At 69.4% G+C, this 111,777-nt stretch carries 104 protein-coding genes (2 of these 104 running past the window's edge); 60 read left to right on the top strand and 44 right to left on the bottom strand.

From position 1 onward, the window contains the following. A protein-coding gene (locus IGS68_RS17375) for a TonB-dependent hemoglobin/transferrin/lactoferrin family receptor (protein ID WP_201071844.1) crosses the window boundary here: on the bottom strand, positions 1-1,970 show its 5' portion. It extends 181 nt beyond the left edge of the window; only the first 1,970 of its 2,151 coding nucleotides appear in the window; its start codon is at positions 1,968-1,970; the stop codon falls past the left edge of the window. 424 nt (positions 1,971-2,394) lie between these two features. On the opposite strand from IGS68_RS17375, the gene IGS68_RS17370 reads away from it, so the two are divergent. The 3 genes from IGS68_RS17370 (at position 2,395) to IGS68_RS17360 (ending at position 5,743) form a co-directional block, all read left to right on the top strand. Beyond that, positions 2,395-3,828 carry a dicarboxylate/amino acid:cation symporter gene (locus IGS68_RS17370; protein ID WP_201071842.1) on the top strand — a complete coding sequence of 478 codons (1,434 nt, stop codon included), beginning with the start codon at positions 2,395-2,397 and terminating at the stop codon, positions 3,826-3,828. Positions 3,829-3,915: 87 nt separating this feature from the next. Next, positions 3,916-5,262 (top strand): sigma-54-dependent transcriptional regulator, encoded by a 1,347-nt coding sequence (locus IGS68_RS17365; RefSeq protein WP_201071839.1) that lies wholly within the window; start codon positions 3,916-3,918, stop codon positions 5,260-5,262. Between the two features lie 151 nt (positions 5,263-5,413). After that, a complete protein-coding gene (locus IGS68_RS17360; RefSeq protein ID WP_247880943.1) occupies positions 5,414-5,743 on the top strand; it encodes a HigA family addiction module antitoxin in 330 nt (109 codons plus the stop codon). Positions 5,744-5,819: 76 nt separating this feature from the next. Here IGS68_RS17360 and folB read toward each other — a convergent pair whose 3' ends face one another. The 5 genes from folB to IGS68_RS17335 form a co-directional block, all read right to left on the bottom strand. Next, positions 5,820-6,233: a dihydroneopterin aldolase gene (folB, locus tag IGS68_RS17355; protein WP_201071833.1), complete on the bottom strand. Its 414-nt coding sequence runs from the start codon at positions 6,231-6,233 to the stop codon at positions 5,820-5,822. A gap of 66 nt (positions 6,234-6,299) precedes the next feature. Beyond that, a complete protein-coding gene (locus IGS68_RS17350) occupies positions 6,300-7,385 on the bottom strand; it encodes a site-specific DNA-methyltransferase (RefSeq protein ID WP_201081439.1) in 1,086 nt (361 codons plus the stop codon). Positions 7,386-7,495: 110 nt separating this feature from the next. Next, entirely contained in the window at positions 7,496-8,155 is a 660-nt protein-coding gene (locus IGS68_RS17345) for a ribonuclease HII (RefSeq protein WP_201071830.1), read from the bottom strand. A 63-nt stretch (positions 8,156-8,218) separates the two neighbouring features. Further along, positions 8,219-9,823, bottom strand: coding sequence for a GMC oxidoreductase (locus IGS68_RS17340; RefSeq protein WP_201071828.1), 1,605 nt, complete (start codon positions 9,821-9,823; stop codon positions 8,219-8,221). A gap of 60 nt (positions 9,824-9,883) precedes the next feature. After that, positions 9,884-10,903, bottom strand: coding sequence for a glycosyltransferase family 2 protein (locus IGS68_RS17335; RefSeq protein ID WP_201071826.1), 1,020 nt, complete (start codon positions 10,901-10,903; stop codon positions 9,884-9,886). A 236-nt stretch (positions 10,904-11,139) separates the two neighbouring features. On the opposite strand from IGS68_RS17335, the gene IGS68_RS17330 reads away from it, so the two are divergent. Together IGS68_RS17330 and IGS68_RS17325 are read left to right on the top strand one after the other, a co-directional pair. Beyond that, positions 11,140-12,219: a PA0069 family radical SAM protein gene (locus tag IGS68_RS17330; RefSeq protein ID WP_201071824.1), complete on the top strand. Its 1,080-nt coding sequence runs from the start codon at positions 11,140-11,142 to the stop codon at positions 12,217-12,219. 315 nt (positions 12,220-12,534) lie between these two features. Further along, positions 12,535-12,840, top strand: coding sequence for an addiction module antidote protein (locus tag IGS68_RS17325; RefSeq protein ID WP_201071822.1), 306 nt, complete (start codon positions 12,535-12,537; stop codon positions 12,838-12,840). 198 nt (positions 12,841-13,038) lie between these two features. On the opposite strand, the gene IGS68_RS17320 is transcribed toward IGS68_RS17325, so the two are convergent. From IGS68_RS17320 to IGS68_RS17305, 4 genes are all read right to left on the bottom strand, one after another. Continuing rightward, on the bottom strand, positions 13,039-13,989 hold the full coding sequence (locus tag IGS68_RS17320; protein WP_247880942.1) for a phosphotransferase: 951 nt from the start codon (positions 13,987-13,989) through the stop codon (positions 13,039-13,041). 7 nt (positions 13,990-13,996) lie between these two features. After that, positions 13,997-14,545, bottom strand: a complete 549-nt coding sequence (moaB, locus tag IGS68_RS17315; protein ID WP_201071820.1) for a molybdenum cofactor biosynthesis protein B — start codon at positions 14,543-14,545, stop codon at positions 13,997-13,999. Continuing rightward, on the bottom strand, positions 14,532-16,193 hold the full coding sequence (locus IGS68_RS17310; protein ID WP_201071818.1) for a lytic transglycosylase domain-containing protein: 1,662 nt from the start codon (positions 16,191-16,193) through the stop codon (positions 14,532-14,534). Before IGS68_RS17310 ends, moaB begins: the two co-directional genes overlap by 14 nt. A gap of 294 nt (positions 16,194-16,487) precedes the next feature. Further along, complete coding sequence (locus IGS68_RS17305; protein ID WP_201071815.1) at positions 16,488-17,339, bottom strand: uracil-DNA glycosylase; 852 nt, start codon at positions 17,337-17,339, stop codon at positions 16,488-16,490. Between the two features lie 194 nt (positions 17,340-17,533). Here IGS68_RS17305 and IGS68_RS17300 point away from each other — a divergent pair, with 194 nt between their 5' ends. Continuing rightward, positions 17,534-19,168: an electron transfer flavoprotein-ubiquinone oxidoreductase gene (locus IGS68_RS17300; RefSeq protein WP_201071812.1), complete on the top strand. Its 1,635-nt coding sequence runs from the start codon at positions 17,534-17,536 to the stop codon at positions 19,166-19,168. Between the two features lie 16 nt (positions 19,169-19,184). On the opposite strand, the gene IGS68_RS17295 is transcribed toward IGS68_RS17300, so the two are convergent. Continuing rightward, positions 19,185-20,189 (bottom strand): serine hydrolase domain-containing protein, encoded by a 1,005-nt coding sequence (locus tag IGS68_RS17295; protein WP_247880941.1) that lies wholly within the window; start codon positions 20,187-20,189, stop codon positions 19,185-19,187. A gap of 110 nt (positions 20,190-20,299) precedes the next feature. Here IGS68_RS17295 and IGS68_RS17290 point away from each other — a divergent pair, with 110 nt between their 5' ends. Further along, positions 20,300-21,547: an adenylate/guanylate cyclase domain-containing protein gene (locus IGS68_RS17290; RefSeq protein WP_201071809.1), complete on the top strand. Its 1,248-nt coding sequence runs from the start codon at positions 20,300-20,302 to the stop codon at positions 21,545-21,547. Positions 21,548-21,731: 184 nt separating this feature from the next. On the opposite strand, the gene IGS68_RS17285 is transcribed toward IGS68_RS17290, so the two are convergent. Beyond that, the gene (locus IGS68_RS17285; RefSeq protein WP_201071806.1) at positions 21,732-23,525 is read right to left on the bottom strand and encodes an acyl-CoA dehydrogenase; all 1,794 of its coding nucleotides are present in this window, start codon (positions 23,523-23,525) and stop codon (positions 21,732-21,734) included. Between the two features lie 184 nt (positions 23,526-23,709). Between IGS68_RS17285 and IGS68_RS17280 the strand changes: the two genes are divergently transcribed. After that, positions 23,710-24,630, top strand: coding sequence for a transglycosylase SLT domain-containing protein (locus IGS68_RS17280; RefSeq protein WP_201071803.1), 921 nt, complete (start codon positions 23,710-23,712; stop codon positions 24,628-24,630). Between the two features lie 37 nt (positions 24,631-24,667). Beyond that, entirely contained in the window at positions 24,668-25,006 is a 339-nt protein-coding gene (locus tag IGS68_RS17275; RefSeq protein WP_201071798.1) for a DUF1491 family protein, read from the top strand. Positions 25,007-25,053: 47 nt separating this feature from the next. On the opposite strand, the gene IGS68_RS17270 is transcribed toward IGS68_RS17275, so the two are convergent. Next, a complete protein-coding gene (locus IGS68_RS17270; RefSeq protein WP_201071796.1) occupies positions 25,054-25,365 on the bottom strand; it encodes a hypothetical protein in 312 nt (103 codons plus the stop codon). 466 nt (positions 25,366-25,831) lie between these two features. Between IGS68_RS17270 and IGS68_RS17265 the strand changes: the two genes are divergently transcribed. Further along, positions 25,832-27,352 carry a hypothetical protein gene (locus IGS68_RS17265; RefSeq protein ID WP_201071793.1) on the top strand — a complete coding sequence of 507 codons (1,521 nt, stop codon included), beginning with the start codon at positions 25,832-25,834 and terminating at the stop codon, positions 27,350-27,352. 27 nt (positions 27,353-27,379) lie between these two features. Here the strand turns inward: IGS68_RS17265 and IGS68_RS17260 are convergent, their stop codons facing one another. Together IGS68_RS17260 and IGS68_RS17255 are read right to left on the bottom strand one after the other, a co-directional pair. After that, on the bottom strand, positions 27,380-28,792 hold the full coding sequence (locus tag IGS68_RS17260) for an FAD-binding oxidoreductase (protein WP_201071790.1): 1,413 nt from the start codon (positions 28,790-28,792) through the stop codon (positions 27,380-27,382). A 7-nt stretch (positions 28,793-28,799) separates the two neighbouring features. Then, complete coding sequence (locus IGS68_RS17255) at positions 28,800-29,846, bottom strand: L-threonylcarbamoyladenylate synthase (RefSeq protein WP_201071787.1); 1,047 nt, start codon at positions 29,844-29,846, stop codon at positions 28,800-28,802. 142 nt (positions 29,847-29,988) lie between these two features. Between IGS68_RS17255 and parA the strand changes: the two genes are divergently transcribed. Beyond that, positions 29,989-30,627 carry a ParA family partition ATPase gene (gene parA / locus IGS68_RS17250; RefSeq protein WP_201071777.1) on the top strand — a complete coding sequence of 213 codons (639 nt, stop codon included), beginning with the start codon at positions 29,989-29,991 and terminating at the stop codon, positions 30,625-30,627. A gap of 10 nt (positions 30,628-30,637) precedes the next feature. Here parA and IGS68_RS17245 read toward each other — a convergent pair whose 3' ends face one another. Beyond that, on the bottom strand, positions 30,638-31,102 hold the full coding sequence (locus IGS68_RS17245; protein WP_201071775.1) for a peroxiredoxin: 465 nt from the start codon (positions 31,100-31,102) through the stop codon (positions 30,638-30,640). Positions 31,103-31,278: 176 nt separating this feature from the next. On the opposite strand from IGS68_RS17245, the gene IGS68_RS17240 reads away from it, so the two are divergent. The 3 genes from IGS68_RS17240 to IGS68_RS17230 are packed head-to-tail and all read left to right on the top strand — an operon-like array spanning position 31,279 to position 35,150. Beyond that, positions 31,279-31,932, top strand: coding sequence for a (2Fe-2S)-binding protein (locus IGS68_RS17240; RefSeq protein ID WP_201071772.1), 654 nt, complete (start codon positions 31,279-31,281; stop codon positions 31,930-31,932). 1 nt (position 31,933) lies between these two features. Continuing rightward, the gene (locus tag IGS68_RS17235; protein WP_201071769.1) at positions 31,934-32,926 is read left to right on the top strand and encodes an FAD binding domain-containing protein; all 993 of its coding nucleotides are present in this window, start codon (positions 31,934-31,936) and stop codon (positions 32,924-32,926) included. 1 nt (position 32,927) lies between these two features. Further along, positions 32,928-35,150: a xanthine dehydrogenase family protein molybdopterin-binding subunit gene (locus IGS68_RS17230; RefSeq protein ID WP_201071766.1), complete on the top strand. Its 2,223-nt coding sequence runs from the start codon at positions 32,928-32,930 to the stop codon at positions 35,148-35,150. A gap of 102 nt (positions 35,151-35,252) precedes the next feature. Here IGS68_RS17230 and IGS68_RS17225 read toward each other — a convergent pair whose 3' ends face one another. Beyond that, entirely contained in the window at positions 35,253-35,597 is a 345-nt protein-coding gene (locus IGS68_RS17225; protein WP_247880939.1) for an HVO_A0114 family putative DNA-binding protein, read from the bottom strand. 140 nt (positions 35,598-35,737) lie between these two features. Here IGS68_RS17225 and IGS68_RS17220 point away from each other — a divergent pair, with 140 nt between their 5' ends. Continuing rightward, the gene (locus tag IGS68_RS17220) at positions 35,738-35,992 is read left to right on the top strand and encodes a hypothetical protein (RefSeq protein WP_201071762.1); all 255 of its coding nucleotides are present in this window, start codon (positions 35,738-35,740) and stop codon (positions 35,990-35,992) included. A gap of 89 nt (positions 35,993-36,081) precedes the next feature. Here IGS68_RS17220 and IGS68_RS17215 read toward each other — a convergent pair whose 3' ends face one another. Further along, complete coding sequence (locus IGS68_RS17215; protein ID WP_201071760.1) at positions 36,082-36,678, bottom strand: hypothetical protein; 597 nt, start codon at positions 36,676-36,678, stop codon at positions 36,082-36,084. Between the two features lie 526 nt (positions 36,679-37,204). Here IGS68_RS17215 and chlG point away from each other — a divergent pair. From chlG to IGS68_RS17145, 14 genes are all read left to right on the top strand, one after another. Beyond that, the gene (chlG, locus tag IGS68_RS17210; protein ID WP_201071758.1) at positions 37,205-38,089 is read left to right on the top strand and encodes a chlorophyll synthase ChlG; all 885 of its coding nucleotides are present in this window, start codon (positions 37,205-37,207) and stop codon (positions 38,087-38,089) included. After that, positions 38,086-39,267 (top strand): geranylgeranyl diphosphate reductase, encoded by a 1,182-nt coding sequence (locus IGS68_RS17205; RefSeq protein WP_201071756.1) that lies wholly within the window; start codon positions 38,086-38,088, stop codon positions 39,265-39,267. Before chlG ends, IGS68_RS17205 begins: the two co-directional genes overlap by 4 nt. A gap of 52 nt (positions 39,268-39,319) precedes the next feature. Next, on the top strand, positions 39,320-40,420 hold the full coding sequence (gene bchI / locus IGS68_RS17200) for a magnesium chelatase ATPase subunit I (RefSeq protein WP_201071740.1): 1,101 nt from the start codon (positions 39,320-39,322) through the stop codon (positions 40,418-40,420). Beyond that, positions 40,417-42,162: a magnesium chelatase subunit D gene (locus IGS68_RS17195; RefSeq protein ID WP_201071725.1), complete on the top strand. Its 1,746-nt coding sequence runs from the start codon at positions 40,417-40,419 to the stop codon at positions 42,160-42,162. The genes bchI and IGS68_RS17195 overlap by 4 nt, the downstream gene beginning before the upstream one ends. Next, positions 42,159-43,130, top strand: a complete 972-nt coding sequence (bchO, locus tag IGS68_RS17190) for an alpha/beta fold hydrolase BchO (protein WP_201071711.1) — start codon at positions 42,159-42,161, stop codon at positions 43,128-43,130. The genes IGS68_RS17195 and bchO overlap by 4 nt, the downstream gene beginning before the upstream one ends. Positions 43,131-43,132: 2 nt before the next feature. Next, positions 43,133-44,029 (top strand): alpha/beta fold hydrolase, encoded by an 897-nt coding sequence (locus IGS68_RS17185; RefSeq protein WP_201071709.1) that lies wholly within the window; start codon positions 43,133-43,135, stop codon positions 44,027-44,029. 34 nt (positions 44,030-44,063) lie between these two features. Then, on the top strand, positions 44,064-45,107 hold the full coding sequence (locus IGS68_RS17180) for a Nal1-like putative serine protease (RefSeq protein ID WP_201071706.1): 1,044 nt from the start codon (positions 44,064-44,066) through the stop codon (positions 45,105-45,107). Between the two features lie 9 nt (positions 45,108-45,116). After that, the gene (locus IGS68_RS17175; protein ID WP_201071703.1) at positions 45,117-45,338 is read left to right on the top strand and encodes a hypothetical protein; all 222 of its coding nucleotides are present in this window, start codon (positions 45,117-45,119) and stop codon (positions 45,336-45,338) included. A gap of 188 nt (positions 45,339-45,526) precedes the next feature. Next, on the top strand, positions 45,527-46,717 hold the full coding sequence (locus tag IGS68_RS17170; protein ID WP_201071701.1) for an MFS transporter: 1,191 nt from the start codon (positions 45,527-45,529) through the stop codon (positions 46,715-46,717). Between the two features lie 219 nt (positions 46,718-46,936). Then, positions 46,937-47,365, top strand: coding sequence for a DUF2231 domain-containing protein (locus IGS68_RS17165; RefSeq protein ID WP_201071698.1), 429 nt, complete (start codon positions 46,937-46,939; stop codon positions 47,363-47,365). After that, positions 47,362-48,705: a PQQ-dependent sugar dehydrogenase gene (locus IGS68_RS17160; protein ID WP_201071695.1), complete on the top strand. Its 1,344-nt coding sequence runs from the start codon at positions 47,362-47,364 to the stop codon at positions 48,703-48,705. Before IGS68_RS17165 ends, IGS68_RS17160 begins: the two co-directional genes overlap by 4 nt. Before the next feature lie 139 nt (positions 48,706-48,844). Continuing rightward, a complete protein-coding gene (locus tag IGS68_RS17155) occupies positions 48,845-50,347 on the top strand; it encodes a phytoene desaturase (protein WP_247880938.1) in 1,503 nt (500 codons plus the stop codon). Next, the gene (locus tag IGS68_RS17150) at positions 50,328-51,377 is read left to right on the top strand and encodes a phytoene/squalene synthase family protein (protein WP_201071689.1); all 1,050 of its coding nucleotides are present in this window, start codon (positions 50,328-50,330) and stop codon (positions 51,375-51,377) included. Before IGS68_RS17155 ends, IGS68_RS17150 begins: the two co-directional genes overlap by 20 nt. A gap of 235 nt (positions 51,378-51,612) precedes the next feature. Beyond that, on the top strand, positions 51,613-51,786 hold the full coding sequence (locus IGS68_RS17145) for a hypothetical protein (protein ID WP_201071687.1): 174 nt from the start codon (positions 51,613-51,615) through the stop codon (positions 51,784-51,786). A 155-nt stretch (positions 51,787-51,941) separates the two neighbouring features. Here IGS68_RS17145 and IGS68_RS17140 read toward each other — a convergent pair whose 3' ends face one another. Then, positions 51,942-52,781, bottom strand: coding sequence for a carotenoid 1,2-hydratase (locus IGS68_RS17140; protein WP_247880937.1), 840 nt, complete (start codon positions 52,779-52,781; stop codon positions 51,942-51,944). A 26-nt stretch (positions 52,782-52,807) separates the two neighbouring features. Further along, positions 52,808-54,364: a 1-hydroxycarotenoid 3,4-desaturase CrtD gene (gene crtD / locus IGS68_RS17135; protein ID WP_201071684.1), complete on the bottom strand. Its 1,557-nt coding sequence runs from the start codon at positions 54,362-54,364 to the stop codon at positions 52,808-52,810. 125 nt (positions 54,365-54,489) lie between these two features. Here crtD and IGS68_RS17130 point away from each other — a divergent pair, with 125 nt between their 5' ends. The 11 genes from IGS68_RS17130 to pufC all read left to right on the top strand — a co-directional run bounded on the left by IGS68_RS17130 (position 54,490) and on the right by pufC (position 65,237). Continuing rightward, entirely contained in the window at positions 54,490-55,359 is an 870-nt protein-coding gene (locus tag IGS68_RS17130; RefSeq protein WP_201071681.1) for a polyprenyl synthetase family protein, read from the top strand. Further along, the gene (locus IGS68_RS17125) at positions 55,356-56,576 is read left to right on the top strand and encodes an acetylserotonin O-methyltransferase (RefSeq protein ID WP_247880936.1); all 1,221 of its coding nucleotides are present in this window, start codon (positions 55,356-55,358) and stop codon (positions 56,574-56,576) included. Before IGS68_RS17130 ends, IGS68_RS17125 begins: the two co-directional genes overlap by 4 nt. A 97-nt stretch (positions 56,577-56,673) precedes the next feature. Next, positions 56,674-57,609 (top strand): chlorophyll synthesis pathway protein BchC, encoded by a 936-nt coding sequence (gene bchC, locus IGS68_RS17120; RefSeq protein ID WP_201071678.1) that lies wholly within the window; start codon positions 56,674-56,676, stop codon positions 57,607-57,609. Next, positions 57,606-58,592 (top strand): chlorophyllide a reductase iron protein subunit X, encoded by a 987-nt coding sequence (locus IGS68_RS17115; RefSeq protein WP_201071674.1) that lies wholly within the window; start codon positions 57,606-57,608, stop codon positions 58,590-58,592. The genes bchC and IGS68_RS17115 overlap by 4 nt, the downstream gene beginning before the upstream one ends. Positions 58,593-58,730: 138 nt before the next feature. Beyond that, positions 58,731-60,110: a chlorophyllide a reductase subunit Y gene (gene bchY / locus IGS68_RS17110; RefSeq protein WP_201071660.1), complete on the top strand. Its 1,380-nt coding sequence runs from the start codon at positions 58,731-58,733 to the stop codon at positions 60,108-60,110. Beyond that, complete coding sequence (gene bchZ / locus IGS68_RS17105) at positions 60,104-61,672, top strand: chlorophyllide a reductase subunit Z (RefSeq protein WP_201071646.1); 1,569 nt, start codon at positions 60,104-60,106, stop codon at positions 61,670-61,672. Before bchY ends, bchZ begins: the two co-directional genes overlap by 7 nt. Further along, a complete protein-coding gene (gene pufB, locus IGS68_RS17100) occupies positions 61,673-61,951 on the top strand; it encodes a light-harvesting antenna LH1, beta subunit (RefSeq protein WP_323374663.1) in 279 nt (92 codons plus the stop codon). 9 nt (positions 61,952-61,960) lie between these two features. Continuing rightward, positions 61,961-62,152, top strand: a complete 192-nt coding sequence (gene pufA, locus IGS68_RS17095; protein WP_158044755.1) for a light-harvesting antenna LH1, alpha subunit — start codon at positions 61,961-61,963, stop codon at positions 62,150-62,152. Between the two features lie 112 nt (positions 62,153-62,264). Further along, positions 62,265-63,089, top strand: a complete 825-nt coding sequence (gene pufL, locus IGS68_RS17090) for a photosynthetic reaction center subunit L (protein ID WP_201071639.1) — start codon at positions 62,265-62,267, stop codon at positions 63,087-63,089. 10 nt (positions 63,090-63,099) lie between these two features. Next, positions 63,100-64,077 carry a photosynthetic reaction center subunit M gene (gene pufM, locus IGS68_RS17085; protein ID WP_201071636.1) on the top strand — a complete coding sequence of 326 codons (978 nt, stop codon included), beginning with the start codon at positions 63,100-63,102 and terminating at the stop codon, positions 64,075-64,077. After that, positions 64,074-65,237 carry a photosynthetic reaction center cytochrome PufC gene (gene pufC / locus IGS68_RS17080; protein WP_201071633.1) on the top strand — a complete coding sequence of 388 codons (1,164 nt, stop codon included), beginning with the start codon at positions 64,074-64,076 and terminating at the stop codon, positions 65,235-65,237. The genes pufM and pufC overlap by 4 nt, the downstream gene beginning before the upstream one ends. A gap of 92 nt (positions 65,238-65,329) precedes the next feature. Here the strand turns inward: pufC and IGS68_RS17075 are convergent, their stop codons facing one another. The 16 genes from IGS68_RS17075 to bchF all read right to left on the bottom strand — a co-directional run bounded on the left by IGS68_RS17075 (position 65,330) and on the right by bchF (position 83,435). After that, the gene (locus tag IGS68_RS17075; RefSeq protein ID WP_201071630.1) at positions 65,330-65,533 is read right to left on the bottom strand and encodes a type II toxin-antitoxin system VapB family antitoxin; all 204 of its coding nucleotides are present in this window, start codon (positions 65,531-65,533) and stop codon (positions 65,330-65,332) included. Continuing rightward, positions 65,530-67,608 (bottom strand): prolyl oligopeptidase family serine peptidase, encoded by a 2,079-nt coding sequence (locus IGS68_RS17070; RefSeq protein ID WP_201071628.1) that lies wholly within the window; start codon positions 67,606-67,608, stop codon positions 65,530-65,532. The genes IGS68_RS17075 and IGS68_RS17070 overlap by 4 nt, the downstream gene beginning before the upstream one ends. A gap of 433 nt (positions 67,609-68,041) precedes the next feature. Then, positions 68,042-69,265 carry a 5-aminolevulinate synthase gene (gene hemA / locus IGS68_RS17065; RefSeq protein WP_305800066.1) on the bottom strand — a complete coding sequence of 408 codons (1,224 nt, stop codon included), beginning with the start codon at positions 69,263-69,265 and terminating at the stop codon, positions 68,042-68,044. After that, a complete protein-coding gene (gene puhE, locus IGS68_RS17060; protein ID WP_201071626.1) occupies positions 69,262-70,080 on the bottom strand; it encodes a putative photosynthetic complex assembly protein PuhE in 819 nt (272 codons plus the stop codon). Before puhE ends, hemA begins: the two co-directional genes overlap by 4 nt. 29 nt (positions 70,081-70,109) lie before the next feature. Then, on the bottom strand, positions 70,110-71,174 hold the full coding sequence (acsF, locus tag IGS68_RS17055; RefSeq protein WP_247880935.1) for a magnesium-protoporphyrin IX monomethyl ester (oxidative) cyclase: 1,065 nt from the start codon (positions 71,172-71,174) through the stop codon (positions 70,110-70,112). Further along, positions 71,171-71,473, bottom strand: a complete 303-nt coding sequence (locus tag IGS68_RS17050; RefSeq protein WP_247880934.1) for a hypothetical protein — start codon at positions 71,471-71,473, stop codon at positions 71,171-71,173. Before IGS68_RS17050 ends, acsF begins: the two co-directional genes overlap by 4 nt. Then, positions 71,470-71,928, bottom strand: coding sequence for a photosynthetic complex assembly protein PuhC (puhC, locus tag IGS68_RS17045; protein WP_206379341.1), 459 nt, complete (start codon positions 71,926-71,928; stop codon positions 71,470-71,472). Before puhC ends, IGS68_RS17050 begins: the two co-directional genes overlap by 4 nt. Before the next feature lie 11 nt (positions 71,929-71,939). Then, positions 71,940-72,632 (bottom strand): photosynthetic complex putative assembly protein PuhB, encoded by a 693-nt coding sequence (gene puhB, locus IGS68_RS17040; protein ID WP_201071622.1) that lies wholly within the window; start codon positions 72,630-72,632, stop codon positions 71,940-71,942. Beyond that, positions 72,629-73,414: a photosynthetic reaction center subunit H gene (puhA, locus tag IGS68_RS17035; RefSeq protein ID WP_201071620.1), complete on the bottom strand. Its 786-nt coding sequence runs from the start codon at positions 73,412-73,414 to the stop codon at positions 72,629-72,631. The genes puhB and puhA overlap by 4 nt, the downstream gene beginning before the upstream one ends. Before the next feature lie 39 nt (positions 73,415-73,453). Continuing rightward, positions 73,454-74,878 carry a BCD family MFS transporter gene (locus tag IGS68_RS17030; RefSeq protein WP_201071618.1) on the bottom strand — a complete coding sequence of 475 codons (1,425 nt, stop codon included), beginning with the start codon at positions 74,876-74,878 and terminating at the stop codon, positions 73,454-73,456. Further along, on the bottom strand, positions 74,871-75,560 hold the full coding sequence (bchM, locus tag IGS68_RS17025; protein WP_201071615.1) for a magnesium protoporphyrin IX methyltransferase: 690 nt from the start codon (positions 75,558-75,560) through the stop codon (positions 74,871-74,873). Before bchM ends, IGS68_RS17030 begins: the two co-directional genes overlap by 8 nt. After that, complete coding sequence (gene bchL / locus IGS68_RS17020; RefSeq protein WP_201071612.1) at positions 75,560-76,444, bottom strand: ferredoxin:protochlorophyllide reductase (ATP-dependent) iron-sulfur ATP-binding protein; 885 nt, start codon at positions 76,442-76,444, stop codon at positions 75,560-75,562. Before bchL ends, bchM begins: the two co-directional genes overlap by 1 nt. Continuing rightward, positions 76,441-80,133: a magnesium chelatase subunit H gene (locus IGS68_RS17015; protein WP_201071609.1), complete on the bottom strand. Its 3,693-nt coding sequence runs from the start codon at positions 80,131-80,133 to the stop codon at positions 76,441-76,443. The genes bchL and IGS68_RS17015 overlap by 4 nt, the downstream gene beginning before the upstream one ends. Continuing rightward, complete coding sequence (bchB, locus tag IGS68_RS17010; RefSeq protein WP_201071599.1) at positions 80,108-81,622, bottom strand: ferredoxin:protochlorophyllide reductase (ATP-dependent) subunit B; 1,515 nt, start codon at positions 81,620-81,622, stop codon at positions 80,108-80,110. The genes IGS68_RS17015 and bchB overlap by 26 nt, the downstream gene beginning before the upstream one ends. Next, a complete protein-coding gene (locus tag IGS68_RS17005) occupies positions 81,613-82,899 on the bottom strand; it encodes a ferredoxin:protochlorophyllide reductase (ATP-dependent) subunit N (RefSeq protein ID WP_247880933.1) in 1,287 nt (428 codons plus the stop codon). The genes bchB and IGS68_RS17005 overlap by 10 nt, the downstream gene beginning before the upstream one ends. Further along, entirely contained in the window at positions 82,896-83,435 is a 540-nt protein-coding gene (gene bchF, locus IGS68_RS17000) for a 2-vinyl bacteriochlorophyllide hydratase (protein WP_201071597.1), read from the bottom strand. The genes IGS68_RS17005 and bchF overlap by 4 nt, the downstream gene beginning before the upstream one ends. A 276-nt stretch (positions 83,436-83,711) precedes the next feature. Here bchF and IGS68_RS16995 point away from each other — a divergent pair, with 276 nt between their 5' ends. The 7 genes from IGS68_RS16995 to IGS68_RS16965 all read left to right on the top strand — a co-directional run bounded on the left by IGS68_RS16995 (position 83,712) and on the right by IGS68_RS16965 (position 89,178). Continuing rightward, on the top strand, positions 83,712-84,623 hold the full coding sequence (locus tag IGS68_RS16995) for a cobalamin B12-binding domain-containing protein (RefSeq protein ID WP_201071595.1): 912 nt from the start codon (positions 83,712-83,714) through the stop codon (positions 84,621-84,623). Between the two features lie 246 nt (positions 84,624-84,869). After that, complete coding sequence (ppsR, locus tag IGS68_RS16990) at positions 84,870-86,270, top strand: transcriptional regulator PpsR (protein ID WP_201071593.1); 1,401 nt, start codon at positions 84,870-84,872, stop codon at positions 86,268-86,270. A 311-nt stretch (positions 86,271-86,581) separates the two neighbouring features. Further along, positions 86,582-87,007 (top strand): putative toxin-antitoxin system toxin component, PIN family, encoded by a 426-nt coding sequence (locus tag IGS68_RS16985; protein WP_247880932.1) that lies wholly within the window; start codon positions 86,582-86,584, stop codon positions 87,005-87,007. After that, positions 87,004-87,255 carry a toxin-antitoxin system HicB family antitoxin gene (locus IGS68_RS16980; protein ID WP_201071585.1) on the top strand — a complete coding sequence of 84 codons (252 nt, stop codon included), beginning with the start codon at positions 87,004-87,006 and terminating at the stop codon, positions 87,253-87,255. The genes IGS68_RS16985 and IGS68_RS16980 overlap by 4 nt, the downstream gene beginning before the upstream one ends. A gap of 166 nt (positions 87,256-87,421) precedes the next feature. After that, entirely contained in the window at positions 87,422-87,610 is a 189-nt protein-coding gene (locus IGS68_RS16975; RefSeq protein WP_201071568.1) for a hypothetical protein, read from the top strand. 101 nt (positions 87,611-87,711) lie between these two features. Next, complete coding sequence (locus tag IGS68_RS16970) at positions 87,712-88,491, top strand: SDR family oxidoreductase (RefSeq protein ID WP_201071566.1); 780 nt, start codon at positions 87,712-87,714, stop codon at positions 88,489-88,491. Positions 88,492-88,671: 180 nt separating this feature from the next. Further along, positions 88,672-89,178 (top strand): CopD family protein, encoded by a 507-nt coding sequence (locus IGS68_RS16965; protein ID WP_201071564.1) that lies wholly within the window; start codon positions 88,672-88,674, stop codon positions 89,176-89,178. Here IGS68_RS16965 and IGS68_RS16960 read toward each other — a convergent pair. Then, the gene (locus IGS68_RS16960) at positions 89,156-89,659 is read right to left on the bottom strand and encodes a DUF2231 domain-containing protein (protein ID WP_201071562.1); all 504 of its coding nucleotides are present in this window, start codon (positions 89,657-89,659) and stop codon (positions 89,156-89,158) included. The genes IGS68_RS16965 and IGS68_RS16960 overlap by 23 nt on opposite strands. Before the next feature lie 72 nt (positions 89,660-89,731). On the opposite strand from IGS68_RS16960, the gene coxB reads away from it, so the two are divergent. The 4 genes from coxB to IGS68_RS16940 are packed head-to-tail and all read left to right on the top strand — an operon-like array spanning position 89,732 to position 94,516. After that, positions 89,732-90,460, top strand: a complete 729-nt coding sequence (coxB, locus tag IGS68_RS16955) for a cytochrome c oxidase subunit II (RefSeq protein ID WP_201071560.1) — start codon at positions 89,732-89,734, stop codon at positions 90,458-90,460. Further along, complete coding sequence (ctaD, locus tag IGS68_RS16950; RefSeq protein ID WP_247880931.1) at positions 90,457-93,066, top strand: cytochrome c oxidase subunit I; 2,610 nt, start codon at positions 90,457-90,459, stop codon at positions 93,064-93,066. The genes coxB and ctaD overlap by 4 nt, the downstream gene beginning before the upstream one ends. Further along, positions 93,063-93,428, top strand: coding sequence for a hypothetical protein (locus tag IGS68_RS16945; protein ID WP_201071546.1), 366 nt, complete (start codon positions 93,063-93,065; stop codon positions 93,426-93,428). Before ctaD ends, IGS68_RS16945 begins: the two co-directional genes overlap by 4 nt. A gap of 26 nt (positions 93,429-93,454) precedes the next feature. Then, positions 93,455-94,516, top strand: a complete 1,062-nt coding sequence (locus IGS68_RS16940) for an AI-2E family transporter (protein ID WP_247881385.1) — start codon at positions 93,455-93,457, stop codon at positions 94,514-94,516. A gap of 106 nt (positions 94,517-94,622) precedes the next feature. On the opposite strand, the gene IGS68_RS16935 is transcribed toward IGS68_RS16940, so the two are convergent. From IGS68_RS16935 to IGS68_RS16920, 4 genes are all read right to left on the bottom strand, one after another. Continuing rightward, positions 94,623-95,843 (bottom strand): acyl-CoA dehydrogenase, encoded by a 1,221-nt coding sequence (locus tag IGS68_RS16935; protein ID WP_201071532.1) that lies wholly within the window; start codon positions 95,841-95,843, stop codon positions 94,623-94,625. Between the two features lie 5 nt (positions 95,844-95,848). Then, positions 95,849-95,998 (bottom strand): acetyl-CoA acyltransferase, encoded by a 150-nt coding sequence (locus tag IGS68_RS35590; protein WP_412766142.1) that lies wholly within the window; start codon positions 95,996-95,998, stop codon positions 95,849-95,851. A gap of 177 nt (positions 95,999-96,175) precedes the next feature. Next, positions 96,176-98,947 carry a PAS domain S-box protein gene (locus IGS68_RS16925; RefSeq protein ID WP_201071529.1) on the bottom strand — a complete coding sequence of 924 codons (2,772 nt, stop codon included), beginning with the start codon at positions 98,945-98,947 and terminating at the stop codon, positions 96,176-96,178. 222 nt (positions 98,948-99,169) lie between these two features. Further along, the gene (locus IGS68_RS16920; protein ID WP_201071526.1) at positions 99,170-99,589 is read right to left on the bottom strand and encodes a hypothetical protein; all 420 of its coding nucleotides are present in this window, start codon (positions 99,587-99,589) and stop codon (positions 99,170-99,172) included. 215 nt (positions 99,590-99,804) lie between these two features. Here IGS68_RS16920 and IGS68_RS16915 point away from each other — a divergent pair, with 215 nt between their 5' ends. The 8 genes from IGS68_RS16915 (at position 99,805) to IGS68_RS16880 (ending at position 108,371) form a co-directional block, all read left to right on the top strand. Further along, on the top strand, positions 99,805-100,773 hold the full coding sequence (locus tag IGS68_RS16915) for a GlxA family transcriptional regulator (protein ID WP_247880930.1): 969 nt from the start codon (positions 99,805-99,807) through the stop codon (positions 100,771-100,773). Positions 100,774-100,802: 29 nt separating this feature from the next. Then, positions 100,803-101,996, top strand: a complete 1,194-nt coding sequence (locus IGS68_RS16910) for an MFS transporter (RefSeq protein ID WP_201071520.1) — start codon at positions 100,803-100,805, stop codon at positions 101,994-101,996. Between the two features lie 263 nt (positions 101,997-102,259). Continuing rightward, positions 102,260-103,264 carry a BMP family protein gene (locus IGS68_RS16905; protein WP_201071517.1) on the top strand — a complete coding sequence of 335 codons (1,005 nt, stop codon included), beginning with the start codon at positions 102,260-102,262 and terminating at the stop codon, positions 103,262-103,264. Between the two features lie 10 nt (positions 103,265-103,274). Beyond that, a complete protein-coding gene (locus tag IGS68_RS16900; RefSeq protein WP_201071514.1) occupies positions 103,275-104,822 on the top strand; it encodes an ABC transporter ATP-binding protein in 1,548 nt (515 codons plus the stop codon). A gap of 28 nt (positions 104,823-104,850) precedes the next feature. Then, positions 104,851-105,918 (top strand): ABC transporter permease, encoded by a 1,068-nt coding sequence (locus tag IGS68_RS16895; RefSeq protein WP_201071511.1) that lies wholly within the window; start codon positions 104,851-104,853, stop codon positions 105,916-105,918. Positions 105,919-105,943: 25 nt separating this feature from the next. Next, complete coding sequence (locus IGS68_RS16890; protein WP_201081413.1) at positions 105,944-106,891, top strand: ABC transporter permease; 948 nt, start codon at positions 105,944-105,946, stop codon at positions 106,889-106,891. Continuing rightward, positions 106,891-108,171: an amidohydrolase family protein gene (locus IGS68_RS16885; RefSeq protein WP_201071508.1), complete on the top strand. Its 1,281-nt coding sequence runs from the start codon at positions 106,891-106,893 to the stop codon at positions 108,169-108,171. Before IGS68_RS16890 ends, IGS68_RS16885 begins: the two co-directional genes overlap by 1 nt. A gap of 38 nt (positions 108,172-108,209) precedes the next feature. Further along, complete coding sequence (locus IGS68_RS16880) at positions 108,210-108,371, top strand: hypothetical protein (protein WP_201071506.1); 162 nt, start codon at positions 108,210-108,212, stop codon at positions 108,369-108,371. Between the two features lie 410 nt (positions 108,372-108,781). Here IGS68_RS16880 and IGS68_RS16875 read toward each other — a convergent pair whose 3' ends face one another. Then, the gene (locus IGS68_RS16875; RefSeq protein ID WP_201071504.1) at positions 108,782-108,958 is read right to left on the bottom strand and encodes a CsbD family protein; all 177 of its coding nucleotides are present in this window, start codon (positions 108,956-108,958) and stop codon (positions 108,782-108,784) included. A gap of 163 nt (positions 108,959-109,121) precedes the next feature. Between IGS68_RS16875 and IGS68_RS16870 the strand changes: the two genes are divergently transcribed. Continuing rightward, a complete protein-coding gene (locus IGS68_RS16870; RefSeq protein ID WP_201071503.1) occupies positions 109,122-110,162 on the top strand; it encodes an AI-2E family transporter in 1,041 nt (346 codons plus the stop codon). 19 nt (positions 110,163-110,181) lie between these two features. Here the strand turns inward: IGS68_RS16870 and msrA are convergent, their stop codons facing one another. Together msrA and IGS68_RS16860 are read right to left on the bottom strand one after the other, a co-directional pair. Then, positions 110,182-110,733, bottom strand: a complete 552-nt coding sequence (msrA, locus tag IGS68_RS16865; RefSeq protein ID WP_247880929.1) for a peptide-methionine (S)-S-oxide reductase MsrA — start codon at positions 110,731-110,733, stop codon at positions 110,182-110,184. A 94-nt stretch (positions 110,734-110,827) separates the two neighbouring features. Beyond that, positions 110,828-111,777: the 3' portion of an AMP-binding protein gene (locus IGS68_RS16860; protein WP_201071500.1), read on the bottom strand. It continues 763 nt past the right edge of the window; only the last 950 of its 1,713 coding nucleotides appear in the window; the start codon falls outside the window, past its right edge — the gene reads right to left on this strand; its stop codon occupies positions 110,828-110,830.

The raw sequence follows: 111,777 nt of genomic DNA, 5'->3' as shown, positions 1-111,777 counted from the left end.
TCCACCACCGTGGAGGAGGGCGGCTGGAAGAACCCCGCGTCGCTGACCCGCGACTTCCGCGCCGTGTAGGTGGTCGCCAGCTCGGCGCCCCAGGAATCCGCCGGATGGTCGTAGCGGATGCCGCCGACCAGCTTCAGCGGATCGACGCTGTCGATCGGGCGGCCGGTGTCCTCGTCCTCGCCCCGGGCGTAGCCCAGGCTGCCCAGCAGGGTGAAGCCGGCGCCCACGGCCCAGTCGCCGTGCGCCTCGGCGCCCCAGATCTTCACCCGCTCCAGGTTCCTCGCCTGGAAGAGCTGGAGCCCGCCGCTGGTCCCGACCACGACCTGCTCGATGAAGTCGCGGTAGCGGTTGTAGAAGCCGCTGACGCTGAAGGCGGCGGTTCCCAGGTTGCCGCGCAGGCCGGCCTCGAAGCCGTCGCTGGTCTCCGGCTCCAGGTCGGGGTTGGGCAGGACGACGTAGCCGAAGGCCGCGTTGGTGAAGCCGATATTGGCGTCGTCGTAGGGCGGGCTGCGGAATCCCCGGGCATACTGGCCGAACAGGGTGAAGCGGTCGTCCAGGCGGTACGTGGCGCCCAGCTTCGGCGACACCGCCGTCTCGGTCACCGTGCCGACCTGGAGCGCGCCGGGGTTGAGGTTGCGGTAGGCCTGGTCCGGGTCGGGGTCGAGCCGGTAATGGTCCACCCGGACGCCCGGGATCACGGAGAGCCGGCCGATCCCGATCTCGTCCTGGACATAGGCGCCGGCCAGCAGCGTCGTGCTGTCGGGGAAGGTCTTGTTGGGGAACAGCTCGCCGCCGATGAAGCGGGTGACGGCGCCGGTGACCAGGTTGGTCTCGGTCCGCTCCCGCGGGCGGGAGGTGTCGGAATAGTCGATGTCGATGCCGTAGGTGAAGGTGTTGGCCGTCCCCGCGATCTCGGCCCGGCTGAGCAGCTGGACGTCGAGGCCCCAGATATCCTGCTCGAACTCCTGGTCGGTGATGCGCAGCCGCGGCTGTCCCGCCGTCAGGCGGCGCTGGGTGCTGTCCTCGCTGCGGCCGACCCGCTGCCAGGAGAGCTGCCAGTCGACCTCGTCGATGAAGCCGATGGGTGCGTCGTGGGCGTGGTCCAGGCTGAGGCGGTAGCGGTCGGTGGTGTCGCGCCCCAGGCTGTCGAGCACCGTCGCCGAGCGTTCCGACCGGATGTCCGTCCAGGTCACGGCCTTCCGCAGCTCGCCGGTCAGCTTGAGCGTGTCGTGGTCGCCCGCGTTCCAGACCAGCTTGCCCAGCAGGTTGTTGGAGAAATAGTCCTGGGGGTTCGCCTCCGCCCGGCCGTTGGTCTCGACCTCCCGCCCGTCGCGCCGGGTCGCGACCAGCATTCCCTCCAGGCTGCCGGCGCGGCCGGCCACGGTGGCCGTGGTGGCGAGGCTGTTGTCGGCGCCGTCGTAGCCGGCCTTGGCGCTGACGAAGACGTCGCGGCCGAATTCCGTCAGGTAATCCGCCGGGTCCTTGGTGATGTAGGCGACCACGCCGCCGATCGCGTCGCTGCCGTAGAGCGACGAGGCCGGGCCGCGCACGATCTCCACCCGCTTGACCGTGTCCAGGTCCACATAGTCGCGGTTGAAGGTCGGGCTGGTCGCGGGGAAGTCCGGCAGCCGGGCGCCGTCCACCTGGACCAGCACCCGGTTCCCGCCGATGCCGCGGATCGTGTAATTGGTCAGGCCCGAGCGCGTCGGGTCGCTGCCGATCGACACGCCCGGCTCGTAGCGCAGCAGGTCGCGCGGGTCGGAGACCAGCCGCCGGTCGATCTCCGAGTCCGTGATGACGGAGACGGTGCCGGGCACCTCGTCCACCGGCCGCTCGCCTCGGGTCGCCGTCACGGTGACGGGGTCGAGGCGCAGCACGGATGCCGGCGGTTCCGCCGCCGTGACGGGGACCGGGGCGGCTTCCTGGGCGAGGGCGCCCACGGCGCCGAGGGCGACGATGCTGGTGGACATCAGGACCGTGCGGCTGAGACGGGCACCCCGGCCCGTCGACGTGATGCTAATGAAAATGGGAATCAGTCGCAATTGTAAAGTCTCCGGGCTGGAGTCGGCGGGGGTGGACCAGGAAATTGATAATGAGAATCGTTCGCATTAACAAGCTTCAAATCGGGCGGAAAAGGGGACGGCGCTTTCCGGGATCCCAGCCACACCGGGGCGGCGCCGTGCGGAAATCCGGAAAAGCAGCCCCGCGATCACCGGGCGGCCGCCCCATAATCCCATTAACGACAAACACTTAGCCGGGTATTCCGGAATGTCCGCTTCTTGGCATGGAACCTGCTGAACGGATCTCCAGTCGCACTGCCGCTCGACACGGAGAATGCCCGGCTTTCCAGGTGGGAAGCGACGGCAGAAGCGGTTCAGTCTAGGGAGAAGCACCATGCAGGCCACCGGAAGCGCGGCCGTGACCGCGCCTGTCCCCCACAAGAAGATCTATCACCACCTCTATTTCCAGGTGCTGTGCGCCATCGTGATCGGCGTGCTGGTCGGGTATTTCCATCCCGAGTTCGGCGCCAGCCTGAAGTGGCTGGGCGACCTGTTCATCAAGCTGATCAAGATGCTGATCGCCCCGATCATCTTCTGCACCGTCGTCCACGGCATCGCCAGCATGGAGGATATGAAGAAGGTCGGCCGGGTCGGCGTGAAGGCGCTGATCTATTTCGAGGTGATGACCACCCTGGCGCTGATCATCGGCCTGGTCGTCGTCAACCTGTGGCAGCCCGGCGCCGGCATGAACGTCGACGTCAACTCGCTCGACACCAAGGCGATCGCGGCCTACACCTCGAAGGCGGCCGAGCAGGGCACCATCGAGTATATCATGCACATCGTGCCGAGCACGGTGGTCGGCGCCTTCGCCGAGGGCGAAATACTCCAGGTGCTGTTCTTCGCGCTGCTGTTCGGCTTCGCGCTGTTCGCGCTGGGCGAGAAGGGCAAGCCGCTGCTGGGCATCATCGACCAGTCGGCCCACGTCTTCTTCAAGATCGTCGGCATCGTGATGAAGGTGGCCCCGATCGGCGCCTTCGGCGCCATGGCCTTCACCATCGGCAAGTACGGCGTCGGCTCGCTGCTGTCGCTGGGGCAGCTGATGCTGGCCTTCTACGCCACCTGCCTGCTGTTCATCTTCCTGGTGCTGGGCACGGTGGCGCGGCTGGCCGGCTTCAGCATCGTCAAGTTCATCAAGTACATCAAGGAAGAGCTGCTGATCGTCCTCGGCACCTCCTCGTCGGAATCGGTCCTGCCGCGCATGATCGCCAAGATGGAGCTGCTGGGCTGCGAGAAGTCGGTGGTCGGCCTGGTGATCCCGACCGGCTATTCGTTCAACCTGGACGGCACCTGCATCTACCTGACCATGGCGGCGATCTTCCTGGCCCAGGCGACCGGTACCGACCTGACGCTCAGCCAGGAGATCGGCATCATCGCCGTGCTGCTGCTGACCTCCAAGGGGGCGGCCGGCGTCACGGGAAGCGGCTTCATCGTGCTGGCGGCGACGCTGGCCTCGGTCGGGACCATCCCGGTCGCCAGCATCGCGCTGATCCTGGGCGTGGACCGCTTCATGTCCGAGGCCCGGGCCCTGACCAACCTGATCGGCAACGGCGTCGCCACCGTGGTGGTCGCCCGCTGGGAAGGGGCCCTGGATGTGGACCGCATGAACCGCCACCTGAACAACGAGACCGACGAGGAAGCCGACAGCCCCGAATCCGTCCTGGTGACGGAGGAGGAGACGGCGGGCATCGGAACCGGGCACATCGGAACCGGGCACATCGGAACCGGGCACATCGGGGCCGGGCAGGGCGCCGGCGCCCGGGCCTATTGATCTTCGCCCGGCCTATCTTCACCTTGCCCGGGAGGTCCTGCTGACGCAGAGTCCGGCGGCGCCAGACCGGCGCCGAAGGAGCGAGCCATGCAGGACAGCCTGACCGTGCTGCTGGTCGAGGACGACAACGCGGTCCGCGCGGCCAGCATCCAGACGTTCCAGCTCGCCGGCATCGAGGCCAAGGGCTTCGGTGCCGCCGAGCCGGTCCGCGACATGATCCACCCCGACTTTCCCGGCGTCATCGTCACCGACGTCCGGCTTCCCGGCATGAACGGGCTGGCGCTGCTGGACCACGCCATGCGGGTCGATCCCAAGCTGCCGGTGGTGCTGATCACCGGCCACGGCGACATCGCCATGGCGGTGGACGCCATGCGGGTCGGGGCCTACGACTTCATCGAGAAACCTTTCCCGACCGACCGCCTGGTCAACTCGGTCCAGCGCGCGCTGGAGCGCCGCGCCCTGACGCTGGAAGTCGAGACGCTGCGCCGGAAGCTGTCCGACCGCGAGGGGATCGAGTCCATCCTGCTCGGCCAGTCCCCGGCCATCCAGGAGGTCCGGCGGGTGATCCTCCAGGTCGCCGACACGGCGGCCGACGTGCTGATCCTGGGCGAGACCGGTACCGGCAAGGAGCTGGTCGCCCGCTGCCTCCACCAGTTCTCCCGCCGCCGCGACGCGAACTTCGTCGCGATCAATTGCGGCGCCATGCCGGAGACCATGTTCGAGAGCGAGATCTTCGGCCACGAGTCCGGCGCCTTCACCGGCGCCAGCCGCCAGCGCATCGGCCGGCTGGAACATGCCGACGGCGGCACGCTGCTGCTCGACGAGATCGAGTCCATGCCGCTGGCGCTCCAGGTCAAGCTGCTGCGGGCGCTGCAGGAGCGTGTCGTCGAACGGCTGGGATCGAACCGGGAGATCCCGATCGACATCCGCATCGTCGCGGCCACCAAGGAGGACTTGGCGGAGCTGAGCCGGCAGCAGCGGTTCCGAAGCGACCTCTATTACCGGCTGAACGTGATCTCGGTGACGCTTCCGCCGCTGCGCGAGCGCCGCGAGGACGTGCCGCTGCTGTTCGAGCATTTCGTGCTCCAGGCGGCGGCACGGTACCGGCGCGAGGCGCCCGTGCTGTCGAGCGCGCAGCGCCGGCAGCTGATGGCCCATGCCTGGCCCGGCAACGTGCGGGAGCTGCGAAACGTCGCCGACCGCTTCGTGCTGGGCATCCACGGCACTCCGCTCGACCCGGCGGGCGACGCCGCCTCCGCCGAGCCGCCGTCCTTCGCGGAGCAGGTGGACGCTTTCGAGCGGGCGGTGATCTCGGAAGCCATGGCCCGCCACCAGGGCAACATCGGCGCCGTCAGCGACAGCCTGAAGCTACCGCGCAAGACGCTCTACGACCGCCTGAAGCGCCTGAACCTGCCGATCGAGACATTCCGGTGAGGCTTTGCCTGTACAACCGTAGGTCGGCTAGAGCGAAGCGGCAGCCGACGAAGCCGGCGCGTTGCTGTCGGCTGCCGCTTCGCTCTAGCCGACCTACGGCCCAACATTAAGGAGTTTGCGGTATACTAATCCGCGCCTCTGTTTCGAAGAGGTGACGATAAGAAGGGCTTGCGACATGCTGATGAAGAACCCTCCGCATCCGGGTCTGACCATCAAGCACGACTGTCTTGAGCCATTGGGACTGACGGTGACCAAAGGCGCTGAGATCCTGGGTGTCAGCCGCAAGACGCTTTCCGATCTTGTGAACGGGCGAGCGGGAGTTTCTCCCGAAATGGCCATTCGTCTGTCCAAGGCGTTCGGCACTCGGCCTGAAGTCTGGGCGGGCCTTCAGCTCGACTACGACATGGCTCAGGCCATGCGGAAGGAGAGCGAAATCATGGTACAAAGAGTCGTCATGCCTGAGGCCGCTCAAGGCTGCTGAAGCAACTTCGAGGAGAGCGGCACGCCGCCAATCGACCCCGCGTCCCCGGCATCCGCCAGGGACGCGATCCGGCTTATCAGGTCTGCCGGCGCTCGATCTCGACGCCGATGCTGGCCGCTTCGGCGAAGACGTCCAGTTTCTCGACGCGGACGGTCGCGACGCGCACCCGGCGGTCGATCAGCAGGCGCTCGGCGATGCGCTCGGCCAGCGTCTCGCACAGGTTGACGTGGCCCGCGGCGACGATCTCCTTCACCGTCGCGACCATGGTGTCGTAGGACACCACGTCGGGCAGGTGGTCGCGCGACGGGCCGGGTCGCAGCTCCACCTGGAGATCGAGGTTGACGCGGATCCGCTGGGGCTTGTCCCGCTCGTGCTCGTACGCGCCGATCATCGCGTCCAGCACGAGGTCACGGATGAAGACACGGGTGAGCGCCCGCTCGGCGGAGGGGCGCGCCACCGGGGCGACGACTTGTGCGAAAAGCTTGTTCATGGCGCGCTGATTTACCATTCCGCCCCCTCTAAGCCAAGCGTCGGCGATGAAACAATAAAGGGTGGATCAGCAATGCAGCTCTGCGAGAACTTTCTGGCGGAGCATGTCGATTGGCCGCTGCTCTCCACTGCTGGTCTCGAAGTGCCAGAAAGTCCAGCCGTTGCACGCCGGAAGTCCCTGCATCGCGGCGCCCACCTGATGGATCGAGCCGCAATGGTTGCCCAGGTGGTTGGTGCCGATCAGCATGCCGTCGGCCCGGACATGGGCGGTATGGATGCGCCGCTGGTCGAACAGCGTGGCCCCGGGACTGAGCAGCCCGCGCTCGACCAGCCAGCCGAACGGCACGCGCGGCGCCTGCCGCTTGGTCGGGGCGTACAGCAACTCCTTGTCCGGAGCCTCCTGCACGGAGGCGATCCGGGCATTGGCGACCTGGGCGTACTGGTGCTCGCGCTCGATGCCGATCCAGGACCGCCCCAGCCGCTTCGCGACGGCGCCCGTCGTGCCGGTGCCGAAGAACGGGTCCAGCACCACGTCGCCCGGCTCGGTCGAGGCCATGATGCAGCGGTAGAGCAGGGCTTCCGGCTTCTGAGTCGGGTGGGCCTTGTTGCCGTCGGCGTCCTTCAGCCGCTCCTGGCCGGTGCACAGCGGGAAGAGCCAGTCGCTGCGCATCTGGAGATCGTCGTTGAGGCTCTTCATCGCCTCGTAGGAGAAATGGTAGCGCGCCTCCTTGGACTTGGCGGCCCAGATCAGCGTCTCGTGCGCGTTGGTGAAGCGGCGGCCCCGGAAGTTGGGCATCGGGTTGGTCTTGCGCCAGATGATGTCGTTGAGCAGCCAGAAGCCCAGGTCCTGGAGCGCCGCCCCGACGCGGAAGATGTTGTGGTAGCTGCCGATCACCCACAGGCAGCCGTCGTCCTTCAGCGCGTGCCGGGCGCCCGCCAGCCAGTCGCGGGTGAACCGGTCGTAGGTCGCGAGGTCCGCGAACTTGTCCCAGTCCTCCTCCACCCCGTCGACGCGGGAATGGTTCGGGCGGAGCAGGTCGCCCCCCAGTTGCAGGTTATAGGGAGGGTCGGCGAACACCATGTCGACCGAGCCGGCCGGCAGGCCGTTCATGACGGTGACGCAATCGCCGACCAGGATACGGTTCTGGTGCATGGGGATCACGGTGGAAGGCGCCTTGGCGGGGGGCCTGCGGAGGGCCTTGGGGGAGGAAAGTGCTTGACTCATTCGCGCAACATGAGTCGAGCGCGAATCCGCGTCAATCCTTATTTCTCGAACCCGGAGTCGGGACTCGCTTTCTCGGTACCCTGAGTCGCCAATGCCACTTTCACCGGACCGAAGCTGCGCCGGTGGTGGGGCGTGACTCCTAAAGAAATCAATGCTTTGCGGTGTTCGGCCGTCGGATAGCCGGCATTCCGCTCCCAGCTGTAGCCGGGATGGGTCCGGGCGAGCGCGGCCATGATCCGGTCGCGTTCGACCTTGGCGACGACCGACGCGGCGGCGATCGACAGCGACGCGGCGTCGCCGCCGACGATGGTCCGCACGGGGCAGGCGAGGTCCGGCGCCTTGTTGCCGTCCACCAGCGCCACGCCGGGCCGGACGCCGAGCGCCTCGACCGCCCGCTTCATGGCGAGCAAACTCGCGCGGAGGATGTTGAGCCGGTCGATCTCGCCCACGTCGGCGATGCCGATCGCGACCGTCGCGGAGGCGCGGATCAGGGGAGCCAGCTCCTCCCGCACGCCGGGTTTCAGCAGCTTGCTGTCGTTGACCAGGGCGGCGAGGGCGGGGGGCAGGCCGTCCGGCGGCAGGATCGCGGCCGCCGCCACCACCGGCCCGGCCAGCGGCCCGCGCCCGACCTCGTCCACGCCGCAGACGATGGTTCCGGTGCCGTAGCCGGCGGCGATCTCGTGGGTCAGGTCGGGCATGGGCAGGGTACCGGCAGTGGAAGGGCGTCCGCGAAGGCGCCCGTGATACCCGAACCGCTCCCGTCAGGCCAGCAGGCGCTTCAGATGGTCGGCCAGCCGCAGCGCCAGCGCCACGATGTTGATCGTGACCATGGCGCAGCCGCCGGTCGGAAGGACCGAACCGCCCGCGACGAAGAGATTGGACAGGCCATGGACGCGGCAATCGTGGTCGACGACGCCGAGGCGTGGATCGTCGCTGATCCTCGTGGTGCCCATGTAGTGGCTCGACTGGTGGATCGTGTCGGGCCAGGGCAGGCCCGGTCCCGCCGGCTCGAGCTGGAGCCTGCCGGTGCCGCCCGTCCCGTCGCCGGCGCCGATCGCGCGGGCGACGAGGTCCTGGCCGACCGCCCAGGTCCGCTTGTCCTGGTCGGTGGTGCGCCAATCGACCACCATGCGGGGCATGCCCAGCGGGTCCGGCCTGTCGCCCAGCCTGATCCGGCTGTCGGGGTTGGGAACCTGTTCGAAGAAATGCTGGATCTCGTAGATGCTGGTATCGGCGGCGAACACGCGGTTCCAGCTTCCCTTCAGGGCGGAACCGAAATCTCCGACCAGGGCCGCCAGGTCGTTGCGCAGGTGGTCCGACAGCTGGGCGTGCCTCAGCCGGTACAGCAGATGGCGCAGCGCCTGGTAGCCCGCCGTCTGCTCGCCCTCGAAGGTCCTGTTGATGAAGGCGACGTAATTGCCGATGCCGGCCGCCTCCTGCATCTCGGGAGTGGGCTGGAGCCCCACGAGCATCCTGACGGCGGTGGGAGAGGTGCGGTCGGCCCAGCCCTCGGCGTCGTAGAAGCGGTAGAGGTCGTCGGCGCCGGGGATCATCGCCCGGCCGGACACCATGTTCAGGTGTTCCATGAAATAGCGGCCGACGGCGTCGTGCCGGTTGCCCAGGCCCGCCGGTTCCCTGTCGTTGGACAGCAGGAGCAGGCGGGCGTTCTCGATCCCGGCGGCGAGCACGACGGCGCGGGCCGAGATCGTGTGGGAGCGGCCGGTCAGCGTCCTGACCTCGAGCCCGGTGACGGTCCCGGCGGAGTCGTCGGTCCGCAGCCCGACCGCGGTCCCGTTGAGCATGACGGTCACGTTCGCGGAGTCGGGTTCCAGCTCGCCCCCGTAGCGGTGGCCGAACTGGGTCCGCGGGCTCCGCTGGTAGACCTTCTCGCGGACGAGCCCGGTATCGAGCGGCAGCCGGACGACCTCGAAGTCCGGCTCGGCCAGGACCCATTCGTCCACGTCGTAGCCGCGGTCGCCCAGCTCGAACAGGGGTTGGGCGCGCTGCCAGTAGGGCAGCATCTCCTCGTGCTTGATCGGCCAGCCGGAGAAGGGCACCCAAGGGCGCGGCGCGAAGTCGATCGGGTCGAGCGGGGCGCAATTGCCGCCCCACAGGCTGGTCGTGCCCCCGAACAGGCGGGCCCGGAAGGATTCCAGGTCGAGCTTCAGGTCGGCGGCGTTGTCGGCTTCGTTCAGGGCCGCGACCTCGGCGTCGAAGTCGAAGCCGCCGCTTTCCAGCAGCAGCACCTTGATCGGAAGCCCGAGCATGTCGCGCGCGATCGAGATGCCGGCGGCCCCGGCGCCTACGATGCACAGGTCGGCGTCGAAATGCTGCCCGGTCGGGAACTGCCGGATGTCCAGGATCATGGAAGTGTCTTCGCGTAGGATTGACGGCGGCTCGGCACGCCGCCGTCAAACAGGCCGGTGTCAGTGCGCCGGGCCGCCGCTGCCGCCGGCATGGACCGCCCCGAGAATCCGCCGCCCCGCGGAATGCAGGGTGGCGCGGGACCGGACCGCCAAGCTTCGGCCGATCCGCTTGCCCAGGCGGGGCAGGCTGAAGAAGGGATTGAGGGACAGGGCTGCGGTCAGGCACAGGACGGCCCGGAAGGTCCGCTTCTCGGCATTGTGGATGCTGGCGTTGCGGTAGTTCTGCCGGGCCATGCCGTCGATCCATTCGAGCAGGCGGACATGGGCCGGTGCGCTGTCCAGGGCGCGCATGAACTCCACCGGCGGGCAGATCGCGCAGCCGGCCAGGACGGCGCGGTTGCGGGCCTCGATGTACCGGATCAGGCGGATCTGGTGGGCCGCCTTGCCCGACGTCACGCTGCCGCCGTGGACGCGGTAGTCGGTCAGCGCCAGCGGCAGAACCCGGGCCGGGCCGAACGCGACCAGCCGGTGCAGCAGTTCGAGATCCTCGGCCGAATTGAAGAACGGGTCGTACCCGCCGATCTCCAGCGCCAGGTCACGGCGGAACATCACCGTCGGCCCCTGGATCACCAGCATGCCGCCGGTCGCCCGCTTGCTCTCGAACTCCTCCTGCGTCGCCGGTCCGGTCCGCAGGGTGCGTAGGGGTCTGCCCTTGCGGTTCACCAGCCGGGCATGGCTTCCCCACAGGACCACCGAGGGATCCTGTTCGGCCGCCTTCATCTGGAGTTCCAGCCGGTTCGGATGCATGACGTCGTCCGCGTCGAGCCGGGCGATCCAGGGGTATCTGGCTTCCCGGAGCCCGATGTTGCAGTTCAGGCTGATGTTGCGGCAGTTGTTCAGCAGAAGCCTGATCCGGTCGTCCTGGCCCATCAGGCGCCTGACGATGTCGAGGGTGCCGTCCGTCGAGCCGTCGTCGCAGACCAGCAGTTCGAAATGGGGGAATGTCTGTGCCCTGACGCTCTCGATAGCCTGTTCGATGAATTCCGCGGAATTGTAGGACGGCATGACGATCGAAATCATGAGCAGTGGACCTTTGCGCTTTTGACCTAAATTTGTCCTCCTGGTTAGCAGGCGGGATGCCCGCCCCGACACCGCCCAAACGGCCCTAGAACATCAACCCTAGAACACTCAGAGCGAAAGCTACTCAGTTCAGGTAAGATTCGGTTCAGCCGGCTACCTCCGAACCGCCCCGGCGTTCGATCAAAGAGAAATGTGTTCTCTTTACGTTCTATTCGCGACGGTCTATCCTGGCCCTCATGGACGAGATCACGCGCAGGGCTCTCAAGGGGCGGGGGGCGATCAGCAACGAGAGTTCGCGTTTCGAGCGCGAGCGGCGCGTGCTGGTGGACGACGGCTGGACGGCGAACGGCGGCGAGGATCCGCCGCCGGTCCGGACGACCGTCCTGGACGACCGCGCCCGCAGCGTCATCGCCCGCAACAGCTCGCCCGACATCCCGTTCGAACAATCGGTCAATCCCTATCGCGGCTGCGAGCACGCCTGCATCTATTGCTTCGCCCGCCCGACCCACGCCTATCTGGGGCTGTCGCCGGGGCTGGATTTCGAGACGCGCCTGTTCCGCAAGCGGGACGCGGCCGAGTTGCTGGCGCGGGAGCTGCGCGCGAAATCCTATGTCTGCCGGCCGCTGGCGATCGGCGCCAACACCGACCCTTACCAGCCGATCGAGCGGGAGGAGCGGATCACCCGCGCGGTGCTGGAGGTCTGCCGGGACTTCAACCAGCCGGTCTGCATCATCACCAAGTCGGCGCTGGTGACCCGCGACCTGGATATCCTGGCTCCGATGGCGGCGAAGCGGCTGGCGAGCGTCGCCGTGTCGGTCACCACGCTCGACCGGGACCTCGCCCGCCGGATGGAGCCGCGCGCCGCGACGCCGCCCCGGCGGCTGGAGGCGATCCGGGAATTGACGGCGGCGGGCGTGCCTGTCTCGGTCCTCGCCAGCCCGATGGTGCCGGGGCTCAACGACCACGAGCTGGAAGCGATCCTGGAGGCCGGCGCGGAGGCGGGAGCCGCCGGCGGCAGCTATATCCTGCTGCGGCTGCCGCTGGAGATAAAGGACCTGTTCGAGGAATGGCTGCGCGAGCACGTTCCCGACCGGGCCGACCGCGTGCTGAGCCTGATCCGGCAGGCGCGGGCCGGCGGCCTCTACCAGTCCGAGTTCGGCACCCGCATGACCGGCACCGGCCCGATCGCCGAACTGCTGTCCCGCCGCTTCAAGCTGGCCTGCCGGCGGCTGGGCCTGAATGGGCGGCGCTGGGACCTGGAATGCGGGCTGTTCAGGCCGCCGCCGGCGCCCGGGGACCAATTGCCGCTGCTTTGAGGGCTGTCGGCATGGACCATCATTGCGGATACTTGATTGTAGGAGATCGACAGCCTGTGCGACTTGGGGGCGCCGTAACGGCTAGAGCGGTTCGCGAGCAGGTCAATCGGCCCGGGACGGCTGATCCAGTGCGTTGCGCCATGGGCGCAACCTACGAGCTTCGGCCCGCATCACCTCCGCCCTGCATCGAGCCGTAGGTTGCGCCCATGGCGCAACACAGCGCGGCGAGTGGAACGGCCGGCGGCGCTAGGCGTACTCGGGATCTGGATATCGCGGCTGCTATTCGTCTGGCCCGGACGCTTTGAGGGATCGAGCATGTCCAAGACCGAAACCCGTCCATGGGACATCGTAGACAGCCTCACCAACGAGGATCGCATCGCCGCAAACCTGGAAGCTGTCCTGGAGGACGGCGATCCGGAACTTGTCGCGGCAGCGCTCGGCAATATCGCGCGGGCGAAAGGCATGACGGACATGGCGCGCCGCACCGGGCTGGGGCGACAGAGGTTGTACAAAGCCCTGGCACCGGGCGGCAATCCGGAGTTCGCAACCGTGTTGAAGGTGATCCGCTCGCTTGGTCTACGTCTCAGCGCCACCGTGGACCCTGAAGGTCCAGGGACCTGACACGGTGCATTCTCGTTTTTTGGAACACGACCTCCAGGCCCCTCAACAGCTCCATCGTAGGTCGGCCTCGGCCGAAGGCCGACGCCGACACCATGGCCGGAGCGTTGATGCAGGGTGTCGGCGTTCGCCCTGCGGGCGAAGGCCGACCTACGGCGAACCGGTCAAGGCATTGGCGGGCGGTGCCGGGAAGCGCTCAGGTCAAAGGCTATCCCGCACCCGCGCGATCGTCGCCGGGTCGAAGAAGTCTTCGATCCGCTCCCGCACGTGGGCGACGGTGCGCGGGTCGATGCCGGCGCCGAACGCGGCCGATCCTTCCACCTTCCAGCGCGCCATCCAGGACAGGGTGCGCAGCCAGACCAAGCGGCGGGCGATGCCGAACCAGGGACGCACCGCCTCGGCCATGGCCGGCGGGACGGCGTCGCTCCAGGCGGCGTAGAAACGCCGGGTGTCCTCGCGGGAAAGGACCGCGGCCACATCGGGGTCCCAGGTGGTCGAGGTGTAGAGGCTGGCGTGGGCCAGGTCGATTGCCGGAAGCCCGTCGGTCGCCTTCTCCAGGTCCACGAACCAGGCCTTTCCCCGATCGTCGATCAGGAAATTGCCGGGATGGGTGTCGGTGCCGACCAAAGCTACCGGGGGCTCCGGGGTCGTCGGCAGGGTGCGGACCCACTCCAGCTCGGCGTCGAGGTGGGCCAGGGTCTCCCGCGCCAGCCCGGCGCGGGCGAAGCAGGGCGCCTGCCGCTCGATCACCCGGATGGTGGCCTGGATCGGGTTGGCCGCCGGTTCCGCCGACAGGACATGGAGGGAGGCCAGCGCGCGGGCGATGGCCGGCATGTCGTCGGGCAGGTGCGGCGGGCGCCCGGCGATCTCCTCGACCAGGAGGGCGCCCATGGGCAGGTCCGCGCCGGGTTCCAGGACGCCTGCCAGGAGCGGCGTGTGGCCGCCGGGGGCGGCGCGGGTGAAGGCGGCCGCCTGGTGGCGCAGGTTGGCGGCGGGATCGAGGCCGATCTGGCTCCAGCGCGGCACCCGCGCCAGAACGCCGCCCGGCAGGCGCAGATGGGCGTGGGCCATACCCTTGGGCGGCAGCGGCAGCGGATCGGCGTCCAGCCCCAGGCGGTTTCGGAGCGCGGCCGGGAGATGCCGGTCAGGCAAGGGTCCTTCAGGCACCGGCGGGCTTCACATGCTCCATCAGGCGGGGCATCAGCTCGACCAGGTTGCAGGGCCGGTGCCGGTTGTCGAGCTGGAACTTCAGGATGCCGTCCCAGGCGTCGCGGCAGGCGCTGGGCGAGCCGGGCAGGGCGAACAGGTAGGTCCCGCCGGTCACGCCGCCGGTCGCCCTGCTCTGGATCGTGGAGGTGCCGACCTTCTCGTAGCTGATCATGCGGAACAGCTCGCCGAAGCCGGGGATCTCCTTGTCGTAGATCGCGTGGAACGCCTCCGGCGTCACGTCGCGTCCGGTCACGCCGGTGCCGCCGGTCGAGATCACCACGTCGATGCCGGGATCGGCGATCCAGGCCTGGACCTGGGCGATGATCGAGGGAATGTCGTCCTTGACGATCGCGCGGGCGGCGAGGCGGTGGCCGTCGGCGGTCAGGCGCTCCACCAGGGTGTTGCCCGACCTGTCGTCTGCCTCGACCCGCGTGTCCGACACGGTCAGGACCGCGATGTTGACCGCGAGGAAGGGCCGGGACTCGTCAATCTTTGCCATCGGTGGCCACCTGCTGAACTGTCTTCGGCGCGGGAGCATCGCCGTCCCCTGCCATATAAACCGGCCACCGGCCGGCCGCAATGGCCTCCAGGGACGGCAAGGGCCGGCCCAGGCGCTGGCTGTAGATCCAGTAGTTGGTCAGCACCTGCTCGACGAAGGTGCGCGTCTCCCGGACGGGCAGGCTCTCGATGAACAGCAGCGGGTCCTTGACCTGGGACAGGCGCCGCCGCCAGCGCTGGAGGTTGCCGGGGCCGGCATTGTAGGCCGCGACGGTCAGGATCAGGTTGTCCTCGATCCCCTTCTGCTCCAGCAGGTAGCGCACATAGTGCTGGCCCAGGGTCATGTTGACTTCCGGCTCGTACAGGTCCGGCTTGCCCCGGGTCAGCTCCAGGATATCGGGCGTCAGCTTGCCGGCGACGTAGCTCGCGGTGCTGGGCATCAGCTGCATCAGGCCCCTGGCCCCGGCGCCGCTCCGGGCATCCGGCTCGAACCGGCTTTCCTGGCGCATCAGGGCGAACAGCAGCGCCCGGTCCACGGTGAAGCCGCCGCGCGGCTCCCACGGGGGCAGGGGATAGAGCGCCGAGTCGTAGGCGGTTCCGTCCGAATCCGTCAGCACGCTGCCGAGCCGCATGGCGAGCGACGGCATGCCGGCCATGTCGGCCAGGGCGACCAGCGCCTGCTCCAGCGTCCTGTTGCCGCGCGCCTCGATCCGGCGCAGCTCCTGCTCCGCGCTCTCGCGCCGGCCGGCCTGGACCAGGGCTATGGCGCGCCGGCCGGCCGGATGCTCGGCCAGGACGCGGACATGGCGCCGCGTCAGGATCGGCTCCCGCAGGCCGGCATCGGAGATGTTTCCGAGGGCCTGCCGGGCGATCAGGCCATAGAAGGTCCGGGGATGCCGGGCGGCCTCGGCCAGCCACCTGGCGGCCTCGTCGGCGCGGCGGGCGCGCTGGTGCGCCCGGGCGGCCCAGTAGGCGCCGGCGGAACGGTCCCAGGGCGAAGCCGACTCGGCCTGGGCGAACGCCTGGAAGTGCCGGGCGGCCTTGTCGTTCTGGCCGATCCGCCAGGCCGCGATGCCGGCGCTCCAGCTTCGCCCGCCGGCCGACGGGGACGCCGGCTCCGGCTTCGGGGGGGCGGCCACCGCGGCCGATGCTGCGACGGTCACGGCGCCGGCGGGTAGCACGGGACCTTCCGCCGCGACCTTGGCGGCCTGGATCGGTGCCTCGACCGCGAGGCCCCGCCGCGGGGCGGCGGCCTGGAGCCCGCGATCCGACGCGTAGGCGCCGTTCTGCCCGGCGGGCAGGGATGCCGCCTGGCCCCGCGGGGCCGGCGGCTTGCGCTCGCCCCGGGCCATGCGGCGCAAGGCCAGCTGGTAGACCCTGTCGGCCCCGGGATGGTCGGCGAACCGTTCCAGCCAGCCGCGAAGCTCGTGATAGCCGGCCTTGTAGGAGGGATGCATCAGCCGCTGGTACTCGACATGCCCGATCAGGCGCATGTCGGTCACCTCGCCGATCAGCTTGTCGGCGGCGTTCCAGTCGCCGGAGTCCTGAAGCTCGAAGATCCGGCGGTAGCGCCCCGCCTCCTGCGCGGTGAGTTGCGAGTCGTGCGTGGCGGCCCGGCTCTGTCGGCTGGGTACGACCGGAACGTCCACCGACCAGGGGGCCGACGACTCGTCAGATTTGTAAGCGGTATCCCGGTCGCGCGCTGAAGCCTGACCGGCACCCGGGAAAGGGAGCAGGACCAGGACGGCAAGGCACAGGAAGGCACCGCTGAGGAGGTGTGAGCGCAGGCACCGAATGGTTAAGCCTGCGTTAACAATCTTCCCGGACATGAGGGACAAATACCGGATGTTTTCCGGACCCACAAGCGTCCATGTCGGGCCGGACCTTGCATACCCCGGTCAACCGGCCGGGGCTGCGGCCGGCAGACCAATGATTCCAATCCCTTAAGTCACCAGAAATTTCTTCTTGAAAGCCAACAGGTCGCGCCAGGCGTCGCGCTTCATGGCCGGCTGGCGCAGCAGGAAGGCCGGGTGATATGTGGGCAGGACGGGAATCGGCTTGGCGGCGGCCGAGGGGGTGAACTCGAACCAGCGGCCGCGCAGCCTCATGATGCCGTCGGTGCGGTTCAGCAGGGCGCTCGCCGAGGTGCCGCCCAGCAGCATCAGCCCTTCGGGAGCCACCAGCTCCACGTGCCGCTCGACGAAGGGCAGGCAGGTCTGGATCTCGTTGGGGTTGGGCTTGCGGTTGCCGGGCGGGCGCCAGGGCAGAATGTTGGTGATGTAGATCTGGGTGCGGTCGAGTCCGATGCAGGCCAGCATCTGGTCCAGCAGCTTGCCGCTCTTGCCGACGAAGGGAAGGCCCTGGCGGTCCTCGTCCTCGCCCGGCGCCTCGCCGATCAGCATCAGCCGCGCCTTGGGGTTTCCGTCGGCGAAGACCAGGTTGGTGGCGGTCGTCTTCAGCGCGCACCCCTCGAAGGCCGCCATGGCGGCGCGGAGCGAGTCGAGGTCGCCGGCCTCCGCCGCCATGGCGCGCGCCGTGGCGCCCGCCGCGGGCGTGCCGAGCAGGGGTTGCTGGACCGGGCGGCCTGCCGCGGCCGGGGCGGCGCGGGGCGGCAGGGTGCGGCCTCCGGTCCCGGCACCGGAGCCGGGAAGCTGCCGCGCCTGTCCCGGGGCCGCGGGCGCAGGGGCGGGCGCCGCGCGCGCGACGACCTTCGTCCAGTCCGTGGGAGTGTCCGCGATCGCCTCGTCCGCGCCGACATCCAGGTGCCAGCGCAGCAGAGCGACGATTTCGCGCATGTCAGATTCGCTCAAAACTCACCTTGGGCGGCGCTCATTCATGGTTTGACCCTAGCATCGAACCTATGTTCTTTCATCGACCGGAAACGGAGAACCGGAACTAGAGATAGGCAGCCAAAGCCGGATTCGGAGATGCCGTGGCGAGGGCATGGTCTGTTGGACCGGATCCATAGGGCTTGGTAGGGGAAGGAACCATGGAACGCGAGGTAATGGAATACGACGTCGTGATCGTCGGAGCCGGGCCGTCGGGCCTGAGCGCCGCGATCCGGCTGAAACAGCTCGCCGCCGAGCAGGAACACGAGGTGTCGGTCTGCATCCTGGAGAAGGGCTCCGAGGTCGGCGCCCACCTGCTCTCGGGCGCGGTGCTGGAGCCGCGGGCGCTGAACGAGCTGATCCCGGACTGGAAGGACAAGGGCGCGCCGCTCAACACGCCGGCCACCGAGGATTATTTCCTCCACCTGACGGAGAAGCGCTCGCGCCGGCTCAAGACGCCGCCGCAGATGAACAACCACGGCAACTACATCATCAGCCTCGGCGAGTTCGGCCGCTGGCTGGCGGCGCAGGCCGAGGAGCTGGGCGTCGAGATCTATCCGGGATTCGCGGCGGCCGAGGTGCTGTACCGCGAGGACGGCTCGGTCAAGGGTGTGGCCACCGGCGACATGGGCATCGGCAAGAACGGCGAGAAGACCGACGCCTACACGCCGGGCATGGAGCTGCACGCGAAGCAGACCCTCTTCGCCGAGGGCTGCCGCGGCTCGCTGGCCAAGGGGCTGATGGAGCGCTTCGACCTGCGCCGCGACTGCGACCCGCAGACCTACGGCATCGGCATCAAGGAGCTGTGGGAGATCGACCCGGCCAGGCACAAGGAAGGCCTGGTGGTCCACACCATCGGCTGGCCGATGGACGAGAAGACCTACGGCGGCTCGTGGATGTACCACATGGCGGGCAACCAGGTCTCGATCGGCTTCGTCATCGGGCTGGACTATGAGAACCCGCACCTGTCGCCCTTCGACGAGTTCCAGCGCTTCAAGCTGCACCCCGACATCCGCAAGTACCTGGAGGGCGGGCGGCGGATCTCCTACGGCGCGCGGGCCTTGAGCGAGGGCGGGTTCCAGTCGATCCCCAAGCTGACCTTCCCGGGCGGCTGCCTGGTCGGAGACAGCGCGGGCTTCCTGAACGTGCCCAAGATCAAGGGCAACCACACCGCCATGAAGAGCGGCATGGTGTGCGCCGAGGCGGTGTTCGACCTGCTGAGGTCCGAGGCCGGCGAGGTCGAGGCGGTCGCATATCCCGAGCGGCTGAAGGAAAGCTGGCTGTGGGAGGAGCTGTACCATGTCCGCAACATCCGGCCGTCGTTCCGGCGGGGGTTGTGGGGCGGGATCGCGTATTCGGCCTTCGACACCTTCGTGATGCGGGGCAAGGCGCCGTGGACGTTCCACAACCACGCCGACCATCTCCAGCTGAAGAAGGCGAGCGAGATGCCGAAGATCCAGTACCCCAAGCCGGACGGGGTGCTGACGTTCGACCGCCTGTCGTCGGTGTTCATCTCGAACACCAACCACGAGGAAAACCAGCCGGCGCACCTGACGCTGAAGGACCCGACGATCCCGATCCGGATCAACCTGCCGGACTACGACGCGCCGGAGCAGCGCTATTGCCCGGCGGGGGTGTACGAGATCGTGCGGGACGACTCGGGCGCCAATCCCAGGCTCCAGATCAACGCGCAGAACTGCGTCCACTGCAAGACCTGCGACATCAAGGACCCGACGCAGAACATCAACTGGGTCGTCCCGGAGGGCGGCGGCGGGCCGAACTACCCGAACATGTAGGCCGCTGGGATCCGGATCAGGGGAACCTGGAGGACGCGGCCACGGCCATGGTCTCGGCCTGGCCGACGTCCTCCCCGCCGGTGATCACGCAGATGGTCAGCGGCTGCCGCTTTCCCCTGAAGTGGAAGACGGCGGGGCTGCATCCGGGACCGCTGCCGGTGTGGCCTGCCGCGCCGGAGCCGCCGGGAGCCAGTTCGACCATCAGCCCCAATCCGTAACCCGGCTCGATCCAGGGCCGGCCCGGCATCGGATCGGCGACCCGCCGGGCCGCCGTCATCAGATCCAGCAGGGGACGGGGCAGCAGCGTGCCGGCCAGGATGCCGTGGAGCAGGCACGCTGCGGCATCGGGGGTCGCGGCGGCGACGCCGTGCGACACCCAGCCGGGATGGTAGCGGGCGGCGACCGGCACCGGCGGCCCGCCGTTCCCGAGATAGCGGCTCGGCCCCAGGTCCAGCCCCTCCAAGTCGGCCCGGGTGACGGGCACGAAAGCGTCGGTCACTCCCAAAGGCTTGAAGACGAGGTCCGCCAGCATGGCGCCGAAGCCGAGGCCGGTTTCCCGGCAGAGGATCCGGCGGACCAGCATGTAGCCGATGTTGGAATAGGCCCAGCCCCGGCCGGGCTCGAACAGCCGGCGTCCGGCACCTGTCCGCGACCAGTACTCGTCATCGCTCCAGGGTTCCTGCCCGGCCTTCACCGCCGCATTGTACTCGGGGATACCGCCATAGTCGGCCAGACCGCCGTCGTGGTGGAGAAGCTGGCGCAGCGTGATCCCGCCGGCGATGGATCCCGGCACGGCGGGCTCCTCCAGGAGGTGATCGAGATCGAGCCGTCCCCGGTCCACCAGGCGGAGGGCCGCCGCGGCCATCAGCGTCTTCGTGAAACTGTAGAGCAGGTACCGGCCGGACCGCTCGGCGACGGCGCCGTCCCGGCCGACGGTTCCGGACCATCGGTCGGCGCCGTGGATGATCGCCACGCCGGCCCGGCCCGCGCCCGTCGCGAACCGGGTTGATATCTCCTTCAAGGCCGCTTCCATCATTCGGGGAGTATTGCCACTCGGCCCAGGTGCTACAAGATGGATGACGGGCCGACCTCTTCTTCGGCCGGTTGAGCGCGTGGGCGGCGGGAGCGGGGATGGAAGACCGGCTGATACTGGAAATTTCCGAATGGGTCGCCGAGGCCGGGCTTGCAGGAGCCTCGGAGACCGAACTGGTCGACGGGTTCTGCCGCCGGCTGGTCGAGTACGGCGTCCCGCTGACGCGGGTGGTGGCCCTGATCGATACCCTCCATCCCGTCCTGGAAGCCCGCACCTTCCATTGGCACCGGAGGAAGAACGAGACCACGGCATCCGAGTACGCCCGCTCGCTGGCCCGGGAGAACGAGGACAAGTGGCTGAAAAGCCCGTTCCACTACCTGATGGAAAGCGGCGGGAAATCCCTGCGCTGCCGGTTCATCGACGGCGACTGCCCGTCCGACCGCTTTCCCGTGATGGGCGAATTGCGGGACGAGGGGATCACGGACTATCTGGCGGTCAGCACCCTGTTCGGCAAGTCCATGACGATCGGGATGATGGACAGCCTGGTGTCGTCCTGGTCGACCGACGGACCCGACGGGTTCGACGAAACCCACATCACGATCATGGAGCGCAGCCTGCCGTTCCTGGCGCTGGCGATCCGCGACGTGTCGGTGGGACGCATCGCCGAGACGCTGGTCGAGACCTACCTGGGCCGCGACGCCGGCCGGCGCGTGCTGGGCGGCTATATCGAGCGCGGCGTGACCGAGCGGATGAGCGCCGTGCTGTGGTTCAGCGACCTCCAGGGCTTCACCCGGATCACCGACACGGTCGATCCGGAACAGGTGATCCCGCTGCTGAACGACTATGCCGACGCGATCGTCTCCTCCATCCACGACCACCAGGGGCAGGTGATGAAGTTCATGGGCGACGGCATCATGGCGATCTTCAGCGGCGCGGAGGACGGCGAGCTGTGCAACCGCTCGCTCGACGCCGCCGAGGAGGCCCGGCGCCGCGTCGCCGCGCTGAACAAGCGGCGCAAGGCCGAGGGGCTGCCCTGGACGCGCTTCTACCTGGGCCTGAATGTCGGCGAGGTGTTCTACGGCAACATCGGCAGCGAGGACCGGCTGGACTTCACCGTGATCGGCCCCGCGGTCAACGAGGTCGCCCGGATCGCGGCCATGTGCCGGTCCCTGGACCAGGACGTGCTGCTGTCCTCCGCTTTCGCCGGTTCCGCCGAGACCTGCGCCGCCCGGCTGGTGTCGGTCGGCCGCTACGCGCTCCGCGGCGTCGGCCGCCCGCAGGAACTGTTCACCCTGGACCCGGAGGCGGTGGCGGGCGGCAAGGGAGCCTGCGCCTTGCAAAGGTGATGGGCCTGCTTTGTTCGAGGCCTCTATGGAATGAAGAAAATTGGCCACAGATGACGGCGATATCCTCAGATGATCCAGTTCGCATCTTTGTCCATCGCCGTAATCTGTGGCAACAGCCTGACTTACGCTTGCGCCGCTCCCGCTGGAGCGGTGCCCGATCGGCTTGGCCCGGCCGGAAACCGCTTTAGAACTGGTCCTCCGACAGCGCCATCACCGTGCGGTGGCCTTCGGTGATCGGGGTCAGCAGGCTGGCCGCCTGGGGCAGGAACTGGTCGGCGAAGAAGCGGGCGGTGATCAGCTTGGCGTCCAGGAAGCGCTGGTCGGCGTCCGGGTCGGCCTGGCCCTGCAGGGCGGCCATGGCGGCGCGGGCCATCAGGAAGCCGCCGGTGGTGATGCCGAACATCCGCAGATAGTTCGCGGCGCCGGCCGCCGCGGCCTGGGGCATGCGCTTGCCGTGCTCGACCAGCCAGGCCGTCGCCTTCTCCAGCGCGTCCACCGCCTTGCCCAGGGCGATGGAGATCGCCGCCATGTCGTCGCCCGGCAGGTGCTTCAGCGCCTCCACCGTCTCGCGCATCTCGGCGAACAGGTTGCCGGCGGCGGCGCCGCCGTCGCGGATCACCTTGCGGAACACCAGGTCGTTGGCCTGGATGCCGTTGGTGCCCTCGTAGATCGGGGTGATCCGGGCGTCGCGCAGGTGCTGGGCGGCGCCGGTCTCCTCGATGAAGCCCATGCCGCCATGGATCTGGATGCCGGTCGAGGCGTTCTCCACGCCCAGGTCGGTGCACCAGGCCTTCACCACGGGGGTCAGCAGGTCGGCCATGGCCTGGCCCTTGGCGGCCTCGGCCGGATCGGCGTGCTTCTTCGCGACGTCGAGGGCGGCCACGGCGTAATAGGTCAGGGCGCGGGCGGCTTCGGTCTGCGCGCGCATGGTCATCAGCATGCGGCGGACGTCGGGATGCCGGACGATCGAGACCGGTTCGCCCTTGGCGTCGGTCATGTCGCGGCTCTGCACCCGCGTGCGGGCATAGTCGCGGGCCTGCTGGTAGGCCCGTTCGGAGATCGCGACGCCCTGGAGCCCGACGCCCATGCGGGCGTTGTTCATCATGGTGAACATGTACTCGATGCCGCGGTTCTCCTCGCCGACCAGATAGCCGATCGCCCCGTCGTTGTCGCCGAACGCCATGACGGCGGTCGGGCTGGCGTGGATGCCCAGCTTGTGCTCCAGGCTGACGCAGCGCAGGTCGTTGCGCTCGCCCAGCGATCCGTCGGGATTGACCAGGAACTTCGGCACGACGAACAGCGAGATCCCCTTGATGCCGGGCGGCGCGTCGTTCAGCCGGGCCAGCACCATGTGGATGATGTTCTCGGTGAAATCATGCTCGCCGTAGGTGATGTAGATCTTCTGGCCGGAGATCCGGTAATGGCCGTCCTCGCGCACCGCCCGGGTCCGGATCGCGGCGAGGTCGCTGCCCGCCTGCGGCTCCGTCAGGTTCATGGTGCCGGTCCATTCGCCCGAGATCAGCTTGCCCAGATAGATCTCCTTCAGCGCGTCGCTGCCGTGCTCGGTCAGCGCCTCGACGGCGCCCTGGTTCAGCATAGGGCACAGGGCGAAGGACATGTTGGCCGCCTGCCACATCTCCTGCACCGCCATGGCGAGGGTCCAGGGCAGCCCCTGGCCGCCATGCTCGGGATCGAACGGCACGCTGTTCCAGCCGCCTTCCTGGTACTGGCGGTACGCCTCCCGGAAGCCCTTGGGGGTGCGGACGACGCCGTTCTCCAGCACGGCCCCTTCCTGGTCGCCGGAAAAGTTGATCGGCGCCAGCACGTTGGAAGCAAGCTTGCCGGCTTCGTCGAGGATCGCGTCGACCATGTCGGGCGTCGCATCGGCATAGCCGGGCAGGCTGGTGATGCGGTCCATGCCGACCACCTCGTTCAGCACGAAGCGCATGTCCTGGATGGGGGCGGAGTAGGGGATCATGGTAGGCAAGGTCCTCCCGAGACCGTGAGCTTTGGTCGAGGATGCCGGCGGTTCCGGCGGCATCCCCGGGAAAGATAGCGCGGGCGCATGCGGCTTGCGAGCCTTGCGACACGGTAACGCGTGGGGCGCGGTACTGGCATGGGGATTGCTGATTGGTGGGCGGAACCCGTTGGTAGAGGCCGTCATGTCGAACCCTGCAAACCTGATGCGCGCATCCGATCCCCAGCAGTACCGCGCCGCCGCGGGGGCCGCCCCCCAGGCGATCCAGGCGGCGGTGCGCCAGGCGAGCGACCGGACGGGGGTAGATTTTTCCTACCTCATGGCAAAAGCTGCCCAGGAAAGCAGTTTCGACCCGGACGCGAAAGCCGCGACCAGCAGCGCCACGGGACTTTACCAGTTCATCGAGAGCACCTGGCTGAACATGGTCGAGCAGCACGGAGCCAAGTACGGCCTGGGCCGGGAGGCCGCCCAGGTCCAGCGCCGCTCCGACGGCACTCCCTACGTGCAGGACCCGCAGGCGCGGCGCGACATCCTCGACCTGCGGAAGGATCCGAAGGTGTCGTCGTACCTGGCGGCGGAGTTCGCGCGCGACAACCAGACGCAGCTCGAACAGAGCGTCGGGGGGCGGATCGGGCCGACCGAGCTCTACATGGCCCATTTCCTGGGGGCGGGCGGGGCATCGAGGTTCCTCAACGGCATGCGCCAGAACCCGGACCAGCCGGCCGCCGCCCTGCTGCCCGAAGCGGCGTCTGCCAACCGCGGCGTGTTCTACGACAAGTCGGGCAAGGCGCTGTCGGTCGGCCAGATCTACGACCGGTTCGCCGCGAAGTTCGACGGGATGGACGGGAACTCCATGACGGCGTCGACCGGTGCCATCGGCATGCCGTCCAGCCGGTCGGCCTGGAGCAGCGACGGAGGGTTCCGGTCGCCCTTCGGCAGGGCCGCCGCGCCGAATTCGGAGCCGACTTCGCTGTTCACGGTCATGGTGCTGTCCCAGCTGGGCACGCCGAAGGACGAGGGCACCGCCGCCGACGGGTCGAAGAACGGGGCGCGGGGGGCGGCCAAGGCGATCAGCGCGCCGATGCCGGGCCTCGGCGCGGTCTGAAGTGGCGCCCGGCCGTGCGGCGGGCTAGGGTGGCCGGATGGACGATGATCGCATTCCAACCGAGCTCTGGGTCAAGGCGCATGTGCGCCGCTGCGTCGCCGAGGCGATTCCGGCCTACGTCGTGCGCAAGGGCTCCCCTTACGGCGGCCTCGTCATGCTGAAGCTGAACCAGCTGGAGCAGGGCTGCCGGGTGCTGACCCAGACGCGCGACATGGAAGGGCGTACGGCCTGGCTCGCCGCCCGGGAGAACGCCCTGATGCCGGAGGCCGACGCCGACGCCTATATCGAGCGCGCCGTCAAGCGCGACCCCGACCTGTGGGTGATCGAGATCGAGGATCGGGCCGGCCGGCATCCCTTCGAGGGAAAGCTGATCTGAAGGCCCGGCTTCCAGCCATGGCATCCAAATCCCGGTTCATTCCCGGTTCAGGGCCGGTACTGGGGAATCGGCGCGTCGGAAACGCCCGCTCCCCCGGTGCCGATCGGACCGGAACGGCTGCGCCCCGTGACGAAGTCCGAGGAACGTCCGGTGTCGCGATCGCTGGTGCCGCCGCCAGACCCGCCGGTTCCCATCTGGCTGTTGGGGCCGGAATAGCCCGCGCCGCCGGTACCCAGGGTGTTCGTCGTGCTGGACGGCGTGGGGCCGCCGCCCCGGCTGCCGCTCCAGCCCATGTTCTCGCAGGCGGCCAGGGACAGGAGGGCCAGACCGGCGATGGCAACTCTCATGTAACGCGTCATGGCGCTCTCCACTGCAAAACTGTGATTTCGGCAGGGCATTCAACAACCGGGGGCAGCATTTGTCACCGGATCCAGGCGGGGTAACCGGCTTCGCCCGGCCGTGCGGCTTGGCCTCGACACCTGCAAAGGGCAAGGCGCCTATCGTTCCGGACTGGTTCCATGGCCGGGGTGATAAGACTGGCATAACGGGATCATCGTCGGGTCTCCCCATCGGGAGCGCGGATGACGAGGTCCGGACCGGCGTCGAGTGGATCAGACTTGCGTCAAGTCGAAACACGTAGGACATACGGGCCGCTTCCGGCGGGTCTTCCCGCCCTTCGGGGATCCCGGGAGCGGCCGCGCCCGCGCCGCGCCGACCGCGCGGTGAATCGCGGAATGAAACGCAAATCACCCTCATCCATTTGATCGAAGCCTCATGATGATCCCTCGGAATGACCGTCCGGCGATGAACCGGGAACCTGGATGGGTGCCGACATTCCAGGTCTTCCTTGCAGTTGCCGCCCTGATGCTGGTCGGGTCGGTGCCCGCCGTCCGGGATATCATGTTCGAACTGGGCGACGCGGCGGCCAACACCCTGCTGATCCTGGACGCCAAGCACGGTATCCTGCTGAAGGGCAACTATTCGCGCATAGGCTTCAACCATCCCGGCCCGGCATACCTGTATGTGATGGCCATGGGCGAAGCCGTCTTCCACGATCTCCTGCGCCTGACCGCAACCCCCTTCGGGGGGCAGATCCTGGGGACGGCCGTCCTCAACGCGGGCTGGCTGGCGCTGCTCTGGTTCCTTCTGGCCCGCATGTCGCGGTCGGCGGGGGCGGCGGCCCTCGGCCTCGGCGCCTTCACGGTGCAGGCGGCCCTGACGGACCCGGATTTCCTGTTCGGGTTCTGGATGCCGTTCCTGTACTTCCCGACCTTCGCCGTGTTCACCCTGGCCCTCGCCAGAGTGGCGGCGGGGCGGCTCGACGGCCTGGTCCCGCTGGCACTCTCGACGGGTTTCCTGCTGCACGGGCACGCCTCCTTCATCGGCATCGCAGGCCTCACCGGGGCCATCGCCGTCGCGGCGCATTTCCTGACGGCCCGCTGGCTGCCGCCGGATGCCTGGCCGAGGCTCGCGTCCCTGGAAACCCTGCGGCGGGGGCGCGGGCATATCGCCGCCGCCGCGGTCGTCATGGCCGTTTTCCTGCTGCCGCCCGCCGTCCAGACGATCCTGCATTTCCCCGGCCCGCTGGGCCAGTATGCCGGCTATGGCGCGGGGCACCACGCCAATCCGCCGGGTGCCAGCCTGGCCTATGTCCTGGCCTGCTGGAGCGGCGCCGCGCTGGTTCCGGCCGCCTTGCTGCCGGCCCTGCTGCTTCGGACCTCCGGGCGCGACGAACCGTCGGCGCTTCCCTCGCGCCTGGGTTTCCTGATTTCCGCCGGCGCGGCCTCCCTGGCGGTGCTGTTCTATACGGTCTTCGGGGTCGATTTCCTGAGCGAAGCCTACATCATCTACTTCTACCGCGCGGTTCCGGCGCTGCTGGCCGCGATGATCGCGATCGCGGTCCATCGCTCCCTCGGCTGGAACCTGGCCCGGCGATGCCTGGCCGGCGCCGGGATCGCCGCGGTCGCCTTCCTGCTGATCACGGGGCAGCGCCAGCAGCACCATACCGAGGCGGGCATCCCCGCCGCGTTCCAGGATCTGGTCCGGTTCCAGCCCGGCCCGGCGGTGCTCGACCTGGACCGCGACGGGGACTGGGTCACGGTCTGGAGCAGGACGGCAGGCCTGCTCGCCTATGCCAAGCGATTGGGTCCGCCGGCCTACTGCCTGCGCGGCCACTGGCACATCCTGTTCACCGAAGCCCTGCGCTGTCCGCCCGCCACGGCGCCCGGAACCCCGGTCCTGACCGTGTTCGCCGGCGGCGAGGGGCAGGGCGGCGGGGCGCCGGGGGAGGCGGCCGACACCCTCACGGCCCTCGGCCTGCGGTTCGTGCGTTCTACCGCCCCCTGAAGGATCGGCTCCCGCGGGAGCCTTTCCTCACAGCACCTTGCCGGGGTTCATCAGCCCCTTGGGGTCCAGCGCCGCCTTGACCTTGCGCATCAGCTCCAGCTCGACCGGCGACTTGACGCGCTTCAGCTCGTCGCGCTTGAAGGTGCCGATGCCGTGCTCGGCGCTGATCGAGCCGTCCATGCCCAGCACGATGTCATGGACGACGGTGTTCAGCTTGTCCCACTGGGCAAGGTAAGATTCCGTGTCGGCGCCTTCCGGCTGGGTCACGTTGAAGTGGATGTTGCCGTCGCCGACATGGCCGAACGGAACCGGACGGGCGCCGGGGATGGTCCGCTCGACCGCCTCGGTCGCCTCGCGGATGAAGGTCCCGACGCAGGACACCGGGATCGATATGTCGTGCTTGATCGAGCCGCCGGCGTATTTCTGGGCCTCGACGATCGCCTCGCGGATGAACCAGAGCTGCTTGGCCTGGCTCTCGCTGGACGCCAGCACCGCGTCCATGACCAGGCCGGCCTCCATGGCCTCGCCCAGGGTCGCCTCGATCGTGTCGCGGAAAGCCTCGCCGCCGCTGCCGGTCGCGAATTCCAGCAGCACGTACCAGGGATGGCTCTCCTCCAGCGGGTCGACCGTGCCAGCCACGTGCTTCAGGGCGAAGTCGATCGCGATGCGCGGCATCAGCTCGAAGGCGCTCAGCGAGTCGCCGCTGGCCGACCGCAGGCTGGCCAGCAGCTCGATCGCGGCGTCCGGGTCGCGGACGGCGAGGAAGCCGGTCTCCACCTGCTTGGGCCGGGGGAACAGCTTCAGCACCGCGGCGGTGACGATCCCCAGCGTGCCTTCCGCCCCGATGAACAGGTGCTTCAGGTCGTAGCCGGTGTTGTTCTTGCGCAGCCGCCGCATGCCGTCCCAGACCTGCCCGTCCGGCATCACCACTTCCAGCCCGAGCACGAGGTCGCGCATGTTGCCGTAGCGCAGCGTCATGGTGCCGCCGGCGTTGGACGAGATGTTGCCGCCGATCTGGCAGGTGCCTTCGGCGCCCAGGCTGAGCGGGAACAGCCGGTCAACCTCGGCCGCGGCCTCCTGGATCGCCTGGAGCACGCAGCCCGCCTCGACCGTGACGGTGTAGTTCAGCGGGTCGATCTCCCGGACCCTGTTCAGGCGCGACAGGCTGACCAGGACCTCGCTGCCGTCCTGGGACGGGATCGAGCCGCCGACCAGGCTGGTGTTGCCGCCCTGGGGGACGATCGGCACGCCGGCTTCCCAGCAGGCCTTCACCACCTCGGACAATTCCCGCGTGGTGGCGGGGCGCAGCACCAGCGGCGTCGTCCCCCGGTACCGGCCGCGCCATTCGGCGACATAGGGTTCCATGTCGCCGGGGGCGTCGATATGGCCGGCGGGGCCGACGATGCTGCGGAGACGGTCGAGGAAGGCTGCGTCGATCATGGCTTTGTCAGTCTTGTGTCGGCGTTTCGGAAGGGAAGGGCGCTGGCCCGCGGGGGGCCGCGGCCCGGCGCAGGCGGTCGTTGATCGCGGCACCCAGCCCCTGCTCGGGGACCGGCATGACGGCGATCGCGGCATGCTCCGGCCGGTCGAGGGCGCGCAGCATGGCGAACAGGTTGGCCGCGGCCTCGTGCAGGTCGCCCTGCGGGCTCAGGTTCAGGCGCGTGGCGCCGCCGCGGATGAAGGTGTCGGGGCCGAAGGCGAGCAGGGCCTCGTCGGGGCCGGCGCCGCTCGCATCCAGCCGGACCGGCCGGCCCGGGGCGTAATGGCTGGCGAGCTGGCCGGGCGACTTCGGCGCCTCGGGATCGCCGGCTGCCTCCGCCTGCGGCGGGCGCAGGACCGGCACGCCCAGCAGCGCCTCCAGGTCCTCCGCGGTCACGCCGCCGGGGCGCAGCAGCACCGGCGCCTCGCCGGTCAGGTCGAGAACGGTCGACTCGACGCCCACCGCGCAGCGGCCGGCGGCCAGGATCAGGCCGACGCGGGCGCCCAGGCTCTCGGCCACGTGCAGCGGCGTGGTCGGGCTGACGGCGCCCGACCGGTTGGCGCTGGGGGCCGCGACCGGCACCCCGGCCGCCTTCAGGAGCGCGCGGGCCACCGGATGGGCCGGGAACCGGACCGCGACGCTGTCCAGGCCGGCGCTGACCAGCAGCGACAGGGGGCCGTCGGGCCGGCGCGGCAGCACCAGCGTCAGCGGGCCGGGCCACAGGGTCTCGGCCAGCCGCTCGGCGCGGGCGTCGAACCGGACGATCGCTTCGGCCGAGTCCTGGTCGGGGACATGGACGATCAGAGGGTTGAAGCGCGGCCTGCCCTTGGCCTCGAAGATCCGGGCGACGGCGCGGTCATCGGTCGCATCGGCGCCCAGCCCGTAGACAGTCTCGGTCGGAAACGCCACAAGCTCCCCGGCGCGCAGCAGGCCGGCCGCGCGCGCGATGTTGGCGTCGCTGGGCGGGACCAGTTCGGGGGCTCTCTGCGGGCTGTCTGTGCTGTTCATGGTCATGGTTTTAAAGTGTTGTCGCGGTGCGCGAAAGCCAAACACCACCCTTGGCGTGTTACCGATGTGGATGCACTATGCCGTTGCTGCGGCGGTCGGGGCACTTTTTCAATGACGATCGGCGGCATAGCCGATGAGCGGAGCGGGCATGGCGGGCAAGATCTACACCGTGGCACAACAGAAGGGGGGCGCCGGAAAGACGACCCTGGCGGCCCATCTGGCGATCGCCTGGTCGGAGGTGGACCTGCGCGTCGCCGTGGTCGACATCGACCCGCAGGGCAGCCTGACGCGGTGGTTCCAGACCCGGCAGGAGGCGATGGACGGGAATGTCGGCCTCCAGCATGTCCAGATCAACGGCTGGCGCACCCAGCGCGAGGTCGAGCGGCTGGCGCAGGACAACGACATCGTCGTGATCGACAGCCCGCCCCACGCCGAGACCGAGGCCCGCATCGCGGTGCGTTCCGCCAACCTCGTCATCGTGCCGGTCCAGCCCAGCCCGATGGACATGTGGGCGACCCAGCCGACCCTGGACCTGGCGCGGTCCGAGAACGTGCCGGTCCTGCTGGTGATCAACCGGGTGCCGCCGCGCGCCAAGCTGGCCGACGACCTGATCGAACGGATCAAGGGCATGGGCGCCGACGTCGCCCAAACCCAGATCGGCAACCGGGTCCAGTTCGCCGCGGCCCTGTTCGAAGGCCGCAGCGTCACCGAATCGGCCCGCAAGACCCGCGCCGCCGAGGAGATCCAGGAACTGGCGGCGGAGATCCTGAAGCGGGGACGGCGCTAGGCCCGGGTGCTCAGAGCGCCTTCGCCGCCTTCAGCACCTCGTCGGAGTGGCCGTCTACCTTGACCTTCCGCCAGGCGCCGCGGACCACGCCGTCGCCGTCGATCAGGAAGGTCGAGCGCTCGATGCCCATATACTTCTTGCCGTACATGCTCTTCTCCTTCCACACGTCGTATTTCTCGGCGGTGTCGGAGCCCTGGTCGGAGGCCAGGACGAAGGGCAGCTCGTACTTCTTCTTGAACTTGTCGTGGCTGGCGACGCTGTCCTTGGACACCCCGATCACGACGGCGTCGATGCCGGTGAAGTCGGGCAGGCTGTCGCGGAAGCCGCAGGCCTGCTTGGTGCATCCGCTGGTGTCGTCCTTGGGATAGAAATACAGCACGACCTTCTTGCCGCGCAGGCCCGACAGGCTGACCTCGCCGCCGCCGTCGGTCGGCATGGTGAAGTCGGGAGCGGGGGAACCAACCTCGACGCTCATGGGGTGCTCCTCAACTGATTGGGGCAAATTGAATCGATCGGGTGCGATCTTGGGTGCGCCGGCGCGGAAGTCAAACGGGGAGTGACGAAACCGGGTTTCGAACTGTTCTAAACGGAATCCGGCCGCAGGGGCTCTCCCGCCGGCGGCCACGGCTTCCCTGAACAGACGGGATCCCCATGACGAAAAAACATCAAGGCGCTGGGCATCAGGGCGCGGGCGCCGACCAGTCCGTCGGCCTCGACCGGCGCGGCTTCTTCGGCGTGGGGGCCGGCGCCGCCGCCCTTCCGCTGCTCGCCGGCGCCGCCGCAGACCCGGCCCTGGCCCAGGCCGCCGCCCCGCCGCCGGACCCGCGGGCGCCCGTGGACGTCACGCTGAGGCTGAACGGCCGGGATCATCGCCTGTCGGTGGACAGCCGCGCCTCCCTGCTCGACACCCTGCGCGACCGGGTCGGGCTGACCGGCACCAAGAAGGGGTGCGACCACGGGCAGTGCGGCGCCTGCACGGTGCTGATGAACGGTTCCCCGGTCCTGTCCTGCATGACCCTGGCCGTCATGGCCGAGGGCAGCGGGATCACCACGGTCGAGGGGCTGGCGAGCCCGAACGGCGACCTGCATCCCATGCAGCAGGCCTTCATCGACCACGACGCCTTCCAGTGTGGCTACTGTACCCCCGGTCAGATCCTGTCGGCGATCGGCTGCGTCAACGAGGGATATGCCGACGGCGACGCGGACATCCGGGAATACATGAGCGGCAACCTGTGCCGGTGCGCGGCCTACCCGAACATCGTCGCAGCCGTCAAGCAGGCCAGATCCGAGATGAAGGGAGCTTGAGATGCGGCCTTTCCTGTATGAGCGCGCGGACAGCCCGGAGCGGGCCGTCCGGAGCGCCGGCGACGCCGGCGTCCAGTTCATCGCGGGCGGCACGACGCTGACCGACCTGATGAAGCTGGACGTGATGCGGCCGGAGCGGCTGGTCGACATCAACCCGCTGGTTGGCGGTCGCGCCGGCCGGATCGAGGAGACCGAACGCGGCATCCGGTTCGGCGCGCTGGTCCGCATGGCCCAGGCCGAAGCGCATCCCGCCGTCCGCGGGCGCTATCCGGTGATCGCCGACAGCCTGAAGCTGGCGGCCAGCCAGCAGCTCCGCACCATGGCGAGCCTCGGCGGCAACGTCCTGCAGCGGACCCGATGCGAGTATTTCCGCGAGGTCTCCTGGGCCTGCAACAAGCGGGCGCCGGGGTCGGGCTGTTCCGCGATCGGCGGGGTCAACCGGCAGCACGCGGTACTGGGGACCAGCGACGCCTGCATCGCATCCTATCCCGGCGACTTCGCCCAAGCCCTGGTGGCGCTCGACGCCGTGGTCGAGACCGCCGGACCGCAGGGCGGACGGCGGATCGCCTTCGCCGACCTGCACCGCCGGCCGGAAGGCACTCCAGACGTGGAAACCGTGCTGATGCCCGGGGAGCTGATCACCGCGATCGAGGTGCCGGCCGGTCCCTGGACCCGCCGGTCCCGTTACGTCAAGGTGCGGGACCGCGATTCCTACGCCTTCGCGCTGGCCTCGGCGGCGGTCGCCCTCGACCTGGACGGCGAGACCGTTCGCGAGGTGCGCATCGCGCTGGGCGGCATCGCGAGCGTGCCCTGGCGGGCGCGGGAGGCCGAGGAGGCGCTGCGGGGCAGGCGGCTCGACGAATCCTCGGCCCTGGCCGCCGCCGAGGCCGCCCTCGCGGGGGCGCGCACCTTCGAGCACAACGCCTTCAAGGTGCCGCTCGCGAAACAGACGCTGGTCCGGGCGCTGCTCGAAACCCAGGCGATGGAGGTCTGACATGAGCCCGACCTATTCCCAGGCGGCACCCGAGCCGAAGCGGAACATGGGGGAGCCGGCACCGCGCCTGGACGCGCGGCTGAAGGTGACCGGCGAGGCCCGCTACGCGGCAGACTTCCCGATCAACAACCTGGCCCACGGCGTGCTGGTCACCAGCGCCATCGCGCGCGGCCGGGTCGCCAGCCTGGACCTGGAAGAGGCCCGGGCGGTGCCCGGCGTGATCGAGATCCTGACCCACGAGAACACCGGCGACGCCGTCAAGCCGCTGCCGTTCGGCAGCGGGGCGGCCACCTCGATCCAGCCGCTGGCCGATCCGAGGATCTGGCACGACGGGCAGATCATCGCCCTGGTGCTGGCCGACAGCTTCGAGGCGGCGCGCGAGGCCGCCTACAAGGTCGGGGCGGGGTACGCCGCCGAGCAGCCTTCCGCCGGCTTCGACGCCGCCGGGGCGGAGACGGTCCCGGCGCTGGGCCATGCCAAGAGCCACAGCGAGGACCCCGCCGTCGGCGACGCCGATGCCGCGCTGCGCGGCGCCGCCACGGTGATCGAGGTCGGTTACGCGACGCCGACCCAGCACCACAACCCGATCGAGCTGTTCTCCACCACCTGCGTGTGGAACGGCGAGCATCTCACCGTCTATGAGCCCAGCCAGTCCGTCTACGGCTTCCGCGGCATGGTCGCCAAGCAGCTGGGCATGGATCAGGCGAACGTCCGCGTGGTCAGCCCCTATGTCGGCGGCGCTTTCGGGTCCAAGGGGCCGATGACGCCGCGGACGGGGCTGATCGCCTTTGCGGCCCGGCGGATCGGCCGGCCGGTGCGCTGCGTGGTGTCCCGCGCCCAGGGCTACACCACCACGACCTACCGGGCGGAAACCCGCCACAGGATCCGCATGGGCGCCGGCCCGGACGGGCGGATCTCCGGCTTCACCCATGACGGCTGGGAGGTCACCTCGCGGCCCGACGCCTATGTGGTCGGCGGCACCGACTCCACCGCCCGGCTCTACGGCTACGGCGCGGTGGCGACCAAGGTCCACATGGTCAAGGCGGACCGGAACACGCCGGGCTACATGCGCTCGCCTCCGGAGGTGCCCTATATCTACGCGCTGGAAAGCGCCATGGACGAGCTGGCGGTCGCGCTGAAGATGGATCCGGTGGAGCTCCGCCGGGTCAACGACACGATGAAGGAGCCGATCAAGGGCTATCCCTATACCAGCCGGGGCCTGATGGAATGCTTCGACCGGGCCGCGGCGGCCTTCGGCTGGTCCGGCCGCGATCCTGCCGTGGGCTCCATGCGGGAGGGGGACTGGCTGATCGGCATGGGCTGCGCCGCCGCGCTGTACCCGACGAACCTGGGGGCCGCGACCGCGCGCGTCCGGCTGTCGGCCGACGGGACCGTGCGGGTCCAGACGGCGGCGCACGAGATCGGCAACGGCGCCTACACCGTGATCGGGCAGATGGCGGCCGAGCGGCTGGGCGTCGATCTTGCCGCCGTCACGGTCGAGCTGGGCGACACCGACCTGCCGCCGGCTCCCGTCGCCGGCGGGTCCAACACGACGGCCAGCGTCTGTTCCACCGTGCTGAAGGCGTGCGACGCGATCCGGGAGAAGCTGTTCCGGGCGGTCGGCAAGCCGGACGAGGGATCGGTCCGGGACGTGCTGGAGGGAATGCCGTCCGGCGCGATCGAGGAGTACGCGGAGTGGATCCCGCCCGGCGCCCCGCAGGACGCGATCCGCAAGCTCTACCAGGGCGCCAGCACGCTGCGCGGCGGGTCCGAGGGCGAGAAGATGATGTATGCCTTCGGCGCCGAGTTCGTGGAGGTCCGAATCCACGCCCGGACCCGCGAGATCCGCGTGCCCAGGATCACCGGGGCCTTCACCGCGGGCCGCATCATGAACACCCGGACGGCGCACAGCCAGCTCATGGGCGGAATGATCTGGGGCATCAGCTCGGCATTGCACGAGAAGACCGACATCGACCGGCGCCATGCCCGCTACATCAACAAGGACATCGCCGAGTACCTGGTGCCGGTCAACGCCGACATCGCGAAGGTCGAGGTGATCATGATCCCGGAGGAGGACAGGGAGGTCAACCCGGCGGGCATCAAGGGCCTGGGCGAGCTCGGCAATGTCGGGACCGCATCGGCCATCGCCAACGCGGTCTACCACGCGACCGGAAAGCGCATCCGCGACCTGCCGATCCGGATCGAGGACCTGCTGGAGGCTTAGCGGGGCAGCGGAGGCTGGGGGGAGTTCGCATGGATCTCCATCGCTCCCCTCGGCCGACGCACCCGTTTGCGATCACTCTAGAGCCTTCGCGCCGCCGCCCGGTCACGCCGCCTTGGTCAGCGTGAAATCGACATGAACGGCGTCGTAGGGGAAGACGACGCGGCCGTCGGCGGTACGGTCGAGAATACCGGCGATGAGCAGCGCCTGCACATCCCCATGCACCGCCTTGCCATCGCGGCCGATGCGCCGGGCTGCCTCGCGGATCGTCATGGCACCCTCGCCGGTCATCGACTTCAGCAGTTCCCAGCGCTTGCGGGTCAAGGTCCGCCACAGGAGTTCGACGGACTCGAACGAGATATGGGCACCTTGCCGTTCGCCGCCGAACGCCGCCAAGGTCCGCCGCGTCACATCTCCGCGGGACGCGATCGAGAATGTCACGGTGGTCATGCAAGCCTCCATCGATCCACATCGAACCAGAAATCCTTGCATCTCCGGACCGTTCCGCAATTTCGAGCGCCCATTCCTCGGCCGCTCCAGTTGATTTCGGCGCGACGCCTGGAGCTACACTCGGGAGAAGACGGTCGGGTATGACCGACGATCCATCCTGCGCCGATTGCTTCGAATTTTTCGTCAAGCGCTTCGAACAAGCGAAGGGTAGCGTATTGACCATGCTCATCGACCACCCAGCCGATGATCTCATGAACATCGGCGGCAGCCTCTTCCGACAGCCGGTAGGTCACTCAACGTCCTATTCCGGGATTCGCACCGCGGCGAGCGGCCAGGAATGTCGCGATTTCACGCCGCAAGGTGTCGCCTTGAGCCACCCGCCCGGCATCAAGTGAGTCCAACCTCTTATTCATGGCGGCGATGAGGGGCAGCATGACGGTGGCTCCTGGAGCGGGGCGGCTGGGTCTGGGTGCCGGCCGGGAGATTACGGGGAAGGGGGGAGGGTGATCGATTCGGCTTCCCAGGACTGCACCTGCGCCGTCGGGCCGACGTAGTTGCCGCGAATGCGCTGACTCGTCTGCTTCACGATGAGGCCGTCATGGGTCTGCCAATGGGTCGTCAGAAGTTCGGTGTTGCCGCTCGTTGACGTTTCGGTGTGCTCGATCACGAAGGCTTCCATGATCGTGTCGCCGATCCGGACGGTCTCGGTGCGCACGACTTTGAACCTCTGGAACCAGACGTAGCCGTCCTGGTCCTCGTAGACGGTGCCGGTCGCAACCGATCCAACCGCGAGCGGGTACAGGTTGGCGACTATGTCGCGCATCCGACCGATGTTGGCGGTGCTGGCGTCGCCGGTCCACAGGCCACCGAACAGCGACTTCTGCGGGCGGCGATTGAGGCGATACCGGCAGATGGTAGCGTAGGAGGCGGATGTCTGGCCCTGGTGCTCGATCAGGTCACCGTCGGTCGTCATGATCACGGTGCCTTTGGCCGGGCAGCTGAAGGCAGCGGTATCGGCCGACGCCGGGGCGGCATACGGAGCGGTGGCGATCAGGGCGGCGGCAAAGAGGGTGCGGAACATGATCGTCTCCTGGGCACGGTGCCGATGGGATGGTGTCCTTGCCGAGACGACATTGACGCGATTTAGAGGTATAAAAATAGCTGAAATAGGTGGCCGAGGCATGCGTTCGGGGAATGGCGGCATGACACAAAGGGCGCTGGAGCGGCTTGCTCGCTGCCGCTGCCTTTGGAACCAGCGGGCGAGTAGAGGGCTAAATGTCGAGCCAGAGCGGTTTCCGACTGGGTTGCCCCGTTACAGACGTTCTGCCGTTCCATTCTTGGCGATGCGTTGCGCCATGGGCGCAACCTACGGACGACGGCTTGCATCACCTCCGGCCTGCATCGAACCTTGGGGTGGGTCGTGGCCCAACGCGGTGCGGCCCGTGGAGCGGCAGGCTGTGGGGGCCGCGGCGATCCGGTGGAAAAGCGCTCCCGGAGCGCATTCCGGAAAGTGGCCAAGCGGGGTAGCGGGGCAGAAGCGGGTTGGCGCGGTATTGTCGTGTCAGTTTTGATTGACATGACAAAGTGTAAATTATCATACTCCAGGCATGACGCACCCGACCCCCTCCGCCGTCCTGGAACTGCTCAAGCCCATCACGTGGTTCGCCCCCATGTGGGCCTATGGCTGCGGGGTGGTGTCGTCGGGGGTTCCGGCGGGTGACCGCTGGCCGCTGGTGATCGCCGGCATCGTGTTGGCCGGTCCAATCATCTGCGCCACCAGCCAGGCGGTCAACGACTGGTACGACCGCGACGTGGACGCGATCAACGAACCGGACCGGCCGATCCCCTCCGGCCGGCTGCCGGGGCGCTGGGGCTTCTACATCGCGCTGGGCTGGACCGCCCTGTCCCTGCTGGTCGCCAGCGCGCTGGGGCCGTGGGGGCTGGGGGCCGCCGTGGTCGGGCTGGCGCTGGCCTGGGCCTACAGCGCGCCGCCGATCCGGCTGAAGCGGAACGGCTGGTGGGGCAACGCGGCGGTCGGGGCCTGCTACGAGGGCCTGCCCTGGTTCACCGGGGCGGCGGTCATGATGGCGGCCCGGCCGGACTGGCGCATCCTGGCGCTGGCCGGGCTCTACAGCGTCGGCGCCCACGGCATCATGACGCTCAACGATTTCAAGTCGGTCGAGGGCGACCGGCGCATGGGCATCGCCTCGCTGCCGGCCAGCCTCGGCGTCGAGCGGGCCGCGCGGCTGGCCTGCGCGGTCATGGTCGTGCCGCAGGTCGCGGTGGTCGCGATGCTGGCGCTGTGGCAGCGTCCGGTCCATGCGGCCGTCGTGGCGCTGCTGCTGGGCGTCCAGATCTTCCTGATGTTCCGCCTGCTGGAAAGCCCGCGCGAGCGCGCTCCCTGGTACAACGCCACGGGGACCAGCCTCTATGTCATCGGCATGCTGGTGGGCGCCTTCGCGCTGCGCCAGACCTTTCCGGAGGTCCCATGACGGGTAAGATTTACGATGCGGTGGTGGTCGGCGGCGGGCCGGCCGGGGCGACGGCGGCGGAGGACCTGGCGCGGCTCGGCCGCTCGGTCCTGCTGCTGGACAAGGCGGGCCGGATCAAGCCGTGCGGCGGCGCCATCCCGCCCCGGCTGATCCGGGAGTTCAGGATCCCCGACTACCTGCTGGTCGCCCGGGCACGGTCGGCGCGCATGATCTCCCCGTCGGAGCGGCGGGTCGACATGCCGATCGACGGCGGCTTCGTCGGCATGGTGGACCGCGAGGTGTTCGACGAGTACCTGCGGGACCGGGCCGCCCTTGCGGGGGCCGAGCGGCGCACCGGCAGCTTCACCGCCGTCACGCGCGATCCCGGCGGCGTCGCCACGGTCCATTACGCGGCCGCCGAAGGTGCGGGCATGGCCCGGACCCGCGCGGTGATCGGCGCGGACGGCGCCCTCTCCGCCGTGGCCCGGCAGGAGGTTCCAGGGTCGGACCGCATGCGGTGCGTCTTCGCCTATCACGAGATCGTGAGGTCGCCCCGGGAAGGTGCGGCCGACTTCGACGGGTCGCGGTGTGACGTCTTCTACCAGGGCCGCTTGTCGCCCGACTTCTACGCCTGGATCTTCCCCCACGGCGACACGACCAGCATCGGCACCGGTTCCGCCCGCAAGGGCTTCGCGCTGCGCCGGTCGGTCGGCGACCTGCGGGCCGCCACGGGGCTGGACGCGGTCGAGACGATCCGCCGGGAAGGAGCGCCGATCCCCATGAAACCGTTGAAGCGCTGGGACAACGGCCGCGACGTGGTGCTGGCCGGCGACGCCGCCGGGGTCGTGGCGCCGGCCTCGGGCGAGGGCATCTATTACGCCATGGCGGGCGGGCGCTTCGCGGCCGAAGCGGTCGAGGCCTTCCTGTCGACGGGCGACGCCCGGGCGCTGGCGGGAGCGCGCAAGCGCTTCATGAAGGCCCATGGACGGGTCTTCTGGATCCTCGGGATGATGCAGCATTTCTGGTACAGCAGCGACAAGCGGCGCGAGCGTTTCGTCGGCATCTGCCGCGATCCCGACGTCCAGAAGCTGACCTGGGACGCCTATATGAACAAGGAACTGGTGCGCGCCAAGCCGGCCGCGCATGTGAGGATCTTCTTCAAGGACCTGGCGCACCTGCTGGGCGTCGTCCGACCCTGAGGAAAAGCCTGCACGGCTTTCAGTACCACGGCTTTCAGTCCGGGAGTTGACCATGGCCTCTGTCGCGCTCGTCCATCCCGTCGCGGAAGCCCCGGCCGTGCCGCGGGCGATGCCGGAACGCCGATCCCCGCGCCCGCTGTTCCCGTTCCCCGCGATCGTCGGCCAGGAGGAGATGAAGCTGGCCCTGCTCGCCGCCGCGGTCGATCCCAGCCTGGGCGGCGTGATGGTGTTCGGCGACCGCGGCACGGGCAAGTCCACGGCGGTCCGCGCGCTGGCGGCCTTGCTGCCGCCGATGAGGGCGGTGGCGGGTTGCGCCTACAACTGCGATCCCGCGCATCCCGCCTCGCTGTGCGACGAGTGTCGGGCCGCCCGCGCCGAGGGCGCGCTGAAGAGCCGGCGGGTGCCGGTCCCCGTGGTCGACCTGCCGCTGGGCGCCACCGAGGACCGGGTGGTCGGGGCGCTCGACCTGGAGCGGGCGCTGACCCGGGGCGAGAAGCGCTTCGAGCCGGGATTGCTGGCCCGGGCGCACCGGGGCTTCCTGTACATCGACGAGGTCAACCTGCTGGAGGACCACTTGGTCGACCTGCTGCTCGACGTGGCGGCGTCGGGCGAGAACGTGGTCGAGCGCGAGGGGCTGAGCGTGCGCCATCCCGCCCGCTTCGTCTTGGTCGGCAGCGGCAACCCGGAGGAGGGGGAGCTTCGGCCCCAGCTCCTCGACCGCTTCGGCCTATCGGTCGAGGTGAGGACGCCCGCCGAGCTCGCCGAGCGGATCGAGGTGGTGCGCCGGCGCGACGCCTTCGAGCGCGACCCCGCCGGATTCGTGGCGAAGTGGAAACGGGAGGAAACCCGCCTCCGCCGGAGCCTTGAGGCGGCCAGGATCCGGCTGCCGCTGGTCCAGGTACCCGACTCCGCGATCGAGCGGGCGGCCCGCCTGTGCATGGCGCTGGGCGCCGATGGGCTGCGCGGCGAACTGACCTTGGTCCGGTCCGCCCGCGCCGTGGCCGCGCTGGACGGCGCCGGCGAGGTGACGGACCGGCATCTCCGCCAGGTGGCCCTGCCGGCGCTTCGCCATCGCCTGCGGCGGAACCCCTTGGACGAGGCGGGATCGACCGCGCGGGTCGAGCGCGCCGTCGCCGACCTGTTCGGCGCATGAGTTCCTGGGAGGATGCCGCCGAGGCCGCGGCGCTGTTCTCGGTCGATCCGGCTGGGCTCGGCGGCGTCTCGGTCCGGGCCGCTCCCGGTCCCGTGCGCGACCGCTGGCTGGAGCTGCTGCGCGGGCTGCTGCCGGACGCCGCGCCGTTCCTCCGCGTGCCCTGCCATGTCACCGACGACCGGCTGCTGGGCGGGCTGGACCTCGCGGCGACCCTCCGGGCCGGGCGGCCCATGGTCGAGCAGGGCATCCTGGCGCGGTCCGGCGGAGGTGTCGTCCTGCTGGCGATGGCGGAGCGGCTGCCGCCGGCCATGGCGGCCCGGCTGGCCGCCGTCCTCGACCGGGGCGAGGTCCGGCTGGAGCGCGACGGTTTCGCCCGCAGTGTCGATGCCCGTTTCGGACTGGTCGCCCTCGACGAGGGCGACGCCGACGAGCGGCCGGCGGCGGTGCTGACCGAACGGCTCGCTTTCCACATCGATCTCGGCGCCATCGCGGTCGGCCAGGCGGGGGCGTCATGCCGTTCCGCCGTCGAGGTCGCCGAGGCGCGGCGACGCATCGGCCAAATCGCGGCATCCGGCGCGGTGGTCGAGGCCCTGTGCGGCACGGCGGCGGCGCTGGGGATCGGCTCGATCCGTGCGGCCCTGCAGGCGCTCGCCGCGGCGCGGGCCGCCGCCGCCCTGGCAGGCCGGAGCGAGGTCGCGGGGGCGGACGCCGCGCTGGCGGCGCGCCTGGTCCTGGCGCCGCGCGCGACGTGCCTTCCGACGCCGCCGGAACAGGAGCCGGAGCAACCTCGGGAAGGAGAGAAGGACTCCGACCCCATTTCGGCGGGGGAGGGTGGGGCGCTGGAGGATGTGGTGTTGGAGGCGGCGCGGGCCGCCCTGCCGGAAGACCTCCTCAAACGGTTGGGAATTCTTGCGAACGCGGGCCGCCGTGCCCAGCCGGCCGGCAAGGCGGGGGCCGTCGCCCAGGCCGCGGGCGGGCGCCCGGCCGGCGTCCGCCGCGGGGCCGCCCGGTCGGGTGCCCGCCTCAGCGTGATCGAGACCCTGCGGGCCGCCGCGCCCTGGCAGCGCCTGCGCGCCGGTCTCCCCGATACCGCCCTTGGTGCCGCTCCCGGGACCGCCCCGCGCATCCAGGTCAGGCCGGAGGATTTCCGGATCGCGCGGCTGAAAAGGCGGAGCCGGACGACGACCATCTTCGTGGTGGACGCCTCCGGGTCGTCGGCCTTCCACCGGCTGGCGGAGGCCAAGGGCGCCGTCGAGTTGCTGCTGGCCGACTGCTATGTCCGCCGCGACGAGGTGGCGCTGGTGGCGTTCCGGGGCCGGGAAGCGGAGCTCCTGCTGCCGCCGACCCGCTCGCTGGCCCGGGCGAAGCGCTGCCTCGCCGCCCTGCCCGGGGGAGGCGGGACGCCGCTGGCGGCCGGGATCGACGCCGCCTCCGCCCTGGCGGATGCCGTGAAGCGCCGGGGCGGGACGCCGGCGCTGGTGCTGCTGACCGACGGGCGGGCCAATGTCTGCCGCGACGGCACGACGGGGCGCGCCGCCGCCGAGGGCGACGCGCTGACCGCCGCCCGCCGGGTCGCCGCCGCCGGGCTGCGGGCGCTGCTGGTCGATACCTCCGCCCATCCGGAACCGGCGGCGCGGCGCCTTGCCGACGGGATGGGCGCTCCCTACCTCCCGCTGCCCAGGGCCGACGCCGCCGCGATCTCCCGAGCCGTCCGGATGGCGGCGCCGCAGCCCGTTTCATGAGGCGGCCGGACTGGGAACGGGAAGGACGCGGCTGGCCCAACCGCGACGCCAGCAGCTTCGTCACCGCCGCCGGCCTGCGCTGGCACGTGCAGCGGATGGGGCAGGGGCCGGTGATCCTGCTGCTCCATGGCACCGGCGCCGCCACCCATTCCTGGCGCGGCCTGATGCCGCTGCTGGCCCGCGACTTCACCGTGGTCGCCCCGGACCTGCCGGGCCACGGCTTCACCGACCCGCTGCCGGGCCACCGGCTGTCGCTGCCGGGCATGGCGCGGGCCGTCGCGGGGCTGCTGGACGTGCTCCAGGTCTCGGCCGAGGTTGCGGCGGGACACTCCGCCGGGGCCGCCATCCTGGCCCGCATGGCGCTCGACCAGCTGATCCGGCCGCAGGTGATCGTCGCGTTCAACGGCGCCTTCCTGCCGTTCCGGGGGGCTGCGGGCCACCTGTTCATGCCGCTGGCGAAGCTGCTGGTGCTCAATCCCCTGGCGCCCCGGGTCTTCTCCTGGACCGCCGACGCGCGCGCGGTCGAGCGGCTGATCCGCAACACCGGCTCCGTCCCCGACCGCGCCGGGATGGAGTTCTACGGCCGGTTGATCCGCTGCCCCGGGCACGTGTCGGCGGCGCTGGGCATGATGGCGAACTGGGACCTGCATCCGCTGGTCCGCGACCTGCGGCGGCTGGAGCCGAGGCTGGTCCTGGCCGTTGCCTCCGGCGACACGGCGGTTCCGCCGGAGCAGGCCGAGCGCGTGCGCGGGCTCCTGCCCTCGGCGGTGATCGACACGCTGGGGCGGCTGGGCCATCTGGCCCACGAGGAGCGGCCCGACCTGGCGGCCGACCTGATCCTGCGCCATATCCGCCGAGGGCCGGTCCGCTGGGAGCCGGCGGGGCACCTTTTCATCCCCAAGGTGTTGATCCGCTGGCGAGCAATCGGGAAGAGTGCTCCCCCGGAGCACCATGGCAGGAGTTCTTGACGATGCGCGCCCCAATCCTTCCTCCCGCGCTCGGCGGCGACCTGCGGGAGACCAGCCGGCGCGCGGGGCGTCTGGCCTACTATGTGGCTGGAGATGGTCCGCCGCTGCTGCTGGTCCACAGCATCAACGCCGCGGCCTCCGCCTACGAGGTGAAGCCGGTCTACGAGCGCATGGCTGCGCATCGCCGCGTCTATGCCGTGGACCTGCCGGGCTACGGGCATTCCGACCGGTCGGACCGCTACTACGACATCCGGCTGTTCACCGACGCGGTCCACGACATGCTGGACGTGATCGCGGAGGACGCGGGACCCGGACCGATCGACGCGCTGGCGCTGTCGCTCTCGTCCGAGTTCCTGGCCCGCGCCGCCGTGGAGCGGCCGGAGCGCGTCCGCACGCTCGCCTTCGTCACGCCGACCGGCTTCAGCAAGGGATCCACCAAGGCTCATGGCGGGGTCCGGACGAAGGCCTCGCGCGAGGTGCCGGGGGTCTACCGGTTCGTCAGCTTCCCGCTGTGGGGGCCGAAGCTCTACGACCTGCTGGTCAGCCGGCGGAGCATCCGGTACTTCCTGGAGCGGACCTGGGGTTCCAAGGACATCGACGACGGCATGGTCGATTACGACTACCTCACCGCGCACCAGCCCGGCGCCCGCTTCGCGCCCTTCGCCTTCCTGTCGGGCCGGCTGTTCAGCCGCGACGTGCGTGACCTCTATGCTCGGCTGTCGGTGCCGGTCTGGATGCCCCACGGCACGCGCGGGGACTTCAAGGATTTCAGCGGCGTGGATTGGCTGAAGGACAAGCCGAACTGGCGGCCCCAGCCGTTCGACGCCGGGGCGCTGGTCCATTTCGAGCGGCCGGACGAGTTCCTGTCCGCTTACCTGGACTTTCTTGGCCACGGATGACGGCGATGGACGAAGATGGGGTGATGGATTGGAGTTGAGTTCGGTAAGGGCGTTGAAGGCCGAGGTTTCCGCGGACATCCTGGGTCCGCTGCTGAGGGAGGCGCGGGAGGCGCGCAGTTTCGGGCTGGCCGCCGGCCCGATCCGGCGGGCGGTGAAGCCGGAGAGGGGTGTCGCCCTCGGCATCGCCCGGGGACCCGGCCCGGACCAGTACCGTCTCGCGGTCCGTCTCCAGCGCCGCACCTTCGAGGATGACGGCGACCTGCGGCGCCGGCTCGAATCCGCGGCGCACAGCGAGGTGGATATCCGCTATGTCGGGCGCATCGCCAAGCGGACCACGGCCGATTCCGCCGTCCATGGCCCGATGCCGCCCTGGTTCCGCCTGCGCCAGAGACCGCTGCTGATCGGCTGCTCGGTCGGCCACCATGCCGTCACCGCCGGCAGCCTGGGCGGATTCTTCAGGCATCGGGAGACCGGGCGGACCGTCCTGCTGAGCAACAACCATGTGCTGGCGAACGAGGACCTGGCCAAGGCGGGCGACGCCGTGCTCCAGCCCGGGCGGTTCGACGGCGGGCGGCGGTTCAAGGACCGGATCGGCACCTTGGCCGGCACCGTCCCGATGAAGACCGAGGGTTCCAACCTGGTGGACGCCGCGGTCGCCGCGATGGCCGAAGGCGTCCCCTTCGATCCCCGTTCGGTGACCGGCTTCGGCCTGCTGCGCGGGTTGCGAAGCCGGTCGGTGGAGCCGGGCGACGAGGTCGTGAAGATCGGGCGGACCACCGGGCTGACCCGCGGCGTGGTGACCGCCATCGAGCTGGACGACGTGGTGGTCGATTATGACAAGGGGCAGATCACCTTCGACCGGCAGATCGAGATCGAGGGAGCGGGCGACGGCGCGTTCAGCAGCGGCGGCGACAGCGGCGCCCTGATCCTCGACCGCGACGGCGACGCCTGCGCGCTGCTGTTCGCCGGCAGCGACCATGGCGGAAGCAACGGCAAGGGCGTGACCAACGCCAATGATTTAACCCTTGTCATGGAAAGTCTGAATTTGGAACTGGCAGTCGAACAGCTTATTGCTTAAATTGAGACCATGTCGAACGTGTCGATAGACCAGGCCAGACGGGTGAAACCGAAGGCGGGCGAAGCCGCCCGCCGCTGCGGGACCGTGACCGGCGTCGGCATCACCAAGGTCGGCGACTCCTATGCCGTGAAGGTCAACCTGTGCGAGCCGGTGCCGAAGGCATCGCTTCCCGACGCCATCGACGGCGTGACGGTGGTCTACGAAGTCCTGGGCAGGACAGCGGCGCGGTAGCGGCGCCCTTCCACGGCCCTCCGGATCGAAGGGCATTCTACAGATCCAGCGAAAATTGCCGGTGCCGGGCTGAAACGATTCCGCTCGATGCACGATCGCCATGGAAGGAGAACATGCGCGGAGCGCGTGTCTTCTCCCCGTCCTCGCAGGGTGGCGAGGGGGACGGGAGCCCTGGAGGACGGCAACGCATGAGGACCCTGTTGACACCGACCGTCCGGCTGACGACCGCCGGTTTGATCGCCACGGCCGTAGCCTTCGGTCCGGCCCGCATGGGGTTCGGCCTTTTCCTGCCTGCCTTCCGGGAAGAGTTCGCGCTTTCCACGTCCATGGCCGGAATGATCGCCAGCGCGGGGTTCCTGGCCTTCCTTGCGGCGCTTCCGGCAAGCGCCTGGATCGGCCGGCGATTTGGCGAGCGCGTCGCGGTCACCACGGGCGCCGTGGCGGCGTCCATCGGTTTCGCGACGGTGGCGATGGCCGGGACCTCCGGCATCCTGGCCCTGGGCATCGCCCTCGCCGGAACCAGCGCGGGCCTCTGCTGGGCGCCGTTCAACGACGCGGCCGAGCGCGTGGTCCCCAGCGAGGTGCGCGCCACCGCGCTTTCCGTGGTCTCGACCGGAACCACCTTCGGGGTCGCGGCCGCCGCCGGGCTCGCGCTCGCCGTGACGGAAGGGGCCCTGGACTGGCGGGGAGCCTGGGTCGGCTTCGCGCTCAGCGGGCTCGCCCTTGCGGCGATCGCGCGGGTCGGGCTGCCGCCTGCCCGGAAGCCGGCCCCGGAGCGTTCCCCCGGCATGGCGGCGGGCGACCTCATCCGGCGCGCTGCCGTTCCCCTGTACGGCGCGGCGCTCTGCTTCGGGATGACGAACGCGATCTTCCTGTCCTTCGCGGCGGACCGGGTCGTGGCGGCCGGCGGCCTGCCCGGTCTTCCGGACGAGGTCGCCTCGGTCGTGATCTTTCTCGCCTACGGGGTGTTCGGCGTGCTCGGCCTCGCGACCGGGCGGATCGAAGCCCGGATCGGGCTTGCGCCGCTGCTTTGCCTGATCTTCGCCGCAGCGGCGCTGTCGCTCATCCTGATCGCGGTCGCGCCGACCATGTGGATCGCGGTGATCGCAGCCTCGGGGCTGCACGGCGCATCGATCATGATGGTGAGCGCGGTGTTCTCGTTCTGGAGCGTGCGGCTGTTTCCAGGGCGCAGCACCTTCGGCTTCACGGCGGCGCTGCTCTGCATGGCGGCCGGCAGCGTGCTGGGTCCGGCGCTGGCGGGGCTGCTGGCAGCCGCTCAGGGTCCCCTGGCCATGTTCCTGGCCGCCGCCGCGCCGCCGCTCGCCGCGGCGCTGTGGTTCGGCGCGCGGCTGAAGCGCATCCAACCGAGCCCGCCCTGAATTTCACGCCCGAACCTGGGTGCCGTAGGTCGGCTTCGGCCGAAGGCCGACGCCGAAGCCAGATGGCTCCCCGGAACCAAGGTTCGTGCGTTCTGGTTTTTTCACTACGTTCGGCAGGTGTTTCGGGCGCTGGTTCTGTTGGCCTCGTATTCGGGCTTTCCCTGATGCATCTCGCTCGGTGCATCGGCGCATAGCCTGGTCGGGCAAGGAGAAGACGCTGTGGCTGTTGCTTACGATGAAAGACCGGGAAGGGCGATTCAGCCCTTTCATGCGGTGCTGCTCGCCGCCACTATCCCGCTGTTCCTGGGTGGCCTGCTCAGCGACATTGCCTACACCTCGACTTACCAGATCCAGTGGAGCAACTTCGCCTCCTGGCTGATCGCGGGGGGCGTGGCCTTCACCGGCTTCGCGCTCCTCTGGGCTTTCATCGATCTGATCCGCGCAGACCGGCGCCGAGGGCGGCCTCTCATCTACTTTCTCCTGCTGCTTGCCGCTTTCGGTCTCGGCCTCATCAACTCGTTCGTCCATGCGCGCGACGCTTGGGCAACGATGCCGGAAGGGCTCGTCCTTTCGGCGATCGTTACCGTGCTCGCCATTCTGGCGACGTGGCTTGGCTTCTCCAGCCTTCGCGTGGGAGGGATGAAATGAGATATTCCAGCTTGTTGGCCGCGACGGCGCTCGTGGCCCTGCTGACCGCCTGCGACGGCGATCCGGCCCCGCCGGAGTACGGCTCCAATCCGCAGCTCCCCGAGCAACAACGCGGGCTGCTTCCCAGCATGAAAATCGCCGATCCTGCACAGTGGGGCGATCGGCGACCGGCCGTGCCGGAAGGCTATACCATCACACCCATCGCCACCGACCTCGGCATTCCGCGCCAGACCCTCGTCCTGCCCAACGGCGATATCCTCGTTGCCGAAGGGAGGGGCGGCTCGGCGCCGGCGCTCCGGCCGAAGGACATCATCGCGGGCGTCATCAAGGCCAGGGGAACGACTTCGGTCGAGAGCGGCAATCGCTTGACCTTGCTGCGGGACGGCGACGGCGACGGCGTCTACGAAGAACGCACCGTCTTTGCCGACAATCTGAACGCGCCCTACGGCCTCGCGCTGGTCAACGATCAGCTTTACGTTGCCAATCAGGATGCCCTCGTGCGGTTCTCCTACCGTGAGGGGCAGACCCGAGCCGACGGACCGCCGGACAAGGTCACCGACCTGCCATCCGAAATCAATCATCACTGGACGAAGGCGCTGACCGCCAGTCCTGACGGACGCTTCCTCTACGTCGGCATCGGCTCCAACAGCAACATCACGGAACGTGGGATGGCTGCGGAGGTTGACCGCGCGATGGTGTGGCAAGTGGATGCCCAGACGGGAGCGCACAAGCCCTACGCCACCGGCCTCCGCAATCCTACCGCCCTCGCCATCCAGCCGGGATCGGGCGAGCTATGGGCGGTGGTGAACGAACGCGACGAGCTTGGCCCGAACCTTGTTCCCGATTACCTCACGTCGGTTCGCGAAGACGGCTTCTACGGCTGGCCCTACAGCTATTGGGGCCAGAACCTGGATCCGCGCGTCCGGCCGCAGGATCCCGAGAAGGTCGCCTCGGCGATCCGGCCCGATTATAGCCTGGGATCGCATGTCGCCGCGCTCGGCGTGGCCTTCTCCACTCCCGCGATGGGCGACCAGTTTACCGACGGGGTGTTTGTCGGGGAACATGGCAGTTGGAACCGAAGCGTTCCCAGTGGATACAAGGTGATCTTCGTACCGTTCCGCGACGGCCGCCCAGCCGGTCCTCCGACAGAGTTCGTGACCGGGTTCTTGGGCGAGGACGGCAAGACCTATGGTCGGCCCGTCGGCGTCACGGTCGATCCGGAGGGCGCCCTGATCGTCGCAGACGACCTCTCGAACACGATCTGGCGCGTAACCCCTTCGAACCGAACCCCCGCTGCCCAGGCGCCTCCGAGCGGCAATGGCGCAGACAGGCAGGGATGACCGAGTTGTTAGCCGGTGGAGGATGACCGGCATCGTCAGGTTGGCGCCGAGCCGCAGGCTCGTGCGCCAATCATCCGTGACCGAACCTGAGCCCTATCCAGAGTGTCAACTTCGTGTTACGCTTCGGCGTATGAACAAGATGACACGCGACATTCCTGTTCCACCCCACGCCGTCGTCATCGGCAGCGGTTTCGGCGGGTTGGCCGCCGCGGTCCGGCTGGGTGCCCGGGGCTACAGGGTGACGGTCCTGGAACGGCTCGACGCGCCGGGCGGGCGGGCTTACGTCTACCGCCAGGACGGGTTCACCTTCGACGCCGGTCCCACCATCGTCACGGCGCCGTTCCTGCTGGAAGAGCTGTGGCAGCTCTGCGGCAAGCGGCTGGCCGACGACGTGGAGCTGCGGGCGATCTCGCCGTTCTACCGGATCCGGTTCGACGACGGCGCGGTGTTCGAGTATTCGGGCGACGACGCGGCGATGCGGGCGGAGGTCGCGAAATTCTCGCCCGCCGATGTCGCGGGCTATGAAAGTTTCCTGAAGGCCAGCGAGGCGCGCTTCAGGATCGGCTTCGAGCGGTTGGGCGACGTGCCGTTCAGCAGCTGGACGGACATGGCGCGGGTGCTTCCCGATCTGGTCCGGCTGGCGGGGCACCGCTCGGTCCACGACCTGGTCTGCCGGCACGTGCGCGATCCCAGGCTCCGCACCGTGCTGAGCTTCCATCCGCTGCTGGTCGGCGGCAATCCTTTCGCCACCACTTCCATCTACAGCCTGATCGCCTTCCTGGAACGGCGCTGGGGCGTCCACTTCGCCATGGGCGGTACGGGACGGCTGGTTCGCGGGCTGGTCGGCCTGATCGAGGGGCAGGGCGGCGCGGTCCGCTGCAACGCGGAGGTCGCCCGGATCACCGTGCGGGACGGGCGGGCCACCGGCGTTCGGCTGGACTCGGGGCAGGAGATCGCCGCCGACATCGTCGTGTCCAACGCCGACAGCGCCTGGACCTACCGCCACCTGATCGAGCCGGAAGCCCGTCGGCGCTGGACCGACCGGCGGATCGACCGCGCCCGCTATTCCATGAGCCTGTTCGTCTGGTATTTCGGCACCCGCCGCCGCTACGAGGATGTCGCCCACCATACGATCCTGCTCGGCCCGCGCTACCGCGAGCTGCTGGACGACATATTCCGGCGGAAGGTGCTGGCGCCCGACTTCAGCCTCTACCTGCACCGGCCGACCGCGACCGACCCGTCGCTCGCCCCCGACGGCTGCGACGCCTTCTACGTGCTGTCCCCCGTTCCCCACCTGGACAGCGGCACCCGCTGGGACGAGACGGCGGAAACCTACCGCCGGGCGATCGAGCGGCGGTTGGGCGAGACCCTGCTGCCCGGCCTCGGGAACCATATCGTCACGTCCCGCATGCTGACGCCCCAGGATTTCCAGGACCGCCTGCTCTCGATGCGCGGCGCCGCCTTCGGGCTGGAGCCGGTGCTGACCCAGAGCGCCTGGTTCCGCCCGCACAACAGGAGCGAGGAAATCGAGCGGCTGTACCTGGTCGGGGCCGGGACCCATCCCGGCGCGGGGCTGCCGGGCGTGCTGTCGTCGGCAAGGATCCTGGACAAGGTGGTGCCGCATGCGGCAGTCCTGGCCTAGTCCCAGGGGCCGGCCGGCCACGGCGGAGGATTTCGCGGCCTGCCGCGGGATGCTGAGGAACGCGTCGCGGACCTTCCACGCCGCCTCGCTCCTGCTGCCGTCCCGGGTGCGGCAGCCGGCCTCCGCGCTCTACGCCTTCTGCCGGCTCGCCGATGACGCGGCCGACCTCGCCGGGGACGGCGACGCCGCCCTGGAGCGGATGCGCCGGCGGCTGGACCGGGCCTATGCGGGACGCCCGCTGGACCATGCGGTGGACAGGGCCTTCGCCGACGTGGTGGACCGCTTCGCCATACCCCGCGCCCTGCCGGAAGCGCTGTTCGAAGGGTTCGAATGGGATCTGGCCGGCCGGCGCTATGCCGATCTCGGGGAGCTGAACGCCTATGCCGCCCGGGTCGCCGGGACCGTCGGCGCCATGATGGCCGTGCTGATGGGCGTGCGCGACGGCGACGTGGTGGCGCGCGCCTGCGACCTGGGCATGGCGATGCAGCTTTCCAACATCGCCCGCGACGTCGGCGAGGACGCGCGGGCCGGCCGCCTCTACCTGCCGCTGGAGTGGCTGCGGGAGGCGGGCATCGACCCCGACGGTTGGCTGGCCGATCCGGCGTTCAGCCCGGCGCTGGGCGACGTGGTCCGCCGCCTGCTGGCCGCGGCCGACGAATTCTACCGCCACGCGGATTCCGGCATCGCCTGCCTGCCGCCCGCCTGCCGCCCCGGCATCCAGGCGGCCCGCCACCTCTATGCCGAGATCGGCCGCGAGGTGGAGCGGGCCGGCGGGGACTCGGTGTCGCGGCGGGCCGTGGTTCCTGCCCGCCGCAAGGCGCTGCTGCTGGCCCGGGCCTCGGCCGCCGCGCTGGCCGGCACCGGAGAAGGCGGCGGACTCCGGAGCGTCGAGGAGTCCCGCTTCCTGGTCGAGGCCGTGGCCGCCACGGTGGCGCGCGAGGAGGTCCGGGACGATCCGGTGGTGTGGCTGCTCCTGCTGTTCGAGCGGCTGGAACGCGGCCAGCGCGTGGCGCTGAAGCGCCAGGGCTGACCGGCGGTGTCCTCGGGATGGTTCGCCCTGGTGGAGATGCTTCTGGTCTTCGGCGGCGTCCTCGGCTGGGCGATCTACCAGATCAGATCCGTGAGCCGGGCATCGGAGGAGGACGGCAAAAGGCCCAAGCGAAACCATCGCGATGAATCGTTATGAGCCTAAGGACTCGGAACCAACCAACCGTGCCTTCGGTTTCCAGGCCATTGCCATTCAGACAAACCTGAGGAGATGGGAAATGGAAGACGGCAGCGATGGCGGCCTGATCTGGGCCCTCGCCGGCATGACATTGGTCATTGTTCTTATAGTCGTGGTTTATCAGTTCGTTAGGACCAAACGAAAGCAGCAGAAACTGGGCGAGGACGGACCCGGCAGCAATGTCCGCATGCCGGGCGAGGATCGGCGCCCCTGAGCCTCACGGGCGGCGCGGCATCCGGAGCCGGGATACCGGGGTCAGACCACCATTTCCCAAAGCTCTCCGGAGTCTCAACCCCCCAAGGGAAATGGTGGTCTGACCCCGGTATCCCTAGTCGGCGCCGACGGTCGGTACTCAAGGCTCATCAAGCGTCAGGGCCGGCGCGGCATCCGGAAGGGCAGCAGCGCCTGGACCCACGGCATCCGGAACCGGTCGAGCGACAGGCTCTCGTGGACCGCCGTCGCCGGCCGGGACCCGATGCTGGTCTCCAGGACCGAGCGGGCATAGAACGGCGCGTCCACCAGGGTTTCCCGGACCGTCACCCTGTGGTCCGGGTCGGCGCGGGTAGCGCGGGGAATGCGCCACCACGTCGTCGGCGGGAGCCGGGCCGGCGGCAGCGGGTCGCCCATCTCCACGGCGCCGTCGGGAGCGATCCGCAGGGACAGCGCCAGCGGCGGCGCGGCGCGGCGGTCCACGTTGTAGAGGATGGCGGCTCCGTTCCCCAGGTCGGCCCGGCACCAGTCCCATTGGCTGAAGGCGTCCTCCAGCGCCTCGTCGCCCGCGTTGGTGTCGAAGTAGCCGGTACCGCGCCAGCGCAGGCCGGGCCGGTCCAGCTCCACCTCCACCCGGGAGCGGGGGGAGATCGGCCACCAGCGGTGCCGGCCGGCGGCGTCCAGGGTGAAGGAACGCTCCGTCAAGGCATGGGCGTGGACGCGGATGGTCCCGCTGACCCGGCTGGGCACCGGCATGGTGGTCTCGTCTATGCGGATCGTCAGCGCCGTCCCGTCCCAGTCCAGCGAACTCGGCCCGATCGAGAGCGAGCGCTGGTCGCGATCCAGCCGGTTGCGGCCCCGCTCGGTCATGCACCAGCGGTTGCCGCCCGCTCCCGTCAGCACGACGTTGACCGAGCAATGGTTCAGCGGATCACCCCGGCCGAAGCGGCGCGCCAGGGCGTAGTAGGGCGAGAACACGCTGCCGATGAAGGCGATCACCGTCAGGCCGTGCTTGCCGTCGTCGCTCAGCGCGTCGACGTACCACCAGGCATAGCCGTCGCGGGTGACCGGACGGTCGAAGCGGAGCGTCGCGAACCCAGGTCGCGCAGCACCGCCAGCGCCGCCATCCGACCCGACAGGGCCACCATCGGCACCCCCGGCCCCGGATGGATGCTGCCGCCCGCCAGGTAGAGGCCGGGCATGCGGCTGCGCGCCGTCGGGCGGCTGAACGAGGCCTTCCAGCCGTGCGACGCCGGGCCGTAGAGGGCTCCCCCCGTCGCCGGGAACAGCCGCTCCCAATCCCGGGGCGTCGTCACCACGGTATGCTCCGGCGTCGTCCGGAGGCGCAGGCCGCAGCGTTCCAGGATGCCGAATGTGCTGTTCGCGCATTGCTCGATCTCCGTCGGGTCGAAGGGGTGGATGTCGCCGGTCGGCGGGGCGTTGACCAGGCAGAACAGGCGCTCGGGGCGGCCGGGCGGGGCGCCGGTTCCGGCATCCCGGTCCTGGGCGCAGACATAGACGGTGGGCGACCGGGGCAGGCGGGAGCGGCCGAAGATGTCGTCGAATTCGGCGGCGTAGTCGTCGGAGAAGAAGACCGTGTGCCGCGCCAGCGGGAAGTCCGCGGCTTCCGCGAGGAGGCTCCAGGTCACGGCCGATAGCGACCGCTGCGCCGCATGGGCGGGCGGGACGGCCCGAACGGCGGCCGGCCCCAGCAGCCCGCCGGACAGCGCGCCCGAATCGGCGTTGACGACGATGGCATCCGCCTCGATGCGCTCGCCCGTGGCGAGCGTGACGCCGGAAGCCCGGCCGCCGGCCGCGTCGATCCTCCTGACCTCGGCGCCATGGCGGAAGACGGCGCCGTGCCGCCCGGCGAGGCGCGCGAGGGCTTCGGCAAGGCGGGCCATGCCGCCTTCGACCAGCCAGACCCCCTCCTGCTCCACATGGGCCACCAGCATCAGGGTGGCGGGTGCCAGGAAAGGGGAGGAGCCGCAATATGTCGCGTAGCGGCCGAACAGTTGGCGCAGGCGCGGATCGTGGAAATAGTCGCCCAGCGCCTTCCACAGGGTGTCGAACGGCCGGATGCGCCAGAGGTCGCCCAGGCCCCGCAATCCTGCCGATCCCACGAGGCCCTTCACGCTGGGCTCCGCGCTGCGGACGAAGGAGTCCTGGAGCGTGCGCCAGGTGCGCCGGGCCTCGGCCTGGAAGCGGCGGAAACCTTCGGCCTCGCGCCGGCCGGCGAAGGCGCGGATCGCGTCGGCCGACCGTTCCGGATCGGCGAACAGGTCCAGCCGCGAACCGTCGGTCCAGGCATGCCGCGCCAGGATCTCCGCCGGCTTCAGCGTGACGTGCCGATGCAGGTCGTCACCGGCGTCGGCGAAGATCTCCTCGAAGATGCGGGGCAGGGTGAAGACCGTCGGACCCGCGTCCAGGCGGGTGCCGCCGACCGCGACTTCCCGCATCTTGCCGCCGGGATGGTCCGCCTTTTCCAGGACCGTCACGTCCATGCCCCGGCTCGCCAGCGTCAGGGCTGCGGTCAGGCCGCCGACGCCCGCGCCGACCACGATGATGCGGTTCCCGAACAATGTCCCCGATCCCTCCTGGTTGGCGTGAAGAATGTCGTTGAACCTGACTACTGCTCGTGTCAACAATATATGACAGTAACGCGCGACAATCTACCATTACAACGAGGCGCGGCGGGAGGTTGCCCATGGATGTCGTCATGCGGATCGAGCAGACCCTGGACGGAGCCTTGAGCGAGGCGGAAGGGGCGGGCGCCCCGCCCGGGCTGGCGGCGGCGATGCGGCACGCCGTCTTTCCCGGCGGCGCCCGGATCAGGCCCCGGCTGTGCCTGGCGGTGGCCCGGGCCTGCGGGGCGGAGGACTTCTCGGCCGCCGCGGCGACCGCGGCCTCGATCGAGCTTCTGCACTGCGCGTCGCTGGTCCATGACGACCTGCCCTGCTTCGACGACGCGCCGGTCCGGCGCGGCAAGCCTTCCGTCCACCGCGCCTTCGGCGAACCCCTGGCGGTGCTGGCCGGCGACGCCCTGATCGTGCTGGCGTTCGAGACGCTGGCGCGCCACGCCGCGGCCTGTCCCGAGCGGCTGGCGACGCTGCTGCTCTGCGTCGGCCGCTCGGTCGGCATGCCGTTCGGCATCGTGGCGGGGCAGGCGTGGGAGAGCGAGCCGCGGGTCGACCTCGCCCGCTACCACAGGGCCAAGACCGGCGCGCTGTTTGCTGCGGCGACGGTCGGCGGCGCGGCGGCGGCGGGCGTCGAGTCGGCGCCCTGGCGCTGCCTCGGCGAGAAGATCGGCGAGGCGTTCCAGGTCGCGGACGATATCCGCGATGTCGCCGGCGATCCCGACGAGCTGGGCAAGCCGGTCGGGCGCGACGCCGCCCTCGGCCGGATGAGCGCCGCGCGCGAACTGGGCATCGACGGCGCCCTCGACCGCCTCGACCTGCTGATCGGGGAGGCCGCCGAGTCGATCCCGCGCTGTCCCGGCGCCGCCGAGCTTCGGGCGCTGATCCGTCTGGAGGCCCAGCGCTTCCTGCCCAAGGAACTGGTGAGGGTTGCAGCATGAGCCAGAGCGACATGCATCACGCCGGCCACGCCCGCCGGCTTTCGCAGGTCTGTACGCCGCGGGTCGGCCTGGCCCAGATCGGCTGGGGCTTGCCCCGCGTCGACGTCTGGATGGATCGGCTGTGGTCGGCGCGCGACCGGCTGATGGCCAGCCCCCGCTTCCGCCACTGGGCCGCGGCCTTTCCGCTGACCCGCCCGATCGCCCGCCGGCGCAGCCGGGACCTGTTCGACCTGTGCGCCGGCTTCGTCTATTCCCAGGTGCTGCTGGCCTGCGTCCGGCTCCGCCTGTTCGACATCCTGGCGCAGCGGTCGATGACCGCGCACGAGGTCTCGCGCCGGCTGGGCATGGAGGACGAGGCGGCGGAGCGGCTGCTGCGCGCCGCGGTCTCGCTCCGCCTGCTGGCCCGGCGCGGCGAGGACCGTTTCGGCCTCGGCCCGCTGGGCTCGGCGCTGGTCGGCAATCCCGGCCTGACCGCCATGGTGGAGCACCATGCGATGCTCTACGACGACCTGCGGGATCCGGTCGCGCTGCTGCGCGGCGAGTGCCGCCGGACGGAGCTGTCCGGTTATTGGCCCTATGCCGGGGCCGAGCGGCCGGCCGACCTGACCGGACCCCAGGTGGCGGCCTACAGCGCCCTGATGGCCGCCTCGCAGCCTTTGATCGCGGAGGAAGTGCTCGCGGCCTATCCCCTGGACCGTCACCGCTGCCTGATGGATGTGGGCGGCGGCGAGGGTGCCTTCGTGAGCGCCGCGGCATCCCGGTTCCCCAAGCTGCAGGCCGTCCTGTTCGATCTGCCGGCCGTGGCGCAGCGGGCGAGGGAGCGGTTCCGCTCCGACGGACTCGACCTGCGGGCATCCGCGGTGGGCGGCGACTTCCTGTCCGATCCCCTTCCGTCGGGAGCGGACGTGCTCTCGCTGGTCCGGGTGCTCCACGACCATGACGACGCCGGGGCGCTGGCGATCCTTCGGGCGGCCCGGCAGGCGCTCGGCCCCGACGGCACCCTGCTGATCGCGGAACCCATGGCGGAGGTCGCCGGGGCCGAGCCGGTCGGCGACGCCTATTTCGGCTTCTACCTGCTCGCCATGGGCCGGGGGCATGCCCGGACCGCGGGCGAGATCACCGCCCTGCTGCGCCGCGCCGGGTTCGGCGGCGTCCAAAGGCATGCGACGGCGATGCCGCTGCTGACCGGCGTCATTACTGCCCGTCCGCAGGATTGACGTAAGTTTTTATTGACGTTCTATACTGTCAAGATAAACTGACAATTAACCAATGGCACCCAGCGTGCCGCAACGATGCCCTTTGCCGGGGACCGGGATGGAAACGCTAGCAGTCGTGATCGAGGAGCCGGAACGGCTCGCTCTGCGGAGGCTCGACCTCTCGCCGCCCGAAGCCTGCGACGTGGTCGTGGACGTCCAGTGGAGCGGCATCAGCACGGGCACGGAACGCCTGCTCTGGCTGGGCCGCATGCCGGCCTTCCCAGGCCTGGGCTACCCGCTGGTTCCCGGATACGAGCCCGTGGGCCGCGTCGTCCGGGCGGGCGCCGCCTCCGGCCGGCGGGAGGGCGAGTTGGTGTTCGTGCCGGGCGCCCGCTGCTTCGGGCCGGTCCGCGGGCTGTTCGGCGGCGCCGCGGCGCGGCTGGTCGCGGCGGGAGACCGGGTCCTGCCGGTGGACGAGACGCTAGGCGACCGGGCCGTCCTGCTGGCGCTGGCCGCCACCGCCCACCATGCCCTCGCCGACGGCCGGCTGCCCGACCTGATCGTCGGCCACGGCGTGCTCGGCCGGCTGCTGGCCCGCCTTGCCGTGGCGAACGGCGGCGAGCCGCCGACCGTGTGGGAGCGCAACCCGGTCCGCTGCGCCGGCGCCGAGGGATACCGGGTGATCCATCCGGAGGAGGACCCGCGCCACGACTACCGAGCGGTCTACGACGTCAGCGGCGACGGTGCATTGCTCGACGCCCTGATCGGACGGCTGGCCCGCGGCGGCGAGGTCACCCTGGCCGGCTTCTACGCCGCCCCGCTGTCCTTCGCCTTTCCGCCCGCCTTCATGCGCGAGGCCCGCATCCGGATCGCCGCCGAATGGACCCCGCCGGACCTGCCGGAGGTCAGGGACCTGGTCGAAACCGGGCGGCTTTCGCTCGACGGCCTGATCACCCACCGCCTGGACGCGGGCCGGGCCGGGGAGGCCTACCGGACGGCCTTCGGCGATCCGGCCTGCCTGAAGATGATCCTGGATTGGAGAAGCCGTTCATGACCGAGACGACCCTGATGGAACGCCTGCGGGCCGAGGCCTCGATCGAGCCCGACCCGGTTCCGACGGCGCCGCCCACCAAGGAGACGCAGATCATCGCGATCTACGGCAAGGGCGGCATCGGCAAGAGCTTCACCCTGGCGAACCTGTCCTACATGTTCGCCCAGCAGGGCAAGAAGATCCTTCTGATCGGCTGCGACCCCAAGAGCGACACCACCTCGCTGCTGTTCGGCGGCCGGGCCTGCCCGACCATCCTGGAAACCTCGACCCGCAAGAAGCTGAGCGGCGAGCCGGTCCAGGTCGGCGACGTCTGCTTCAAGCGCGACGGCGTCTACGCGATGGAACTGGGGGGACCGGAGGTCGGGCGCGGCTGCGGCGGCCGGGGCATCATCCATGGCTTCGAGCTGCTGGAGAAGCTGGGCTTCCACGACTGGGGCTTCGACTATGTCCTGCTGGACTTCCTGGGCGACGTGGTGTGCGGCGGCTTCGGCCTGCCGATCGCCCGCGACATGTGCCAGAAGGTGATCGTCGTCGGCTCCAACGACCTGCAGTCGCTCTACGTCGCCAACAATGTCTGCTCGGCGGTCGAGTATTTCCGCAAGATGGGCGGCAATGTCGGCGTCGCCGGCATGGTCATCAACAAGGACGACGGCACCGGCGAGGCCCGGGCCTTCGCCGAGGCGGTCGGCATCCAGGTGCTCGCCTCGATCCCGGCCGACGACGACATCAGGCGCAAGAGCGCCAACTACCAGATCGTCGGCCGACCGGGCGACCGCTGGGGACCCTTGTTCGAGGAACTGGCCCGCAACGTCGCCTGGGCGCCGCCCGAATGGCCCAAGCCGCTGACCCAGGACGGCCTGCTGGGACTGTTCAAGGGCGACGCGGTCGGCCGCGACGTGGTGCTGGAGCCGGCGACCCTGGAGGACATGTGCGGCGTCGCGGCGGTCACCAAGCCGTCCCTCGAAGTGATCTACGACGATGTCTAGGAGCGCTCCCGCCTGCGAGGGAAACTGGGGTCAGACCACCATTTCCCTGGAACTTCGCCACCGGCAAGACCGGGTGGGAAATGGTGGTCTGACCCCAGTTTCCCGGTCCCTGCCGACAGTCTTCAAGGATGCCGCACCATGACCGCCGCTCCGATCGAGGCCGGCTGCCACGGCGGCAAGGCGGAGCTCCGCGAGGCCGCCCGCGCCGCCGGGATGAACGAAACCATCGAGCGCTACGCCGCCGACTATCCCCTGGGGCCGCACGACCAGCCGCAGAGCATGTGCCCGGCCTTCGGGTCGCTGCGCGTCGGGCTGCGGATGCGGCGCACGGCGACGGTTCTGTCCGGCTCGGCCTGCTGCGTCTACGGCCTGACCTTCACCTCGCACTTCTACGGGGCGCGCCGGACGGTCGGCTACGTGCCATTCAATTCCGAGACGCTGGTCACCGGCAAGCTGTTCGAGGACATCCGCGAGGCGGTGTTCAAGCTGGCCGATCCCGATCTCTACGACGCCGTCGTGATCATCAACCTGTGCGTCCCGACCGCGTCGGGCGTGCCCCTGCGCCTGCTGCCGAAGGAGATCGACGGCGTCCGGATCATCGGCATCGACGTGCCGGGCTTCGGCGTCCCGACCCATGCGGAAGCCAAGGACGTGCTGGCCGGCGCCATGCTGGCCTACGCCCGGCGGGAGGCGGAGCAGGGACCCGTCCAGGCGCCCCGCGCCGGCAGGACGGAGCGGCCGGCCCTGGCGCTGCTGGGCGAGATGTTTCCCGCCGACCCGGTCGGCATCGGCATGATGCTGGAGCCCATGGGCCTCGCCGCCGGCCCGGTCGTGCCGACGCGGGAGTGGCGGGAGCTGTACGCCGCCCTGGACTGCCCGGCGGCGGCCGCGATCCACCCGTTCTACACCGCGTCGATCCGCGAATTCGAGGCGGCGGGCCGCACCGTCCTGGGCTCCGCCCCGGTCGGCTACGAGGGCACCGCCGCCTGGCTGGAGGCGGTCGGCTCGGCCTTCGCCGTGCCCCGCGCCATGGTGGACGCCGCCAAGGACAGGGCGCTGCCGCCGATCCGCGGCGCGTTCGAGCGCGCGCCCGTCCGGGGACGCATCACGCTGTCCGGCTACGAGGGATCGGAACTCCTGGTCGCACGCCTGCTGGTCGAGAGCGGCGCCGACGTCCGCTATGTCGGGACCGCCTGTCCGCGCACCCCCTGGTCGGAAGCCGACCGCGACTGGCTGGAAACCCGCGGCGTCATGGTCCAGTACCGCGCCTCGCTGGAGCACGACCTGGCCGCCCTCAAGGAGTTCCGGCCGGACCTGGCGATCGGCACCACGCCGGTTGTCCAGCGCGCCAAGGAGATGGCGATCCCGGCGCTCTACTTCACCAACCTGATCTCGGCCCGGCCGCTGATGGGCGTCGCGGGCGCCGGCGCCCTGGCCCAGGTGGTCAACGCGGCGCTCGCCAACACCGCGCGCTTCGACGAGATGCGGGCCTTCTTCGGGGAGGCAGCATCATGCTGATCCTCGACCACGACCGGGCCGGCGGCTACTGGGGCGCCGTCTACGCCTTCACCGCGATCAAGGGATTGCAGGTGATCATCGACGGTCCCGTCGGCTGCGAGAACCTGCCGGTCACGGCGGTCCTGCACTATACCGACGCCCTGCCGCCCCACGAGCTGCCGATCGTCGTGACCGGCCTGGCGGAGGAGGAGGAGTTGGGCCGCCACGGCACCGAGGGCGCCATGAAGCGGGCCCACGGCACGCTGGACCCCAAGCGGCCCAGCGTCGTCGTCACCGGGTCGATCGCCGAGATGATCGGCGGCGGCGTGACGCCGGAAGGCACCGGCATCCAGCGCTTCCTGCCCCGCACCATCGACGAGGACCAGTGGCAGAGCGCCGACCGCGCGCTGAACTGGCTGTGGACCGAGTTCGGTCCGAAGCGCGGCGCGGTTCCCAAGCCCAAGCCGCGCAAACCGGGCGAGAAGCCGAGGGTCAACATCATCGGCCCGATCTACGGCACCTTCAACATGTGGTCGGACCTGGCCGAGGTCCGCCGGCTGGTCGAGGGCATCGGGGCCGAGGTCAACCTGACCTTCCCGCTCGGCAGCCACCTGGACGACGTGCCCAAACTGGCCCGGGCCGACGCCAATGTCTGCCTGTACCGCGAGTTCGGCCGGCTGCTGTGCGAGGCGCTGGACCGGCCCTACCTTCAGGCGCCGATCGGGCTGCACTCGACCACCCGGTTCCTTCGCAAGCTGGGCGAGATCCTGGAGATCGACCCGGAACCCTTCATCGAGCGGGAGAAGCAGACCACCATCAAGCCGGTCTGGGACCTGTGGCGCTCGGTCACCCAGGACTTCTTCGGCACCGCCAGCTTCGGGATCGTCGCCAACGAGACCTATGCGAGAGGCGTGCGCCACTTCCTGGAGGAGGAGATGGGCCTGCCCTGCACCTTCGCTGTGGCCCGGCGGGCGGGCGCCAAGACCGACAACGAGGAGGTCCGCGACCTGGTCCGGACGCGCCCGCCGCTGGTCCTGTTCGGCAGCTACAACGAGCGCATGTATCTCAGCGAGGCCGGGGGCAGGGCGGTCTATATTCCCGCCTCCTTCCCCGGCGCCGTCATCCGCCGGCACACCGGCACGCCCTTCATGGGCTATGCCGGCGCCACCTGGCTGGTGCAGGAGGTGTGCAACGCGCTGTTCGACGCGCTTTTCCACATCCTGCCGCTCGCGGCCGAGATGGACCGGGTGGAAGCGACGCCGTCCAGGCTGGAAGCGGAGCTTCCCTGGGACGACGACGCCAAGGCCGACCTCGACCGGCTGGTCGAGGCGCAGCCCGTGCTGATCCGCATCTCGGCCGCCAAGCGCCTGCGCGACGCCGCCGAACGCCATGCCCGCCGGCGCGCCGAGGACCGCGTCACGGCGGTGCGCGTCGCCGAGGCCGCCCTGGACGAGCAGATCGTCCAGCCGATTTCCCCCTCCGCCCGGAGGGAACCCGAATTCGCCGGCGCCCAAGACGTCCGGCGACCGCCGCGCGGTCCTCGCGCAGAACCGGCCGAACGGCTTTCATCAGGAGGTAGATAAATGTCCGACACCACGATGGGTGAACGACGCACGCCCAGCGAGAGGGGAACCCCCGACGCGTCGCTGTCCGGGCTGACCGACCCGGAGGCGAGGGAGTTCCACAAGATCTTCATGCAGAGCTTCGCCATCTTCGTCGGCGTGGCCGTGCTGGCCCACATCCTCGTCTGGCTGTGGCGTCCCTGGATGCCCGGAGAGCAGGGCTATTCGTCCCTGATCGACGGGACCCTGCGCGACGGCGTGACCGTCGCGCTCGAATCCTTCAAGACCTTCGTCGCATAGGAGACCGTCATGTGGCGCGTATGGTTGCTTTTCGATCCGCGCAGGACGCTGATCGCCCTGTTCACGTTCCTGTTCGCCCTGGCCCTGCTGATCCACTTCATCCTGCTCAGCACTGATCGCTTCAACTGGCTGGATGGCCCCGGCGCCGCCCGCGCCGGCGCCGTGGGTCAGCAGATGGCTCCCCTCCCACGATCCAATTGACGCCTTCGGCGATCGACTGGAGCGGCGGGTGGGACCGGGCTGCGGCCCGGGCCCGCCTGCCGCGGGTGGAGCTGGCGTTTTCCGACCGGAGCGCCTGATTGGGGATCCGACCATGGCCATGCTGAATTTCGAGAAAAAGTACCGCGTCCGCGGCGGGACGCTGATCGGAGGCGATCTTTTCGACTTCTGGGTCGGGCCGTTCTATGTCGGCTTCTTCGGTGTCACGACGATCTTCTTTTCGATCCTCGGCACGGGCCTGATCCTCTACGGCGCGGCGATTGGGCCGACCTGGAACATCTGGCAGATCAACATAGCGCCGCCGGACCTGAAATACGGGCTGGGAGCGGCACCGCTGCGCGAAGGAGGCTTATGGCAGATCATCACGATCTGCGCCATCGGCGCCTTCGTCTCGTGGGCGCTGCGCCAGGCCGAGATCGCGCGCAAGCTGGGCATGGGCCTGCATGTGCCGGTCGCCTTCGGCGTCGCGGTGTTCGCCTACATCTCGCTCGTCGTGATCCGCCCCGTCCTGCTGGGCGCCTGGGGGCACGGCTTCCCCTACGGCATCCTGAGCCACTTGGACTGGGTGTCGAACGTGGGATACCAGTACCTGCATTTCCACTACAACCCGGCGCACATGCTGGCCGTGACCTTCTTCTTCACGACCACCTTCGCGCTGTCGCTCCACGGCTCCCTGGTGCTGGCCGCGGCCAACCCTCCCAAGGGCGACCGCGTCAAGACCGCCGAGCACGAGAACACCTTCTTCCGCGACACCATCGGCTGGTCGATCGGAACGCTGGGCATCCACAGGCTGGGACTGTTCCTGGCGCTCAGCGCCGGGTTCTGGAGCGCCGTGTGCATCATCATCAGCGGACCCTTCTGGACCCGTGGCTGGCCGGAATGGTGGAGCTGGTGGCTCGACCTGCCGATCTGGCGCTAAGGAGGCCGCGATGGCGGAATATCAGAACATCTTCACCCAGGTTCAGGTCCGCGGTCCGGCCTATGCGGGCGTGCCGCTGACCCGGGGACCGTGGGTCCGTGCCTGGAAGCCCCGCTTCGTCCACCTGCTCGGCCGCTTCGGCGACGCGCAGGTCGGCCCGGTCTACCTGGGCTGGACGGGGCTCGCCTCGATCCTGTGCGGCATCATCGCGATCGAGATCATCGGGTTGAACATGTGGGCCTCGGTCAACTGGGACCCGGTGCAGTTCGTCCGGCAGTTGCCCTGGCTGGCGCTGGAGCCCCCGGCGCCGGGCTACGGGCTGCGGATACCGCCGCTGGCCCAGGGCGGCTGGTGGATCATGACCGGCTTCTTCCTGACCACCTCGATCCTGCTGTGGTGGCTCCGGACCTACCGCAGGGCGCGGGCGCTGGGCATGGGCACCCACGTTTCCTGGGCCTTCGCCGCGGCGATCTGGCTGTACCTGGTGCTGGGGCTGATCCGCCCCGTGCTGATGGGAAGCTGGGGAGAGGCGGTGCCGTTCGGGATCTTTCCCCACCTGGACTGGACGGCGGCCTTCTCGATCCGCTACGGCAACCTGTTCTACAACCCGTTCCACATGCTCTCGATCGTCTTCCTCTACGGATCGACGCTGCTGTTCGCGATGCACGGCGCCACCGTGCTGGCGATCAGCCGGTTCGGCGGCGAGCGGGAGGTCGAGCAGATCACCGACCGCGGCACCGCGTTCGAGCGCGGCGCCCTGTTCTGGCGCTGGACCATGGGCTTCAACGCCACGGCCGAGTCGATCCATCGCTGGGCGTGGTGGTTCGCGGTGCTGTGCCCGCTGACCGGCGGCATCGGCATCCTGCTGACCGGCACCGTCGTCGACAACTGGTACCTGTGGGGCGTCAAGCACGGCCTGGCACCGGCCTATCCGCAGGTCTTCCCGGTGGTCGTCGATCCCGCCCTCGCGACCGGGGTGCAGCCATGAACAAGCTCACCGACAGGGAAGCGTTCTGGGACCTGATCCTGCGCATCGGCCTCATCGCGGTCGCGGTGTTCGGCGCGGGCATGCTGTTCACCATCGAATACCCGCCGGTCGATTCCGTCCAGCAGGGATTCCGCGGCGTCGGCATCGTCCAGACCTTCCACCCCGACCGGGTGCAGGCGCAGCTCGCCGCCAACCAGGTGCCGGAACCGCTGGAGCCGGCCGATCCCGACAGCGAACCCGCCCGGGAAATCTATCAGAACGTCCAGGTGCTGGGCGACCTGACCGACGCCCAGTTCATCCGGGTGATGAGCGCGATCACGGAATGGGTCTCTCCCGAGCAGGGCTGCGCCTATTGCCACGCGGAAGGCGAGGACCTGTCCTCCGACAGCCTCTACACCAAGGTGGTCGCCCGCCGCATGCTCCAGATGACCCGCGACATCAACGTCAACTGGGAGCCCCACGTCGCCCAGACCGGCGTCACCTGCTACACCTGCCACCGCGGCCAGCCGGTGCCGGCGGCCGTGTGGTACAACGACCCCGGCCCGCGCCATACGCCGGGCGTGCTGGGCAACCCCGGCGGGCAGAACACGGTTGCGCTCGCCGCCGGCCTGTCGTCGCTGCCGTTCGACCCCTTCACGCCCTACCTGACGGGAGGCGGCACGGACGCCAGCATCCGGGTCAATTCCGACACGGCCCTGCCGTCGGGCAACCGCCATTCGATCAAGGAGACCGAATGGACCTACAGCCTGATGATGCACATGTCGCAATCATTGGGCGTCAACTGCACCTACTGCCACAACAGCCGCTCCTTCCGAGACTGGGAGCAGAGCTCCCCGACGCGGGCGACAGCCTGGCACGGCATCCAGATGGTCCGCCAGCTCAACGCGGAGTATATCGAACCCCTTCAGAGCGTGTTCCCGAGCCACCGCCTCGGGCCCTTGGGCGATCCGCTCAAGGTCAACTGCACCACATGCCACGCCGGCGTCTACAAGCCCTTCTTCGGCGTCAGCATGCTGCAGGACTACCCGGAACTCAAGGTGGCGGGCGGCGTCACCGGCGTGCCGGTGGAACCCGCCCCGGCGGCGGTGCCCGAACCGGGACCGGCCCAGGTTCCCGGAGCCGAGGGCCAGCCCCCGCCCTCCGGCCAGCCGGCGCAGTAACCGCGGTTACGGAGGCTCGAACCAGGTTCGGGCCTCCGTCCTTGTGAATGGAATGAACGGATCGTGGCTCGAGCATGACTTGGCTCCCCCGATCAAGGATCGATATAGCCAAGGATCTCCTCGGCACTTCTCGTGTCGAGGTCCGGCAGAGCGCTGCAGCGTGCGCCGATCTCCATCAACTTATCGGCCAGTCTCCTGCCGAACCTGTCGTTCCGAACACGCTGAAGCCGTTCCTCGGCCGCTTTGCGCACCGCGATGGTCACAGCTTCACCGGTACTGCGGCGCATCCCGTTCATTCCCCCTCCCAGCCGATCGCATCGCGCAGGAAGCGGTAGCCCAGCGCCGTGAAGGATGCCCGTTCCGAATTGTCCTTGCCGTAGCCGTGGCCGCCGGCGGCCGGCTCGTAGAAATGGGCGTCGTAGCCCATGGCCAGCAGCTTCGCCGCCATCTTGCGGGCATGGCCAGGATGGACGCGGTCGTCGCGCCGGCTGGTCGCGATCAGGATCGGCGGATAGGGCTTGCCCGGCTCGGCGGTGTGGTAGGCCGACAGGGAGCCGAGGAATTCCCAGTCCGCCGGATCGTCGGGGTCGCCGTACTCGGCCACCCAGCTCGCCCCCGCCAGGAGCTTCGAATAGCGCCGCATGTCGATCAGCGGGATGGTGCAGAACAGGGCGCCGAAGCGCTCCGGGTAGCGGGTCAGCATGTTGGTGATCAGGATGCCGCCGTTCGATCCGCCCTCCGCCGCGATGCGGTCCGGCCGGGTGACGCCGCGCCGAACCAAGTCTTGCGCGACCGCCGCGAAATCGTCGTGGGACAGCCGCTTGCCCTCGCGCCGCCCGGCCTCGTGCCAAGCCGTGCCGAACTCCCCGCCGCCCCGGATGCAGGCGATCACGCTGGTGCCCCCACGCTCCAGCCACAGCTTGCCGATCGCGGAGTTGTAGGACGGCAGCATGGAGATGGCGAAGCCCCCGTACCCGTAGAGATGGACCGGCGCTTCCCCGGTTTGGCCGGCCGGGCCGACCTGGAAATAGGGGATCAGGGTGCCGTCGCCGGACGCCGCCTCGTGGCGGGTCACCACCAGCCCCGCCGGATCGAACGCGCGCGGCGCCCGCTTCAGCAGTTCCGGCGCCTTGTCCGGCCGGATAAGATAGAGGGACTGCGGCGTCAACGGGTCCTGGGCGTTGGCCAGCAGGTCGCCGTTGGATTCATCCTCCTCCACGTCCAGGGGCCAGACGCTGGCGACGCCGACATCGGGCAGCCCCGTGATCCGCGTGTGGGTCCAGGGGGCCGAAGCCGGCGGGGCAGGGGGCGTCCACGCTTCGAATACCGGGCGCAGATCGTCCAGGATCGACAGCACCAGCCGGCCGGCGGGCATGAAAAATCCCTGGAGCGAACGGCGCGGCGCCGGGGTGAACAGGGTCGTGAACTCCCGGCTTCCGCCAAGGAAGTCACTGAGCCGGATCGCAAGCACGCTGTCCGCCTCATGCGTGGCGCCGCCGACCTCCCAGGGAACCCGCGGCTTCACCACCAGCCAGCCGCGGTGCCACTGGATCCAGGCGTCGGTCGGCAGGTCGAGCCGCGTTTTCGCGCCGGTGCGGTCGCCCATCCATTGGGTCGCGTTGAAGAAATCGACCTGCTCGGTGAACCAGAGCGTTTCCGTGCCGGCGTCGCGCTCGACGTCGCCCCAGACGCTCATGCGGTCCTCGGTCGTCTCGAAGATCACCGGCGCCGCAAGGGGATCGGTGCCGCGCCGCCACAGCCGCACCGTCCTGCCATAGCCCGAGCGGGTCGCCATGCCCTCGCCCAGGGAGGAGAAGATCAGCAGCGTGTCCCGGTCGAGCCAGGCGGCCCCGCTCTTGGCCTCGTCCAGGTGGAAGCCGCCGGGCACGAAGCTCCGGGTCGCCAGGTCGAACTCCCGCAGCACCGTCGCGTCGCCGCCGCCGCGCGACAGGCTGAGGATCGCCAGGTCATGGCTGCCGGGCAGGGTGACCGGCGCGCCCCACACCCAGTCCTCGCTCTCGGCTTCCGACAGGTCGTCGAGGTCGAGCAGCACGTCCCACTCGGGCTTCTCGGTCCGGTAGCTCTCCAGGCTGGTGGTCCGCCAGAGTCCACGCGGGTTCGCGGCATCCTTCCAGAAATTGAACAGCCTGTCGCCGCGCCGCGCGACGAACGGGATATTGTCCGGCCGGTCCAGGATCGCCGCCAGCGCGTCGCGGTCCCGCTCGAACGCCGCGTCGCCGAACCGCCCCAGGATCTCGGCGTTCCGTGCTTCCACCCACTCGACCGCGCGGGGGCCGTCGACCTCTTCGAGCCACAGGTACGGGTCGTCGTCGGGCGCGTCGAGGGTCGGGCGCGGATCGGGAACAGCCATGGCGGTCACTCTCGCATCGGTTCGTCGGAGATCGGGAGCATCCGGCAGGAGGGTAGCGGGCGCAACAAAAAGAAAGGGCGCTCGAAGGCGTCCTTTCCGACACTGGCGCAGCCGAAGCCTGCCGATTTGCGACCCCGCGAGGCTTGTCATCACCCTTCGCGGGGTCGGCCATCTCTCGATGGTCTTGAGGCTGAATGACCGGGGTCACCGGGGAACGCTGCAGGTCAATGCGCCTGGAGCGGTCCCCGATCAGGTTGAACCGCTCCGGTCGTCGCAGCCGGCTGTTCCACTCGCCGCACCGTGTTGCGCCATGGGCGCAACCTACGGCTCGATGCATGGCGGAGGTGATGCGGGCCGACGATCGTAGGTTGCGCCCATGGCGCAACGCATCTGATCGGCTGCCCCGGGGCGGATTGACCTGATCGGGTACAGATCAAGCCGCCTGCCGAAGCCCGATCTCCGCCCAGATCGCCGACAGCGCGTTGACCAGATGGTCGATGTCGGCGTCGGTGTGGAGCGGCGAGGGGGTGATGCGGAGGCGCTCCGTTCCACGCGCCACGGTCGGGTAGTTGATCGGCTGGACATAGATGCCGAAGCGGTCCAGCAGCGTGTCGCTGATCAGCTTGCACAGCACGGGGTCGCGCACCATCACCGGCACGATGTGGCTTGGGTTGTCCAGCATCGGGATGCCGGCCGCCTCCAGCTTCCGGCGGACCGTCGCCACGCGGTCCTGGTGGCGTCGGCGCTCCGCGGCGCTGGCCTTCAGGTGCCGGATGCTGGCGAGGGCTCCCGCGGTCACCGCCGGGGGCAGCGAGGTGGTGAAGATGAAGCCGGAGGAGAAGCTGCGGACGAAGTCGCACAGCGAGGCCGACGCGGTGATATAGCCGCCGACCACGCCGAAGGCCTTGCCCAGCGTTCCCTCGATCACGGTCAGCCGGTGCGCGATGCCTTCCCGCTCGGCGATGCCGCCGCCGCGCGGGCCATAGAGCCCGACCGCATGGACCTCGTCCAGGTAGGTCATGGCGCCGTGGGCGTCGGCCACGTCGCACAGCTCGGCGATCGGGGCGATGTCGCCGTCCATGGAATAGACGGACTCGAAGGCCACCAGCTTCGGCACGTCGGGGTCCAGGGCCGACAGCCGGCGGTCCAGGTCGTCCGGATCGTTGTGGGCGAAGATGTGCCGCTCGGCCCGGCTGTGCCGGATGCCCTCGATCATGGAGGCATGGTTGCCGGCGTCCGACAGCACGACGCAGCCGGGGATGCGCGACGCCAGCGTGCCCAGCGCCGCCCAGTTGGAGACGTAGCCCGAGGTGAACAGCAGCGCTGATTCCTTCCCGTGAAGGTCGGCCAGCTCGCGCTCCAGCAGCACATGGTAGTGGGTGGTGCCCGAGATGTTGCGGGTCCCGCCGGCCCCGGCGCCGCAGCGATCGATCGCCTCGTGCATCGCGGACAGCACGGCGGGGTGCTGGCCCATGCCGAGATAGTCGTTGGAGCACCAGATGGTCACGGTGCCGGCCCGCTCGCCGTCGACGTAATGCGCCGCCTTGGGGAACTCGCCGGCCCGCCGCTCCAGCTCGGCGAAGATACGATAGCGTCCCTCGTTGCGGAGGCCGTCGAGCTGGTCGCGGAAATAGCCTTCGAATTCGAAACTCATCATTGCCTCCGATTTGTCGAAATCTGGGTCGGGATCGCTGATGGCAGGGTGACGCCGCTCTCGCGGGCCGACAGGTACCAGGACCACAGCGCCGCCGCGGGCAGCGGCAGCACGAGCAGCCAGTGCTCCAGCAGCGCCAGCGCCATCAGGGTCGCGAGGAAGGTGAAACCCGCCGCGGTGAAGCCGTCGGCGTCCGACGCGCCCGCCGCCTGGATCAGCAGCAGCATGGCGACGGTCGATGCCGTCACCGATACCGGAAAGAAGACGTTCATCGGCCGCTTGCGGAAATATGTCGCCAGATACTTCAGGTGGTCGGGCAGGAATTCCTGGCCCAGGTTCGGCACGCCCAGGAAGACGTTGACCTTGGCGCTCAGCCGCAGGACCCAGAGCAGCAGGAAGGTCCACAGCCCGATCTGGTTCTCGCCGCCCCAGGTCAGGGCCGCGATCAGGGCCGCCGACGCCGCGATGGAAACCTCGTGGTAGGCCACCACGGCGACGGCGTTCCGCAGGTGCCGCCAGCCGGTCGCCCCGGGCGGGCTGGCGATCCGGCGCGGCCCCGTGACCAGCCCCATCAGGAAGCTGATCTCGTTCCAGCCCCAGACCGCCAGCGCGCAGGTGAAGGCGATGAAGGCGCCGGAAACGCTGGTATCCGACCGGCTCGCCACCAGCCCGTACAAGGCCAGGACCGCCAGCGCCCCAGCGCCCGCCAGGCTCCAGCGGAAGGTCCGGGGAGCCAAGCCGTCGAGATAGACGATCAGCCCCGTGCTGAACCACCACAGGAACAGCGTGTAGAGCACCGGGAGCGCATGTTCGGACACGGGCGAGACCTCCCCTCTACCAGGCCGCTCTACCAGGCCGGGGCCAGGTGGATGTCCCGGGGCAGCGTGTTGGACCGGGCCGGCAGCATGTAGAGCCGCGCGAAGGTCGCCGCTCCCGCCAGTCCCAGCGCCGCCCGCTTCAGCTTGCCGCCGACGCCGCCCTGCCGCGCCGCAGCCGCGCGGGCGTTCGAGATCTCGATCAGCCGCTCCAGACCTGCTCGAAACTTCGGATTGTCGAGGTCCAGGGTCAGCGGGAAGACCTGCTTGGAAATCTCCGTCGTGATGCGGAACACCGTGAAGTCGTACTCGGTCGGGTCGAGCCCCAGCGCCTTGTGGAATTCCGGCCGCATATGGTCCCGGACGAACATCGTGGCGAACACCGCCAGCAGGAAGAACTTGATCCACAGCTTGTTGCCGCCGCTCAGCAGCGACGGGTTGGCCCGCATCAGCAGGGCGAAGGCCTCGCCGTGGCGGAACTCGTCGTTGCACCACTTCTCGAAGAACTTGAAGATCGGGTGGAACCGCCGGTCCGGGTTGCGCTCAAGCTGGCGATAGATCGTGATGTAGCGGGCATAGCCGATCTTCTCCGACAGGTACGTGGCGTAGAAGATGAACTTGGGCTTGAAATAGGTGTATTTCTTGGCCTTGGTCAGGAAGCTCATGTCCACGCCGATGCCGAAATCCTTCAGCGTGTCGTTGATGAAGCCGGCGTGCCGGGATTCGTCGCGGGCCATGAAGGCGAACAGTTCCTGGATGTCCGGGTTCTTGACCCGCTTCTTGGTCTCGGCGTAGAGCACGCAGCCGGAGAACTCCGCCGTCAGCGAGCTGACCAGGAAATCGACGAATTCCTTGCGCAGCCCTTCCGGCATCTCGTCCAGGTTGTTGGTGAACTCCGGCGTCCGGGTGAAGTGCTTCCGGTTGTCGTCGCGGCGCAGCTCGGCCATGACCGTGTCCCACTCGGCGCGGACGGCGCCGACATCCAGCTTGTCCATCGCCTCGTAATCGGTCGTGTAGAAGCGGGGGCTCAGGATCGTGTCCTCCTGGGCCATGCGCGTGCTGGTGTTGGGCGCACCGCCGCCTTCCATGGGGATCATTGCGTCCTCCCTTCGGAAAATCCGACTTCGTAGAGTTCGGTCAGTTCGAGATATCCCGCAAGCCGGGCGCGCAGGCGTTCCATCGGACCGGCGCGCACCACCGTGGCCCGGCGGTAGTAGAAATGCTGGGTGCCGAACGGGACCACGGCGGGCGCGTCGTGGACGATCACCTCGTCGCCCGGTCCGACCTCGATCCCGTCGAGATCCACATAGGCGTGGACGCTGTCGGGGGTGATCTCGATATCGACGGTGCAGGGCACCTCGACGGTGCGGGGACTGCCGCTCCAGGCTGTCATCATGGCCTGCTTCCTCCAGCGTTCAGCATGTTCGCGAAGGCCTCGGCGTTGGTCGGGCCGAAAGCCTCCAGGTTGATCACCCTGCCGGTCTCGGGATCGTCCAGGGACAGGCGCCCGTCGGCCCAGCGCGTCAGCACGAAGGGCGGCTCGATGCCGACGCCCTGGCGCTTGCGTTCGCGGGCGAGGCCGCGCAGCGCGCCGCGCACGAAGCCGTTGGTGCCGGGCTCCACGACGCCCGCGGTCCGGCCGGTGCGGGCGTCGGTGATGGCGATGGAGCCGTCCGCCTTGTCCTCGAACCGGAGCTGCCGGCTTTCGACCGAGGCCGCCTCGGGCATCTGGACGGTGCCGAGGCCGCTCACCCGCGCGACCGTCGCCGCCGACACGGTGAAGGCGAGCAGGGCGGCGGCCCCGATCAACGCCCCGCGCGGGAAGACGGGATCGGCCGGACCGGTGTCCATGCCCCGGGATCTCATGTCGATGCACTCCCCAGCGCGCCGACCCGCTGGGCCTTGCGGCGGCGGGCGACGGTCGGAAGGGGGGCCGGATGGGTTGCCGCAGTGTTGTTGGCGGCGGGCACGCCCGCGGTGGCGGAAGTCAGCGCGTCGGCCAGGATGCCGGCGACGCGGGATGCCTCGGGGATCGCGCGCAGCATCGGCTCGGGACGGCTGACCCGCCACGGGCGGGTGTGCGGCCACAGCAGGAGCCAGGCGATCCGGTTGCCCTCGGTCAGCGCCAGCGGGATGTCGCCGCTGCCGTCGGCATGGACCTTCAGCCCGGCGGAGCCGACCAGCCGGAACGGGATGTTCAGCGCCATCGGCAGCGCGATGCCGAACCGCATCACGATCCGCTTGTCGGTCACGGTGTACATCGTGGAGCGCGCCGATCCCCAGGCGAACAGCAGCACCAGCCCGAGCGCGCAGGCCGCCCAAGGCAAGAAGCCCAGCGTGGACAGAACAGCATCCAGGGGAGCAGCACCGTCATGGACCTGGACCACGCCGCGCCAGACCAGCAGCACGCCGAAATAGGCCGCCAGCTTGTTGACATGGAGCCCCCGGCGGGCCAGCGACTTCCAGTCCGGCCGGCCCTGCCACAGCATCCTCTCCCCGGCCGGCAGCGGCTCCGGAAGGCCCGGCACCGGCTCGGTGTCGTATTCCGTCCTCATATCAGCGGCTCCTGGCGCTGGGGCGTGGCGTAGAGGTGCCCGCTGGCGTAGTAGGCCGTGATCTTGTCCTCTTCCAGCTTGGTGATCTGGTTCGGGTTCCTGATCGCGGGTACGTCGGCGAACTGGTGGGACAGGATCGACTTGACCTTGACCTTGCGGTTCCAGGTATCGATCCGGCAGAACCGCATGGGCAGCAGCACGATCCTGTGCCCGGTGGAAGAGGGTATCTCGACCTCCAGATAGTGGATCGCCGGCTCGGACCGGTCCACCCAGGCCTCGCGCACGTCGCCGGCCACGTAGCCGTCGGCCGCGATCACCTCCATGCCGATCGGGTTCGGATCGCGGGTCGGAATGAAGAAGTCGGGGGCGACCCGCAGCGGGACGATGCGGTTCTCGTCCTCGGCCGTCAGCTCCGGCTTGTCCTCGCGCATCGCCCAGGCCGCCGGTCCGACGCCGTCCACCATCGGGTTGCCGGTCGGCACCAGCGGGGCTCCCGGCCACAGGCCCGACGGAAGGGCGGCGATCTCGCGCTCGTCCGGGTTGCCCGGCGGCGCCGAATAGGTCGAGCCGTCGCGCATGGTGAAGATCTTGGGCGCCGGGATCGGCGGGTAGCCCTGGACCTTCACCCGGGGCGACCGCTCCGACCGGTCGGACACCAGCGGGTAGCCTTCCCGCTTGTCCTCCTGGTGCAGGTAGTAGATCAGGCCGGCGAAGAAGATCCAGAACGCGTACAGGACGACCTGGGCCACGTCGATGTAGCTCGTGATGGCTCCTGTTTCCATCGGTGACCTCCGCACGTTTACATTGTTGACCGGGACGGGTTAGCCGGGGAACTCGGCGAGGCCGAATGCCGCGGGTGGTCGGGGCCTGGCCTGCGCCGTGCTGCGGACCAGCGGTCCGATGGCGGCCAGGGTGGCGAACAGCAGGATGATCTCCAGGTAATAGACTGCGCCGTAGCCGACGGACGGGTCGGTCAGGGCGGGTCCCAGCAGCCCTTGGGTGCCGAGGCTCGACACCAGGTCGCGGATGCCGCCGCCCGCCGCGATCGCGATGCCGGCAGCGGTCGCCTGGACCGCTCCCCAGGCGCCGAGCGCCAGCCCGCTCTCGCCCTCCCGCGCCAGCGCCATGGCGGCGGTCAGCGTGCCGACCACGAACAGTCCGCTGCCGAAGCCGATCAGCACGGCGCCGATGCGGACCAGCAAGGCGGATTCCGTCGGGGCGGAGAAGATCACGCAGGAGAAGGCGGCGAGCCCGACCAGCACGCCCAGCGCCGCCAGCCGGTAGGGATCGGCTCCCCGGTTCAGCCGCCGGGCCGCGAGGGCGAAGCCGCCCAGCGTGCCGCCCGCCAGCAAGGCGGTCAGCGCGGTGGTCTGGCCGACGCTCAGGTTCAGGATCTGGCCGCCATAGGGTTCCAGCAGGATGTCCTGCATGCTGAAGGCTGCCGTCCCAAGCCCGACCGCCACCAGGACCCGTCCGGCGCGGCCCGCCCGACGGAACGCCCGCCAGGATTCGGCGAAGCCGGGGCGGGGGCGGTCCGGCGCGGTCGCCGCAGGATTGCGCGGCTCCTGCTTCCAGAGTGCGATCAGGTTCAGGACCATGGTCGTGACGGCGGCCCCCTGGATCACCTGGATCAGCCGGAGCTGCGAGAACTCCGCCAGCAGCCAGCCGAACACCAGCGCGCTCGCGACCATCCCGGCCAGCAGCATCACGTAGAGCAGGGCCACCACGCGCGGCCGGGTCTCGGGAGTGGCCAGGTCGGTCGCCAGCGCCAGCCCGGCGGTCTGGGTCGTGTGCAGCCCCGCGCCGACCATCAGGAAGGCCAGCGCCGCCCCGGCGTGGCCGGCATAGGTCGGGCTGGTGCTGTCGCCGGACAGGATGATCAGGGCGAAGGGCATGATCGCGAAGCCGCCGAACTGGATCAGCGTGCCGAACCAGATGTAGGGCACCCGCCGCCATCCCAGCACGGAGCGGTGGTTGTCCGACCGGAAGCCCACCAGCGCCCTCAGCGGCGCGAAGACCAGGGGCAGTGCGACCATGACCGCGACCAGCCAGGTCGCGACGCCCAATTCCACCACCATGACCCGGTTCAGCGTGCCGTTCAGCAGCACGATCGCCATGCCCACCGACACCTGGAACAGCGACAGCCGCAGCAGCCGCCCCAGCGGCAGTTCCGGCGTCGCGGCGTCCGCGAACGGCAGGAGGCGCGGTGTCAGAAAGGTCCAGACGCGGTGTTGGCGCTTAATCATCGGGCACCAGCTCCAGCGCCTGGGAGGTGTAGAAGCCGCAGGCAACCCGCTCGGTCCGCGACGGCCGCCAGCGGCTCGCCTCGGACGCCAGAAGGCGGCGCAGGCCGGCTTCGCGCACCGGCTCGATCGCCGGCGCCCTGTTTCCCCGGGGAAACAGCTTGCCCACCGCATGCATCGCCGCCAGCGCCGGGGTGCGCGGCGCGAAGGTGAACAGGACCGAGCCGCGGGTGCGGTCGGCCAGGGCCTTCACCGCCCGTGCCATGTCGGGCGCGCGGTAATGGATCAGCGAGTCCATCGCCACCACATGGTCGAACCGGCCGAGGCCGGGGTCCAGCATGTCGCCGACCCGGAAATCGACGTGCAGCCCCGAAGGCATCCGCTCCCGCGCCAGCCCGACCAGCGTCGGCGACAGGTCGATCGCGACCACCTCCGCGCCGCGCCGGGCCGCCTCCAGCGCCAGCATGCCGGTGCCGCAGCCAGCGTCCAGCAGGCGCCGTCCCGTCAGGTCCTGCGGCAGCCAGCCCAGCAGCGTGTTCCGCATGCCGTCGCGGCCTTTCCGAACCGTCGCCCGGATGCGCCCGACCGGCGCGTCGGAGGTCAGGCGGGACCAGGCCTCCACCGCGGTGCGGTCGAAATAGGTCTCCAGCCTGTCGCGGCGTTCGATGTAGGAGACGCTGTGCATCAGTCGAACCCCAGCAGATCGAAGATGTCCCGGTCCTTCAGGGGCCGGGGCGCCAGCGGCTCGGTCCCGGCCCACAGCGTGGCCGCCAGCCGCAGATACTCCGCCTGGACCGCCTCCAGTTCCGGCGAGGGCTCCATCTCGAACAGGGTCGCCTTCTTCAGCCGGCTGCGCCGGATCGCGTCCAGGTCGGGGAAGCGGGCCAGCGTCTCCAGCCCGACGACGGCGTTGAAGCGGTCGATCTGGTCGGTCCCGGCGCTCCGGTTGGCGATCACGCCGCCCAGCCGGACGTCGTAGTTGCGCGCCTTGGCGTGGATCGCCGCGACGATGCGGTTCATCGCGAAGATGCTGTCGAAGTCGTTGGCGGTGACGATCAGCGCCCGGTCGGCATGCTGGAGCGGGGCCGCGAAGCCGCCGCACACCACGTCGCCCAGCACGTCGAAGATCACCACGTCGGTGTCGTCGAGCAGGTGATGCTCCTTCAGGAGCTTGACCGTCTGGCCGACCACGTAGCCGCCGCAGCCGGTTCCCGCCGGCGGCCCGCCGGCCTCGACGCACATCACGCCGTTGTAGCCCTCGAACACGAAATCCTCGGGCCGAAGCTCCTCCGAATGGAAATTCACCGTCTCCAGGATGTCGATCACCGTGGGGACCAGCCGCTTGGTCAGCGTGAAGGTGCTGTCGTGCTTGGGATCGCATCCGATCTGGAGCACCCGCTTGCCCAGCTTGGAGAAGGCGACCGACAGGTTGGACGAGGTCGTGCTCTTGCCGATGCCGCCCTTGCCGTAGACCGCGAAGACTTTCGCCCCCTCGATCCTGACGCTCGGGTCCAGCTTGACCTGGACGCTGCCTTCGCCGTCCGGGCGCCTTAGGAGAGTGGTGGTCATGCCGCTGCCTTTTCGCTGATGCCTTCCAGGCGGTCTTCCAGGGTCTCGCCGGCCTGCCGCAGGGCCGCCAGCATGGTTTCGTCCGGCGACCAGTAACGCCGCTCGTGCGCCTCGATCAGGCGGTTGGCGACCCGCGCCGACGCCTTGGGATTGAGTTCGGCGAGGCGATCGCGCATCTCCTCGTCGAGCAGGTAGGTCTGGGTGAGCTGCTGGTAGACCCAGGGCGCCACCTGTCCCGTCGTGGCGGACCAGCCCAGGGTATTGGTCACGTGGGCCTCGATCTGGCGCACGCCCTCGAAGCCGTGCTTCAGCATGCCCTCGTACCATTTGGGGTTCAGCACGCGGGTCCTGACCTCCAGCGCCACCTGTTCGGACAGGGTGCGCACGGTGCCTTCGCCGCGGGTCTGGTCGCCGATATAGACCGGGACCGTCGTCCCGGTGGCCCGCCCGACCGCCCGGCTGATGCCGCCGAGATTGTCGAAATAATGGTCGATGGTGGTGACGCCCAGCTCGACCGACTCCAGGTTCTGGTAGGCGAGATCGACCCCGGCCAGCAGCGTCTGCATCAGCTCCGCCTGTTTGACCGGGATGCCCGACCGGCCGTAGGCGAAGCATTTCCGCCGGGTGAAGGCCTCGGCCAGCTCGTCCTCCTCGGTCCAGCAGCCGCTGTCCACCATGTGGTTCAGGTTGGAGCCGTAGGTGCCGTCGGCATTGCTGAAGACCCGCAGCGCCGCCGTCTCGAAGTCGCAGCCGTGGGTGCGCTGGTGATCCAGCGTGTGCTTCCGCACGAAGTTCAGGTCCAGGGGCTCGTCGGCGCCGGCCGCCAGGAAGCAGGCTTCGGCCAGCAGCTTGATCTGGAGCGGCAGCAGGTCGCGGAAGATGCCGGACAGGGTCAGCACCACGTCCACCCGGGGCCGGCCCAATTCGTCGAGCGGGATCAGCTCGGCACCGCATAGCCTTCCGTAGCTGTCGAACCGGGGCCGGGCGCCGATCAGCGCCAGCACCTGGGCGATCGGGCCGCCCTCGCTCTTCAGGTTGTCGGTCCCCCACAGCACGAAGGCGACGGTTTCCGGGAAGCCGTTGCCCTCCGCCTGGTGGCGGGCGAGCAGGCGGCCCGCCTGCCGGGCGCCGTCCGCCACCGCGAAGGCGCTGGGGATGCGGTAGGGGTCGAAGCCGTGGATGTTGCGGCCGGTCGGCAGGATCGCAGGCGTCCGCAGCAGGTCGCCGCCCGGCGTCGGCCGGATGAACCCGCCGTCCAGCGCGTGCAGGATCGAGGCGAGCTCGTGGTCCTCGGCCAGCAACAGGTCGCTCGCCGCCAGGTCGCGGTACAGCGCCAACGCGGCCTGGTCCTGCGTGATCTCCTCCGGCGGCCGTCCCGCCACCAGCGCCTCGATGTCGGCGCGGGCCGGGCTGGCGCCGTGGGCCGATTCCGCCATGGCGAGCAGCAGGTCCACCCGCTCGGGAGCGGACGGAGGCTCGCCGACCACATGGAGGCCGTAGGGGATCAGGGTGTATTCCATCTCCAGGATCGCTTGGGTCAACGCCGCGATTTCCCGCTCCGGATCGGTCCAGGCCGGTTCAGCCTGGGCCAGGTCCACGGCGGCCGCCTGCGCCTGGATCACGCCGGCCAGGTGCGCCCGGTCGGCCTGGATCTCCGGAGTCAGCGCCCGCCAGCTCTCGATCGAGGATTTCAGCTCCAGCAGCCCGCGATAGAGGCCGGCCTGGGCGACCGGAGGAGTCAGGTAGCTGATCAGGGTCGCCGCCGTCCGGCGCTTGGCGATCGTGCCTTCCGACGGATTGTTGGCGGCGTAGAGATAGAAGTTCGGCAGGTCGCCCAGCAGCCGGTCCGGCCAGCAGCCCGAGGACAGCGCGGTCTGCTTGCCCGGCATGAACTCCAGGGCGCCGTGGGTTCCGAAATGCAGCACCGCATGGGCCGCGAAATCCTCCCGCAGGTAGCGGTAGAAGGCGGAGAAGGCGTGGGTCGGCGCGAAGCCCTTCTCGAACAGCAGCCGCATCGGGTCGCCCTCGTAGCCGAAGCCCGGCTGCAAGCCGACCAGCACGTTGCCGAACCGCTCGCCGAGGACCAGAAGGCTGGACCCGTCGGTCTGTTGCCGCCCCGGCGCCGGACCCCACTGGGCCTCGATCTCGCCCAGCCAGCGTTCCCGCCGGACATGGTCGTCCACGGGGATGCGCGCCTGCACGTTGGCGTCGGCGCCGAACCGCGCCGCGTTGCCCGCGATGATCCGCTCGCGCAGCGCATCGACGGTCTCCGGCACTTCGACCGTGTAGCCGGCCCGCGCCAGCCCCTTCAGCGTGTTGTGCAGGGATTCGAAGACGCCGAGATAGGCCGCGGTGCCGACCGCCCCGGCGTTGGGCGGGAAGTTGAACAGCACCACCGCGACCCGGCGCTCGGCCGCCGGGGTCCGGCGCAGGGCGACCAGCCGCTCGACCCGGCCGGCCAGCGCCGCGGCGCGCTCCCCATGCACCTGCATGTCGCGCGCCCGCTCCGGCGGAGCGGAGGAGGAGCGCCCGCCGAACAGCATGGCGCCGGTGCCGCCGTCCAGTTCCGGGATCGCGACCATCATGGTCGCCTCCACCGGCATCAGCCCCCGGTCCGAGGACTCCCACTGCTCCAGGGTCTGGAACTCCACCGCGTGGGCCGCGACATAGGGCACGTCCAGCCCCGCCAGCATGGCTTCCGCCGCCTTGGCGTCGTTGTAGGCCGGGCCGCCGACCAGGGAGAAGCCGGTCATCGACACGACCGCGTCCACCACCGGCTTGCCGTCCTTCAGGAAGAACCGCTCGACCGCCGGCCGGGCGTCCAGCCCGCTGGCGAAGGCCGGGAGCACCCGCAGCCCGCGCGACTCCAGCGCCGCGATCACCCCGTCGTAATGGGCCGTGTTGCCCGGCAGCAGGTAGGATCGCATGACCAGCAGACCCACGGTGCCCCGGCAATCCTTCGGCGCCGCCGGCAGCCGGTCCGCGCCGTCGGCCATCGGCGGGTTCATGGCCGGGTGGTAGACGCCGACGTCCGGATACTCGACCGGCGGGGCCGCCCTCAGCGTGCCGCGCAGGTGCCGGCGCTCGCCGTCGGCGTAGCGGTCGATCAGGAAGCGCAGCATCTGCGCCACGTTCTCGTCGGACCCGCACAGCCAGTATTGCAGCGTCAGGAAATAGGCCCGCACGTCCTGCGCCGTTCCGGGGATGAAGCGCAGGATCTTCGGGATGCGCCGAAGCATCGCCATCTGCCGGGCGCCCGAGCTGCCGCCCTCCTTCCTGGCGCCGCGCAGGCGCTTCAGGAAGGCCAGCGGGCCGCGCTCGTTGCCGGTCATGGTGAAGCGGCCGATCCGGGTCAGCCGGATCACCTCTCCCGCCGACATGCAGACCACCATGGCGTCGCAGCCGTCGCGCCGGGCCTGGAGGGCGGGGAGGACGGCCTGGATATGGTCCTCCATGAACAGCATGTTGGCGATCACGATGTCGGCTTCGGCGATGTCCGCCCGGCACCGCTCGGCCGACCCGGGATCGGTGCCCCATTCCGCCGCGGCGTGCAGGGTCACCTCCAGGCCGGGAACCTCCCGCGCCACGCTCCGCCGCGCCCGTTCGGTCGCGCCCGCCAGATGGTTGTCCAGCGTGACGATCACGATACGGACCGGAACGGGGTCAGGAGCTGAAATGGGCTTTGGCATGGTACAGCGTCTCGACGGTGATGAGCGCTATGCCCTGCTCGCGGGCGAAGCGTTCGGTGTTGCGGCGGGCCTTGCCGCGGACGAAGAACGGCACCTTGCGTAGCTCCCGCTCGGCGTCTGGAGCCCAGCCGGCGGAGTGCGGGGCGGGATCCGGCTTCCGATCCGGTGTTGCGGCGGTGCCGAGATGGGACGGGGCGGCCTCGCCGTGGAACTCGAAATCCTCGCGGAACATCGTCAGCAGATGCTCCTCCAGGCCCATCATCAGCGGGTGGACCCAGGTGTCGAAGATCACGTTGGCACCCTCGAACCCCATCTGGGGCGAGTGGCGCGCGGGGAAGTCCTGGACATGGACGGGGGCGGAGATCACCGCGCAGGGGATGCCCAGGCGCTTGGCGACATGGCGCTCCATCTGGGTGCCGAGAACCAGGTCGGGCTGAAGCTCGGCGACCCTGGCCTCGACCTCCAGGTAGTCGTCGGTCACCAGCGCCTCGACGCCGTGGTGGGCCGCCGCCTCGCGCACCTCGCGGGCGAACTCCCGGCCGTAGGTGCCCAGCCCGGCGACCGTGAAGCCCAACTCGTCCCGCGCGATCCGCGCCGCGGCGATCGCGTGCGTCGCGTCGCCGAAGATGAAGACCCGCTTGCCGGTCAGGTAGGTGCTGTCCACCGAGTGCGAGTACCAGGGCAGCCGCGACGCTCCCGCCGCCACGTCCGCCGGGAGGCCGGCCACCCGCGCCACCTCGGCGACGAAGTCGCGGGTGGCGCCGACGCCGATCGGCACCGTCGCGACGATCGGCTGGCCGAAGGTCTTCTGGAGCCATCGGGCGGCGGTCGAGGCGATCTCCGGATAGAGCACGACGTTGAAATCGGCTTCGCCCAGCCGTGCGAGGTCGGCCGGCGAGGCGCCCAGCGGCGCCACCACGCCGACATCGACCCCGATCCGGTCGAGCAGGGCGGCGATCTCCGTCACGTCGTCTCGGTGCCGGAAGCCCAGGGCCGCCGGCCCCAGCAGGTTGCAGCGCGGACGCCCCCCGGCATGGCGCGGGCAGGCCGGGTCGGCCAGCGCCCGGACCAGCCGGTAGAAGGTCTCCGCGGCGCCCCAGTTCTCCTTCTTCTGGTAGGCCGGCAGCTCCAGCGGGACCACCGGCACCGGCAGGTCCAGCGCGCGGGCGAGGCCGCCCGGGTCGTCCTGGATCAGCTCGGCCGTGCAGGAGGCGCCGACGATCAGCGCCTGTGGCCGGAACCGTTCATAGGCCTCCGCCACCGCCGTCTTGAACAGCTCGGCGGTATCGCCGCCCAGGTCGCGCGCCTGGAAGGTGGTGTAGGTCACCGGCGGGCGCTTGGCCTGCCGCTCGATCATGGTGAAGAGGAGGTCGGCATAGGTGTCCCCCTGCGGCGCGTGGAGCACGTAGTGGACGCCCTCCATCGCCGTGGCGATCCGCATCGCGCCCACATGGGGGGGAGCCTCGTAGGTCCAGAGCGTCAGCTGCATGGCGCGGCTCCTCCGGCCATCGGCATTCCGGAAAGGGCTTCCCTGCGGCGCAGCGGCCGGGCGAACAGGCCGGCCAGGTCGGCGGCCTGCTCGTAACCGTGGATCGGGGTGAAGACCAGCTCGATCGACCACTTGGTCGTCAGCCCCTCCGCCTCCAGCGGGTTGGCGAGGCCGAGGCCGCAGACGGTGATGTCCGGCCTGGCGGCCCGGCAGCGGTCGAGCTGGCGTTCCACATGCTGGCCCTCGCTCAGCAGGGTGCCGGGTGGCAGCAGCGCCAGTTCCTCCGCCAGGTGGCGGCGGTGCAGATAGGGGGTTCCGACCTCGACCAGCTCCATCCCCAGTTCGGACGACAGGAATCGGGCCAGCGGCACTTCGAGCTGGCTGTCCGGGAAAAAGAAAACGCGCTTGCCCGCCAGTTCGGCACGGTAGCGGGCAAGCGCGTTCCGCGATCTTTCGCGGCAGGGGGAGATCACGTCCCGGAAGCGGTCGGGCTCGATCCGCCACGCGGCCGCCGCGGCGGCGAGCCATCCCGTGGTGCCTTCCGCACCGAGCGGGAAGGGGGCTTCGAGCCTGGTCGCACCGCGCTCCTCCAGGGTCCGCGCGGTTTCTCCGAGAAAAGGCTGTGCCAGAAGGAAAGAGGTTTCCGGCCCGACCGGCGGCAGGTCTTCGGCCCGGCGGGGCGGCAGGAAGCGGACCGGGCCGATTTCCAGGTCCGCGAAGATCCGCCTGAACTGGTCCTCGACCACCTCGGCCAGCGAACCGACCACCAGCAGGGACTTCCCTTCCTCGCGCGGAAGCTCCGGCACCAGGGCCGCCAGGCAGGCGTCCTCGCCCTGGGTGAAGGTCGTCTCGATCCCGCTGCCGGAATAGCTGAGGATCCGCACCGCCGGCCGGTGCCGCAGCGACAGGCGGGCAGCGGCCCGGCCGAGATCCAGCTTGATCACCTCCGACGGGCAGGAGCCGACCAGGAACAGCAGCCTTATGTCGGGCCGCCGCGCCAGGAGCTGGTCCACCACCCGGTCCAGCTCCTCGTTCATGTCGGCGAGGCCGGCGAGGTCGCGTTCCTCGATGATCGCCGTGGCGAAGCGCGGCTCGGCGAAGATCATCACCCCGGCGGCGGACTGGATCAGGTGCGCGCAGGTGCGGGACCCGACCACCAGGAAGAAGGCGTCCTGGATCTTGCGGTGCAGCCAGACGATCCCGGTCAGCCCGCAGAACACTTCCCGCTGGCCGCGCTCGCGCAGCACCGGGACCGGATCGGCCAGGGCCGCCGTCACGGCGCGGCTCCCGCATGCCGCAGCCGGGCTCCCGCCGCCTCGTCGAGCCGGGCGGCGCGAAGCTTCAGCAGGAACTGGGTCGCGTTGATCACGTATGTCGCATAGGCAGCGAGGGCCAGATACATCTGGGAGCGCACGTCGAGCGCCCCGGTCGCGAGCGCCGCGAGATAGGCGGTATGGAGCGCCAGCACCAGGATGCTGAACACGTCCTCCCAGTAGAAGGCCGGGGCGAACAGGTAGCGCCCGAACACCTCCCGCTCCCAGATCGAGCCGGTGATCATGATGGCGTAGAGCGTCAGCGTCTTGAGGACGATGGAGACGGAGGCCGCTCCCTCGCCCTCGCCGGTGGAGAGATAGCGCAGCACCAGGGCCAGGCTGACCAGGAAGACCGCGAATTGCACGGGGGCCAGGATGCCCTGGACCAGCGTCCAGGGGGACGCGTCCCGTTTCAGCCGTTCCTCGGCGGTATAGAGGGGCTGCCTTCGACCGTGCCGGGTCGGAGAGGCCTGCCCGGGATCGTGTCCGGGATGGTGCATGGCGTTTCTCCCACTGGAGCCGGCCGGCTGACGCCCGGAGCGGGTTTTCGCCCGCCCTCGACCTGCTCCCTTGCTTGGACTGAAACGCTAAACCTTATCCTTGACACCGTCAACACAGATATACGTCAATCCCAATTGACACTTTCATCCGCCGAAGCTCGCCGAGGGCATTCATCCGACCCATGATCTATATCGAGGATAATAACCTTACCGGAATTGTGGTTGAGGGGTATTAAGCATGAGCGTACGCTCGTCCCAATCCTCAGGGAGCAAAAAATGAATGACTCGCTCGAACGGGTCGTTTCAGGGAGGGCCTGGGAAGAGGTCGAGTGTGCTCCGGTCGCCGAGAGCACGGAAATCGACGCTCGGGTCGTCGCGGGGCACGGCCGGCCCGGCCAGCTTTTGGCCGGTTTGATTGACACTGTCGAAGCGGAAATTGTTCCGCGCCTTATCCTGGCACACCGATCGCCTCCGGAACCGCTGGTGGTCCCGGTGCCGCTGTCGGCGGGCCTCGAACCGGCGCCATGCGTCGATGACGTGCTGGAGCTGTCGTCGCTGCTGCTGAAGGACCGGTTCCGGGTCGCGTCGAACTTCGTGCGGTCCATCGAGTCCCGCGGCGTTCCCCTGGAATCGCTCTATCTCGACCTGCTGGCGCCGGCGGCGCGCCATCTGGGCGATCTCTGGACCAACGACATCTGCCATTTCGGCGACGTGACCATCGGCCTCTGCCGGTTGCAGCAGGTGCTGCGCGACTTCAGCCCGGCCTTCCTGAACGAGGCTTCCGTCCGCGACGACGGGCGCCGCGCGCTTCTGATGAGCGTGCCGGGCGGCCAGCACACTTTCGGCATCTCCATGGTCGCCGAGTTCTTCCGGCGGGCGCGGTGGGACGTCACCACCGGCTCGCCGGTCGCCCGCGACGAACTGATCAGGACCGTGCGCAGCCAGTGGTTCTCCGTCGTCGGCCTGTCGGTGAGCTGCGAGGTCCAGGTCGAAGCCCTTGCCTCCACCATCCGGCTGATCCGCCGCGCCTCGCGCAACCCCGCCGTCGGCATCATGGTCGGCGGACCTATTTTTGTCATGAATCCCGGACTGGTGGCTCTGGTCGGTGCCGATGCCACCGCCGCGGACGCCCGCGAGGCTCCGCTGCAGGCCGAAAATCTTCTTGCGCTCGTCACAAAACAAAGCTGAAACTCTTTTTATGGTCAGACCGTTAAGGGGACGGGTCTGAGTCATTTTTATGACGTGCGGGGCGCGACTGTGGTTTCTATTGTCAATGTTTTTTTACGTCAACCTTACTTGACAAATTTTCCCGGGATGCCCTAAATGGTGAGATCCAAGGCGTCAGCCGAACTCGCCGGGCCGCTTGACAGCCAAGCCGGCCCCAGGCCCGCAGGCGCTGACTTCAATCCTTCGGGCCCGAAGGTCTCGCCTCCCGTGAAGCACTTCAAAGCTCCAAAGGAGTCGTTCGAGAAGCTGGACGCCGAGGCCGTGGCGGCCCTGGTCGCGTCCGCCGGGGACATCGCGCTGGTCCTTGACGTCAAGGGCGTGATCCGTGACCTGACCTACGGCAACGACGACCTGCCGCGCGACTGGGCGGACCAGTGGATCGGCCGTTCCTGGCTCGACACCGTCACCGTCGAAAGCCGAATCAAGGTCGAGGCCATGCTGCGCGACGCGCAGGCAGGCGCCACGCCGCGCTGGCGCCACGTCAACCATCCGCTGCCGCGCAGCGCCGACATCCCGATCCAGTATTCCGTCGTCCGGATCGGCGCCGAGGGCAAGATGGTGGCGATCGGCCGCGACCTTCGCCCGTCGGCCGCGCTCCAGCAACGGCTGGTCGAGGCGCAGCAGTCCATGGAGCGGGACTATGCGCGCCTGCGCCATGTCGAGATGCGCTATCGCCTGCTGTTCCAGATGACCCACGAGGCGATCGTCATCGTCGACGCCGGCACCTACAAGATCATCGAGGCGAACCCCGCCGCCGACGCCCTGCTGGGCCACGCGGTCGGCGGGGTGGCCGGCCGCACGCTGATCGAAGCCCTCGACCCCGCCGACGCGCCGGCGCTCCAGCTTCTGATGGCCGGCGTGCGGGCCACCGGCCGGGCGGACGAGGGTCAGGCCAGGACCGGCTTCGGCAGGGAGCTCCAGGTGACCTGCTCGCTGTTCCGCCAGGATGCCGCGTCGCTCTTCCTCGTGCGGCTGATTCCCCTGACGGCCGACCGGGCCGCCCCGTCCGAGATCCAGCCGCACCAGCTCCAGGTCGTCGAAAGCATGCCCGACGGTTTCGTCGTGACCGACGACGAAGGCCGCATCCTGGAGGCCAACGCGGCCTTCCTGGACCTCGCCCAGCTCGCCGCGGAGGAGCAGGCGCGCGGTCAGTCGCTGGAACGCTGGCTTGGGCGGCCCGGCGTCGACCTGGGCGTGCTGATGGCGAACCTGCGACAGCACGGCTCCGTCCGCCTGTACGCCACCACCTTCCACGGCGAGTACGGCGCCGGAACCGAGATCGAGGTATCCGCCGGCACGGTGCCCGGCTCCGGCCAGCCCTGCTTCGGCTTCGCCATCCGCGACGTCGGCCGCCGGCTGGCGACCGAGACCCGGAAGAAGGAGCTGCCCCGCGCCGTCGAGCAGCTGACCGAGCTGGTCGGCCGCGTGCCGCTCAAGGACCTGGTGCGCGAGACCACCGACGTGATCGAGCGCCTGTGCATCGAGGCCGCCCTGGAGCTGACCGGCGACAACCGCGCCTCCGCCGCCGAGATCCTCGGCCTCAGCCGGCAGAGTCTCTACGTCAAGCTGCGGCGCTACGGCCTGGGAGATCTGGAAAGCGGGGAGTGATCGGCCGGGAAATGCCGGGCTTCGGCGAGCACCGTTGATATCCTCTATTGGTCCTGCACATTGATTTTGATGAGTTCTGCGGAACGGAGTGGCGTAGGTCGGCCTTCGCCCGTCGGGGCGAACGCCGACACCCTGCGTCAACGTTCCGGCCACGATGTCGGCGTCGGCCTTCGGCCGAGGCCGACCTACGACGGACCGGCCGAACTCATCGTGACCCGACGATAAGTCGATCAGGCCTTCTCGTCGTCCCGTGATGTCACATGCGATGTCATCGCGTTGACGTCACGGGTGATGTCGCCTATGCTTCCTCCATGTTGAAGCTGGTTCTCGATACCGATGTCATGTTCGCGGCTTTTCACAGCCCGGCTGGTGCCTCACGCCATCTTCTGCTGAAGATGCTCGAGGGTGAGGCGCAATTCCTCATGTCGACCACGCTGATGGTGGAGTATGAGGCGGTGTTGACGCGGCCGGGCAATCTGGCGAAATTCGGCATCGGCATCGCTGATGTCCTGGGCGTTCTGGATGAGATCGCAGGCCTCTGCGTACCTGTCTCCTTCAGATACCGCTGGCGTCCCGGCGCCCTTGATCCGGACGACGACCTCGTGTTGGAAACCGCTATAAACGGGGCAGCCGACATGATCGCCAGCTTCAACCTTTCCGACATGGCGGCTGGTGCCGCCCCGTTCGGCATTACCGTCGGGCGCCCCGCGGATGTCCTCAGGAGGATGTACTCATGAGCAGTTTCCCCTTGCGCATTCCCGAAGACCTGAAGAAGGAGGCCGCAGCCCAGGCGGAAGCCGCCGGCGTCAGCCTCAACCAGTATATCGCGACAGCGCTGGCGGCGCGGGTCGGGGCTCAAGCCGAGGCAGCGCGTTACTTCGCTGCCCGCGGTTCCCGTGCCGAACGCGGCCGGGCCAAGGAAATCCTGGCTCGCTCCGGTGTCGGAAACCAGCCCCGCGACGACGACCGACTCGATCCTGCTTGATCGAGCCCGGCTTGCCCCTTCTGCCGCGGCTCTTCCCTCGGGGAGAGGGGCCGGGAGGAAAGGGCGTGGTCGTCGCAAACGATCAGGCCTTCTCGCTGTCCATGTGGGCGAGCTGCTCGCGGGGATAGCGGCCGCCCGCTCCGGCGGCCCAGCTGGTCCTCGCCCCATGGTGGCGCCGTTCCTGAAGCGCCATCCCGGCATCGACCTGGAGATCGTCACCGACACCGCGCTGATCGACATCGTGGCCGAGGGCTTCGACGCCGTGGCGGCCGGGTCGTGCCGTCCGGAGCGGCGCGCTCGACCGGCGGCCCCTGCAGCCCTTCGGGCGGCCCCGGCAGCCCTTCGGGCGGCCTGATCCCTGCGATACCGAACCATGGCTTGATAATCCTCGCCGGGTCCAACACCCTCGTCGCCTCGGGCCGGAGCCCGAGCATTCAAAAAAGGAGGAGACTTGCCATGGATCTCGGACTGAGCGGACGGAACGCCGTCGTGTGCGCGTCCAGCCAGGGCCTTGGCCGCGCCTGCGCCCTGGAACTGGCGCGCGCCGGATGCACCGTCGTGGTGAACGGCCGCGACCAGGCCGTCCTGGACAGGACCGCCGAGGAGATCCGGAAGGAAACCGGCGGCACCGTCATCGCGGTCGCCGCCGACGTGGCGACCCGCGAGGGGCAGGACGCCCTGCTCGCCGCGGTGCCGGCCGTGGACATCCTGGTCAACAACAACGGCGGCCCGCCGCGCCGCGACTTTCGCGAGATCGACCGCGACGCCATGGTCGCCGGGGTCATCGGCAACATGGTGACCCCGATCGAACTGGTCCAGCGCGTGATCGACGGCATGGTCGAGCGGAAGTTCGGCCGGATCGTCAACATCACCTCGGCGTCCGTCAAGATGCCGCTGACCGGGCTGGACCTGTCGAGCGGCGCCCGCGCCGGCCTGACCGGCTTTCTGGCCGGCGTCGCCCGGTCGGTCGCCCACGCCAACGTGACGATCAATTTCGTCCTGCCGGGCTCGTTCGATACCCGCCGGCTCCGCACCGGGCTGGAGGGCGGGGCGAAGGCCCAGGGCGTCGCCGTGGAGGAGTTCGCCGACCAGCGCCGCGCCGAGATCCCGGCCCGCCGGTTCGGCGATCCGTCGGAGTTCGGCAAGGCCTGCGCCTTCCTGTGCTCCGCCCATGCCGGCTACATCACCGGCCAGAGCCTGCTGATCGACGGAGGCGCCTACCACGGCATCCTCTGACCTGACTGTCCCGGGTCCGGGCGGCGGGACGCCGCCCCTCCCGAAGGGCTGCGCCTTGCCGACCTGTGACCTCTTTATTTTCCGGGGATGAGAACAGCAGGTCGTTCGTACGCATTGGAACAGTGCGCAACAGAAGCAAAGCGGGGCCTCCATGAGAACCGTTCACGTCCAGCCGACCCCATGACGGTCGTCTGGCTCAAGACCGCCCATATCGCGTCCCTGGTCGTCTGGTGCGGCTGCCTGCTGGTCATCCCGGGCCTGTTCGCCCAGCGCACCGGGATAACCCATGATCCGACGCGGTTCGACTTGCAGCGGCTGACCCGCTTCCTCTTCGTCACCATCGCCTCGCCCGCAGCCTTCGTGGCGATCGGGACGGGGACCGCGCTGATCTTCGTCCGGGAGGTGTATACCGTCTGGTTCGCGCTGAAACTGCTGGTGGTCGGCGGCCTGGCGGCGATGCATGTCCGCCACGGCTTCGTGGTCCTGCGGGTCTTCGAGCCGTCCGGCACCTACCGCATGTGGCGCAAGATCGCCGCGATCGGCCTGACCCTCGGGCTGATCGCGGCGATCCTGTGGCTGGTCCTCGAGAAGCCGGCGGTCGACCTGGCGATCCTGCCGGACTGGCTTCACCAGCCCGGCGGGTTGCGCATGATGGTCGAAGACCTCATCCGTTACTGGATATCATGAGGCCGATGCCATGATCGAACACCAGCTTGCCGCCATGCCACCCGGCGATGCCGACGAAGACGGCGCTCAGGCCGGACAGCGCGATGCCGAGCGGCAGGATCACCGACTCGTCGGCATACAGGCGAAGGCCCCAATTCATCCCCAGGATGGACAGCAGCATCATCGCCGCGACGGCGTGGGTCCAGCTTGCCGCCCGGTTGCGGATGCCGGGGACGAACAGCAGTTCCGCCGTGCCAGCCAGTCCCGCCGCGACGCCGAGCCAGAACGCCGCGCCGCAGGCCCAGAGGCTGGCCCTCGCCCAGAAGGGGTCTCCGCTCCACCAGAAGAATACGTCGCTGCCCAGCGTCGCCATGGTCAGGGCGATCGGGAAGGCCACCATCATGGCATGGATCGGATGACCCGCGACCGCCACCAGGGATTGGGTGCCCTTCTCCGCGACCTGGCTGAGCACGGGGTTGTTCTCTTCGACCGGGTTCGCCATGCTTCGAGTTCCGTTTCCATCGTAAAAACACCTTCACCGACAGGTAACCCGGCATCCCGGACCTTCAAGGGATTGGCTGCCGCCGCGTTGCTGGGCGGCTGCGGCGGCCCGTTCTCGACCCTCGACCCCGCCGGCCCGGCGGCGCAGAGCATCGCGACGCTCTGGTGGGTGATGCTGGCCGGCTCCGTCGTGCTGTTCGCCCTGGTGATGGCGCTGTTCGGTTTCGCCTTCCTGCGCCGGCATCCGTCAGGGAATTCCGACCGGCCGGTGGGGCAGGCCTTCGTCCTGTGGGGCGGGCTGGTCATGCCCATCGCCGTGCTGTCGGCGCTGCTCGGCTACGCGCTGTTCGTCGGCGAGCGGATGGTCGCGCGCCCGGGGGACGGCACGCTCCGGATCGACGCCCACGCCCGCCAGTGGCAATGGGAATTCGCCTACCCGGATACGCCGGGCGCTTCCGCCACGACCGATATCCTGCACATCCCGGCCGGCCGCCCGGTCGATATCCACGTCACCAGCGCCGACGTGATCCACAGCTTCTGGGCTCCCAGGCTGGGCGGCAAGATCGACGCCATCCCGGGCCATACGAACGTCATCCGCCTGTTCGCCGACCGGCCCGGCACCTATTACGGCAAGTGCTCCGAATTCTGCGGCACCGGCCACGCCGTGATGGGTTTCACCGTCGAGGCGCACGACGGCGCCGGCTATCCCGCGCGCCTCGCCGCATCGAACGACCCCGGCCAGACCCGCCCCGACTCGCCCCGCCCCGACTCGCCCCGACCAGACCCGCAGGACCGCCAGTGACCGATATCCGAGATACCCGGGGCTTTCCGGCCAAGCCGGACCATGCTCCCGACGGACCCGCCACCGGCGCCCCGTCCTCCGACCTCGCGATGCGGCTGCACCGGGACCTCGACCGGATCTGGAGCACGCCGCCCGGCCTCGGCAGGCTGTCGGCGGTCAACCACACCATCGTCGGCCGCCGCTTCATGATGGTGGCCTTCCTCTTCTTCATCATCGGCGGACTGCTCGCGATGCTGATCCGCGCGCAGCTGGCGACGCCGCACGGCGCCTTCGTCGGGCCGGAGCTGTACAACCAGATCTTCACCATGCACGGCTCGGTGATGATGTTCCTGTTCGCGATCCCGATGTTCGAGGGGATCGCGATCTACATGCTGCCGAAGCTGCTGGGCGTGCGCGACCTGGCCTTTCCCCGGCTGACGGCCTACGGCTTCTGGTGCTACGTGTTCGGCGGCTCGATCCTGCTCGTCGCGATGCTGATGGGCGTCGCCCCGGACAGCGGCTGGTTCATGTATACCCCGCTGTCGTCGAACACCTATTCTCCCGGGATCAACGCCGACGTCTGGCTGCTCGGCATCACCTTCGTCGAGATCTCCGCGATCTGCGCCGCGGTCGAGATCACGGTGACGATCCTCAAGATGCGGGCGCCCGGCATGACCGTAGACCGGATGCCGCTGTTCGCCTGGTACATCCTGGTCACCGCCGGCATGATGCTGGCCGGGTTCCCGCCGCTGATCCTGGGCTCGATCCTGCTGGAGGTCGAGCGCGCCTTCGACCTGCCGTTCTTCGACCCGCTTCGGGGCGGAGACCCGCTGCTCTGGCAGCACCTGTTCTGGCTGTTCGGCCATCCCGAGGTCTACATCATCTTCCTGCCCGGCGCCGGCATGGTCTCGACCATCATTCCCGTCATGGCCCGGCGGGAAATCGTCGGCTATACCTGGATCGTGGTCTCGGTCGTGGCGGTGGGCTTCCTCAGCTTCGGCCTGTGGGTCCACCACATGTTCACGACCGGCATACCGCATCTGGCGCTGGGGTTCTTCTCCGCGGCCAGCACGCTGGTCGCGATCCCGACCGGCGTGCAGATCTTCTCCTGGCTGGCCACGCTGATCGACGGACGGCCCCAGTGGAAGCTGCCGATGCTGTACCTGTTCGGCTTCTTCGTCGTCTTCGTCGCCGGCGGGCTGACCGGCGTCATGGTCGCGGTGGTGCCGTTCGACTGGCAGGTCCACGACACCCATTTCGTCGTGGCGCACATGCATTACGTGCTGGTCGGCGGCTTCGTCTTCCCGCTGCTGGCCGCGGCCTATTACTGGCTGCCGCACTTCTCCGGCAAGGTCGCGCGCTATCCCCTGGGCCATGTCGCCTTCTGGCTGATCTTCATCGGCTTCAACCTGACCTTCTTCATCATGCACCTGACCGGCCTGCTGGGGATGCCGCGCCGCGTCTTCAGCTACGAGCCGGGATGGGGATGGGACCTGCCGAACCTGATCTCCTCCTTCGGCGGCTTCATGATGACGATCGGCTTCGCCCTTTTCGTCGTGGACGTGATGCTGCATGTCCGGTTCGGCCGGACCGCGCCGCGCAACCCGTGGGGTGCGAGCACGCTGGAATGGGCGCAGGCGACGCCGCCCACGTCCTACAACTTCGCCTCCCTGCCGACGGTGTCGGGCCGCCATCCCCTCCGGGACGCGCCGGAACTGCCGAGCGACCTGGCCGGGGGCAGGGGCTATCTGGGCTTCGCCCGCGAAGGACGCCAGGAAACGCTGGGCATCCACATGACCGCGGCGACGCCCGATCAGGTCATCGTCCTGCCGGGACCGACATACCTGCCGCTCTACAGCGCCATGGCGACGGGCGTCGTCTTCCTGGGCCTGCTGTTCAAGGTCTATTGGCTGGTGCCGGTCGGCGCGGTCCTGATGCTGGCGATCTTCATGCTGTGGACGCGGAGCACCGGCCAGCGCCGCGACGGCGGCCCGCTGCCGATCGGCCGGGGGGCGTCCGCTCCCGTCCATTCCGAAGCGGCCGGGGCCCCGTCCTGGTGGGCCATGGTCTTCACGCTGGTCGCCGACGGCGTGCTGTTCGCCTCCCTGGCGTTCGGGGCGCTTTTCCTCTGGGTGTCGGCTCCGGGCTGGCCGCCGCCTCAGGTCCTGGATACCGGATGGTGGGTTCTTGCCCTGGCGGGGGCCGGCATGGTGGCCGCCGCCGCCGCCGCCCTGCGCGCCGTCGCGGTGAACGCGAGCTCCGGTTCCTCCCGGTCGGCGGGCCGGTCGGCGGGCCGGTCGGCGGGGCGCGACCTCTGGCTCCTGCTCGCCGCGGCGGGGCATGCGTTCGCCCTGGTCTGGCTGGTCGTGATCGCCCTCGGGACGCCGGACCCGACGCGGCACGCCTATGGTGCCGCCACGGTGGCGCTGCTGTCCTATGCCGGCTTCCACGCCGCCCTGGGATGCGTGTTCGCCCTGTTCGGCCTCTGGCGATCGCGCACCGGCTATGTCTCGGCCGTCCGGAGCCTGGATCTCCGGATCGGCAGCCTGTGGCATGGCTATACCGCTGTGACGGGAGCCGCCTGCCTGCTCCTGGTCGCCGTGCTGGCCTGGCTGGTGACGCCATGAACGGGGCCGCGCGGACCGAGACCGCGAAACCCGGCAAGCTGCTGCTCCTGGTCGCGGGGTTCCTCCTGTGGAGTTCGGCCTTCGTGGTGCTCTACGGGCTCCAGGGGCTCGGCTGCCGCCTCGGCTGGGACGAGGCGGCACTGCTGGGGCCGGTCTCCCTGAACCGCGGCGTCCTGCTGGCGGCCTGGGCCGTCCATGTCGTCCTGGTGGGCGCCCTGGCCGCGGTCCAGGCCCGCCGCCACTCGGCCGGCCGGGGCGCCCCCTTCGTCGACCGGGCCGGACTGGCCTTGACCTTCAGCGCGCTGGTGGCGACCATCTGGACCGGGATACCGATCCTCATCTCGGGATCGACCTGTAGCTGACTCCAGGGTTTGGCCGCTTGACCGAAATGAACATCGTCACCGCCTGGTTCCGCCGCAATTTCGCCAACCCCCAGGTGGTGCTGCTCGCCGGCCTTCTGATCGCCGGCTTCGGAACGCTGGTGCTGGCGGCGGACGTCCTGGCGCCGCTGATCGCCAGCATCGTGATAGCCTATCTGCTCGACGGCCTGATCACCCTGCTGGAGCGCCACCGGATCCCGCGCAGCGTGGCGATGGGCCTTGTCTTCAGCCTGTTCCTCGCCACGCTGCTCGGGATCTTCCTGATCCTGCTGCCCTTGCTGCTCAGCCAGATCGCGCAGCTGATCCAGCAGCTTCCGGCGATCCTGTCGCGGACGCAGGACCTTATCCTGGGCCTGCCCGAACGCTATCCCGAGATCTTCGAGGACCAGCAGATCCTGGATTTCCTGGCGAGCCTGCGCAACGACCTGATCCTGATCGGGCAGCGCATCCTCGGCGCCTCGGTCGCCTGGCTGCCGGCCCTGGTCAACCTGGTGGTCTATCTCGTCCTGATGCCGATGCTGGTGTTCTTCTTCCTCAAGGACAAGCAGCGCATCCTGGCCTGGGTGCTCAGCTTCCTGCCGCCGGAGCGGCCGCTGGCGGAGCAGGTCTGGCGGGAAGTGGACGCCGAGATCGGCGGCTATGTCCGCGGCAAGATCTACGAGTTCCTGATCGTCGCCGTGGTCACCTATATCGCCTTCCTGGTGCTGGACCTCCAGTTCGGCGCCCTGCTGGCGATCACGACCGGGCTGTCCACCCTGATCCCCTATATCGGCGTCGTGCTGGCGGCGGTGCCGATCGCCGTCATCGCCTATGCCCAGTGGGGGACGGGGCCGGAATTCCTGTGGGTGATGGGCGCCTATGCGGTGATCCAGCTGATCGACGGCAACATTCTGGCCCCGCTGCTGCTGTCCGAAGTCGTCAACCTGCACCCGACCGCCGTCATCGTGGCCCTGCTGGTGTTCGGCAGCATCTGGGGCTTCTGGGGCATCTTCTTCGCGATCCCGCTGGCGTCCCTGGTCCACGCCGTCCTGAACGCCTGGCCGAGGGCGCAGCACGCTCCCCGGTCCTGAACCACCCTGGCCATGACGCCGCGATGCGGCCCCCGTTCCGGATCGGGCGGGGAGCCGGCCGCGGGGATCGCTCGCCGACGAAGCGACCGATCCCCGCGGCCCTGGGTCAGCCGAAGGCCTGGATGCCGGTCTGGGCTCGGCCCAGGATGAGGGCGTGGATGTCGTGGGTGCCCTCGTAGGTGTTGACCGCCTCCAGGTTCATGACGTGGCGGATCACGTGGTACTCGTCCGAGATGCCGTTGCCGCCCAGCATGTCGCGGGCGACCCGGGCGACGTCGAGCGCCTTGCCGCAGTTGTTGCGCTTCATCAGGCTGATCGCCTCCGGCGGGGCGCGGTGTTCGTCCTTCAGCCGGCCCAGCCGCAGCGCCGCGTGCAGGCCCAGCGTGATCTCCGTCTGCATGTCCGCCAGCTTCTTCTGGATCAGCTGGTTGGCCGCCAGCGGCCGGCCGAACATCCGGCGCTCCAGCACGTAGTCGCGCGCCTGGTGCCAGCAGAACTCCGCCGCTCCCATGGCACCCCAGGAGATGCCGTAGCGCGCGTTGTTCAGGCAGCCGAACGGACCCTTCAGCCCCTTGACGTTGGGCAGCAGGTTCTCGTCGGGAACGAACACCTCGTCCATCGCGATGCCGCCGGTGATCGAGGCGCGCAGCGAGAACTTGCCCTCGATCTTGGGCGCGCTCAGCCCCTTCATGCCCTTCTCCAGCACGAAGCCGCGGATCTCGCCGGCGTCGTCCTTGGCCCACACCACGAACACGTCGGCGATCGGCGAGTTGGTGATCCACTGCTTGGAGCCGCTGACCGAGTAGCCGCCGTCGACCTTGCGCGCCCGGGTCTTCATGGAGCCGGGGTCGGAGCCGGCGTCCGGCTCGGTCAGGCCGAAGCAGCCCACCCACTCGCCGCTGGCGAGTTTCGGCAGGTACTTTTGCCGCTGCTCCTCGGTGCCGTAGGCGTGGATCGGGTGCATGACCAGCGACGACTGGACCGACATGGCGGAGCGGTAGCCCGAGTCCACCCGCTCGACCTCCCGGGCGATCAGGCCGTAGCTGACATAGCCGACCCCGGCGCAGCCGTAGCCCTCGATGGTCGGCCCGAGCAGGCCGAGCGCGCCCATCTCGGTCATGATCTCGCGGTGGAAGTGCTCGTGACGGTTCGCCTCCAGCACGCGCGTCATCAGCTTGTCCCGGCAATAGCTCCGCGCGCTGTCGCGGACCATGCGCTCTTCCTCGGAAAGCTCCTCCTCCAGCAGCAAGGGGTCTTCCCACTGGAAGGCCGCGGGGCCGGAAGCCTTGGACTTCGTTTCGGCGATGGTGATGGTATCTCCGGTCATATCGGTTACACCCGTTCTAGGACGGCGGCGATTCCCTGGCCGACGCCGATGCACATGGACACGACGGGATAACGGCCGCCGCCGGGGTGGAGTTGCCGGGTCGCCGTCAAGGCGAGCCGCGCGCCGGACGCGCCGAGCGGATGCCCGACCGCGATGGCGCCGCCATCGACGTTGAGCCGGCCGTCGCCGGCTGACCGATGCCCGCATCGAAGTCCCGCTCCCGCAGTGACGCCGGACCGACTGCGGGCGCAGGTCGAGGCCCGTGACCGCAGTCGGGGGAATGCCCCGTGCCGCCCTCCCGGCCCGCGTGCGAGGTCCGGGACGCCGCCGGCTCAGTCCGCCGCCCGGTCCTCCGGGTTGCCGTCCGGCGCCACGAGCCTTTCGGCCGGCAGCCGGACCGTGACGGAGGTGCCGTGCCCTTCGGCGCTGGCGATCGTCAGGGTGCCGCCGTGGCGCTCGACCAGGGTCTTGGAAATGAACAGGCCCATGCCGCTGCCCTGGTAGCGCCGGGACATCACGTTCTCCACCCGGCTGAACGGCTTGCCGAGGTCCGGCAGCCGGCTCTCCGGGATGCCGATGCCGCTGTCGGAAATGGTGATCTCCAGGTCGCCGGCTGGGTCGTGCCGCACGGCAAGGCCGACGGTGCCCTGTTCGGGGGTGAACTTGGCGGCGTTGCCGAGCAGGTTGATCAGCACCTGCTTGAGCGCGCGGCGGTCCGCCCGGAGCACCGGCATCGGGTCCGGCAACGTCTTCGTCACGGTCTGCCGCGTCTCGCCGGGGGAGAGGCGGGTGAGGCGGAAGGCCTCTTCCACGATCTCGGACAGGGGGACGGTCTCCTCCTGGAACTCCATCTGGCGCGCCTCGATCCGCGCCATGTTCAGAAGGTCGCTGATCAGGTCCAGCAGATGCTGGCCGCTGCGGTGGATGTCGGTGGCGTAGTCGCGGTAGCGCTCGCTCAGGGGACCCAGGATCTGCTCCTTCAGGACCTCGCTGAAGCCCATGATGGCGTTGAGCGGCGTGCGCAGCTCGTGGCTCATGCTGGCCAGGAACTCCGACTTGGCGCGGCTGGCCGCCTCGGCCGCGTCCTTGGCCGCGCGCAGCATCTCCTCCGTCTTCTTCTGCTCGGTGATGTCCCGGCAGACCCCGAAGACGTGGGCGACCTCGCCGGACTCGTTCAGGCTGCATTGCCACTGTGCCCAGACGTGCCGCTCCTCCCCGTCGGCGCGGTGGATGCGGAACTCCATGGCCGAACGGCCTTTCTCGGCGGCCGAGCGGGTCAGCCCGCCGATCACCGCGTCGCGGTCGTCCGGATGGACGAAGGAGAAGACGTTGTCGAAGTCCGGGACGAAGCTTCGGCGATCGACGCCGAAGATCCGGTAGGTCTCGTCCGACCATTCGACCCGCCGGCCGTCCACGTGCCACAGCCAGTCGCCCGTCCGGGCGATCCGCTGCGCCTCCGACAGCTCGCGTTCGCGGGTGCGCAGCGCGTCGGCCGAGTTGCGCTCGGCGGTGATGTCGGTGCCGATCCCGCGGTAGCCCTGGAACACCCCGCGCTCGTCCAGGATCGGCCGCGACTTGATCCGGAAATGCCGCAGGTCGCCGCCCGGCGTGCGGTGGGAGAACTCGAAGGAGTCGATCGGGCGGCGGGCCTCCATGTCCTCGTGGAAGCGCCGCCATTTCGGCGTCGCGGTGTCCTCCGACACGATCTCCCACAGCTCCCGGCCGATCATGTCCGCCGGGGCGATCCCCAGCGTATCGACCGCCCGGCCGGAGATGAAAACGGCCCGGAAATCCGTATCGGTCTCCCACAGCCAGTCCGACGCCACCTCCGTGAAGTCGCGGAAGCGCTGCTCGCTCCGCCGCAGCGCCTCGACGGACTCGATCTTCTCGGTCACGTCCAGGATGCTGCCGGCGATGCGGACCGCGCGGCCGGAAGCGTCCCGGACCGCCTCGGCGCGGGACTGCATCCAGCGGATCGAGCCGTCTGGCCGGTTGATGCGGAACGTGACGTCATACGGCGTGTTCCTGGCGAGGTGGGACTCATAGGCGGCCGATACCCCCGCGACATCCTCCGGATGGATCAGCCGCTCCAGCGTTTCGCCCAGGATCCCGATTCCCGTGTCCCTTCCCGGATCGGCGCTCGGGCTCAGCCCCAGCATCCGCTTGTGCAGGGGGCTCCAGTGGATCGCCCCGGCGAGGAGGTCGATATCCCAGATGCCGACATGGCCGCCCCGCGCCGCGACGGCGTAGCGCTCCTCGCTGACGCGCAGGGCCTCGTCGGTGCGGCTCCGGATGATCGCGACGGCGGCCAGCTTGGCGAGCCGGCCCGCCGTTTCCATCTCGGCTTCGTCGGGCGCCCTGGCGACCCCGTAATAGGTGCCGAAGGTGCCCAGGACGACGCCGTCGGCGATGATCGGGAAGGACCAGCAGGCGCGCAGCCCGTGGGGCAGGGCGAGCTCGCGGTAGCCGTCCCACAGCGGGTCCGTGGCGATGTCCGCGACGATCACCGGGGCGCCGGTGACGGCCGCCCTGCCGCAGGACCCCGTTCCGATGCCCGCCGCGACGCCGTCGATGGCGGCGTTGTAGTCGTCCGGCAGGCTCGGGGCGGCGGCGATCCTGAGATGGGCGCCGTCCGGATCGAGCAGCAGGACGGAGCAGCGGCTCTGCGGGGTCAGCTCCTCCGACAGCCGGCAGATCCGGCACAATATGGTGTCGAGCGGGGCGCCCCCGACGATGGCCTCGAGGATTCCCTGTTCGCCCCGGGTCGCGGCATCGGCGCGCACGCGCGCCGTGATCTCCACCATCGAACCATAGCTGCCGGTCAGGCGGCCTTCCCCGTCGCGCTCCAGCGTGACGCTCACCTCGACCCAGCAGGGATCGCCGGAGGCGGTCCGGTAGCGCACCTGGCGCCGGTAGCGGGTCTCCCGTGCCGTGAGCAGCGCGGAGAAGCGGGTCAGGGAGCCCTGCCGTTCCTCCGGAGCGACGAAGTCATGGTATGGGAGCCCGATGCAGTCCTCGACCGGAAAGCCGGTCATCCGCGTCCATGCCGGGTTCAGGTAGGTCCATCTGCCCTGGGCGTCGGTCGCGAACACCACCTCGGGCATCGTGTCCAGGACCTTCGCGGATACCGGGAAGGATGGAACCCGGGCCGGCTCGGGCCGTGGCGCGGAGGAGGAAGGGGTGAACGTCGCGGAGGGCAAGGTCGGAGCGGCCAATGCAGAAATCGGGGTGCTGGACAATTATGGAATAACAGTGGTTAAGGGACTCCTTTGCAACCCGGCGGGAGTTCTATAAGGGTGATGTACGTTCGAGACGAAACGGCTTGGTCAGGGCGTCGGACGGGACGCGGCCGCCGGCACGATGCTCTCGGGCATCATCTTCAGGATCGTGCCGCCGGGCGCGGCGGGAGCGGGGCGCAGGGCGGTGACGTCGGCCGGCGGCGCCGCGGGAGTGGTCAGCAGGAGCGGCATCGCCGGGCAGGTGTCGGGGGCGTCGATCGCCGCGCCGATCATCGCGGCCATCCGGTCCAGCGCCTCCCGGGTCACCGAGAAGCCGTAGAGCACGACGCCCGCCACCAGCGCGAAGCCGGAGATCAGGACGATCAGCATGCGATGGTCGAGCAGGGATGAGAGGAGCCCGTAATTGATCAGCCGGTCGAGACCGCTCCCGGTGCCGAACTCGAGGACGGCGCCGGTGGCGAGGCCGAGGAAGCCGGCGTTGGACAGCAGGAGCCCGGTTATCTTCATTTCGATTCCATGGATGATTGGTCGAGTGCGTCTGCGGGCATTGTAGTAAAAACCGCCGGATCGCTACCTCGCCCGGTAGGGGTGCCGGCGCGGTACTCCGCCCTACGCCGTTGGATGGACGTCCGGGGAGAAGTCGGGGGACATTCCGGGTCTGGCCGGAAACGTGGGTTCTTTGTCATTGCTGCCAGCGCCGGGGCGGCTCGATAATGCCGGCCATGACGACGATCCCGAACCCCCGCATGGCCGTGCTGGCCTATCCCGATGTCCAGATCCTCGACGTGGCCGGACCGCTCCAGGTGTTCTGCCATGCCGGATACCCGGTCGAGATCATCGGGCTGGAGGCCGGCCCGCTGCGGACTTCGTCTGGGATGCGGCTGGTCGCGGAGCGCGGCTTCGCGGAGGTCTCCGGCGGACTCGACACGCTTCTGGTGGCGGGCGGCGTGGGGGTCGGGGTGCCCGCCGCGGATCCGCGCGTCCTGGACTGGCTGCGCGGGATGCGCCCGCGCGTGCGCCGGCTCGGGTCGGTCTGCTCCGGCGCCTTCGTGCTGGCCGCGGCGGGATTGCTCGACGGGCGGCGGGCGGTGACCCACTGGGCCCGGTGCGACGAGTTCCGGGCGGCGTTCCCGCGGGTGCGGCTGGAGCCGGACGCCTTGCATATCCGCGACGGCGGCATCTACACCTCGGCCGGGGTGACGGCCGGCATGGACCTGGCGCTGGCCATGGTCGAGGAGGACCGGGGCCACCGGGCGGCGCTGGAGATCGCGCGGCAGCTCGTCCTGTTCCTGAAGCGGCCGGGCGGGCAGTCGCAGTTCAGCAGCCACGTGATGGCGGAGGCCGACGCCGGGTCGCCGGTCCGCGCCGTGCAGGACTGGATCGTCGCGAACCCGTCGGCGGACCTGCGGGTCGAGGCGCTGGCGGACCGCGCCCGCATGAGCCCGCGCAACTTCGCCCGGGTCTTCCTGCGGGAGACCGGCACCACGCCTCAGAAATTCGTCGAGGGCGCCCGTTTGGACGCGGCCCGCGCCCGCCTGGAACGCACCCGCGACCCGGTGGAACGGATCGCGGAGGCGTCCGGGTTCGGCACGGCCGAGACCATGCGGCGGACCTTCCTGCGCCGGCTGGGCGTGACGCCGCAGGATTACCGAAGCCATTTCCGGGCCGAGGCGGCGATGCCGGCGGCCTGAAACGCCTTTCCTGTTCTAAGGGGAACTTCATGTGGATCCTGCGCGAGGGCCGCGACGCCCTGGTTCTCTGCGTCTGCCAAGCCCTTTTCTGGGCCGGCCTGATGATCAGCATCACCCTGACCGGGCTGATCGGCCAGACCATCGCGCCGGCCGCGGCGCTCGCGACCTTTCCCGTGGGCCTGCTGATGGTGTCGAACATCGCGCTGGCCCGGCCGGTCTCGCTGCTGATGCAGCGGCACGGGCGCCGTGCGGGCTTCGCCGCCGGCGCCCTGGCCGGGGCGGCCGGGGGCGTGATCTGCGCGATCGGCATCTTCCGCGCCGACTTCCTGATCTTCTGCCTGGGCAACCTCGTCCTGGGAGCGCATCAGGCGGCGGCGCAGTACTATCGGCTGGCGGCGGTCGACAGGGTGGAGCCGGAGCGCCGCGGCCGGGCGGTCTCGCTGGTGCTGGCGGGCGGCATCGCCGCGGCCCTGGTGGCGCCGCCCCTGGCGCTCTGGACCAAGGACCTGTTCGCCCCGGTGCTGTTCGCCGGCTCGTTCCTGGCCCTGTCCGCCCTGAGCGTCCTGACGCTGGTCCCGCTGGTCCTGATGGCGCCCCAGGAGGCGCGCGCGGCCGAGATGGCGGGGCAGGGCAGGCCGATGGCCGAGATCGCCCGGCAGCCGGTGTTCCTGGCGGCCCTGGCGAGCGCCGCGGTCGGCCATGCGGTGATGGTGCTGGTGATGCACGCGACGCCGCTGGCCATGGTCGCGTGCAACCTCACCGTCGGCGACGCGGCCGGCACGATCCGGGCCCACGTGCTGGGCATGTTCGTGCCGTCCTTCTTCACCGGGCGCCTGATCGACCGCCTGGGCGCTCCGGCGGTCGCGGCTTCCGGGGCCGTGATCCTGGGGCTGAGCGCCGCCGTCTCCGCCTGGGACCAGCAATTGCTGAACTTCCAGGCCGGGCTGGTGCTGCTCGGCGTGGGGTGGAACTTCATGTATATCGCCGGAACCACCCTGCTGACCCGGTCCTATCGCCCGGAGGAACGCGGCCGGGTGCAGGGCTTCGCCGAGACCGCCATCGCGGCCTGCGCGGCGGTCGCTTCCTTCGGCTCCGCCGGCCTGCTGAACGCGCTGGGCTGGCAGGCGGTCAACTACGGCGCCCTGCCGTTCCTGGCGGCGGCGCTCGCCGTGACGCTGTGGTACGCCGCCGGTGCCCGGCGGGAGCGGCGGTTAGCTATCTAACCTGTCCACCATGCTGGACGGCGGAACTGGACGGTTTATTGGTCATACCGCTTTTGGCAGGGAGCAAGCTGGCAACTTCCAGGCTAGGTTATGCCCGCCAGCGCCTGGAAAACAGGCGGTGCCCGGGAAATCGTCATGCCGGAGTACCCAGGGTCCAACCCGAAACACTCGTACCGCCGCTGACGAACGGGATGGCATGAAGGTTGCTTAAGGTGCCGGCGCGATGATGCCGGTTACGAGGGGCTGACGGAATGGGGATGTCGATGGGACGGATGATCGGACGGCGGGCCGTGCTTGCGGCGGCCGGGTTCTTGGCGGGCGCGGTGGCCCTGGGAAGCGGCGACGCCTTGGCTCAGGCGAAGGTCAAGGTCGCGGGCGTCTATACCGTTCCGATCGAGCAGCAATGGGTCGGCCGGATCCATAAGGCCCTGAAGGAAGCCGAGGGCCGGGGCGAGATCGAGTATGTCTGGGCCGAGTCCGTCGCCGCGACCGACTACGAGCGGGTGCTGAGGCAATATGCCGAGGGCGGGCAGCAGCTGATCGTCGGCGAGGCCTTCGCGGTCGAGCGGCCGGCGCGCGCGGTCGCCAAGGACTATCCCAAGACCGCCTTCCTGATGGGGTCCAGCTTCGGGCCGGTCGCGAACAACTTCTCGGTCTTCGACAACTATATCCAGGAGCCGGCCTACCTGACCGGGATGATCGCGGGCGCCATGTCCAAGTCGGGCATCATCGGCATGGTCGGCGGCTACCCGATCCCCGAGGTCAACCGGCTGATGAACGCCTTCATGGACGGCGCCAAGGAGGTCAGGCCGGACATCAGGTTCATGGTCAGCTTCATCGGCTCCTGGTTCGATCCGCCTAAGGCCAAGGAAGCCGCCTTCGCGATGATCGACCGGGGCGCCGACATCCTGTACGCCGAGCGCTTCGGCGTGTCGGACGCCGCCAAGGAGCGCGGCAAGCTGGCGATCGGCAACGTCATCGACACCCAGCCGCAATACCCGGAGACGGTGGTCGCCAGCGCCCTGTGGCACATGGAGCCGACCATCTTCCGGGCCATCGCGGCGGTGCGCGAGGGCAAGTTCATCGGCGAGGACTACGGCCAGTTCAGCACCATGAAGTTCATGGGGTCCAGCCTGGCGCCGCTCGGCACCTTCGAGGGCAAGGTCCCGGCGGAGGCGGTGGCGAAGGTCCGCGAGCGCGAGGAGCAGATCCGCGCCGGCACCTTCACCGTCAAGGTGAACGACGGCGAGCCCAAGTCGTCGATGTAGGCGGTTCTTTGTGTCGCAGTCCTCTTCTTCCGGCGAGCGGGACGTCGTCCTCCGGCTCGCCGGCATCACCAAGCGTTTCGGTCCGCTGGTCGCCAACGACGACGTCTCGCTGGAACTCCGCGGCGGCCAGGTGATGGCCCTGCTGGGCGAGAACGGCGCCGGCAAGACCACGCTGATGAACATCCTGTTCGGCCACTACGTGGCCGACGCGGGGCATATCGAGGCGTTCGGCCGGCCGCTGCCGCCGGGCTCGCCCAAGGCGGCCCTGGCCGCCGGCATCTGCATGGTCCATCAGCATTTCACGCTGGCCGACAACCTGTCGGTCCTGGACAACGTGATCCTGGGGACGGAGCCGCTCTGGCGCCTCCGGTCGGACCGCGGCCGCGGCCGGCGCAGGCTGGCGGAGCTTGCGGAGAGGTTCGGCCTCGCGGTCGATCCCGACGCTCGGGTCGGCTCGCTGTCGGTCGGCGAGCGCCAGCGGGTCGAGATCCTGAAAGCGCTGTACCGCGACGCCCGCATCCTGATCCTGGACGAGCCGACCGCCGTCCTGACCCCGCAGGAGAGCGACCGGCTGTTCGCCACCCTGAAGCTGCTGACCGCCGAAGGGCTGGCCGTCGTCTTCATCAGCCACAAGATGAACGAGGTCATGGCCGCCAGCGACGTGGTCGGCGTGCTGCGCGGCGGGCGCTTGGTGGCGCTTCGGCGCACCGCCGAGACCAGCCGGGGCGAGTTGGCCGAGCTGATGATCGGCCGCACCCTGAAGGCGCCGACGGTCGAGCCGATGGCGGCCGGGGAGCCGGTGCTGGTCCTTTCCGGCGTCACCGTGGCGGCCGGCGGACAGGCGGCATTAGATGCGGTGGACCTGACCGTCCGCCGGCACCAGATCGTCGGCATCGCCGGCGTCTCGGGCAACGGGCAGTCCGTCCTGGCCGACCTGGTCAGCGGCCTGATCGTTCCTGACGCCGGGCGGCTCCGGGTGCTCGGCGACGAGGTCCGATCGGCCGCGCCGGGCGACATGATCCGCCGCGGGGTGGCGCGAATCCCGGAGGACCGGCACGCGACCGGGCTGGTCGGCGACATGACGGTGTGGGAGAACCTGATCGCCGAGCGCTACCGGCTGCCGGAATTCTCCCGCCTGGGATTCCTGAAGCGGGACGCCGCGCGCGGGCGCGCCGAAACCGTCATCCGGGATTACGACGTGCGCTGTCCGGGGCCGGACGCGGTGTCGCGCCTGCTGTCGGGCGGCAACATGCAGAAGCTGATCCTGGGCCGGACGCTGAGCTACGGTCCGGGGCTGATCCTGGCCAACCAGCCGACCCGCGGCCTCGACGTCGGCGCGGTGGCCTATGTCCACGAGCGGCTGCTGGACGCCCGGGCCGCCGGAGCCGGCGTGCTCCTGATCTCGGAGGATCTGGACGAGATCCTGTCGCTGGCCGACCAGGTCGCCGTGATCCACCGCGGCCGGCTGTCCCCCCTCCAGCCGCGCGCCGGGGTCACCATCCGCCGATTGGGGCTGGCGATGGCCGGGCACTGGGAAGAACTGTCGGAAGCGAATTGAATATGCTGCCTGAGAATGTTGCCTGAAAATGCTGATTGAACCGAGGGCGCACCCGTCCGCGGCCTTGCGGGTGCTGGCCCCGGCCGGCGCGGTCGTCGCCGCGCTGGCGCTGTGCGCGGCGCTGATCGCCTGGACCGGGACCGGCGTGGGGGAGGCCTACGCGCTGCTGTTCCAGGGCGCGCTGGGCAGCCGCTTCGCGCTGGCCGAGACGCTGACCCGGGCGACGCCGCTGATGCTGACCGGGCTGGCGGCGGCGGTGGCGTTCCGCGCCAAGCTGTGGAACATCGGCGCCGAGGGTCAGCTCTACGCCGGGGCGCTGGTCGCCGTCGTGCTGGGCGGCGGCATGCTGGACCTGCCGGGCTGGGCGCTGCTGCCGGCGGCGCTGCTGGGCGGCGCGCTGGCCGGCTCGGTCCTTCTGGTCGGCCCGACGGTGCTGAAGACGAGGCTCGGCGTGGACGAGGTGGTGACCACGCTGCTGCTGAACTTCGTCGTGCTGCTGTTCGTCTCCCTGATGCTGGAGGGGCCGCTGAAGGACCCGATGGGCATGGGCTGGCCGCAGAGCGCCCCGGTCCTGCCGGAGGCGGAGCTGCCGCGCCTGCTGGAACGGTCGCGGCTCCATGCCGGGCTCGTCCTGGCGCTGGTCGCGGCGGTCGCCCTGTGGATCATGAATACCCGGACGACATGGGGCTACGAGATCAAGGCGGTCGGCGCCAACCCGGCGGCGGCGGGCTTCGCCGGCATCCCGGTCAACCGGGTGATGCTGAAGGTCGCCGTGCTGTCGGGCGGGCTGGCCGGGCTGGCCGGCGCCGCCGAGATCGCCGGCCTGCGGGGCTACCTGACGCTCGACCTGTCGCCGGGCTTCGGCTACAGCGGGATCGTGGTCGCGATGCTGGCGCAGCTCCACCCGCTGGGCGTGGTCGCGGCCTCGGTCTTCGTGGCGGCCGTCTTCGTCGGTGCCGACGCCATGAGCCGGACCGTGGCGGTGCCGAACTACATCGCGGAGGTGCTGGTCGCGGTCAGCCTGCTCTGCGTGCTGGTGTCGTCCTTCCTGGTCCGCTACCGAATCCGGCGGTCGCCCGTGAACCGCAGATCTTGAACCGAAGCCTGGAGAACCGGCCATGATGGGCGAGATCGCCGACCTGCTGCTGTCCGCCACCTTCTGGGCGGCGACGCTGCGCATCGCGACCCCTTACATCCTGGGCACGCTGGGCGAGCTGGTGTGCGAGCGGGCCGGGGTGCTGAACCTCGGCATCGAGGGGATCATGACGCTGGGCGCCCTGGCCGGCTGGATGGCGGTCTACCAGGGCGCCGGCCTGTGGACCGGCGTGCTGGTCGCAGCATTGGCGGGCGCGCTGCTCGGGCTCCTGCACGCGCTGCTGACGGTGCCCCTCGGGCTGTCGCAGCATGTCACCGGGATCGGCGTGACCCTGCTGGGCACCAGCCTGTCCTATTACGTCTACCGCATGGCGCTGCCCCAGGTGTCGACCCCGCCCACAATCGAGCCGTTCCAGCCCTTCGCCGTGCCCGTGCTGTCGGACATCCCGGTGATCGGGCCGGCGCTGTTCACCCAGACGCCGCTGACCTACGCCGCTCTGGCGGCGGTGGCACTGGTGGCCTGGGTGCTCTACCGGACCCCGGCGGGGCTGGCGGTCCGCATGGTCGGCGAGAACCCGGCGGCGGCCGAGGCCCAGGGGATCGACGTCACCGCGGTGCGGGTCGGCGCCGTGGTGTGCGGCAGCGCGCTGATGGCGGTCGGCGGGGCCTTCCTGACGCTGTCTGCGTTCAACGCCTTCTTCTTCAACATGATCAACGGCCGGGGCTGGATCTGCATCGCGCTGGTGGTGTTCGCGTCGTGGCGGCCGGGCAAGGCGCTGCTGGGCGCCCTGCTGTTCGCCGCCTTCGACGCGTTCCAGCTTCGGCTCCAGCAGATCGTCGGGCCGGCCCTGCCGTACCAGGTGTTCCTGATGCTGCCTTATCTGCTGAGCATCCTGGCCCTGGTGGTGATGTCCCGGCGCGCGGCCTATCCGCGGGCCCTGATGATCCCGTTCCGCAAAGGGGAGCGACACTGATGTTCGACCTGATCGTCCGCAACGCCAACCTGCCCGACGGCAGGACCGGCATCGATATCGGCGTGACCGGCGGCCGCATCGCCGCCGTGCAGCCGGCGCTCGACGCCCAGGCCGGGGAGGAGATCGACGCGACCGGACGGCTGGTGACGCCGCCCTTCGTCGATTCCCATTTCCACATGGACGCGACTCTCAGCTACGGCCTGCCGCGGGTCAACCGCTCCGGCACCCTGCTGGAGGGCATCGCCCTGTGGGGCGAGCTGAAGCCCCTGCTGACCCGCGAGGCGCTGGTCGAGCGGGCGCTCGACTATTGCGACTGGGCGGTCGGGCGCGGCCTGCTGGCGATCCGCAGCCACGTGGACATCTGCGACCCGCGCCTGCTGGCGGTGGAGGCGCTGCTGGAGGTGAGGGAGCGCGTGGCGCCCTATATCGACCTTCAGCTCGTTGCCTTCCCGCAGGACGGCTACCTCCGCTATCCCGGCGCCCCGGAACTGCTGAATCGGGCGCTGGACATGGGCGTCGACGTGGTCGGCGGCATCCCGCATTTCGAACGCACCATGGCGGACGGGGCGGCTTCCGTCCGCATGCTGTGCGAAATCGCGGCCGAGCGCGGCCTGCGCGTCGACATGCATTGCGACGAGACCGACGATCCCCTGTCGCGGCATGTCGAGACGCTGGCCTACGAGACCCGGCGGCTCGGCCTCGGCGGCCGTGTGGTGGGCTCGCACCTGACGTCCATGCACTCGATGGACAATTACTATGTCAGCAAGCTGATCCCGCTGATGGCGGAGGCCGGGCTGGGTGTGATCTCCAACCCGCTGATCAACATTACCATCCAGGGCCGCCACGACACCTATCCCAAGCGCCGCGGCATGACCCGGGTGCCGGAGTTGATGGCCGCCGGCCTGACCGTCGGTTTCGGCCACGACTGCGTGATGGACCCCTGGTACTCGCTGGGTTCCGGCGACATGCTGGACGTCGCCCACATGGGGCTCCACGTGGCGCAGATGACCTCGGTGGACGGAATGAACGCCTGCTTCCGCGCCGTCACCGAGAACCCGGCGCGCCTGATGGGCCTGGAAGGCTATGGGCTGGAAGTGGGCTGCAACGCCGACATGGTGGTGCTCCAGGCCCGCGACCCGGTCGAGGCGATCCGCCTGAAGGCGACCCGGTTGTTCGTCCTGCGGCGCGGCCGGGTGATCAGCCGGACGGCCCCGGCGGAAGCGCTGCTGAGCCTGGAGGGCAGGCCGGAGCGGGTGGGGTTCGCGACGGGGGCGCGGTGACGGCGGCGGCTTGACGTGATACGCTCCGGAATATGACCATGCATCGAAGCATCGCCGCCGAGATCCTGGAAGCGCTTCGGGAGGCCGCGGATCACCTCGACGGCAAGCTTGCCGGAACCCGCATCACGTTAGTCAGCGTGACGGAGGATGCCGACGTTCGTCCGCTTAATGCAGTTCTTCCCATGACGCCGGACGAATAGGCTGAACGTTGCGCTATCCCGATCGATACTCTCCGGAGATGAGAGTGAAAGGGAACGGGACGTCGAAGGGAGCCAACCTTAGGTCGGCTGCCGCTTCGCTCTAATGGTGCTGCACAGTGGTTTTTGACCAGTCCTGTAGAGCGGAGTGCCGTAGGTCGGCCTTCGCCCGTCAGGGCGAACGCCGACACGCTGCGTCAACGCTCCGGCCACGATGTCGGCGTCGGCCTTCGGCCGAGGCCGACCTACGGTTCATCGATCAAAACCACTGTGTTGAGTCACTAGGCGACCTACAGCCACATTACCGTAGCGCGAACCTTGGTGCCGCGTCGGAATGCAGAACGGCCCCGGCCCTTGGGAGGGGCCGGGGCCGTTTCACTGCGACGTAGGCTGAACGACGTTCAGCCAACCGGTCACTTCTTGCCGGTCAGCGCGTCCTTGATGCCGCCGATGGCGTTCTGGATCTTGCCCTCGGCCTTGTCGGCCTTGCCTTCGGACTGGAGCTTGCTGTCGCCGGTCAGGTTGCCGGCGCCTTCCTTCACGTCGCCCTTCATCTTCTTCATCGAGCCTTCGGTCCGGTCGTCGGTCATGTCGAATTCCTTCGTCAGGGGTGGGCGCGTCCGCGAACGCGATCGTATACAGGACAACAGGCATCGGCCGGATTCGTCACGGGCATGGCGGAAACAAAAATCCGCGGGGGGACGTTGGGAAGGCGACGCCCTGTCCGCGTCGCCACTTCCGGAGTTCCCGACCATGCCCTTCGACAGCGCCCTGACGACCGGACGCTTCGCCCGCCTGCTGCTGGTCGCCGTGCTGATCGCCGGCCTCGTCCTCATGGCGTGGCAGATCGTCGATGTCCTGCTGCTGGTGTTCGGCGCCATATTGCTGGCCGTGATGCTGCGCCGGACCGCCGACTGGCTGGCGGCGCATACCCCGCTGTCGGGCGGCTGGGCGCTGGCGGTCGTGCTGCTGGCGATCGTGATCGCCCTGGGCATCTGCGGCTGGCTGTTCGGCGCTCAGGTGTCGAGCCAGGTCGAGGAACTGACCAAGGTGGTTCCCGAGGCCTGGGGGCGCGTCCGGGAACAGCTCGAAGGCTCGTCCTGGGGCAGGGCGGCGCTCGACGCCGTCAGCGGCGTCGATCCGGCCAGCGTCTCCGGCGGCATGGTGCGCGAGGCGGGAAGCCTGCTGATGACGGTGGTCGGCGGGCTCGGCAACGTGCTGCTGCTGGTCGCGGGCGGCGTCTACCTCGCGGCGCAGCCGGGGCTTTACCGGCAGGGCGTCGTGGCCCTGGTGCCGAAGTCGGCGGAGGCGCGCACGCGCCAGGTCCTGGACGGCATGGGGGAGGCGTTGGGCAAGTGGCTGAAGGGCCAGTTCATCGCGATGCTGATGGTCGGCGCGCTGACCAGCCTGGGCCTGTGGCTTCTGGGCGTGCCGTCCGCCCTGGCCCTGGGGCTGCTGGCCGGCCTCGGCGAGTTCGTCCCGTTGATCGGGGCCTTCGCGACCGCGATCCCCGCGCTGCTGGCCGCTTCCACCGTGGACATGTCCACCGTCCTGTACACCCTGGCGCTGTACGTCGTGATCCAGCAGATCGAGGGCAACCTGATCATGCCGATCGTGGAGCGCCGAATGGTCTCGCTGCCCCCCGCGCTCGCCCTGTTCGCGGTGGTCGCCTTCGGCCTGATGTTCGGCATCCTCGGCGTCATCTTCGCGACGCCGCTGACCGTGGTGGCCTATGTCGCCGTCCAGAAGCTCTATGTGGAGGACGCGCTCGGGAAGCGGGAACCGGCATCCTGAGCCGGCCCCGCTCAGGGACTCACGCCCTCAGGCGATCCATGTACTGCTTGCGCACCTTTGCGACCTTCGGCGCGATCACGACCTGGCAATAGGGCTGGGCCGAGTTGCGGGCATAATAATCGTCGTGATACGCCTCCGCCGGGTAGAAGACGGGCAGGGGGGCCAGCTCGGTCACGATCGGGCGATCCCAGATCCGCCGCTCGCCGAAGGACTTCATCACCTCGCGCGCGGTCCGTTCCTGCTCCGCGTCGTGGTGGAAGACCACCGAGCGGTACTGCGGGCCGACATCGTTGCCCTGGCGGTTCGACGTGGTCGGGTCGTGGGTGGTGAAGAACACTTCCAGCAGGTCGCGGTAGGAGATCACCTCCGGGTCGTAGGTGACCTGGACCACCTCGGCATGCCCGGTCCGGGCGGTGCAGACCTGCTCGTAGGTGGGGTTTTCCACATGCCCGCCGGCATAGCCGGATTGGACCTTCTCCACGCCGCGCAGCTGCTGGAAGACCGCTTCGGTGCACCAGAAGCAGCCGCCGCCGAAAGTCGCCTGTGCCAATTGCCGATCTGCGGCCATCATGCTTCATCCTCTTGAGTCGTCGGTACTCCCGCCATGTGGTGCCTCCGGGCGGCGCCGAACACCCGGAGGCCCATCACATTGGCGAGAGCGCGGTTCACGCGGTCTTGGCGGCCTCCAGCTTCAGCTCCTCGACCATCTTCTGCCGCATGATGAATTTCTGGATCTTGCCGGTCACCGTCATGGGGAAGCCGTCCACGAAGCGGATGTAGCGCGGCACCTTGTAGTGGGCGATGCTGCCCCGGCAGAACTCCAGCACCTCCTCCTCGGTCAGGGTCTCGCCGTCCTGCACATGGATCCAGGCGCAGAGCTGCTCGCCGAACCGCTCGTCGGGGACGCCGAAGACCTGGACGTCCTTGATCCGCGGATGGGTGTAGAGGAATTCCTCGACCTCGCGCGGGTAGATGTTCTCCCCGCCCCGGATCACCATGTCCTTGATCCGGCCGACGATGTTGCAATAGCCCTCGGCGTCGAGGGTGGCGAGGTCGCCGGTATGCATCCAGCGGCCGGCGTCGATCGCCTCTCGCGTGCGCTCCTCGTCGCCCCAATAGCCCTGCATCACGGAATAGCCGCGGGTCAGCAGCTCGCCGGGCGTGCCGACCGGGACGATCCGGCCCTCGGCATCGACGATCTTGACCTCCAGGTGCGGCTGGATGCGGCCGACGGTCGAGACGCGCCGCTCCAGCGGGTCGTCCACCGAGCTCTGGAAGCTGACCGGGCTGGTCTCCGTCATGCCGTAGGCGATGGTGATCTCGCCCATGTTCATCTCGCCGGCGACCCGCTTCATCACCTCGGTCGGGCAGGGCGAGCCCGCCATGATGCCGGTGCGCAGCGTGCTCAGGTCGAAATCCCCGAACCTGGGATGGTTCAGGATGGAGATGAACATGGTCGGCACGCCGTGCAGGCCGGTGCAGTGCTCCTCCTGGACCGTGGACAGGACGGCCTCGGCATCGAACCCTTCCCCCGGTATCACCATGCAGGCCCGGTGGGTGACGCAGGCGAGATTGCCCAGCACCATGCCGAAGCAGTGGTAGAACGGCACGGGAA

The sequence above is a fragment of the Skermanella sp. TT6 genome (assembly GCF_016653635.2).
Classification (GTDB): domain Bacteria; phylum Pseudomonadota; class Alphaproteobacteria; order Azospirillales; family Azospirillaceae; genus Skermanella; species Skermanella cutis.
Note: the sequence above shows the minus strand (reverse complement) of the source record. Positions and strands in the feature narration are given on the sequence as shown.

What these genes read in the sequence shown, in the direction of transcription:
- IGS68_RS17370 (WP_201071842.1), top strand. Translation starts at nt 2,395, where the DNA reads ATGCAGGCCACCGGAAGCGCGGCCGTGACCGCGCCTGTCCCCCACAAG.
- IGS68_RS17365 (WP_201071839.1), top strand. Translation starts at nt 3,916, where the DNA reads ATGCAGGACAGCCTGACCGTGCTGCTGGTCGAGGACGACAACGCGGTC.
- folB (WP_201071833.1), bottom strand. Translation starts at nt 6,233, where the DNA reads ATGAACAAGCTTTTCGCACAAGTCGTCGCCCCGGTGGCGCGCCCCTCC.
- IGS68_RS17350 (WP_201081439.1), bottom strand. Translation starts at nt 7,385, where the DNA reads ATGCACCAGAACCGTATCCTGGTCGGCGATTGCGTCACCGTCATGAAC.
- IGS68_RS17345 (WP_201071830.1), bottom strand. Translation starts at nt 8,155, where the DNA reads ATGCCCGACCTGACCCACGAGATCGCCGCCGGCTACGGCACCGGAACC.
- IGS68_RS17340 (WP_201071828.1), bottom strand. Translation starts at nt 9,823, where the DNA reads ATGATCCTGGACATCCGGCAGTTCCCGACCGGGCAGCATTTCGACGCC.
- IGS68_RS17335 (WP_201071826.1), bottom strand. Translation starts at nt 10,903, where the DNA reads ATGATTTCGATCGTCATGCCGTCCTACAATTCCGCGGAATTCATCGAA.
- IGS68_RS17330 (WP_201071824.1), top strand. Translation starts at nt 11,140, where the DNA reads ATGGACGAGATCACGCGCAGGGCTCTCAAGGGGCGGGGGGCGATCAGC.
- IGS68_RS17325 (WP_201071822.1), top strand. Translation starts at nt 12,535, where the DNA reads ATGTCCAAGACCGAAACCCGTCCATGGGACATCGTAGACAGCCTCACC.
- moaB (WP_201071820.1), bottom strand. Translation starts at nt 14,545, where the DNA reads ATGGCAAAGATTGACGAGTCCCGGCCCTTCCTCGCGGTCAACATCGCG.
- IGS68_RS17305 (WP_201071815.1), bottom strand. Translation starts at nt 17,339, where the DNA reads ATGCGCGAAATCGTCGCTCTGCTGCGCTGGCACCTGGATGTCGGCGCG.
- IGS68_RS17300 (WP_201071812.1), top strand. Translation starts at nt 17,534, where the DNA reads ATGGAACGCGAGGTAATGGAATACGACGTCGTGATCGTCGGAGCCGGG.
- IGS68_RS17290 (WP_201071809.1), top strand. Translation starts at nt 20,300, where the DNA reads ATGGAAGACCGGCTGATACTGGAAATTTCCGAATGGGTCGCCGAGGCC.
- IGS68_RS17285 (WP_201071806.1), bottom strand. Translation starts at nt 23,525, where the DNA reads ATGATCCCCTACTCCGCCCCCATCCAGGACATGCGCTTCGTGCTGAAC.
- IGS68_RS17280 (WP_201071803.1), top strand. Translation starts at nt 23,710, where the DNA reads ATGTCGAACCCTGCAAACCTGATGCGCGCATCCGATCCCCAGCAGTAC.
- IGS68_RS17275 (WP_201071798.1), top strand. Translation starts at nt 24,668, where the DNA reads ATGGACGATGATCGCATTCCAACCGAGCTCTGGGTCAAGGCGCATGTG.
- IGS68_RS17270 (WP_201071796.1), bottom strand. Translation starts at nt 25,365, where the DNA reads ATGACGCGTTACATGAGAGTTGCCATCGCCGGTCTGGCCCTCCTGTCC.
- IGS68_RS17260 (WP_201071790.1), bottom strand. Translation starts at nt 28,792, where the DNA reads ATGATCGACGCAGCCTTCCTCGACCGTCTCCGCAGCATCGTCGGCCCC.
- IGS68_RS17255 (WP_201071787.1), bottom strand. Translation starts at nt 29,846, where the DNA reads ATGACCATGAACAGCACAGACAGCCCGCAGAGAGCCCCCGAACTGGTC.
- parA (WP_201071777.1), top strand. Translation starts at nt 29,989, where the DNA reads ATGGCGGGCAAGATCTACACCGTGGCACAACAGAAGGGGGGCGCCGGA.
- IGS68_RS17245 (WP_201071775.1), bottom strand. Translation starts at nt 31,102, where the DNA reads ATGAGCGTCGAGGTTGGTTCCCCCGCTCCCGACTTCACCATGCCGACC.
- IGS68_RS17240 (WP_201071772.1), top strand. Translation starts at nt 31,279, where the DNA reads ATGACGAAAAAACATCAAGGCGCTGGGCATCAGGGCGCGGGCGCCGAC.
- IGS68_RS17235 (WP_201071769.1), top strand. Translation starts at nt 31,934, where the DNA reads ATGCGGCCTTTCCTGTATGAGCGCGCGGACAGCCCGGAGCGGGCCGTC.
- IGS68_RS17230 (WP_201071766.1), top strand. Translation starts at nt 32,928, where the DNA reads ATGAGCCCGACCTATTCCCAGGCGGCACCCGAGCCGAAGCGGAACATG.
- IGS68_RS17225 (WP_247880939.1), bottom strand. Translation starts at nt 35,597, where the DNA reads ATGACCACCGTGACATTCTCGATCGCGTCCCGCGGAGATGTGACGCGG.
- IGS68_RS17220 (WP_201071762.1), top strand. Translation starts at nt 35,738, where the DNA reads ATGACCGACGATCCATCCTGCGCCGATTGCTTCGAATTTTTCGTCAAG.
- IGS68_RS17215 (WP_201071760.1), bottom strand. Translation starts at nt 36,678, where the DNA reads ATGTTCCGCACCCTCTTTGCCGCCGCCCTGATCGCCACCGCTCCGTAT.
- chlG (WP_201071758.1), top strand. Translation starts at nt 37,205, where the DNA reads ATGACGCACCCGACCCCCTCCGCCGTCCTGGAACTGCTCAAGCCCATC.
- IGS68_RS17205 (WP_201071756.1), top strand. Translation starts at nt 38,086, where the DNA reads ATGACGGGTAAGATTTACGATGCGGTGGTGGTCGGCGGCGGGCCGGCC.
- bchI (WP_201071740.1), top strand. Translation starts at nt 39,320, where the DNA reads ATGGCCTCTGTCGCGCTCGTCCATCCCGTCGCGGAAGCCCCGGCCGTG.
- IGS68_RS17195 (WP_201071725.1), top strand. Translation starts at nt 40,417, where the DNA reads ATGAGTTCCTGGGAGGATGCCGCCGAGGCCGCGGCGCTGTTCTCGGTC.
- bchO (WP_201071711.1), top strand. Translation starts at nt 42,159, where the DNA reads ATGAGGCGGCCGGACTGGGAACGGGAAGGACGCGGCTGGCCCAACCGC.
- IGS68_RS17185 (WP_201071709.1), top strand. Translation starts at nt 43,133, where the DNA reads ATGCGCGCCCCAATCCTTCCTCCCGCGCTCGGCGGCGACCTGCGGGAG.
- IGS68_RS17175 (WP_201071703.1), top strand. Translation starts at nt 45,117, where the DNA reads ATGTCGAACGTGTCGATAGACCAGGCCAGACGGGTGAAACCGAAGGCG.
- IGS68_RS17170 (WP_201071701.1), top strand. Translation starts at nt 45,527, where the DNA reads ATGAGGACCCTGTTGACACCGACCGTCCGGCTGACGACCGCCGGTTTG.
- IGS68_RS17160 (WP_201071695.1), top strand. Translation starts at nt 47,362, where the DNA reads ATGAGATATTCCAGCTTGTTGGCCGCGACGGCGCTCGTGGCCCTGCTG.
- IGS68_RS17155 (WP_247880938.1), top strand. Translation starts at nt 48,845, where the DNA reads ATGACACGCGACATTCCTGTTCCACCCCACGCCGTCGTCATCGGCAGC.
- IGS68_RS17150 (WP_201071689.1), top strand. Translation starts at nt 50,328, where the DNA reads ATGCGGCAGTCCTGGCCTAGTCCCAGGGGCCGGCCGGCCACGGCGGAG.
- IGS68_RS17145 (WP_201071687.1), top strand. Translation starts at nt 51,613, where the DNA reads ATGGAAGACGGCAGCGATGGCGGCCTGATCTGGGCCCTCGCCGGCATG.
- IGS68_RS17130 (WP_201071681.1), top strand. Translation starts at nt 54,490, where the DNA reads ATGGATGTCGTCATGCGGATCGAGCAGACCCTGGACGGAGCCTTGAGC.
- IGS68_RS17125 (WP_247880936.1), top strand. Translation starts at nt 55,356, where the DNA reads ATGAGCCAGAGCGACATGCATCACGCCGGCCACGCCCGCCGGCTTTCG.
- bchC (WP_201071678.1), top strand. Translation starts at nt 56,674, where the DNA reads ATGGAAACGCTAGCAGTCGTGATCGAGGAGCCGGAACGGCTCGCTCTG.
- IGS68_RS17115 (WP_201071674.1), top strand. Translation starts at nt 57,606, where the DNA reads ATGACCGAGACGACCCTGATGGAACGCCTGCGGGCCGAGGCCTCGATC.
- bchY (WP_201071660.1), top strand. Translation starts at nt 58,731, where the DNA reads ATGACCGCCGCTCCGATCGAGGCCGGCTGCCACGGCGGCAAGGCGGAG.
- bchZ (WP_201071646.1), top strand. Translation starts at nt 60,104, where the DNA reads ATGCTGATCCTCGACCACGACCGGGCCGGCGGCTACTGGGGCGCCGTC.
- pufB (WP_323374663.1), top strand. Translation starts at nt 61,673, where the DNA reads ATGTCCGACACCACGATGGGTGAACGACGCACGCCCAGCGAGAGGGGA.
- pufA (WP_158044755.1), top strand. Translation starts at nt 61,961, where the DNA reads ATGTGGCGCGTATGGTTGCTTTTCGATCCGCGCAGGACGCTGATCGCC.
- pufL (WP_201071639.1), top strand. Translation starts at nt 62,265, where the DNA reads ATGGCCATGCTGAATTTCGAGAAAAAGTACCGCGTCCGCGGCGGGACG.
- pufM (WP_201071636.1), top strand. Translation starts at nt 63,100, where the DNA reads ATGGCGGAATATCAGAACATCTTCACCCAGGTTCAGGTCCGCGGTCCG.
- pufC (WP_201071633.1), top strand. Translation starts at nt 64,074, where the DNA reads ATGAACAAGCTCACCGACAGGGAAGCGTTCTGGGACCTGATCCTGCGC.
- IGS68_RS17075 (WP_201071630.1), bottom strand. Translation starts at nt 65,533, where the DNA reads ATGAACGGGATGCGCCGCAGTACCGGTGAAGCTGTGACCATCGCGGTG.
- IGS68_RS17070 (WP_201071628.1), bottom strand. Translation starts at nt 67,608, where the DNA reads ATGGCTGTTCCCGATCCGCGCCCGACCCTCGACGCGCCCGACGACGAC.
- hemA (WP_305800066.1), bottom strand. Translation starts at nt 69,265, where the DNA reads ATGATGAGTTTCGAATTCGAAGGCTATTTCCGCGACCAGCTCGACGGC.
- acsF (WP_247880935.1), bottom strand. Translation starts at nt 71,174, where the DNA reads ATGATCCCCATGGAAGGCGGCGGTGCGCCCAACACCAGCACGCGCATG.
- IGS68_RS17050 (WP_247880934.1), bottom strand. Translation starts at nt 71,473, where the DNA reads ATGATGACAGCCTGGAGCGGCAGTCCCCGCACCGTCGAGGTGCCCTGC.
- puhC (WP_206379341.1), bottom strand. Translation starts at nt 71,928, where the DNA reads ATGGACACCGGTCCGGCCGATCCCGTCTTCCCGCGCGGGGCGTTGATC.
- puhB (WP_201071622.1), bottom strand. Translation starts at nt 72,632, where the DNA reads ATGAGGACGGAATACGACACCGAGCCGGTGCCGGGCCTTCCGGAGCCG.
- puhA (WP_201071620.1), bottom strand. Translation starts at nt 73,414, where the DNA reads ATGGAAACAGGAGCCATCACGAGCTACATCGACGTGGCCCAGGTCGTC.
- IGS68_RS17030 (WP_201071618.1), bottom strand. Translation starts at nt 74,878, where the DNA reads ATGATTAAGCGCCAACACCGCGTCTGGACCTTTCTGACACCGCGCCTC.
- bchM (WP_201071615.1), bottom strand. Translation starts at nt 75,560, where the DNA reads ATGCACAGCGTCTCCTACATCGAACGCCGCGACAGGCTGGAGACCTAT.
- bchL (WP_201071612.1), bottom strand. Translation starts at nt 76,444, where the DNA reads ATGACCACCACTCTCCTAAGGCGCCCGGACGGCGAAGGCAGCGTCCAG.
- IGS68_RS17015 (WP_201071609.1), bottom strand. Translation starts at nt 80,133, where the DNA reads ATGCCAAAGCCCATTTCAGCTCCTGACCCCGTTCCGGTCCGTATCGTG.
- bchB (WP_201071599.1), bottom strand. Translation starts at nt 81,622, where the DNA reads ATGCAGCTGACGCTCTGGACCTACGAGGCTCCCCCCCATGTGGGCGCG.
- bchF (WP_201071597.1), bottom strand. Translation starts at nt 83,435, where the DNA reads ATGCACCATCCCGGACACGATCCCGGGCAGGCCTCTCCGACCCGGCAC.
- IGS68_RS16995 (WP_201071595.1), top strand. Translation starts at nt 83,712, where the DNA reads ATGAATGACTCGCTCGAACGGGTCGTTTCAGGGAGGGCCTGGGAAGAG.
- IGS68_RS16985 (WP_247880932.1), top strand. Translation starts at nt 86,582, where the DNA reads ATGTTGAAGCTGGTTCTCGATACCGATGTCATGTTCGCGGCTTTTCAC.
- IGS68_RS16980 (WP_201071585.1), top strand. Translation starts at nt 87,004, where the DNA reads ATGAGCAGTTTCCCCTTGCGCATTCCCGAAGACCTGAAGAAGGAGGCC.
- IGS68_RS16975 (WP_201071568.1), top strand. Translation starts at nt 87,422, where the DNA reads ATGGTGGCGCCGTTCCTGAAGCGCCATCCCGGCATCGACCTGGAGATC.
- IGS68_RS16970 (WP_201071566.1), top strand. Translation starts at nt 87,712, where the DNA reads ATGGATCTCGGACTGAGCGGACGGAACGCCGTCGTGTGCGCGTCCAGC.
- IGS68_RS16965 (WP_201071564.1), top strand. Translation starts at nt 88,672, where the DNA reads ATGACGGTCGTCTGGCTCAAGACCGCCCATATCGCGTCCCTGGTCGTC.
- IGS68_RS16960 (WP_201071562.1), bottom strand. Translation starts at nt 89,659, where the DNA reads ATGGCGAACCCGGTCGAAGAGAACAACCCCGTGCTCAGCCAGGTCGCG.
- IGS68_RS16945 (WP_201071546.1), top strand. Translation starts at nt 93,063, where the DNA reads ATGAACGGGGCCGCGCGGACCGAGACCGCGAAACCCGGCAAGCTGCTG.
- IGS68_RS16940 (WP_247881385.1), top strand. Translation starts at nt 93,455, where the DNA reads ATGAACATCGTCACCGCCTGGTTCCGCCGCAATTTCGCCAACCCCCAG.
- IGS68_RS16935 (WP_201071532.1), bottom strand. Translation starts at nt 95,843, where the DNA reads ATGACCGGAGATACCATCACCATCGCCGAAACGAAGTCCAAGGCTTCC.
- IGS68_RS16925 (WP_201071529.1), bottom strand. Translation starts at nt 98,947, where the DNA reads ATGCCCGAGGTGGTGTTCGCGACCGACGCCCAGGGCAGATGGACCTAC.
- IGS68_RS16920 (WP_201071526.1), bottom strand. Translation starts at nt 99,589, where the DNA reads ATGAAGATAACCGGGCTCCTGCTGTCCAACGCCGGCTTCCTCGGCCTC.
- IGS68_RS16915 (WP_247880930.1), top strand. Translation starts at nt 99,805, where the DNA reads ATGACGACGATCCCGAACCCCCGCATGGCCGTGCTGGCCTATCCCGAT.
- IGS68_RS16910 (WP_201071520.1), top strand. Translation starts at nt 100,803, where the DNA reads ATGTGGATCCTGCGCGAGGGCCGCGACGCCCTGGTTCTCTGCGTCTGC.
- IGS68_RS16905 (WP_201071517.1), top strand. Translation starts at nt 102,260, where the DNA reads ATGGGACGGATGATCGGACGGCGGGCCGTGCTTGCGGCGGCCGGGTTC.
- IGS68_RS16895 (WP_201071511.1), top strand. Translation starts at nt 104,851, where the DNA reads ATGCTGATTGAACCGAGGGCGCACCCGTCCGCGGCCTTGCGGGTGCTG.
- IGS68_RS16890 (WP_201081413.1), top strand. Translation starts at nt 105,944, where the DNA reads ATGGGCGAGATCGCCGACCTGCTGCTGTCCGCCACCTTCTGGGCGGCG.
- IGS68_RS16885 (WP_201071508.1), top strand. Translation starts at nt 106,891, where the DNA reads ATGTTCGACCTGATCGTCCGCAACGCCAACCTGCCCGACGGCAGGACC.
- IGS68_RS16880 (WP_201071506.1), top strand. Translation starts at nt 108,210, where the DNA reads ATGCATCGAAGCATCGCCGCCGAGATCCTGGAAGCGCTTCGGGAGGCC.
- IGS68_RS16875 (WP_201071504.1), bottom strand. Translation starts at nt 108,958, where the DNA reads ATGACCGACGACCGGACCGAAGGCTCGATGAAGAAGATGAAGGGCGAC.
- IGS68_RS16870 (WP_201071503.1), top strand. Translation starts at nt 109,122, where the DNA reads ATGCCCTTCGACAGCGCCCTGACGACCGGACGCTTCGCCCGCCTGCTG.
- msrA (WP_247880929.1), bottom strand. Translation starts at nt 110,733, where the DNA reads ATGATGGCCGCAGATCGGCAATTGGCACAGGCGACTTTCGGCGGCGGC.